Source organism: Pseudomonas sp. BJa3 (assembly GCF_026343815.1).
In the GTDB taxonomy this organism is placed as follows: Bacteria; Pseudomonadota; Gammaproteobacteria; order Pseudomonadales; family Pseudomonadaceae; genus Aquipseudomonas; species Aquipseudomonas soli.
Genome location: NZ_JAOXMC010000012.1, coordinates 1 through 113,183, shown reverse-complemented (window position 1 = coordinate 113,183; position 113,183 = coordinate 1). Strand labels below are relative to the sequence as shown.

Here is a 113,183-nt window from a genome sequence, read left to right as displayed (position 1 = left end):
GCCTCAAGGCCTGGCACGCGGCGCACCTGCCGTTGAGCCTGGACCCGCCGGTACGCCGCGAGGGCAACTTCAGCGGGGAGCCGGACATGAAGCTGCTGATCGATGCCGCCCACCTGTCCAAGCGCCTGGGCGACCCTGCTATGACCTTGATCGACGCTCGCGGCCTGCCGCGTTTCCGTGGCGAGGTCGAGCCGATCGACCCGGTGGCCGGGCATATCCCTGGCGCCCAGTGCGCGGCTTTCACCGACAACCTTGGCGAGGACGGGCGGTTCCTGCCGGCCGACAAGCTGAAACAGCGGTTTGCCGAAAAGCTGGGGGCCCGGTCGCCGGAGCATCTGGTGGCTTATTGCGGCTCTGGCGTGACCGCGTGCCACAACCTTTTTGCCCTGGCGCTGGCGGGGTATCCGCTGGGGCGGCTGTATGCCGGTTCGTGGAGTGAGTGGATCAATGATCCACAGCGTGGCATAGCCACTGGCGATTAATTCGTAACGTGGGAGCGATGGCCCGGGAGTGCTATCGCGGGGCAAGCCCGCTCCCACAACCCCCTCTTACACCTCTTGCTTGGAGGGGGGCTATCGGCCTTCCATCAGCCACTGCGGAATCCTTCGTTCCAGGTAATACCCCGGATTGCGCAGGCTGCCCTCGACAAAACCCACATGGCCACCCCGGCTGTGCAGTTCAAACTGCGTCTGCGCCGCCAGCTCACTGGCATCGGGCAGGCTATGGCCAAACACGAAGGGATCATCGTTGGCGTGGATGATCAGCGTCGGCGTGCGGTTCTCGCCCAGGTAATAGCGGCTGGAGGCGCGCCGGTAGTAGTCATGGGCATCGCTGAAGCCATTGAGGGGCGCGGTCACCTTGCCATCGAAGTCCCAGAACGTGCGCAGGTTGCGCAGCGAGCCCAGGCCTTCGAGGGTGGCCAGCCCTTCATGGTGGCCCTTGTCGCGGAAGTGCCGTTGCTTGTCCTGCACGTAGGCCAGCATCTCGCGCATGAAGTGCGCCTGGTAGACCTTCGAGAAACCCAGGCCGATACGGTCGGCGCACTGGTCCAGGCGAAACGGCACCGACACCGCTACCGCTGCCTCCAGTTGGCTGGCCGCGCCGCTTTCCCCCAGGTACTTGAGCAGCACATTGCCGCCCAGCGAGTAGCCCACGGCATACAGCGGCGCCAGCGGCCGCTGCGCCCGCAGGTGACGGATGGTTTCGGCCAGGTCTTCGCTGGCCCCTGAATGGTAGCTGCGCGCCAACAGGTTGGGTTCGCCTGAGCAGCCGCGCCAGTTCAGCGCGACACTGGCCCAGCCGCGTGTCTGCAAGGCCAGTTGCAGGCCTTTGACATACGGCGAATGGGATGAACCGGTCAGGCCGTGGAGTACCAGCACCAAGGGCACATCGGCCTGATGCGGGCCGTGCCAGTCGAGGTCGAGGAAGTCGCCGTCCGCCAGCCACAAGCGCTCGCGGGTGCGCTCAAGTGCGGGGAGTTTGCGCCATAGTGGCCCCCACAACGTCTGCAAGTGGGGGTTGGACAGGCCGGCGGCCGGGCGGAAGGTGGCGGTGAGGCTGATCATGCTGGGCGACTCGTGATGTGCCCGCTTAGAGTGCCATGAAACACCGCCGCCGCGCCTGTGCTATTGGTCGCCAGCCGCACGCTGCCACAGGGCGTAATGCACCTGGCCGGTCTTCTTCTCACGGTGCAGGCGCCAGTTGCCCGGCATCGGCAGCGAAGAGGGCACGGCTTCGCTCTCGGTGTAGATCCACGCCTGCTCGCGCAGCCACTGGCCCTGTTCCAGCAGGTTGCAGGTATTGGCCAGCAGGTCCTGGTGGAACGGTGGGTCGAGGAACACCACATCGAATTGCTGCTTGGCCGGGCCTTGCAGGTAGCGCAGGGCGTCGGTCTGCAGGATCTGCCCGCGCGGGCAGCGCAACACTTCGAGGTTGTCCTTGAGGTTGCTGGTGGCCGCGGGGTTGCTGTCCAGCGCCACGGCATCCTTCGCGCCACGGGACAGCGCTTCGAGCACCAGGGCGCCGCTGCCGGTGAAGGCATCGAGCACCAGGGCGCCCTCGATGTAGGGCGCCAGCCAGTTGAACAGGGTTTCGCGCACGCGATCAGGGGTCGGGCGCAGGCCTTCGCCTTCCGGCACGGCCAGGCGACGGCTGCGCCATTCGCCGGCGATGATGCGCAACTGGCCGGGGCCCTTGCTGGCGCCCGGGGCCGGGCGCGCGGGGGTGTTGGGTCTTGCCATTAGTGCTCCGGTACGCCGAGCGGCTGCTCGGCGGGTTTGTCAGTAGGGGCCGGCAGCGGTTGCTGCGCCACCTTCGGGCCGACGGTGACGATCACCAGCTTGTCCGCCGCGAGATGCTTGTTCATGGCGGCCTTAACCTGCTCGACGCTCAGCGCCTGGGACTGCTGCATGAAGTCCTCCAGCCAGCTCAGCGGCAGGTTGTAGAAGCCGATCGCGCCCAGCTGCCCGACAATACTGGCGTTGCTGGCATTGGACAGCGGGAAGCTGCCGGCCAGCTCGCGCTTGGCATCGTCCAGTTCCTGCTGGGTGGGGCCGTTCTTCAGGTAGTCGGCCAGGATATCCTGGACCAGCTTGAGCGTGCCCTCGCTGAGTTCGGCGCGGGTCTGCAGGTTGATCATGAACGGGCCGCGCACCTGCATCGGGCTGAATACCGAGTACACGCCGTAGGTCAGGCCGCGCTTTTCACGCACTTCGCTCATCAGGCGGGTGCCGAAGGCACCGCCGCCGAGGATCTGGTTACCCAGCGACAGCGCCGGCCAGTCCGCATCGTTGCGGTCGATACCCAGCTCGGCCAGCATCAGGTGGGTCTGCTTGGACGGGAAGTCGATATGCGTGGTCCCCGGCTTGGGCTCGACAGGTTGCTCCGGCTTGGCCAGTGCCGCGCCCTTGGGCAGGCCGGCGGAGACCTGCGCGGCGATGGCCTCGGCTTCGCCGCGGCTGAGGTCGCCGACCAGGGCGATCACCGCGTTGCCGGCCGCGTAGGCCTTGCCGTGGAAAGTGCGCAGCTGCGCCAGGGTGATGCCCGGGATGGACTCGGCGGTACCGTCGCTGGGGCTGGCATAGGGGTGCTGGCCATAGAGGTTGGCGAACAACGTCTTGCCGGCGATCTTGCCGGGGTTCTGCTTCTCGTACTCGAAGCCTGCCAGCAACTGGTTCTTGATGCGCTTGAGGGCGTCCTCGGGGAAGGTCGGCTGGCCCACCACCTCGGTGAACAGCTTCAGCGCCGGTTCGCGCTTGTCCGAGGCGCTGAGGCTGCGCAGCGAGGCCACGGCCATGTCGCGGTAGGAGCCATTGCCGAAGTCGGCACCCAGGCCTTCGAAGCCTTCGGCGATGGCGGTGACGTCCTTGCCGGCCACGCCCTCGTTGAGCATGGCGTTGGTCAGGGTGGCCAAGCCCGGGGTACCGCCGTCCTGGCTGCTGCCGGCGGCGAAGGTCACGCGCAGGTCGAACATCGGCAGCTCGCGGGCCTCGACGAACAGTACGCGGGCGCCTTCGGCGGTGGTCCAGTGCTGGATGTTCAGCTGGCGCCGGCTGGGGGCCTTGCCGTCCAGTTCGGCCAGCGATTGCAGGGTGTTGGCCGGGCGGGCCGCGGTGTCTGCCTTGCCTTGGCTGTCGGACTGGGCAGGGCGCGCCAGCAGCGCGGCGATTGCCACCACCAGCACGATGATCGCCAGGCCGAACAGGGTGTAGCGCGGTGCGCTGCGATCACTCATGAGCGGACTCCTCGGGCAGTACATGGGCAACGCTCAGGCGTTCGCGGGTGAAATAGGTGCGGGCGGCGACCTGGATGTCCTCCGGGGTCACGCGCTTGAGGTCGTCGAGCTCGCTGTCTATCAGCTTCCAGGACAGGCCGACCGTTTCCAGTTGCCCGATGGTGGTGGCCTGGCTGCTGATCGAGTCGCGGTCGTAGACCAGGCCGGCGATCACCTGGGCGCGGACGCGCTCGAGCTCTTCGGCGGTGGGTGGCGTGGTCTTGAGCTCATCGAGCAACTGCCAGATGCCTTTCTCCACTTCGGCCAGGGTCTTTTGCTTCTGCACGTTGGGCGTGGCCGAGATCATGAACAGGCTGTCGCCGCGGGTGAAGGCGTTGTAGCTGGACGAGGCACCGGCAACCAGCTCCTGGCCGCGTTCCAGGCGCGCCGGCATGCGGGCGCTGTAGCCGCCGTCGAGCAGGGCCGAGATCAGCCGCAGGGCGTTGACGCTGCGTGGGTCCTTGGCGGTGGCCAGGGCCGGGACATTGAAGCCGTAGATCAGGCTGGGCAGTTGCGTGCGCAGGTGCAGGGTGAGCAGGCGCTGGCCTGGCTCGGCCAGTTCCAGCGGCAGTTTGCTCGGGGGCACGGCGCGTTTGGGGATGGAGCCGAAGTACTTCTGCGCCAAGGCCTTGACCTCGTCCGGCTTGACGTCGCCGACCACCACCAGGGTGGCGTTGTTCGGGGCGTACCAGGACTCGTACCAATGACGCAGCTCCTCGACTTTCATGCGCTCGAGGTCGGCCATCCAGCCGATGGTCGGCGTGTGGTAGCCGCTGGCCGGGTAGGCCATGGCGCGGAACAGCTCGAAGGCCTTGGCATTGGGCTGGTCGTCGGTGCGCAGGCGACGCTCTTCCTTGATCACCTCGATCTCGCGGCTGAACTCGTCGGCCGGCAGGCGCAGGCTGGCCAGGCGGTCGGCTTCGAGCTCCAGGGCCACCGGCAGGCGGTCGCGGGCCAGCACCTGGTAGTAGGCGGTGTAGTCGTCGCTGGTGAAGGCGTTCTCCTCGGCGCCGAGATCGCGCAGGATGCGCGAGGCCTCGCCGGGGCCGATCTTGGCGCTGCCCTTGAACATCATGTGTTCCAGGGCATGGGACAGGCCGGTCTGGCCCGGCGTCTCGTAGCTGGAGCCGACCTTGTACCAGATCTGCGAAACCACCACTGGCGCCCGGTGGTCCTCGCGCACGACAACTTTCAGGCCGTTGTCGAGGATGAATTCGTGGGTGGGTTGCACATCGGCGGCGAAAGCCGCCAGCGGCAGGCACAGTGTGCCGAGCAACAGGCCAGCGGCGCGGCGGGCTAGAGCATTCATACGGTGTTCAACCTGTTCGGCGGCCCGCTTGGGTTTAGCGTCGGCGGGCCAGGAGGTGCTAGGATACTGATCCGGTTGCCTGGCGACCATGCCTGTCGCCGTTCTGGCCCGCAGGCCCTTACGACAAAACGTTGCGCATGAACCCGCTGGCTTCACAGTAGTCTGTTCTGCGTGAGTTAAGAATTCCCGATGCGCCGCTGCTGGCCCATCGCTACCCTGAGATAGCCGTCTTCCATGTTTGGTTCCAACGACGACAAAAAAGCGCCGGCCGCGGCTGGCGAGAAGAAAGGCCTGTTCAGCTGGTTCCGCAAGAAGCCGGAACAGCCTGCCGCCGAACAGCCGCAAGCCCCTGCACCGCAAGCGCCCGTCGAGCAGACCGCACCGGCTGCCGAGCCGTTGCAGGCGCCTGTGCCAGAGCCGGTGGTTGCCGCGCCGCAGCCGGAGCCTGTGCCAGAGCCGGTGGTTGTAGCGCCGCAGCCGGAGCCCGTGCCAGAGCCGGTGGTTGTAGCGCCGCAGCCGGAGCCCGTGCCAGAGCCGGTGGTTGCTGCACCGCAGCCGGAGACTGCGCCAGAGCCGGTGGTTGCAACGCTGCAACCGGTCGAGGTCGAAGTAACTGCGGCCCCGGTCAGCAACCTGGTCTTGCCTGTCGCCGAAGAGCCGGTGGCATTGGTCGAGGACCTGGAACCCAAGGCGCCGCCCGTCATCCCTGCCCGGCCGTCCGTCGAAACGGTAGACGCTGCCATTGTCGCTCCAGCACCGGTTGTCGAAGCCGCGCCGGTCGTTGTGCCGGCTCCAGTCGACCCAGAGCCTGTCGTCGTTGCGGCCGCCGAGCCATCCAAGCCTGGTTTCTTCGCCCGCCTCAAGCAGGGCCTGTCGAAGACCAGCGCCAGCATCGGCGAGGGCATGGCCAGCCTGTTCCTCGGCAAGAAGGTCATCGACGACGACCTGCTCGACGAGATCGAGACCCGGCTGCTGACCGCCGACGTCGGTGTCGAGGCCACCTCGACCATCGTCCAGAACCTGACCCAGAAAGTTGCCCGCAAGCAATTGGCCGACGCCGACGCGCTGTACAAGTCGCTGCAGGAAGAGCTGGCCGCGCTGCTGCGCCCGGTCGAGCAGCCGCTGAAGATCGAGGCGCAGAACAAGCCCTACGTGATCCTGGTGGTTGGCGTGAACGGCGCCGGCAAGACCACCACCATCGGCAAACTGGCGAAGAAGCTGCAGCTCGAAGGCAAGAAAGTCATGCTCGCGGCCGGCGACACCTTCCGCGCCGCCGCGGTGGAGCAGTTGCAGGTGTGGGGCGAGCGCAACCAGATCCCGGTGATCGCCCAGCACACCGGCGCCGACTCGGCTTCGGTGATCTTCGACGCGGTGCAGGCCGCCAAGGCCCGTAATGTCGATGTGCTGATCGCCGACACCGCCGGCCGCCTGCACACCAAGGACAACCTGATGGAAGAGCTGAAGAAGGTCCGTCGGGTCATGGGCAAGCTTGATGTCGAGGCGCCGCACGAGGTGCTGCTGGTGCTCGACGCCGGTACCGGGCAGAACGCCATCAGCCAGGCCAAGTACTTCAACCAGAGCGTCGAGCTGACCGGCCTGGCTCTGACCAAGCTGGATGGTACAGCCAAGGGCGGCGTGATCTTCGCCCTGGCCAAGCAGTTCAACATCCCGATCCGCTTCATCGGTGTGGGCGAAGGTATCGACGACCTGCGCACCTTCGAAGCCGAACCTTTCGTCAAGGCGCTGTTCGCCGAGCGTGAACCTTCATGATCCGATTCGAACAGGTAGCCAAGCGCTATCCCAACGGCCATGTCGGCCTGCACGAGCTGAGCTTCCGGGCGCGTCGTGGCGAGTTCCTGTTCGTCACCGGCCACTCCGGCGCCGGCAAGAGCACCCTGTTGCGGCTGCTGCTGGCCATGGAACGTCCGACCAGCGGCAAGCTGCTGCTGGCCGGGCAGGACCTGGGCCAGATCAGCAATGCGCAGATCCCGTTCCTGCGCCGGCAGATCGGCGTGGTGTTCCAGAACCACCAGTTGCTGTTCGACCGCACGGTGTTCAACAACATCGCGCTGCCGTTGCAGATCCTCGGGCTGTCCAAGGCCGAGATCGCCAAACGCGTCGATTCGGCGCTGGAGCGCGTGTCGCTGAGCGACAAGGGCGAGCTGTTCCCGGCCGACCTGTCCACCGGCCAGCAACAACGGGTCGGCATTGCCCGGGCCATCGTGCATCAGCCGGCCCTGCTGCTGGCGGATGAGCCCACCGGTAACCTCGACCCGCGCCTGGCCGCCGAGATCATGGGCGTTTTCGAGGACATCAACCGCCTGGGCACCACGGTACTGATCGCCAGTCACGACCTGGCGCTGATCGCGCGCATGCGCCACCGCATGCTGACGCTGCAACGCGGCCGCTTGATCGGCGATGGGGAGGCCGGGCAATGAGCACCACACGTACACCAAAGGTTTCCGAGCGCGTCGCGCCGAAAGCCGCCGATCCGCAGCCGTCGAAGAAAAAGCGTGGCGATCACGATGACGATGGCCCGGACTTCCGCAGCCTCCTGCACGCCTGGCTGGAAAGCCACCGTGCCAGCCTGGCCGACAGCTTGCGCCGCTTGGGCAAGCAGCCGATCGGCAGCTTCTTCACCTGCCTGGTAATGGCGGTGGCGCTGAGCATGCCCATGGGTCTGTCGCTGTTGCTCAAGAATGTCGAGAAACTCGGCGGCTCGTGGCAGCGTGCGGCGCAGATCTCGCTGTATCTCAAACTCGATGCCAGCAGCCGCGATGGCGAGGCCCTGCGTGACGAGATCAAGGGCATGCCCGGCGTCGCCGAGGCGCAGTACGTCAGCCGCGAGCAGGCGCTGGAAGAGTTCCAGCAACAGTCGGGCCTGGGCGAGGCGCTGCGCGAACTGCCGGACAACCCACTGCCCGGCGTGGTGGTGGTGACCCCGACCGAGGTCGACAAGCCAGCCCTGGAAGCCTTGCGTCAGCGCCTTTCCGAGCTACCTCGCGTGGAAGCGGCGCAGCTGGACCTGGTGTGGGTCGAGCGCCTGGCGGCGATTCTCAAGCTGGGTGACCGGTTCGTCTTCGGCCTGGCGGTGATGCTGATTTCCGCGCTGCTGTTGGTAATCGGTAACACAATTCGTCTACATATCGAAAACCGCCGGGTCGAGATCGAAGTGATCAAGCTCGTCGGTGGCACCGACAGCTACGTACGGCGGCCTTTCCTGTACATGGGCGCCCTGTATGGACTGGGTGCGGGCGTGCTGGCCTGGGGCATCCTGGCGTTCGGCCTGAACTGGCTGAACGACGCGGTTGTCGGGCTTTCCGGCCTGTATGGCAGTGATTTCGCCCTGGGTGGCGTACCGGCCTCGGATGGCGTTTCACTCTTGATCGGGGCGGTGCTGTTGGGGTATATCGGTGCATGGATCGCAGTCGCTCGTCACTTGAACGAGCTTGCACCGCGATAAATGTTTCATGGCCAGTATTGACAAATTTTTCATCCTGGAACTTGTACAACGGTTCCTTGTCTATGCTGGCAGTGCCCAAAAGGCATGAGTCTGTAAGCCGGAGGTACTTGAATGACCAATTCGTTGCAACCTGCCTATGCCCTGGTTCCCGGTGCAAACCTGGAAGCCTATGTGCACACGGTCAACAGCATCCCCTTGCTGACGCCGGAGCAGGAGCGTGAACTGGCCGAGCGTCTCTATTACGAGCAGGATCTCGAGGCCGCTCGGCAAATGGTGATGGCCCACCTGCGTTTCGTCGTACACATCGCGCGTAGCTATGCAGGCTACGGGCTGGCGCAGGCCGATCTGATCCAGGAAGGCAACGTTGGCCTGATGAAGGCGGTAAAGCGTTTCAACCCGGAAATGGGCGTGCGTCTGGTGTCCTTCGCCGTGCACTGGATCAAGGCCGAGATCCACGAGTTCATCCTGCGCAACTGGCGCATCGTCAAGGTGGCCACCACCAAGGCCCAGCGCAAGCTGTTCTTCAACCTGCGTAGCCAGAAGAAGCGCTTGGCCTGGTTGAACAATGACGAAGTCCATCGAGTGGCCGAGAGCCTGGGTGTGGAGCCGCGTGAAGTACGTGAGATGGAAAGCCGCCTGAGCGGTCAGGACATGGCCTTCGACCCGGCGGCGGAAGCCGACGACGACAGCGCCTTCCAGTCGCCTGCGCATTACCTGGAAGACCACCGCTACAACCCGGCCGTGCAACTGGAGGACGCTGACTGGAGCGACAACTCCACCAGCAACCTGCATGAAGCGCTGCAGGGCCTGGATGATCGCAGCCGCGACATCCTTTACCAGCGTTGGCTGGCCGAAGAAAAAGCCACGCTGCATGAGCTGGCAGAGAAGTACAGCGTGTCGGCCGAGCGTATTCGCCAGCTGGAGAAGAACGCTATGAACAAGGTCAAGGCATTGATCACGATCTGATCGGCGCCCTGGCTGGATTGAAAAGCCGCTGCTCTCGGAAGAGGCAGCGGCTTTTTTGTGTGTTGAAGCTGACTGGGGCGTGGAAGCGGGCCTTAAAGCCTGCGCGAAGCATCCAGTTGCATCAGGTAGCTCGGCCCGCCCAACTGGCTCATCTGCCGGCGGATCCACCCCGCACGGCTTGCCACATAGGCGCTGGGACGGCTGGCACTCCACTTGATCGGGCTTGGCAGCACCGCCGCGAGCTGTGCGGCCTGTTGTCGTGTCAGGCGGCTGGCATCCACGCCGAAGTGATAACGCGCCGCCGCCTGGGCACCGAACACGCCCTTGCCCCATTCGGCACTGTTCAGATACACCTCGAGTATCCGCTCCTTCGACCAGAACAACTCGATCAGGGCGGTGAACCAGGCTTCCAGCCCCTTGCGCAGCCAGCTGCGCCCGGACCACAGGAACAGGTTCTTGGCCACCTGCTGGGTCAGCGTGCTGGCGCCGCGTACCTTGCCGCCACGCTCGTTGTAGGCCAGCGCCGCCTGGATCGCGGGGATATCGAAGCCCCAGTGGCTGGCGAACTTCTGGTCTTCGCCGGCGATGACCGCCACCTTGAGCTCGTCGGATATATCCTCCCACGGCGTCCAGTCGCGTTGCAGGTCGATCGGCTCGCCGCTGGCCCATGACTGCACCTTGCGCTCGACCATCAGCGCGGTGCCGGGCGGCGGCACCCAGCGCAACACCAGGACCACGGCGATGCTGCCAGCAGCAAACCAGAGCAGGGCGCGGGAAAGGCGGCGAAGAAGGGATGACAGCATGGTGATGGCTTGGCCGGACCGTTGGAACGGGCCATTATACAGACCCCTCCCGAGGAGTCGTCCCATGCTTCGCAGCTTCCTGATGCTCGCCGCGTTCTTCGGCTTTACCGGCGTCGCCCTCGGCGCTTTCGCCGCCCATGGCTTGAAAAACCGCCTCAGCGCCGACTACCTGGCGATCTTCCATACCGGTGTCACCTATCAACTGGTGCATGCCCTGGCGATCCTTGGCGTGGCGGTGCTGTCGGCGCACTTGCCCGGGCGCCTGGTCGGCTGGGCCGGTGGCTTGTTCGCCGTAGGTATCCTGCTGTTCTCCGGTAGCCTCTACGCCCTCACGCTCAGCGGTCTGGGCAAGCTCGGCATGATCACTCCGCTGGGTGGCCTGTGCTTCCTTGCTGGCTGGCTTTGCCTGGGGCTGGCCGCCTGGCGGCTGGGCTGACCGGTCGGTCCACAATCGCGACTAATGGCGTGTGTCGCCCTTGGGTTGCAGGGCGGATCGGGGCTAGAATGCGGGCCCCCAAAGAACAATGGTGGCCGTGCGCATGCGCATTCAATTGAACGGTGAACCTTACGAACTGCCCGCGGGCGAGAGCGTCGCGGCGCTGCTGGGCCGGCTGGAGCTGGCCGGCCGCCGGGTGGCGGTGGAACTGAACCTGGACATCGTGCCGCGCAGCCAGCACGAGAGCACGCAGCTCAAGGACGGCGACCAGGTCGAGGTGGTCCACGCCATCGGTGGCGGCTAACCGCCCCTGAAACCTCGCCAGCAAAGTCCCGCAATCTTTCCTGAGGAACAACGATGAGCAACGTTCGCAGCGACAAGCCCTTCATCCTGGCCGGGCGCACTTTCCAGTCGCGCCTGCTGGTAGGCACCGGCAAGTACCGTGACATGGAAGAAACCCGCCTGGCCACCGAGGCCTCGGGTGCCGAGATCGTCACCGTCGCCGTGCGTCGTACCAACCTGGGCCAGAACGCGGGCGAGCCGAACCTGCTCGACGTGCTGTCGCCAGACAAGTACACCATCCTGCCGAACACCGCCGGTTGCTTCGATGCGACGGAAGCGGTGCGCACCTGCCGCCTGGCCCGTGAGCTGCTCGATGGCCGCAAGTCCCATGAGTCCAGGACGCTGGTGAAGCTGGAAGTGCTGGCCGACCAGAAAACCCTGTTCCCCAATGTGATCGAAACCCTCAAGGCCGCCGAAGTGCTGGTCAAGGAAGGTTTCGACGTGATGGTCTACACCAGCGATGACCCGATCATCGCCCGTCAGCTGGCCGAAGTCGGCTGTATCGCCGTCATGCCGCTGGCCGGCCTGATCGGCACCGGCCTTGGCATCTGCAACCCGTACAACCTGCAGATCATCCTGGAGGAATCCAAGGTGCCGGTGCTGGTCGATGCCGGCGTGGGTACCGCCTCCGACGCCACCATCGCCATGGAAATGGGTTGCGAAGCGGTGCTGATGAACTCGGCCATCGCCCATGCCCAGCAGCCCGTACTGATGGCCGAGGCCATGAAACACGCCATCGTTGCCGGTCGCATGGCCTACCTGGCCGGCCGCATGCCGAAAAAACTCTATGCCAGCGCCTCTTCGCCGCTGGATGGTCTGATCAAGTAAGAGCTCCTGATGACTGAATCGCAAGAAACGCCGATCTCCAAAGACGGCGAAACCCGTCCGCACCGCCGTATCAAGAGCTTCGTGATGCGCGCTGGGCGCATGACCGAAGGCCAGCAGCGCGGCCTGGACCAGGGCGGCCCCCTGTTCATCCTGCCGCTGACCGACAGCCCGGTGGACTACGACCAGGTGTTCGGCCGTTCGGCTCCGCGTACCCTGGAGATCGGTTTCGGCATGGGCCACTCGCTGCTGGAAATGGCCGCCGCTTCGCCCGAGCTGGACTTCATTGGTGTCGAAGTGCACCGCCCGGGTGTCGGCGCGCTGCTCAATGGCGTGCTGACACAGGGGCTGAAGAACCTGCGGGTGTACGACTGCGATGCCATCGAAGTGCTCAACCGCTGCGTGGCGGACAACAGCCTTGACCGCCTGATGCTGTTCTTCCCCGATCCGTGGCACAAGGCGCGTCACCACAAGCGCCGGATCGTTCAGCTGGAGTTCGCCGAACTGGTGCGCCGCAAGCTCAAGCCCAGTGGCGTGTTCCACATGGCGACCGACTGGGAGCCTTATGCCGAGTACATGCTGGAAGTGATGAACGCAGCGCCCGGCTATCGCAACCAGGCGGCTGATGGTACCTACGTGCCACGCCCGGAAGAGCGGCCGATCACCAAGTTCGAGCGTCGCGGTGAGCGCCTTGGGCATGGGGTGTGGGATCTGAAGTTCGAGAAGGTGAGCTGAGCCGGGTTCGTTCGGTGCAGTCCTTCAAACCTGCGAAATTGCAGGTGCAAAAAAACCGCCTTGAGAAGGGCGGTTTTTTTATGTGGGCCTCGGGTTACGAAGCCTAGCCCACGAACATCACTGGAGACAGTCACAACTGGATCTTAGGATGGCCTCGAATACAGGTCAACCAAGGAAATATCCGGCATTACGTGTGACAGGACAGGTAACAGTTCTGGTAAAGAGGTTCACGTAAGATCGATTTGCTCGCGCCGGTGATATTTATCGAAGGGCCACCAACCTGGCCGCTTCACTGGAGGCAGTCACATGCTCTCCGAAGGTGTCGAAGTGCCGGTTAGACGCTGGAAGAATGGCCCAGCCAACACGGAGGCCAAGGCATATGAAGCGTTTGCTGAATACGCTGAGCCGCGTCTGGAAGCTCATTCGGATCCTGATCATTTTCAGGACCGTCAGGGACTTCCTGCGTGATCACTTCTATGATGCCCGTTAAGAGGTTAGTCGGGTGAGAAGCCGCCCTGGCCCGCCAGGGCGGCTTTTAGCGGACGCTCACCCCCGCCGATCAGCGACCACGCCGATCAAAACCAGCACCACCAGCAGCACCGGCGCCAGCGCATAGTTGTTGAACTGCCCCAGCCCCTTGACGATCCACGGCGTCGCATAGATCAGCGCCGCACCGCTGCCGATCATCACCAGCAGTGCCATGAACGGCACGCGCAGGGCGCCGGCCAGGCCGCCCAGGCGCCCTTCGACCCAGCCTTTGATATCGGTGCCGAACAGCACCAGCAGGCAGCCCACCAGGGCCAGCGAAATCTCCGAGAGGTTGCTGCGGCTCCAGCGGGAAACGGTCGAGAGCAGGTCAAGTACCAGGTCCATGGGTCATCCTTAATTCAAGAAGTACTGCAGCAGGTCGTTGAGGAACAGCTGGCCGCGCGGCGTGGCGGCCAGCCGATCCGGTTCGACCCGCAAAAGGCCTTTTTGTTCGGCTTCACGGCGGGCTTCGGCCAGTTGTGCAAGGGGCAGGCCGGTACGCAGGTTGAACAGCTCGGCCTCCACGCCGTCGGTGAGGCGCAGCGCGTTCATCAGGAACTCGAAGGGTAGCTCATCGGCCGGCAACAGCTTCTCACCGGCCTTGAACGGCTTGGACGGGTTCAGGTAGTCCTTGGGCAGGCGGGTCTTCCAGGTACGCAGGATGCGCCCGTCCGGGAATGACAGCTTGCCATGGGCGCCGGCACCGATGCCGATGAAGTCGCCGAAGCGCCAGTAGTTCAGGTTGTGCCGCGCGGCACGACCGGCTTGGGCGTAGGCCGAGACTTCATACTGGCGGTAACCGTGGTCGGCCATCAGCGCCTGGCCGGCTTCCTGGATATCCCAGAGGATGTCGTCCTCGGGCAGCTCAGGTGGCTGGTTCCAGAACACGGTGTTGGGTTCTACCGTCAGCTGGTACCAGGACAGGTGCGTCGGCGCCAGTTCGATGGCCTGGCGCAGGTCACTTAGGGCGTCGTCGAGCGACTGGTCCGGCAAACCGTGCATCAGGTCCATGTTGAAGTTGTCGAAGCCCGCAGCGCGGGCCATATCGGCGGCGCGCACCGCTTCGGCGCCATTGTGGATGCGCCCGAGCCTTTCGAGCTTGGCGGGCTGGAAACTCTGCACGCCGATGGATAGCCGGTTGATGCCGGTCTGGCGGTAGGCCTTGAACTTCTCCTGCTCGAAGGTACCCGGGTTGGCCTCGAGGGTGATCTCGATGTCCGGGGCGAACGGGATGCGTTGCTCGATACCGCGCAGCAGGCGCCCAAGCGCGTCGGCGCTGAACAGGCTCGGGGTGCCGCCGCCGAAGAAGATCGTGCTGATCGGACGGCCCTGCACGGCATGCATTTCCTGGTCGAGGTCGGCGAGCAGGGCGTCGATGTACTCGGCTTCCGGCAGGATCGGGCCGGCCTGGTGCGAGTTGAAGTCGCAGTACGGGCATTTGCGCACGCACCAGGGAATATGGATATAGAGCGACAGCGGCGGGAGTTCGGGAAGGATCAGGCCCGCCGGCTGTACCAACAGCTTTTCGCTCATGCCAGGCCCAGACGCTGACGCAGCAGGGCCATGGCGCGGGCGCGGTGGCTGAGCTGGTTCTTGTCGGCAGGCGCCAGGTCGGCGCTGGAGCACTTGCGCTCCGGCACCCAGAACAGCGGGTCGTAGCCGAAACCGTGTTCGCCGCTGGCTTCGAACAGGATGCTGCCGTGCCACAGGCCTTCGCAGAGGATCGGCAGCGGGTCGTCGGCGTGCCGCACCAGGGCCAGAACGCAGACGAACTGCGCGCCGCGCTGGTCTTCAGGAACGTCCTTGAGCGCATCGAGCAGCTTGGCGTTGTTCGCCGCGTCGCCCTTGCCGTCGGCATAGCGCGCCGAGTAGATACCCGGCGCGCCGCCGAGGAAGTCCACCGCCAGGCCCGAGTCGTCGGCCAGGGCCGGCAGGCCGGAGATGCGCGCGGCATTGCGCGCCTTGAGGATGGCGTTCTCGACGAACGACAGGCCGGTTTCCTCCGGCTCAACCTGGCTGAATTCACCAATCGAGCGAAGGTTCACGGACTCGCCGAGCATGGCCTGCAGTTCCTTGAGTTTGCCGGCGTTATGGCTGGCCAATACGAGTTGCTGGATATTCATCATTCGCCTGGGAACACTTCCTGATTGAAGCTGAGTTTATTGCTGACGCCGCCGGTCTCGACGTTGAGGTCGAAGGTGACGGTCTCGGCCTGGTCGATCTTGAACTGTGCGATGTAGTACACCGCACCCTGATCGGTAATCTGCTTGAACGACAACGGACTGCTGCGCCCGGTGAGATCTTTCACTGTGCCGCTGACTACCGCCATCGCGGGTTTGCCGGCCTTGAGCACGGCGATGTTGAGCACGCCCTGGTTCTTGCTGCGGGTCAGGCCCGTGGCGGCAGCTATGTCGGGTTGCAGCATGCTTGAGGTGAAGGCGCTGTAGTGGACCGTCACATCACCGAACACTTCCTTGCGCTCGGGCCTGGCGGCATCGGCAGCCAGTACCGGCAAGGCCAGGCACAGGCTGATCAGAAACAGTGCTAGTCGACGCATGATGCCATTCCTCCGTTGAGGGTCAGACCGCGAGCTGATGCTCCTGCAGGCCCGGGCTGCTGACCCGATAGATACCGATCTCACCTAGAAGATTAGGCCAAAGCCGTCCACCCAACCCGTTACGGTGCAGGTGGTCGACGGCGAGGCGGTCGAGGACCTTGGCCTTGCGCTCATGGCACAGGTTCTCGAAGTCCTCGAAGGTGCAGAAGTGGATGTTCGGTGTGTTGTACCAGGTATACGGCATGAAGTCCGAGACCGGCATGCGACCCTTGGTCGCCAGGTACCAGCGGCAGCGCCAGTGGCCGAAGTTGGGGAAGGTGATGATGCACTGGCGGCCCACCCGCAGCATTTCGTCGAGGATCCGGTCGGGGTACTCCACGGCCTGCAGGGCCTGGGTCATGACCACCACGTCGAAGCTGTTGCTGGCGAAGTTGCCCAGGCCCTTGTCCAAGTCCTGCTCGATCACGTTGACACCCTTGGCCACGCAGGCGGCGATGTTGTCGGGGTCGATCTCCAGGCCGTAGCCGGTGACGTTCTTGCGCTCGCGCAGCGAGGCCAGCAGTTCGCCGTTGCCGCAGCCCAGGTCGAGTACCCGGCTGCCGGCGGGGATCCAGTCTTGGATGATTTCCAGGTCGGCTCTCATGGGGTCCTCAAACGGCGATGCGGTTCATGTAGTTGGCGAAACCCTGCATGTAGCGGGGGGTCGGGATGAGGAAGGCGTCGTGGCCGTAAGGCGAGTCGATGTCCAGGTAGCAGACGTTCTTGCGCGCGGCCATCAGGGCGTCGACGATCTCCCGCGAACGGGCCGGCGAGAAGCGCCAGTCGGTGGTGAACGACATGATGCAGTAGTCCGCCGTCACATGTGCCAGGGTCGCCGCCAGGTCACCGCCGTGGGCGGCGGCCGGGTCGTAATAGTCCAGTGCCTTGGTCATCAGCAGGTAGGTGTTGGCGTCGAAGCGCCCGGAGAACTCCTCGCCCTGGTAGCGCAGGTAGCTCTCGACCTGGAATTCGACGCTGTGGAAGTCGTAGTTGAGCTTGTCGCTCTTGAGCTCGCGGCCGAATTTCTCGCCCATCGAGTCGTCGGACAGGTAGGTGATGTGACCGACCATGCGCGCCAGCATCAGGCCGCGCTTGGGGATCACGCCCCGGTCCTGGAACGAACCACCGTGGAATTCCGGGTCGGTGAGGATGGCCTGGCGCGCCACTTCGTTGAAGGCGATGTTCTGCGCCGACAGCTTGGGCGCCGAGGCGATGTCCACGCAGTGGCGCACCCGGTCCGGGTAGGTGATGGTCCATTGCAGCGCCTGCATGCCGCCCAGGCTGCCGCCGACGATGGCGGCCCAGGTGTGGATCCCCAGGCGATCGGCCAGGCGCGCCTGGCTGTGCACCCAGTCTTCCACGGTCAGCACCGGGAAATCGGCGCCGTAGGGCTTGCCGGTGGCCGGATTGAGACTGCTTGGGCCGGTGCTGCCATTGCAACCGCCGAGGTTGTTCAGGCTGACCACGAAGAAACGGTTGGTGTCGATGGGCTTGCCGGGGCCGATGCAGCTGTCCCACCAGCCCGGCTTGCGGTCGGTGGCGGCATGGTAGCCAGCGGCATGATGGTGGCCGGACAACGCATGGCAGATCAGCACGGCATTGCTGGCGTTGCTGTTGAGGGTGCCATAGGTTTCGTAGATCAGCTCGTACGAGGCCAGGGCGCGGCCACAGGCCAGGGCCAGCGGTTCATCGAACCGGGCGATCTGCGGTGTTACCAGACCGACGGAATCTTCGGGAAGGACAGTGGACATCGACCCTGCTCACGCTTGACGGAGGCGTAAGTCTAAAGAGCGCTACCCCCAGCGGCAAGCAAAGGCTTGCCGCTGGATGCAGGGTGGGTCAGATCATCCGCCACAGCTCTTGCGGCATGCCGGCGTAGGCTGCCAGCTGGGGCATGAGGAACGACTGGATCACCTGGATGGCGATGAAGGCGAAGATCGGCGAAATGTCCATGCCGCCGAGGTTCGGCACCAGGCGGCGGAACGGCGCCAGCACCGGTTCGCTGATCTGGTAGGCCAGTTCTGCAGCAGGGTTATGGCTGTTCGGCGCGACCCAGGAGACGATCACCATGACGATCATCGCCACCCAGAAGATCTTCAGGAACAGCGAGGTGATGCCCAGGATCGACCACATCAGCAGGTGCAGGACGTCGCCGAAGGTGCCGTAGGTGACCATCAGCACGAAGGCCATCAGCAGCGCCTGGATGATGATCGACAGCAGCAGCGAGGAGGTATCCAGGCCAGCGATGCTGGGGACCACGCGGCGCAGCGGCTTGAGCAGTGGCTGGGTGGCGCGCACGGCGAACTGGCTCAGCGGGTTGTAGAAGTCGGCCTTGACCAGCTGCAGCACGAAGCGCAGCAGGACGATCACCAGGTACAGGCTGACCAGGGTTTGCACCACGAAGATCGCGGCGCCGGACAGTGCATTCATCAAAAGCTCCTTATTTGCCCAGTTTCTCGGCCAGCTCGGCCGAGCGTTTCGCCGCGGCCTGCAGGGCCTGTTCGACGATGGCCTCGAAGCCGTTGGCCTGGAACGATTTGATCGCCGCTTCCGTGGTGCCGGCCGGCGAGGTCACGCGGCGACGCAATTCGGCGGCGTCGACGTCGCTGGAAACCGCCATGCGGGCGGCGCCCAGGGCGGTCTGCAGGGTCAGTTGCGAGGCGGTCTCGCGCGGCAGACCGAGTTTTTCGCCGGCAGCGGTCATGGCCTCGATCAGCAGGAAGAAGTACGCCGGGCCGCTTCCGGAAACAGCGGTCACGGCGTCCAGCTGCTGTTCTTCATCAAGCCACAGGGCGGTGCCCACGGCCGACAGCAGTTGTTCGGCCTGGCGGCGTTGTTCCATGGTTACTTCCCGGGTCGCATACAAGCCGCTGACGCCTTGGCGCAGCAGCGCCGGGGTGTTCGGCATGCAGCGCACCAGGGGGATCGCGCCCAGCCAGGCCTGCAGGCTGGCGCAGGTGATGCCGGCGGCAATGGAAACCACCAGCTGGCCTGGTTTCAGGTTCGGCTTCAGCGTTTCGCAGACCGCTTTCATTACCTGCGGTTTGACTGCCAGGACGACCACGTCCACGCCATCGATGGCCTGGGCGTTGTCTTCAAAGGCTTCGATGCCGTGCTCGGCCGTGATCCGTGCGCGGGTTTCGGCACCCGGGTCGCTGGCGCGGATCAGCGCGGTGTCCAGGCCCTGGGCGCGCAGGCCGCCAATCAGGCTGGCGGCCATGTTGCCGGCGCCGATAAAGGCAATACGAGTCTTGCTCATGTCGGGTCCTTGTGGGGGAAGGGAGAGTTAAGCATGGATTCAGGCCTGACCGTAGTCGCGGGCGCCGAACAAGGCGGTACCGATGCGGACCCAGGTCGCACCTTGGGCGATGGCGGCTTCCAGGTCATGGCTCATGCCCATGGACAGGGTGTCTAGGTCGAGGCCGAGCTGGGCCTGCAGTTCACGTAGCGTGGCGAAAGCGGCCTCTTGCTCGGCGCGGTCCTCGGTAGGTTCCGGGATCGCCATCAACCCGCGCAGGCGCAGGCCGGGCAGGGCGTTCACGGCCTGCGCCAGGGCTGGCAGTTCGGCGGGCGAGCAACCGGACTTGCTGGCCTCGCCGCTGACATTCACCTGCAGGCAGATGTTCAGCGGCGGCAGCGCGGCGGGGCGCTGCTCCGAGAGGCGTTGGGCGATCTTCTGGCGGTCCACGGAATGTACCCAGTCGAAGTGCTCGGCGATGGCCTTGGTCTTGTTCGACTGAATGGGGCCGATGAAGTGCCAGATCAAGGGCAGGTCGGAAAGCGCCTGTTGTTTTGTCAGCGCTTCCTGAAGGTAGTTCTCACCCATGTGGCAAAGGCCGGCGGCATGAGCTTCGCGGATGGCGCTGGCGGGCTTGGTCTTGCTCACTGCCAGCAGCTGCACGCTGGCCGGATCACGCCCGGCGGCCCGGGCCGCTCTGTCGATGCGGTGGGCAATGACGGAAATATTGTCTGCTAGGGTGGACATGGTTCGTCGCCGAAGGCTTTGGGGTCTGCGGCATTCTACCTGCTTGATCGCCGTTGGGGAGTCTCATGGATGTGGCTGAGCTGCTGGGCCGGGCCGTGGCCGAGGGCGCCAGCGACCTGCACCTGGCCGTGGGCGAGCCGCCGTTGCTGCGCCTGGATGGCGAGCTGCGGCGCATGGCGGTGCCGGTGCTGACCTGCGCCGCTCTGGAGCAGGGAATGGCCGACCTGCTCGATGACGGGCAGCGGCGGCAATGGCTGAGCGGTGATGAACTGGATCTGGCGCTGAGCTTGCCCGGTGTGGGGCGCCTGCGCTTGAACCTGTTCCGCCAGCGCAATGGGTTGGGCGCAAGCGCGCGCCTGATCCCGGCTCGGGTCCCGAGCCTCGATGAGCTTGATCTGAACGATGTGTATCAAGTCGTTGCGCAATGCCGGGATGGCCTGGTGCTGGTGGGCGGGCCGACGGGTAGCGGCAAGTCCAGCACCCTGGCGGCGCTGCTCGATCAGATCAATCGCGAACGCGCGTTACAGGTCATCACCCTTGAAGATCCTATCGAATTTATCCACAGCGGCCAGGGTTGCCTGGTCAACCAGCGGGAGATCGGCGTGCACAGCCGTGACTTCGCCCAAGGGCTGCGCAGCGCCCTGCGCCAGGATCCGGATGTGATCATGGTGGGTGAGTTGCGTGATCTGGAGAGCATCCGCCTGGCGTTGCGCGCGGCAGAAACCGGGCATCTGGTGCTGGCAACGGTGCACACCCGCTCGGCGGTGAACAGCATCGACCGGCTGGTAGAGGTGTTCGCGGCCGAGGAGAAGCCGCTGGTGCGCATGATGCTGGCTGAATCACTGCGCCTGGTGGTGGCTCAGGTGCTGCTCAGGCGGGTGGGCGGCGGCAGGGTCGCCGCAAGAGAGGTACTAATAGCGACGCCAGCGATGCGCAACCTGATTCGCGAGGGGCGCATGGCACAGGTGCAGTCGGTGATGCAGGCGGGGGCGGCATTTGGGATGCAGACGATGGAGGGAGCAATGCGGGCGCTCAGGCAGAACGGCCTGGTTGATTAGCATTGCTGCCTGCTGGGGCAAGCCCGCGATTGAGGGCTTAGCGCTTGGCCAGGGCCAACGCCTGCTGGTTCTTGGGCAGGACGCGCTTGGCTACCACGTAGTGCTTTTGCCAATAAGGTTTTTCCAGGCTGTCGATGCTCACCCGTTTGCCGGTGCGTGGCGCGTGGATGAAGCGATCGTTGCCCAGGTAGATGGCTACGTGATTGACCCGGCGACTCTTGATGTTGAAGAAGATCAGGTCGCCCGGCTTGAGATCGCTCTTGGCGACCTTGACGCCCTGGCCCCGGGCCATTGCGTTGGAGGTGCGCGGCAGGTCGACATCGGCCACATCGTTGAACGCGTACTTGACCAGGCCGCTGCAATCGAAGCCCTTCTTCGGGCTGCTGCCGCCCCAACGATAGGGCGTACCTAGTACGTTCACGGCGCGGCTGAGCACTTCACTGCTCTGCTTGGGTGACATGGCCACGGCCTGCATGCCCACAGCTTGTTGCTGCTTGGCGGCGTTGGCCGGGCGAGCGCGCACGGAACTGCTGCGATACTGGATCGGGGTGCGTTTCACCGTGGCGTCGGCGTTGGTCGTATAGCCGGTGAATCCGCTGGGAAGTCGTTGCTCACGGTTGGTGGCGTGGGCGGCCAGGGGTAACAAAAGGCAGAGGGTCAGCCATGTCTTGATAAAAGGTGGCATAGATGAAGCTCTTATAAGTGTTGGCGCGCAACTTTATAACAGCTTTTTGATCAAATTCTGATCCGTTGGTCGCTCAAGCACGTACCATATGTCGGGTCAAAACGAAAAAGTCACATTTTTCCTTAGAAAATTTTCGGCTATCCCACGAGGGCTTCGAATGAATGGTTATCAACAGGGTGCTCCCTCGCACGACACCCATAGCAAGGTTCTCGGCTACCTGCTGTGGATCTTCGGCTTTACCGGCTCGCACCGCTTCTACTACGGCAAGCCGATCACCGGAACCATCTGGTTCTTCACCCTGGGCTTGCTGGGCATCGGCTGGCTGATCGACCTGTTCCTGATCCCGTCGATGGACCGTGAGGCAGACATGCGTTTCGAGTCGGGCGGCGTGGACTACAACCTGGCGTGGATACTCCTGACCTTCCTCGGCATCTTCGGCGTGCATCGGCTGTATCAGGGCAAGTGGATCAGCGCGCTGATCTACCTGTTCACCGGAGGGTTGTTCCTGTTGGGTGTGCTTTATGACTTCTGGACGCTCAACAGCCAGATTTCCCAGGTCAACGCCGAGCGTCGCCGGGTATGAAAAAAGGCCTTGTCGCTGAGCGGCAAGGCCTTTTTCGTTACTGACGCCGCTGTTGCAGCAGCAGGTTGCTGAAACCTGCCCCGGCCAGCTGTTTCTGCGCCACGGTCAGCTGTTCGCGGTTGCTGAACGGGCCGACCATCACGCGGTACCAGGTCTCTTCCTTCACCGTGCCCGACTCAACCTTGACCGCCTGGCCAAGCAGGATGATCTGCGCACGGACCTTGTCGGCATCGGCCTGCTTGCGGAACGAGCCGGCCTGCAGGAAGAACTGGGTCGTGGCCGCTGGCTTGATCACCGGTGGTGCCGGTGGCGGTGTCTGGCCCAGCAGGGCGGCCTGGGCCCGGGCGGTGTCGATCTTCGCCGCTTCCGCAGGGGTGACCGGCGTGCTTGGCACGGGCGGTTGCGCCGGTACCGGCGGAGTTTTCTCCGGCACGGCCTCGGGCGGTACGATCACTTCCGACTCCGGCAGCAGCGTATAGAAGTCGTACTTCGGCTTCACCGGTTGCTGTGGCGTCGGCGTGGTGGTCTTGCTCGCTTCGGCGACCTTCTCCTGCTTATGTTGCTCGGGCTTGGTGCGCTTGATATCAGCGCCACCGGGTTCGAGCTTCATCAGGAAGACGATGAACGCCCCCACGGTCAGGCCGACCGCCAGCCACACCCAGCCCGGAATCGGCTGCTTGCTGGCGGGCGGCTGGGAGCGGCTGGCGCCGCGCTTGGGTGCGGGTTTCTTCTTTGCAGCCAACTTACATGCGCTCCAGGGTTTCCAGGCCGAGCAGTTCCAGGCCCTGCTTGAGGGTGCGGCCGGTCAGGGCGGCCAGGCGCAGGCGGCTCTGCTGTTGTTCGGCGGTTTCGGCGGAAAGGATCGGGCAGTTCTCGTAGAAGCTGGAGAACAGGCCGGCGAGGTCGTACAGGTAGGTGCACAGCACGTGAGGCGTGCCTTTTTCGGCGACGTTGTTGAGGATCTCGCCGAACTGCGCCAGGCGCGCGGCCAGGTCCTGCTCGTGCGCTGCCTGCAGGACGATGCTGCCGTCGACTTCGTCGAAGCCCTTGCCGAGCTTGCGGAACACGCCGGCCACGCGGGTGTAGGCGTACAGCAGGTACGGCGCGGTGTTGCCCTCGAAGTTCAACATCAATTCGAAGTTGAAGCTGTAGTCGCTGGTGCGGTGCTTCGACAGGTCGGCGTACTTGACCGCGCCGATGCCGACCACTTCACCGATGTGGCGCAGCTCGTCCTCGGCCAGCGACGGGTTCTTCTCCTTGACCAGCGCATAGGCTCGGTCCTTGGCCTCGGTGAGCAGGTCGATCAGCTTGACGGTGCCGCCATCGCGGGTCTTGAACGGGCGGCCATCGGCGCCGTTCATGGTGCCGAAGCCCATGTGCTCCATCTTCATCGGGTGGCCGACAAAACCTGCGCGACGGGCCACTTCGAACACCTGGTTGAAGTGCAGGGCCTGGCGCTGGTCGACGAAGTACAGGGCACGGTCGGCCTGCAGCTTGTTGCTGCGGTAGCGCACGGCGGCCAGGTCGGTGGTGGCGTATAGGTAACCGCCGTCGGCCTTCTGCACGATCACCGGCAGCGGCTCGCCCTCGGCGTTCTTGAATTCCTCGAGGAACACGCACTGCGCGCCCTGGTCCTCGACCAGCAGGCCCTTGGCCTTGAGGTCGGCGACCACGTTGGCCAGGTCGGCGTTGTAGGCGCTCTCGCCCATCACGTCGGCCATGGTCAGCTTGACGTTGAGCAGCTCGTAGGTCTTCTGGCAGTGCGACAGCGAGATGTCCTTGAAGCGCGTCCACAGCGCCAGGCACTCGGGATCACCGGCCTGCAGCTTGACCACCAGCCCGCGGGCGCGGGTGGCGAACTCTTCGGACTCGTCGAAGCGCTTCTTGGCGGCGCGGTAGAAGTTCTCCAGATCCGACAGCTCGTCACTGGTGATCGGGTTTTCCTGGAGGTAGGCCATCAGCATGCCGAACTGGGTACCCCAGTCACCCACGTGGTTCTGGCGGATGACGTCGTCACCGAGGAACTCCAGTACCCGGGCAACGCTGTCGCCGATGATGGTCGAGCGCAGGTGGCCGACGTGCATCTCCTTCGCCAGGTTCGGTGCCGACATGTCTATCACCACTTTTTCCGCCGGGCCGGTCTTGCGCACGCCCAGGTGGCCATCGCTCAGGGCGGCGTCGAGGCGGCCTGCCAGCGCTTCGGTGTTCTGGAAGAAGTTGAGGAAGCCGGGGCCGGCGATCTCGGCCTTGCTGATGTCGGCGCTGGCCGGCAGGGCGGCGATGATCTTCTCGGCCAGGTCGCGCGGTTTCATGCCGGCCGGCTTGGCCAGCATCATGGCGATGTTGCTGGCGAAGTCGCCGTGGGTCTTGTCCCGGGCGTTTTCCACCTGGATCGCCGGCGTCAGCCCTTCAGGCAGCACACCGTCGGCGACGAGTTGGGTGAGGGCTTGCTGGATCAGCTGGCGAATGGTGTCTTTCATGAGGGTCTCTTTTCGACCGCAAGCGCGGTGGAGCGCTTCGATGCGCAGGTGGAAAAACTGGGCATTATCCGTTGCCGGGGGCGGGTTGCCAACCTTTTGGGGCACAGTCCATTGTCGGTGTGGGGGGGGGGGGGGGGGGGGGGGGGGGGGGGGGCCCCGGGCCGCCCCCCCCCCCCCCCCCCCCCCCCCCCCCCCCCCACGCCAACCCTCAAAAAGTCAGTAAAGGTCGACCGGATCGACATCCAGCGACCAGCGCACCTGGCGCCCCGACGGCATCTGCTCCAACACTAGCAACCAGGCACTGATCAGTCGATGCAGGGGTGCCCGGGCATTGGCCTGGAGCAATAGTTGCGCACGGAACCTGCCCGCCCGTCGCTCCATGGGTGCCGGGACCGGGCCGAGCAACTCGATGCCGTGCAGCCCCTGCTCGGCAAGTATGCGCTCGGCGGCGGCGCAGGCTTCGTCAAGGAAGCCTTCCGCCTGGCCCGGCTTGTGCGCGTCGGCGCGCAGCAGCGCCAGGTGAGCGAACGGCGGCAGCCCGGCCGCACGGCGCTCGCTCAAGGCCTGTTCGGCAAAGGCGAAGTAGCCCTGCTCTGTCAACTGCACCAGCAGTGGGTGATCGGCCAGGTGGGTTTGCACGATGACCTTGCCCGGCTCTTCGGCCCGGCCGGCCCGGCCGGCCACCTGGACGATCAGCTGGGCCATGCGTTCGCTGGCGCGGAAGTCGCCGGAGAACAGCCCGCCGTCGGCATCGAGGATCGCGACCAGGGTGACGCGGGGGAAATGGTGCCCCTTGGCCAGCATCTGGGTGCCGACCAGGATGCTCGGCTGACCACGCTGGATAGTGGCGAACAGGTTGTGCATGGCGTCCTTGCGCGAGGTGCTGTCGCGGTCCACGCGCAGGATCGGGTAATCCGGGAACAGCACCTTCAGGCGCTCCTCGGCACGCTCGGTACCGGCGCCTACCGGGCGCAGGTCGACGTGGGCGCATTGCGGGCACTGCAGCGGCAGGCGCTCGTCGTAGCCGCAATGGTGGCAGCGCAGCACGGCGGAGCGTTGGTGCACGGTCATGCGCGCATCGCAACGTGGGCATTCGGAGAGCCAGCCGCAGTCGTGGCACAGCAATGTGGGGGCGAAGCCGCGGCGGTTGAGGAACACCAGCACCTGCTGGCCGGCCTCGAGTGTCTGGCGGATGGCCTGCTGCAATGGGCCGCTGATGCCGCTGTCCAGTGGCAGGCTGCGTACGTCAAGGCGCAGGAAGCGCGGTGCTTTGGCGCCGCCGGCGCGCTGGTTCATGCGCAGCAGGCCGTAGCGGCCACTGTGGGCGTTGTGCAGGCTTTCCAGCGACGGTGTGGCCGAGCCCAGCAGAATCGGGATGTTCTCCTGGTGCGCACGCACCACGGCCAGGTCGCGGGCGTGGTAGCGCAGGCCTTCCTGCTGTTTATAAGAACCGTCGTGTTCTTCGTCGATGATGATCAGGCCCGGGTTCTTCATAGGGGTGAACAGTGCCGAACGGGTGCCGATGATGATGTCCGCATCGCCATCGCGTGCCGCCAGCCAGGCGTCCAGGCGCTCGCGATCACCCACCGCCGAATGCAGCAGGGCGATGCGCGCGTTGAAGCGTTGCTCGAAGCGTTGCAGGGTCTGCGGGCCGAGATTGATCTCGGGGATCAGGATAAGGGCCTGCTTGCCGGCTTCGAGGGTTTCGCGAATCAGCTGCAGGTAGACCTCGGTCTTGCCGCTGCCGGTGACGCCAGCCAGCAGGTAGGCGTGGAAGGCGCTGAAGCCCGAGCGCACGGCCTCGAAGGCAGCGCGCTGTTCTTCGTTGAGCGGCAGTTCCGGTTGGGCCAGCCAGTGCTCGTGGCGTGCGGCCGGCAGATGGCGGCGTACTTCGACTTCCACCAGTTCCTTGGCCAGCAGCAGGTCGAGGCTGTCCTTGTTCAGACCAAGCTTGCTCAACAGGCTGTGGGCTACGCCGTGGGGGTGCTGCGACAGGGTCTTGAGAGCGTCGCGCTGGCGCGGGGCGCGGGCGATGCGCGGGTCTTCCAGGCGCGCACCGGGCGCGACATGCCAGAAGCGTTCCTGGCGCGCCTCGGCCGGTTCGCCCTGGCGCAGCAGCGTCGGCAGGGCCCAGTTGAGAGTGTCGCCCAGGCTGTGCTGGTAGTACTGGGCCGTCCACAGACACAACTTGAACAATGCCGGCGGCAGGGGGGAGACCGGGTCGAGCAGGGCGCTGGCCGGCTTGAGCTTGTCGGCTGGCACCTCGCTGTGCTCGGCGACCTCCACCAGTACCCCGATCATCTCGCGGCGGCCGAATGGCACGCGGATGCGCATGCCTGGCGTCAGTGCCTGGCGCGCCATGCTCGCGGGTGCCCGGTAGTCGAACAGGCGACGCAGGGGCGAGGGCAGGGCAAGGCGCAGAATGACGTCGGACACGCGGAAGGTCTCTGGAGGGTGTTTCACAAATCAGGCGAGCCTAGCAGACGACGGTCGGTGCAAGCGACAACTTGCGCTACGGCTGCTCTCTGGTATTATTCGCCGCCTAATTACGTGCGGTATTCAACAATAGGTGTTGGGTGGCGGCACGCAGCTCGAGGAAGTGACCATGAAAGCAGATATTCATCCGAACTACGAAGTAGTTGCAGTCACCTGCAGCTGCGGCAACAAGTTTGAAACTCGTTCGACCATGGGCAGCGTCCTGGCGATCGACGTTTGCAACCTGTGCCACCCGTTCTACACCGGTAAGCAGAAAGTCCTGGACACCGGCGGCCGCGTACAGAAGTTCGCCGATCGCTTCGGCATGTTCGGTGCCAAGAAGTAATCATGCACGTGGCGAAGCCTTCGGGGTTCGCGCTGTTGCAAAAGAAGGCGCCCCTTGTGGGCGCCTTTTTTGTGGGCGCGATCTGGCACTTTCCTGCCCTGGCCTTCTGCCCGATGCCCGAAAGGGTGCAAGCGGTGGCGGTACGTCAGGTGGTCGATGGCGACACCTTGCGCCTGAGCGATGGGCGCAGCGTGCGACTGATCGGTATCAATGCTCCCGAGATCGGCCGCAAGGGGCGCCCCAGCGAACCTTATGCCGAGGCTGCCAAGAAGCGCCTGCAGGCGCTGGTGAAGGCCAGCGATGGCCGTGTCGGGCTGGTTCCAGGCGTCGAACCCAAGGACAAGTACGGCCGTATCCTGGCGCATATCTACGGCCGCACTGGCAACAATCTGGAAGCACAACTGCTCAGCGAGGGCCTGGGCTACCAGGTGGCCATTGCACCCAACGTGCTGCTGTCGGGCTGCCAGCAGCAGGCCGAGCAGCAGGCGCGCAAGGCCAGGGCAGGACTGTGGCGACAATCGCCGGTCACGCGTGGGCGCGATGTGCGGCAATCCGGATTCGCGGTGATCGGCGGCAGGATCAACGGGATCGAGCGTAATCGCGGCGGCATCTGGCTGGAGCTTGACGAGAGCGTCGTCCTGCAGGTTCCCGCTCGTCTGCAGCGCCACTTCCCCGCCAGCTTCTTCGCTAACCTCAAGGGACGCCAGGTCGAGGCGCGTGGCTGGGTGCTGGATCGTTCCCGCAAGGGCGGGCTCAAGCCTGGGCAGCGACGCTGGCTGTTGCCATTGACCGATCCGAGCATGTTGGCGCTTGTTTCTGGCTAAATAGTTGTAGACATTTTGCTATTGGATTGTACACACTGGCTCCCGAAAGCCCCGTGGATTATAGCGTAAAGTCGTAGGCCAAAGGCCTTGACACATAGTGACCGGGCAGTCTTGTCGCCCCCCGGCTCTTTGCGTATCCTCGGCGGTCCGTCAGAACAGTAAATAGCGGAATGCCCATCATGTCAGACCTGAAAACCGCCGCTCTCGAATACCACGCTCAGCCTCGTCCGGGGAAACTGAGCGTCGAGCTCTCCAAGCCAACCGCCACCGCCCGTGACCTCGCCCTGGCCTACAGCCCGGGTGTCGCCGAGCCTGTGCGCGAGATCGGCCGTGATCCGGAGCTGGCCTACAAGTACACCGGCAAGGGCAACCTGGTTGCGGTGATCTCCGATGGCACCGCCATCCTCGGTCTGGGTGACCTCGGCCCACTGGCCTCCAAGCCGGTCATGGAAGGCAAGGGTGTTCTGTTCAAGCGTTTCGCCGGTATCGATGTGTTCGATATCGAAGTCGAGTCGGAGAGCCCGCAAGCCTTCATCGACACCGTTCGCCGCATCTCCATCACCTTCGGCGGCATCAACCTGGAAGACATCAAGGCACCTGAGTGCTTCGAGATCGAGCGCACGCTGATCGAGCAGTGCGACATTCCCGTCTTCCACGATGACCAGCACGGCACCGCTATCGTTACCGCGGCCGGCATGATCAACGCCCTGGAAATCGCCGGCAAGAAGCTCGAAGACGCCAAGATCGTCTGCCTGGGCGCCGGCGCCGCGGCCATCTCCTGCATGAAACTGCTGGTGAGCATGGGTGCCAAGGTCGAGAACATCTTCATGATCGACCGCAGCGGCGTGATCCACGCTGGCCGCGACGACCTGAACCAGTACAAGGCCCAGTTCGCCCACGCCACCGACAAGCGCACCCTGGCTGACGCCCTGAACGGCGCAGACGTGTTCGTCGGCTTGTCCGGCCCGAACCTGCTGAGCGCCGAAGGCCTGAAGTCGATGGCCGCCAACCCGATCGTGTTCGCCTGCTCGAACCCGGACCCGGAAATCGCCCCGGAACTGGCTCACGCCACCCGCAGCGATGTGATCATGGCCACCGGTCGCTCGGACTACCCGAACCAGGTCAACAACGTACTGGGCTTCCCTTTCATCTTCCGTGGGGCCCTCGACGTTCGCGCCAAGCGCATCAACGAAGAGATGAAGATCGCTGCCGCCATCGCCCTGAAGGACCTGGCCAAGTTGCCGGTGCCGAAGGAAGTCTGCGAGGCCTATGGCGTTCAAGGACTTGAGTTCGGCCGTGAGTACATCATTCCGAAGCCGCTGGACGCGCGCCTGATCACCGTGGTTTCCGATGCCGTGGCCAAGGCCGCCATCGAGTCCGGTGTGGCCACCCTGCCGTATCCGAAGCACTACCCGCTCAAGAGCGTGGATGACGTGTTCAACGGCTGATCCAGTCGTAGCGTCATGAAAAAGCCCCGGCTCGCAAGAGTCGGGGCTTTTTGTTGGACTGGGTTATTGCGGGGCAGGCCTGCTTACGCGGAGTTCAATGTCATCCCTTTCAAGGCGATCGCGTCAGGGCTTGCTGGTGCTCGCCAACAGTCTTGCAGCGCCTGCCAGATCGAGCGCCGCCCGCGCGGCGCTCGATCTTGAGAGCGCTGCAAGGTTTTCGGCGAGCACCTGGCGGCCCTCACCGAAAACCTTCAAAGGTTGCCCTTTAGAACAGATCCATCGGCGCTGCTTCGTCTGCCGGCAGCGGGCTGCCCGGTGCTGCACCGTTACCCAGTTCGTCCGCCGACGGTGGCGAGTCCTCGGCCTTGAACAGTTCGAAGTAGGCGTTCGGCGTGCTTGGTGTGGCGGCGCGGCCGCTGATCGGGTCGACGCGCAGGCTGAGGATGCCCTCGGGTTCGGCTGGTGGATGCTCGGGCATGCCCTTGAGCGCGGCGCCCATGAAACTCATCCAGATCGGCAGGGCCACGGTGCCACCGTATTCGCGACGCCCCAGGGTTTCCGGCTGGTCGAAGCCGACCCACACGGTGGTGACATAGTCAGCGTTGTAGCCTGAGAACCAGGCGTCCTTGGATTCGTTGGTGGTGCCGGTCTTGCCCGCCAGGTCCGAACGGCCGAGGGCCAGGGCGCGGCGGCCGGTACCACGCTTGATTACGTCCTGCAGCATGCTGGTGAGGATGTACGAGGTACGGCCGTCGATGATCTGCTCGGCCACGGCGGGCACCTGGGGCACCTGGGGCACTTGGGATGCCGCGGTGACCTGGCCTGCGGCCGACGGCGCCTCGCCTGGCATCGGGGCGGCGCTGATGGGTGCCTCAGGTGCGGCGAGGCCGACCTGGTCTTGGCTGCCCTGCGGCACGCGTGGCGGGTTTGCGGTGAACAGCGTTTCGCCGTTGCGGCTCTCGACACGCTCGATCAGGTACGGGCTGATCTTGTAGCCGCCGTTGGCGAAGGTGCTCCAGCCGGTGGCAATCTCCATCGGCGTGAGCGTCGCGGTGCCCAGCGCCAGCGACAGGTTGCGCGGCAGGTCCTGCTTGTTGAAGCCGAACTTGGCGATGTAGTCGATGGTGCGATCCACGCCCATGGCCTGCAGCAGGCGGATCGATACGAGGTTGCGTGACTTGTACAACGCCTCGCGCATGCGGATCGGGCCGAGGAAGGTGTTGGTGTCGTTCTTTGGACGCCAGACCTTGTCCAAGTACTCGTCGACGAACACGATCGGCGCATCGTTGACCAGGCTGGCGGCGGTGTAGCCGTTGTCCAGCGCGGCGCTGTAGACGAAGGGCTTGAAGCTCGAGCCCGGCTGGCGCTTGGCCTGCATGGCGCGGTTGTAGTTGCTCTGCTCGAATGAGAAGCCGCCAACCAGTGCGCGGATGGCGCCATTGTAAGGGTCGAGGGTGACCAGCGCGCTCTGGGCGCCGGGAACCTGACTGAACTTGAGTTTGCCATCTTCCAGGCGTTGCAGGCGCACCAGGTCGCCGACCTGGGCCACATCGGCCGCTGATTGCGGCGAGCGTCCTTGGGAGTTGCTGTTAAGGTACGGGCGGGCCCATTTCATGGTGTCCCAGGCCACGTCTTCCTCCAGACCGGCGCGGGTCATCACCTTCAGGCCGTTCTTCTCGACCTGGGTGACAATGGCGGGCTCAAGGCCGCCGAGGGTGCGTTGCTTGTTCAGTTCCTGCAACCACGCCGTGCGTGTCTTGCCAGGGAAGCGTGCCTCCGGACCGCGGTAGCCGTGGCGTTCGTCGTATTGGCTGAGGCCGTTGAGGACCGCGCTGTTGGCCATCTGCTGCATGTCGCTCGGCACTGTGGTGGTGACCCGGAAACCTTCGGTATAGGCGTCGCTGCCGTAGCGACCGACCATCTCGGCGCGGGCCATTTCGGCGACGTACGGCGCATTCACTTCCGGGGTCGGCACATGGTAGCTGGCATTCAGCGGTTCACCCAGGGCGGCCTGGTAGCTGGCCTCGTCGATCTTGCCGAGCTTGTACATGCGCCCGAGGATCCAGTCGCGGCGCTCCTTGGCGCGTACCGGGTTGGCCAGCGGGTTGAAGCGCGATGGGGCCTTGGGCAGACCAGCGATCATGGCCATCTGCGCCAGGCTGACGTCGCGAATCGACTTGCCGTAGTACACCTGCGCCGCGGCATCGATGCCGTAGGCACGGTTGCCCAGGTAGATCTTGTTTACGTACAGCTCGAGGATTTCGTCCTTGGTCAGTTCCCGCTCGATCTGCAGGGCCAGGAGAATCTCGTTGGTCTTGCGCGAGAAGCTGCGTTCGCTGGTAAGGAAGAAGTTCTTCGCCACCTGCATGGTGATGGTGCTGCCGCCGCTCTGGATATGCCCGGACTTGACCAGCTGTGAGGCCGCACGCATGAGGCTGCTGGGGTCGACGCCATAGTGATTGAGGAAATTGTCGTCCTCGGCGGACAGAAGCGCCTGGATGAATTGTGGGGGAATTTCCTGGAACTTGATCGGCGAGCGCCGCATCTCGCCGAACTCGGCGATCAGCTTGCCGTCGCTACTGTAGACCCTCAGGGGGATTTGCAACTGGACGCTTCTGAGCGCGTCGACCGAAGGCAGGTTGGGACTAAGATACAGAAACGCACCGCTCACACCGAGTACGAGCGCGCAGATGACGGCGACGAGAGACCACCAGAAGAACTTCAGCAGGCGTATCAAGGCTTTTGGGTGTCCAGGTTGAGAGTGGATTGCGCGCAGGGCCGGCGGACAGGAAAAACGCTGGCCATTATAAGCATTTTTCGTCCCGCCGGGTGACCGCCCGGGGAGAGCGACGACCGCCTGCACCGCAAGGGTTCAGGCAGCCAATGACCAGGAAGGAACAGCCATGCTTGGACGCTTTGGCAGGGACACCGGTTCACTGCTGGGGGTGGAAATTACCTCCGACGCCATACGAATGCTGCACCTGCGCCGCCAGCGTGGCGGTTGTCGGGTGGTGGGCTGGGCGCACGAGCGCCTTGGGGCAGCGTCAGGTAGCTCATTGGAGTTTGATCAGATGGAGCGCCTGGTCGCGGGTTTGCGGCAGGCCCATGCCCGGTGTCGAACTTCGCAGTGCCGGGCCGCCCTGGCGTTGCCTGCATCGCAGGTCATCTGCAAGGTTTGCCGCCTGCCTGCCGGGTTGCCCGGCCATGCCGTCGAAGCTGCCTTGCTCGCGCAGGCCGAGCAGCTGTTTCCCTTTCCTGTGGAGGACCTTGCCCTGGATTTCCAGGTGCATGGCCCGTGCGTGGAGGATGTCGGGCAGGTCGAGGTGTTGGTGGTGGCCTGTAGGCAAAGTCAGCTCGACCCACTGGAGCGCGTGTTCGCGCAAGCCGGCTTGCAGTTGGTGGCCGTGGAGGTGGACAGTTTCGCGTTGCGGCGGGCGCTGGTGCCTGAGCCGCAGGCAGGCGACATGGCGCTGCTGCAGTTGGAGCCGGACGAGGTGATCCTGCACCGTTGGCAGGGAGGCCGCGTGCCGCATCGGCAGCGCATTGCCTTGCCTTCTATGGAACGCTGGGCCGAGGCTGTCGATGGGCTCTGGCAGCCGGATATCCAGGGCGCGTTTGAGCAGGTTGTTTTGTTCGGGGTCGCCGCCGATGAGGCTCGAGCGGCAGACTTGTCGGAGCATCTGGGCGTGAAATGCCATGTCGGTCGCCCGGGCCCTCTGGTCAGCGGTTTCGATGAAACCAGCGTGCCCGCTGCTGCCATGGCTCTTGCCTGTGGTTTGGCAATGGGAGGCCCGGTATGAAAGGGCGACTGAACCTGATGCCCTGGCGCGAACAGCGCAGGGCAAGCGCTGTGCGGCGATTCCAGATCACCTTGGTCGGCACGCTTGTGGTGGCGCTGTGCGGGGTGATGTTGCTTGATCGAATGGCGCGGTCGCGTCTGGCCAGGCAGGCGCAGGTCATCGCCACGCAGCAGGCGGCCGTTGAGCGGTTGGACGCTTCGCTGCGGCAGATCGATAAGTTGCGTGAAGCACGGGATGCGTTGTTGGCCCAGCAAGCGACGGTGTCTGCGCTGAGCGCCGGACGGGCGCAGTTGCCTGGGCTGTTTCGCGCACTGGAGCAGGCAATGCCCGAAGGCGCGCGCTTGACCGAGGTAGGTGTGGAGGACGGGCGTCTGCGCCTTGCCGGGTTGGCTGCCTCTGCTTCAGTGGTGGCCAGGCTTATGCGCAGCCTGGAGCAGGTAAAGATGGTGCGGGACCTGGAGCTTGTTCACTTGCGGCGTCATGGCCAGGGCGATGAATTCCTGCTGGCGGCACGCTTGTTGGCGGGTGAGTCATGAACCGCCCGTGGCCCCAGGATTGGCAGGGCCTGGTGGCCCGGTCTTGGTTGGTCCGGTGGGTGCTGGCAGTAGGGCTGCTGTTTCTGGTGGTTTTCGCGGGTTATATCGCCCGCTTGCGTGAGCCGCTCAATAGCCATGCCGAGGCAGTCCAGAGGCAGTTGCAGCTACAGGGTGTCTTGGCGGATGGGGCGGAAAAACTTGTCGAGCTTGAGCGAGCGCAACAGGCTCTGGAACAAGCCATGACCGGGCTGCAAGCGTTGCGCTGGCGATTGGCTGCGGGAGAGGGCATGAGTGAACTGCTCGACCAGCTGGCCTTGTCGGGTCATGAGCATGGTCTGTCATTCGAACGCATCGAAGTAAACGAAGCGCAGGAGGCAGCAGGATACCGTCTGCAGCCTTTGGAGATCAGCGTGCACGGGCGCTACCCGGCATTGCGCTTGTGGCTTGAGCAGTGGCTGCAGCAGTTGCGGTTGTTGAGCGTGCCCCAGCTCAGGCTGGCCTTGCAGGAAGAAGGCTCAGGAGAGGTTGGCGCACGATTGTTGATACATGCCTACCACCCAGGGGAAGAGCTTCCAGTGCCGGCTGCCTTGGCGGATGAGCCTGCCCAGGATGCCCTGTCGAAGGCCACGTTCGACCCATTTCAGGCCTGGTTGCCCGCCACACAGGGTAAAGAGCTGCGGCATATTCCCTTGGCGCGACTGGAAATGGTCGGAAGCCTGTCCCAGTCAGGGCGCCGGCAGGCATTGTTGCGTTCGGCGGGGCACTTGTATCGGGTTGGGCAAGGCGACCGGCTCGGATTGGATGAGGGGGTCGTGGTAGCCGTTGATGCTGGTCAGCTGGAGGTCCGCGAGCGGATCTACCTCGGCGGACGCTGGCAGGCGCGTTATCGGTATCTGGTGCTTGAGAAGCGTGAGTAAGGAGAGGTCAGGGATGAGGCCGAGGCGATGGTTGAGTGGCTTGGGGTTGATGTCGAACATCCTGGCAGTGCAGGCAGCGCAATTCCAGGGTGAGCCGATATCGCTCAACTTCCAGGATGTCGAACTGCGCTCAGTGCTTCAGGTCATGGCGGAGCACGCCAGCGTCAACCTGGTCGCCAGCGATTCGGTGCAGGGGCGAATAACCCTGCACCTGGAAGACGTGCCTTGGGCCCAGGCACTTGACCTTGTGCTGCGCAGCAAGGGGCTGGGCCGGCGCCAGGAGGGCAACGTGCTGTTGATCGCTCCCGTTGCTGAGCTGGCCGGGCAGGCCCGGGGCATGGGCGAGGAGGTGTTGCTGGAGCCTTTGCGACGAGAGCTGATCCCTGTCTTTCATGCAAAAGCCGCCGAGCTGGCGGAACTGTTGCTTGCGAGCTTGGCCGATGACGGCATCCTGACTGGGCGCGGCAGCCTCAGTGTGGATGCACGGACCAACACGCTGGTGGTTACCCAGCCTGGCGAACGACTTGCCGATTTGCGAAGGTTGGTAGCGCAGTTGGATGTGCCGGTACGCCAGGTCATGATCGAGGCGCGTATCGTAGAAGCCAGTGTCGATTACGAGAAGGGCCTGGGTGTGCGATGGGGCGGCCCGTTGTATGGGGTGGACAGTCGCCTGGGTAGTGACCTGTTCGTCGACCTTGGGGTTGAACGGGCCACTTCCGGGCTCGGCGTGGGCCTGCTGCGCAGCGACATTCTGCTGGATCTGGAGCTCAGCGCCATGGAGAAGAGCGGCAATGGCGAGATCATCTCCCAGCCCAAGGTGGTCACGGCTGACAAGGAAACCGCCCGCATACTCAAGGGGACCGAAGTACCCTATCAAGAGACCACTCGCAGTGGGGCTACCTCCATTTCTTTCCGTGAGGCCTCCCTGTCGCTGGAGGTAACGCCGCAGATCACGCCGGATGGCAAGGTAGTGATGGATGTGCGCGTGACCAAGGACGAGCCCGACTTCATCAATGCACTCAACAATGTACCGCCGATCCGCAAGAACGAGGTTACGGCGAAGGTCCGGGTGACCGATGGGCAGACCATTGTGATTGGCGGCGTGTACTCGACGTCGCAGAACAAAGTGGTCGACAAGGTGCCATTTTTCGGCGATCTGCCGTATGTTGGGCGGCTGTTTCGACGCGATGCATTACAAGAGAAAAAATCCGAGCTGCTGGTCTTCCTGACTCCGCGTATCATGAGTGACCAGGCGATTGCTGTGAGTCGTTGATTCTGTGCGAAATTTGATACTTGTAGGGCCCATGGGCGCTGGGAAAAGCACCATCGGACGCCTGTTGGCCAAAGAGCTGCGCCTGCTGTTCAAGGATTCCGACAAGGAAATCGAGCTGCGAACCGGCGCCAATATCCCGTGGATCTTCGACAAGGAAGGCGAGCCGGGCTTTCGCGACCGCGAGCAGGCGATGATTGCCGAACTCTGCGCGCTTGATGGCGTGGTCCTGGCGACCGGTGGCGGCGCGGTGATGCGCGATGCCAACCGTGCCGCGCTGCACGCCGGTGGCCGGGTGATCTACCTGCATGCCTCGGTGGAGCAGCAGGTGGGGCGCACTTCCCGTGACCGCAACCGACCGCTGCTGCGCACAGCCAACCCGGAAGCCACCTTGCGTGCCCTGCTTGAAACCCGCGACCCGCTCTATCGCGAGATTGCCGACCTGGTGGTGGAAACCGACGAACGGCCACCTCGCATGGTCGTGCTCGACATTCTCGAGCGTCTGCAGAAGTTGCCGCCCCGCTGAGCGGGGTCTATCCTCGGCGACCAACGCCGAGACGGGGTTGAACGTCACCGCGTGGGGCCACAGTGCCACCGCGCCCAAGTACATTGTGGGGAAACATGCAGACACTTAAGGTCGACCTGGGCGAGCGTAGCTACCCGATCTACATTGGCGAAGGCCTGCTTGACCAGCCCGAGCTGCTGGCGCCGCACATTGCCGGCCGGCAGGTCGCCATCGTCTCCAACGAGACCGTCGCGCCCCTGTACCTCGAACGCCTGAGCAAGACCCTGGGTGCCTACTCGGTGCTGCCGGTGGTGTTGCCCGACGGCGAGGCCCACAAGAACTGGGAAACCCTGCAACTGATCTTCGATGCCCTGCTGACCGCGCGTCATGACCGGCGCACCACCGTGGTCGCCCTCGGTGGCGGCGTGATCGGTGACATGGCCGGCTTTGCCGCAGCCTGCTACCAGCGTGGGGTCGATTTTATCCAGGTGCCGACCACGCTGTTGTCCCAGGTGGACTCCTCGGTGGGCGGCAAGACCGGCATCAACCACCCGCTGGGCAAGAACATGGTGGGCGCCTTCTACCAGCCCAACGCTGTGCTGATCGATACTACCAGTCTGACAACCTTGCCCGCGCGTGAGCTGTCCGCCGGTCTCGCCGAAGTCATCAAGTACGGCCTGATCTGCGACAAGCCATTCCTTGCCTGGCTCGAAGACAATATGCAGGCACTGCGTGCCCTGGACTCCGTTGCCCTGACCGAGGCCATCCGTCGCTCCTGCGCGGCCAAGGCTGCCGTGGTTGGCGCTGATGAGCGCGAATCGGGCGTGCGTGCCACGCTCAACCTTGGCCACACATTCGGCCATGCCATCGAAACACACATGGGTTATGGCGTCTGGCTGCACGGCGAAGCCGTGGCGGCCGGCACGGTCATGGCCCTGGAAATGTCCATGCGCCTGGGCTGGATCGACCAGCCGGCGCGTGATCGCGGAATTCGCCTGCTGCAGGACGCAGGATTGCCGGTGGTGCCACCACAGGAAATGACCCCGGCGCATTTCATGGAGCACATGGCGGTCGACAAGAAAGTGCTCGACGGGCGCCTGCGCCTGGTGCTGCTGCGCCAGCTGGGCGAGGCCGTCGTCACTGACGACTATTCGACAGAGATTCTTCAGGCCACGCTGGCGGCGGATTACCGCGCGATCGTGGCCCAGCTTTGAGGTTGTGACAACGCAATGACCAGTCTGCATGCCGATGAGGCGTTTCTCGATCATTACCAGCTGAGCCACGATCCGTTCGCCCCCCGGGTGCCCGGTTTCAAGTTCTTTCCCGCCCAGCGCAAGCCAGTGCTTGGCCAGCTGCATCATCTGGCGCGCTACAGCCAGCTGATGCTGGCGGTCACCGGCCCTGTGGGCAGCGGCAAGACCTTGCTGCGCCAGGCACTGGTGGCCAGCACCAACAAGCAGTCGGTGCAAAGCGTGGTGGTATCCGCCCGTGGTGCCAGCGACGCGGCCAGCGTGCTTGGCCAGGTGGCGCAGTCGCTGGGTGTGGCGCAGCCGGAAGTGCAGGCGATCCTGTCGCAGGTGGTGCAACTGGCGCTGACCGGCCAGGAAGTCTATCTGCTGGTGGACGATGCGGAACAACTGGACGAGTCGGCACTCCAAGCGTTGCTGGAGTTGGCGGCAGGCGTAGCTGAAGGACGCCCGCATGTGTTCCTGTTCGGCGAGCCTTCGCTGATCGCCGGGTTGGATGAGCTCAATGCCGATGGCGAGCGATTCCACGTCATCGAACTGGCCCCGTACAGCGAGGAAGAAACCCGCGAGTACCTGGAGCAGCGCCTGGAGGGTGCTGGCCGGGGCATCGAGGTGTTCACCGCCGAGCAGATCGTCGACATCCACGAAAACTCCGACGGCTGGCCTGGGAACATCAACCAGGTCGCCCGCGATACCTTGATCGAAGCCATGATCGCCAGCCGTACCACGGTCAAGCGACCATCCATGGGGTTCAAAATGCCTAAGAAACACGTGCTCGCGTTGTCCGCAGTGGTCGTGGTTGCCGTTGGCGCGGCGGTCCTGATGCCCAAGAAAGGCGACAAGGCCCCGGCCGACGCACCCCCCGCTGCCCAGGCCCAATTGCCCCTGGGCCAGGGTGGCAACGGCGGCGCGCCCGCCATCGAGTTCTCCGGCTCCTCGCAGCCGATGCCGTTGCCGCTGGTCGGTCAGTCGCAGCCGGTGATGCGCGAACCGCTGGCCCAGGCCGCTGGCATGGGTGAAGGTGAAGACGGCGGGCCGGCCGACAACACTGCACTGCAGCCAGCCACGCCATCGGCTGCCGTGCCGCCGACCGTGACCACCATCGCGCCGCCGCAAGGTGCCACCGCCAGCCCTGCGCCGACTCCGGCCCAGCCGGTGACCAGCGCTCCGGTACAGCCGGTTGCGCCTGCGACAAAACCTGTAGCAACCCAGCCGGCAAAGCCGGTTGCACCTGCCAAGCCAGCCCCGGCTCCGACCCAGGTCGCGAGCGCCAAGCCCGCAGCCAAACCTGCCGAGAAACCGGCTGCCGGCGGCGCCGGCAACAGCAGCTGGTATGCTGGCCAGAAGCCCGGTAACTACGTGGTGCAGATCTTCGGCACCAGTTCCGAGGCGTCGGCACAGTCGTTCGTCAAGGCACAGGGTGGCGACTATCGCTACTTCAGGAAAAACCTGCAGGGCAAGCCGCTGTATGTGGTGACCTACGGCAATTTCGCCAGCCGCGATGCCGCCGCTGCGGCAATCAAGAACTTGCCAGCCAAGGTCCAGGCTGGTAAACCTTGGCCACGTACCGTGGGCAGCGTCCAACAAGAGCTGGCCACGGCCCGCTGATACCTTCCGGGCGGCATCACCCCGCCGCCCAGTTGCTGAGCGACTTTCTAGCTTTCAACTAGCCTGCTGCGCCCGAGCGCGGCAGGCTTTTCTGTCCCAGACTGCCGGCCACGAGCCCTTTCTTGCAGTCCTGGCTGAAACGCTTCAGACTCCAGTCATGCCGCTATCACGGCGTACGACTTAAAAACATTCAAAATTACGACATAAATTTTCAATGGTGAGACATGAAAATTTGTGGGCGTTGCTGTCGCTGTGCAACAATGGTTTTCCATGGCCACCGCAAAAAAGCTGGCATTTGATCGGCGTGGATGGTAAGTGGTTGTTAAAAAAGAGATTTGCCTCCGGTTGAGAGGTGAACCTGGTGAGAAAGTGTCTATGAAAACAGGTCTGTACCATCCCGAAGAATTCAAGGACAACTGTGGTTTCGGCCTGATCGCCCATATGACGGGCGAGCCGAGTCACCACCTTCTGCAAACCGCCATGCAGGCGTTGACCTGCATGACCCACCGCGGCGGCATCAATGCCGACGGCAAGACCGGCGACGGTTGCGGTCTGCTCATGCAGAAGCCCGATCAATTCCTGCGCGCCGTGGCCCAGGAGCACTTCGCCGCCGAGCTGCCCAGGCAGTACGCCGTCGGCATGGTGTTCTTCAACCAGGACCCGGTCAAAGCCGAAGCCGCCCGCGCCAACATGGATCGCGAGATCGTCAATGCCGGCCTCACGCTGGTGGGCTGGCGCAAGGTGCCGATCGACACCAGCGTCCTTGGCCGTCTGGCCCTGGAGCGCCTGCCGCAGATCGAGCAGGTGTTCATCGGCGGCGAAGGCCTGAGCGATCAGGAATTCGCCATCAAGCTGTTCAGTGCCCGTCGCCGTTCGTCCGTGGCCAACGCCCACGACGCCGACCACTACATCTGCAGCTTCTCGCACAAGACCATCATCTACAAAGGCCTGATGATGCCGCGCGATCTCGCGGCGTTCTATCCGGACCTGGGTGACGAGCGCCTGCAGACCGCAATCTGCGTGTTCCACCAGCGCTTCTCCACCAACACCCTGCCGAAGTGGCCGCTGGCGCAGCCCTTCCGCTTCCTCGCCCACAACGGCGAGATCAACACCATCACCGGCAACCGCAACTGGGCCATGGCCCGTCGCACCAAGTTCGCCAACGACCTGATCCCCGACCTCGAAGAGCTCGGCCCGCTGGTCAACCGCGTCGGTTCCGACTCATCCAGCATGGACAACATGCTCGAGCTGATGGTCACTGGCGGCATCGACCTGTTCCGCGGCGTGCGCATGCTGGTACCGCCAGCCTGGCAGAACGTCGAGACCATGGACGCCGACCTGCGTGCCTTCTACGAATACAACTCCATGCATATGGAACCGTGGGATGGTCCGGCCGGTATCGTCATGACCGAAGGCCGCCACGCGGTGTGCCTGCTCGACCGCAATGGCCTGCGCCCGGCGCGCTGGGTGACCACCACCAACGGCTACATCACCATCGCCTCGGAAATCGGCGTATGGGGTTACCAGCCCGAGGAAGTCCTGGCCAAGGGCCGTGTCGGCCCAGGCCAGATCCTGGCTGTCGATACCGAGACCGGCCAGATCCTCGACACCGACGCCATCGACAACCGCCTGAAGTCGCGCCACCCTTACAAGCGCTGGTTGCGCCAGCACGCCACGCGCATCCAGGCGACCCTGAGCGACGACCAGGGCGTGGCCAGCTACGACGCTGACCAGCTCAAGCAATACATGAAGATGTTCCAGGTCACCTTCGAGGAACGTGACCAGGTGCTGCGCCCGCTCGGCGAGCAGGGCCAGGAAGCGGTCGGCTCGATGGGCGACGACACGCCGATGGCCGTGCTGTCGCAGCGCGTGCGTTCGCCGTACGATTTCTTCCGCCAGCAGTTCGCCCAGGTGACCAACCCGCCGATCGACCCGCTGCGCGAAGCGATCGTGATGTCCCTGGAAATCTGCCTGGGCGCCGAGCGCAACATCTTCCAGGAGTCCCCCGAGCATGCCTCGCGGGTGATCCTCAGCTCGCCAGTCATCTCGCCTGCCAAGTGGCGTTCGCTGATGAACCTGGAGCGCGAAGGTTTCGACCGCCAGCTGATCGACCTCAACTATGAGCAAAGCCTCGGCCTTGAAGCGGCCATCCGCAATATCGCCGACCAGGCCGAAGAAGCGGTGCGCGGCGGCAAGACCCAGCTGGTGCTCAGCGACCGCTACATTGCCCCGGGCAAGCTGCCGGTACACGCCTCGCTGGCCGTAGGCGCTGTACACCACCGTCTGACCGAACAAGGGCTGCGTTGCGACAGCAACATTCTGGTCGAGACCGCCACTGCCCGCGACCCGCACCACTTCGCCGTGCTGCTGGGCTTCGGTGCCTCGGCTGTATACCCGTACCTGGCCTACGAAGTGCTGGCCGACCTGATCCGCACCGGCGAAGTGCTGGGCGATCTGGACGAAGTGTTCAAGTACTACCGCAAGGGCATCTCCAAGGGCCTGCTGAAGATCCTGTCGAAGATGGGCATCTCCACCATCACCTCGTACCGTGGCGCGCAGCTGTTCGAAGCCATCGGCCTGTCCGAGGAAGTGGTTGGCCTGAGCTTCAAGGGTGTGTCGAGCCGCATCAAGGGTGCGCGTTTCGAAGACCTGGAGAGCGACCAGAAGTTGCTCGCCGCCGAAGCCTGGAGTGCGCGCAAGCCAATCCAGCAAGGTGGCTTGCTCAAGTTCGTCCATGGTGGCGAATACCATGCCTACAACCCGGACGTGGTCAACACCCTGCAGGCCGCCGTGCAACAGGGGGACTACGCCAAGTTCAAGGAATACACCTCGCTGGTCGACCAGCGTCCGGTGTCGATGATCCGCGACCTGCTGAAAGTGAAGGTGGCCGACCAGGCCCTGCCGTTGGATGAAATCGAGCCACTGGACGCGATCCTCAAGCGGTTCGACTCCGCTGGTATCTCCCTGGGCGCGCTGTCGCCAGAGGCGCACGAAGCCCTGGCCGAGGCAATGAACCGCCTCGGCGCGCGCTCCAACTCCGGCGAAGGCGGCGAAGACCCGGCCCGCTACGGCACCGTCAAAAGCTCGAAGATCAAGCAGGTGGCCACCGGCCGCTTTGGCGTGACCCCGGAATACCTGGTCAATGCCGAAGTGCTGCAGATCAAGGTCGCCCAGGGCGCCAAACCCGGCGAGGGCGGCCAGTTGCCGGGCGGCAAGGTCAACGGCCTGATCGCAAGGCTGCGCTATGCGGTACCGGGCGTGACCCTGATTTCGCCGCCGCCGCACCACGACATCTACTCGATCGAAGATCTGGCCCAGCTGATCTACGACCTCAAGCAGGTCAACCCGCAGGCCCTGGTCTCGGTCAAGCTGGTTGCCGAAGCCGGCGTGGGCACCATCGCCGCCGGCGTGGCCAAGGCCTATGCCGACCTGATCACCATTTCCGGCTACGACGGCGGCACCGGCGCTTCGCCGCTGACCTCGATCAAGTACGCCGGCGCTCCGTGGGAACTGGGCCTGGCTGAAACCCACCAGACCCTGCGCGGCAATGACCTGCGCGGCAAGGTGCGGGTGCAGACCGATGGCGGCCTGAAAACCGGCCTGGACGTGATCAAGGCCGCGATCCTCGGCGCCGAGAGCTTCGGTTTCGGCACCGCGCCGATGATCGCCCTGGGCTGCAAGTACCTGCGCATCTGCCACCTGAACAACTGCGCCACCGGCGTGGCCACCCAGAACGACAAGCTGCGCAAGGACCACTACATCGGCACCGTCGACATGGTGATCAACTTCTTCACCTTCGTCGCCGAAGAGACCCGCGAGTGGCTAGCCAAGCTGGGCGTGCGCAGCCTGGGCGAGCTGATCGGCCGTACCGACCTTCTGGATGTGCTGCCGGGCGACACCGAGCGCCAGGGCCACCTCGACCTGACGCCGCTGCTGGGTAGCTCGCACATCCCGGCTGACAAGCCGCAGTTCTGCCAGGTGGACAAGAACCCGCCGTTCGACCAGGGCGAACTGGCCGAGAAGATGGTCACCATGGCCCTGCCGGCGATCCGCGACATGGCTGGTGGTGAATTCGCCATGGACATCTGCAACTGCGACCGTTCCATCGGTGCACGCATCTCTGGCGAAATCGCCAGGCTGCACGGCAACCAGGGCATGGCCGCCACGCCGATCACCTTCCGCTTCAAGGGCACCGCGGGCCAGAGCTTCGGCGTGTGGAACGCCGGCGGTTTGAACCTGCACCTGGAAGGCGACGCCAACGACTACGTCGGCAAGGGCATGACCGGGGGCAAGGTGACCATCGTGCCACCGGCCGGAAGCCCGTTCGAAACCCAGCACAGCGCCATCGTCGGCAACACCTGCCTGTATGGCGCCACCGGCGGCAAGCTGTTCGCCGCAGGCACCGCGGGCGAGCGCTTCGCTGTACGTAACTCCGGCGCCCACGCTGTGGTCGAGGGCACCGGCGATCACTGCTGTGAATACATGACCGGCGGGTTTGTCTGCGTCCTGGGCAAGACCGGTTACAACTTCGGTTCTGGCATGACTGGCGGCTTCGCCTACGTGCTCGACATGGACAACAGCTTCTTCGACAAACTCAACCACGAGCTGGTGGAAATCCAGCGTATCAGTGGTGAGGCGATGGAAGCCTACCGCAGCCACCTGGCGCGGGTCCTGGGCGAGTACGTGGAAGAGACCGGCAGCGAGTGGGGGCGTGAGCTCTCGGAGAACCTGGACGACTACGTGCGGCGCTTCTGGCTGGTCAAGCCGAAGGCGGCCAACCTCAAGCACCTGTTGTCCAGCACCCGTGCCAACCCGCAGTAAGAACAGCTGCAAGTGACGGGCCCCGTGTGCGGGGTTCGTCGGGCTTAAGTGATCGTCTTGCAGCTTGCAGCGTGTAGCTGGCAACTGCGGTAAAGAGGTTTTGAAAAATGGCTGAACGTCTGAGCAACGACTTCCAGTTCATCGAAGTGGGGCGTAAAGACCCCAAGAAAAAGCTGCTGCGCCAGCGCAAGAAGGAGTTCGTCGAGATCTACGAACCTTTCAAGCCGCAGCAGTCCGTGGAGCAGGCGCACCGCTGCCTGGGATGCGGTAACCCGTATTGCGAGTGGAAGTGCCCGGTGCACAACTTCATTCCCAACTGGTTGAAGCTGGTTTCCGAGGGCAACATCCTCGCGGCAGCCGAGCTGTCGCACCAGACCAACACCCTGCCGGAAGTCTGTGGCCGCGTGTGCCCGCAGGACCGCCTGTGCGAGGGTGCGTGCACCCTGAACGACGGCTTCGGCGCGGTAACCATCGGCTCGGTGGAGAAGTACATCACCGACACCGCGTTCGCCATGGGCTGGCGCCCGGACATGTCCAAGGTCAAGCCGACTGGCAAGCGTGTCGCCATCATCGGCGCCGGCCCTGCCGGCCTGGGCTGCGCCGATGTGCTGGTACGTGCCGGCGTGACCCCGGTGGTGTTCGACCGCAACCCCGAGATCGGTGGCCTGCTGACTTTCGGCATCCCCGAGTTCAAGCTGGAAAAGACCGTGCTGAGCAATCGCCGCGAAGTCTTCACCGGCATGGGCATCGAGTTCCGCCTGAACATTGAGGTGGGCCGCGACATCACCATGGAGCAATTGCTCGCCGAGTACGACGCGGTGTTCATGGGCATGGGCACCTACACCTACATGAAGGGCGGCTTCCCCGGCGAGGACCTGCCGGGTGTGCACGACGCGCTGGACTTCCTGATCGCCAACGTCAACCGCAACCTGGGCTTTGAAAAGTCGCCGGAAGACTTCGTCGACATGCAGGGCAAGAAGGTCGTGGTGCTTGGCGGAGGCGACACCGCGATGGACTGCAACCGCACCTCGATCCGCCAGGGCGCCAAGTCGGTGACCTGTGCCTATCGCCGTGACGAGGCCAACATGCCGGGTTCGCGCAAAGAGGTGAAGAATGCCAAGGAAGAGGGCGTGAAGTTCCTCTACAACCGCCAGCCCATCGCCATCGTCGGCGAGGACAAGGTCGAGGGCGTGAAGGTGGTCGAGACCCGTCTCGGCGAGCCGGATGCCCGTGGTCGCCGCAGCCCCGAGCCAATCCCGGGCTCCGAGGAGATCCTGCCGGCCGACGCCGTGGTGATTGCCTTCGGCTTCCGCCCGAGCCCGGCGCCGTGGTTCGAGCAGTTCGGTATCCAGATGGACAGCCAGGGCCGCGTGGTGGCCCCGGAGAAAGGCAAGTTCAAGCACCAGACCAGCAACCCGAAAGTGTTTGCCGGTGGCGACATGGTGCGGGGTTCGGACTTGGTGGTGACGGCGATCTTCGAAGGGCGTACCGCAGCCGAAGGCATTCTGGATTACCTCGAAGTCTGATCCAGCCTTATCGCGGGGTAATCCCGCTCCCACGCCAGTGATAAGGCTGCGTGGGAGCGGCGGTGCGGCGATCCGACTGGCCCCGCGATGCTTTTTGTATACAAAAATGCTTGATCCATGGCACCTGATAGACAAAACGCATGGCCATGGCCGTGCCTTTTGCGTCCGCGTCTGAGAAAATGCCCGCACTTTTTTTCCGGATGCCGACATGACTGCCCTGAAGAACGATCGTTTCCTGCGTGCACTGCTCAAGCAACCTGTAGATGTCACCCCGGTATGGATGATGCGCCAGGCCGGCCGCTACCTCCCGGAGTATCGCGCCAGCCGCGCCAAGGCCGGTGACTTCATGAGCCTGTGCATGAACCCGCAGTTTGCCTGCGAGGTCACCCTGCAGCCGCTGGACCGCTACCCGCTGGACGCGGCGATCCTGTTCTCGGACATCCTCACCATCCCCGACGCCATGGGCCAGGGCCTGTACTTCGAGACCGGCGAAGGCCCGCGCTTCAAGAAAGTCATCAGCACCCTGGCGGACATCGAAGCGTTGCCGATCCCCGATCCGCAGAAGGACCTGGGCTACGTGATGGACGCGGTCAGCACCATCCGCCGCGAACTCAACGGCCGTGTGCCGCTGATCGGCTTCTCCGGCAGCCCATGGACCCTGGCCACCTACATGGTCGAAGGAGGTTCGTCCAAGGACTTCCGCAAGATCAAGGCCATGGCCTATGACAACCCGCAGGCCCTGCACCTGCTGCTGGACAAACTGGCGCAGTCGGTCACCAGCTACCTCAACGGGCAAATCCAGGCGGGCGCCCAGGCGGTGCAAATCTTCGATACCTGGGGTGGCAACCTGTCTGCGGCGGCCTACCAGGAGTTCTCCCTGGCCTACATGCGCAAGATCGTCAGCGGCCTGATCCGCGAGCATGAAGGGCGCAAGGTGCCCGTGATCCTGTTCACCAAGAACGGCGGTCTGTGGCTGGAAAGCATCGCCGATGTCGGTGCCGACGCCCTTGGCCTGGACTGGACCTGCGAAATCGGCGACGCCCGCCGCCGCGTCGGTGACAAGGTCGCGTTGCAGGGCAACATGGACCCGACCGTGCTGTACGCCAACCCCGAGGCGATTCGCAAGGAAGTGGCGCGCATCCTGGCCAGCTACGGCAAGGGCAGCGGCCATGTGTTCAACCTGGGCCATGGCATCACCCCGGAAGTCGATCCGGAGCACGCCGGCGTATTCATCAACGCCGTGCACGAGCTGTCGGCGCAGTACCACCAGTAACCGGTGTGCAACGCAAGAAGCCCGGCCAAGTGCCGGGCTTTTTGTTGTATTAAGTTTCAATTCAGCGATCGTCGGTAATCTGGTGCCATCAAAACGCAAACAGGACCCGATCACCATGAAAGCCCGTTACCTGCCTCTGATCCTCGCCCCACTGTTCAGCACCGCGGCCCTGGCCGCCGGCTACACCGGCCCCGGTGCCCAGTCCGTGACCACGGTGGCTGCCGCCAACGATGCCGCCGACGACACCCCGGTGGTGTTGCAAGGCTACGTGATCAAGAAGATCAACAACGACGACAAGTACGAGTTCAAGGACAACACCGGCACCATCACCGTCGAGATCGACGACGAAGACTTGCCAGCGACGCCGTTCAACGACAAGACCAAGGTCAAGCTGACCGGTGAGGTGGAGAAGCACCTGATGAGCCGTGAGGTGGATGTGGATATCGTCGAGATCATCAACTGATCCAAAGGCCCAATCACCGCGGCTTGTCGTGGCGACGAACCGCGGCGATTGGGCTGCAAAGCAGCCCTACTCAGGCAGTCTTCGGCGCCAACCTGCTCAAATGCAACGCCACCAGCAAGGCCACCATCAGCAAACTGCCAATGAACATTCCAACCCCCTCCCACCCGGCGTAATGCCAGAACACCCCACCTACCGTCCCCGCCACACTCGACCCTGCGTAATAGCTGAACAGGTACAGCGAAGAAGCTTGCCCCTTGGCCCTCAGCGCCCGGCGGCCGATCCAGCTGCTGGCCACCGAATGCGCGCCAAAGAAGCCAAAGGTGAACACCAGCATGCCGAGAATGATCATGGCCAGCGGGTTGGCCAATGTCATGAGCAGGCCGCCGGCCATGACCACGATACTGGCCCAGAACACCTTGCGCCGCCCGAGCTTGTCGGCCAGCGCGCCGACCTGCGCCGAGCTGTAGATCCCCGACAGGTACACCACCGACAGCAGGCCGACCAGCGCCTGGTTCATATGGTACGGCCCGGCGAGCAGGCGATAGCCGATGTAGTTGAACAGGGTGACGAAGGCGCCCATCAGCAGGAAGGCCTCAAGGAACAGCCAGGGCAGCCCGGCATCCTTGAAGTGCATGACGAAACCGTCCAGCAGGCTGCGGGGTTTCAATGACTGGGGCCGGAAGTTACGCGATTCGGGCAGCACCTTCCAGAACACCACGGCCGCCATAAGGGCCAGGCCGCCGATCACCAGCATCGCCGTGTGCCAGCTGACGAAGTCGATCAACACGCCGGTGATCAGGCGCCCGCTCATGCCGCCAATGGCATTGCCGCCGATGTACAGCCCCATGGCCAGGCCGATGTGCTGCGGGTGGATCTCTTCGCTAAGGTAGGCCATCGCGACCGCTGCCAAGCCGCTCAGCGACAAACCCACCAGTGCCCGCGTGGCCAGCACCAGCTCCCAGCTCGGCATCACCGCGCTGGCCAGGGTCGATAGCGCCGCGCACAGCAAGGCGAAGACCATCACCGGCTTGCGGCCGATACGGTCGGAAATGGGGCCGGTGACCAGCAACCCGATCGCCAGCATGGCGGTGGACACCGATAGCACCAGGCTGCTCTGCGCGGCGTTGATGGAAAACTCCTGGGAAAGCAGCGGCATCATCGGCTGCACGCAGTACAGCAGGGCGAAGGTGGCAAAGCCGCCGCTGAACAGCGCCAGCACGGTTTTCATGAAGGCGGGGGTGCCTTTCTCGATCCAGATGTCGTTGGAGGCAGGTTTGGGTTCGACGGGCAGGGGGGCGACGGCGGATCTCACGGGAGCGGTACCTCGGGGCGTTGCGATGGAAAAATCATATAGCTGGCTAATAATTAGATCCAATATATTGTTCGACCTGTTTAAGACGTTTAACGACCTGTTCGGAGCCGGCCATGGAGCTGCGACACCTGCGTTATTTCATCGCTGTAGCCGAAGAGCTGCACTTTGGCCGTGCCGCCCAGCAACTGGGCATCTCGCAACCGCCGCTGAGCCAGCAGATCCAGGCCTTGGAGCAGGAGCTGGGCGCACGGCTGTTCGAGCGCGCCAACCGCCGGGTCGAGCTCAGCGAGGCCGGGCGGTTGTTCCTCGACGAGGCCCGGCAAGTTCTGGCCCAGGTGGAAAAGGCTGCCGACGTGGCCCGGCGTGCGCAATTGGGGGAGCTGGGGGAGTTGAAGATCGGCTTCACCTCTTCGGCACCCTTCACGTCGAAGCTGCCTAAGGCACTGCACGCGTTCCGTCAGCAGTTCCCGGCAGTGCACCTGAATCTCAAGGAGATGAGCAGCCGCGACGTTGCCGAAGCGGTGCTCGACGAGTCCATCGAAGTCGGCCTGATGCGGCCAATGCCCTTGCCGCAAGGGCTGGTGGTCAACGAGTTACTGCGCGAGCCGCTGGTAGCAGTGATCAATGCCTCGCACCCGTTGGCCGAAGGCAGCGACCAGGGGTTGTACATGCAGGCCCTGGCCAACGAGCCGTTCGTGTTCTTCCCGCGCAGCTATGGCAGCGGCTTGCATGCCCAGTTGCTGAGCCTGGCGCGCCAGGCCGGTTTCAGCCCGCACTTCGCCCAGGAGGCGGGGGAGGCGATGACCATCATTGGCCTGGTGTCGGCGGGGTTGGGGGTATCGGTGCTGCCAGCGTCGTTCCAGCGCATGCGCATCGACGGAGTGGTCTACCGCACCCTGCTGGACGAGGGCGCCGACACCGCCGTGTGGCTGGTGCGGCGCAGCGGCGAAGGCTCGGCGATGGCGCGGGCCTTCGCCGCCTTGCTGGGCGGGCAGCCGGTCACGCCGCCCGCCTGAGGATCAGTCAACGTGGGCCAGTTCGCCGCGCAGCGCCACGGCGCTGACGAAGGTGCCGGCGCGGCACTGGAACTTCTCTGAGTCCTTGTACAGCGAGCGCTGGTCGACGCTGGCGATATTCACCACGGCGTTGGCGTCGGCCTCCTGGGCCGCGCGCTGCATCGTTGCCAAGGCCGATTGCAGGGCCCAGTAACAGGCCTCGCTGTCGGACTTGTTGCTGCCGTTGGTCTTGCGGCTGCTGCTCACCGTACGCAGGGTGCGCACCGAAGTCGGCAGGGCCTCACCGGCCAGGTAGAAGGTCACGCTGCCGTCGAGCAGGCCTGCCTCGGTGGCGCGCTTCACGCCTTCGCGGAAGCTCAGGTAGGTCGGCCCGTCAACGCCCTGGTTGATGATGCCCAGGTTGTTCACCGCTTCGATGTCCGGGTTGAACGACAGCTCCTTGAGCACGTTGTCGCGCAGGCGGTTGATCCAGCGGTTGTAGTTGCCGTGGATCTTGCCGTTCTTGTAGTCCAGGCCCCAGCTGCTGCGGTAGACGATCTGGAACTCGGTGGGGCTGAAGGGGATGTCGACCTCGGCGTGGTGGCGGCCGCGTACGGTGATTGCCGCCTTGACCATGCCCGGGCGCACCGACTGCACGATCCACTGGCGGTCGTTGAGCGCGGTGACGATGGCGCGTTTCATCTGGTCGTCGGTGAAATTGAGGTCCTTGGCGAAGTCTTCCTTGGCGTTGTACACCGGCTTGCTGGTGCACCCGGTGAAGATCAGGGCCAGTGCCAGCAAGGCGAGGATGCGGTGAATCCGGGACATTCCTTTACTCCGTGGTTTTGCAGGTCAGGGCCAACGGCGGAAGATCAACGAGGTGTTGACGCCGCCGAAGGCGAAGTTGTTGTTCATCACGTATTCGTGACTCATGGCGCGGAAGGCGCCTTGCAGGTAATCGAGCTCGCCGCATTGCGGGTCGACGTTATCGAGGTTGAGCGTGGGGGCGTACTGCTCGCGGTTCATCATCTCGATGCTGAACCAGGACTCCAGGGCGCCGCAGGCACCCAGGGTGTGGCCCAGGTAGCTCTTCTGCGAGCTGATCGGCATGCGCGGCCCGAACAGGCTGCTGGTGGCCCAGGTCTCGGCGATATCGCCCTGCTCGGTGGCGGTGCCATGGCCATTCACATAACCGATGGCCTCGGGCGCCAGGCCTGCGTCTTCCAGCGCCAGCTCCATGGCCCGGCGCATGGTCGCCTGCTCGGGCCGGGTAATGTGCTGGCCGTCGGCATTGCTGCCGAAGCCCACCACCTCGGCGTAAATCCGCGCGCCACGGGCCAGGGCGTGCTCCAGTTCTTCGAGCACCAGCATGCCACCGCCCTCGCCGATCACCAAGCCGTCGCGGTCGAGGTCGTAGGGGCGTGGGCTCAGGTGCGGGGTGTCGTTCTTCAGGCTGGTGGCATAGAGCGCGTCGAACACCATGGCCTCGGTGGGGCACAGCTCTTCGGCGCCACCGGCAAGCATCAGCGGCAGGCGCCCGAACTTGATCGCTTCATAGGCGTAGCCAACGCCCTGGCTGCCGCTGGTGCAGGCGCTGGAGGTGGGGATCAGGCGCCCGGTCAGGCCGAAGTAGATGCTGATATTGGCCGCCGTGGTGTGCGGCATCATGCGCACGTAGGAGTTGGCGTTGAGGCCTTCGGAGGTGGAGTTGAGCAGCATGTTGCCGAAAGTCTTGATCTCGTCGGTGCTGCCGGTGGACGAACCGCAGGCCACGCCCATGCGCCCGTCGCGGATGCTCGGGTCGTCGAGCAACCCGGCATCGGCCAGCGCCCGCTCGGCGGCGGCCACCGCCAGGCGCGACACCCGGCCCATGCTGCGCAGTTGCTTGCGGGTCCAGTGCGCAGGTACCTGGAAGTCATCGATGGGGCCGGCCAGGCGGGTGTTGAGTTCGCTGTAGCGGTCCCACTCGTCCATGCGGCGGATGCCGCTGCGCCCCGCCGCGAACTGTGCGGCGATGCTCGCCCAGTCGTTGCCCAGGGCGGTAATGCCGGCCATGCCGGTGACCACGACGCGGCGCATCAGCACAGCCCTCCGTTGACCGCCAGCACCTGGCGGGTGATATAGGCCGCCTCGGGTGACATCAGGAAATTCACCGCGCCGGCCACTTCTTCCGGGGTGCCCATGCGCCCGGCCGGGATCATCTTCAGCAGTTCATCGACCGGCACGTTTTCGTCGAGCATGGCCGTGTCGATCAGCCCCGGGGCCACGCAGTTGACCGTAATGCGGCGCTTGCCCAGCTCGATCGCCAGGGCCTTGGCGGCGCCGATCAGGCCGGCCTTGGAGGCGCTGTAGTTGACCTGGCCGCGGTTGCCGATCAGCCCCGACACCGAGGTGATGCAGACGATACGCCCCGGCGCGCGACGGCGGATCATCGGCATCGTCAGCGGATGCAGGACGTTGTAGAAACCGTCGAGGTTGGTGCGCATCACCTGGTCCCAGTCGTCGTCGGTCAGCGCCGGGAAGGCGCCGTCGCGGGTCAGCCCGGCATTGCACACCACGCCGTAGTAGGCGCCGTGGGCTTCGACATCGGCTTCCAGCACTGCCTTGCAGAGGCCGCGGTCGGCCACGTCGAACTGCAGCACCCGGGCCTGTTGGCCAAGCGCGCGTACTTCATTCGCCACGGCATCGGCCTCGGCCCGGCCACTGCGGCAGTGCAGCACCAGGTCGAAGCCGGCCTGCGCCAGGCGCAGGGCAACGGCGCGGCCGATGCCACGGCTGGAGCCGGTAACGAGAATGCTGTCAGTCATGGTGCGGTTCCTCTGGGCCGGCTTCGGCCAAGTAGCGGTCGGGCTGTGGCGGGCGGTACACATTCAGGCGGGCCGTGGCATGGATGCCGGGGCCGCGCAGGTGGCATTCGAACACGCCCATGCCGTTGTCGTCTTCCAGCGAGCGCTGCGCGTGGATCAGCAGTTCGGCGCCGGCGGGGAAGTGCTCGACAGCGCATTCGAACTTGCGCGTGCCCAGCAGAAAGCCCAGCTCCACCGGCAGGCCCTGGCGGCGGGCGCGACAGCCGGCAAAGGCGGCCACGCTCTGGGCCATCAGTTCCAGGCCCAACCAGGCCGGCAGGCTGCCGTCGGCACGGTTGAACAGGCCGCCCAGGCGCACCGTGGTGCGGGTGTGGATCTGCTCGTCGTCGCAGCTGTCGATCTGCTCGATGAGGATCATGTCACCGGCATGGGGCAGCAGCTCGGCCAAGGACCAGGGAATCATGGGGCGTCTCCGAGAATCAGGCTGACATTGTTGCCGCCAAAGGCGAACGAGTTGCTCATCAGGTAACGCGGGCGTTCCGTTGTCAGTCGCTGGCTGCCATCGACCAACGCCAGGGCCGGCAAGGCCGGGTCCTGGTGGCCATCCCAGACATGCGGCGGCAGCAGGCCCTGCGGGTTGTGCCCGCTCAGGGCCAGCCAGCAGAACGCTGCTTCCAGCGCACCGGCAGCGCCGAGGGTGTGGCCGGTCATCGGCTTGGTCGATGAACAGGCCAGGCCGGCGCCGAACAGGCTGTGCACCGCCAGGGCTTCCATCGCGTCATTGTGCACGGTGGCGGTGCCGTGCAGGTTCAGGTAGCCGATCTGCGCGGGCACAAGGCCGGCATTGTCCAAGGCTTTGCCCATGGCCTGCAAGGCACCTTTGCCGGTGGGGTCCGGCGCCGAGATATGGTGGGCGTCGCAACTGGCGCCAGCGCCCAACAGGGCGATACGCGGGCCTTGTGGGTTGGCCTCGCGGGTCATCAGCAACAACGCCGCGCCTTCGCCGATATTGATGCCGGCGCGGTTGCGCGAAAACGGGTTGCAGCGTGCGTCGCTGACTGCCTCCAGGGCACTGAAACCGTTGAGGGTCAGGCCGCACAGGCTGTCGACCCCGCCGCACAGCACGGCGTCGCACAGCCCCAGGTCGAGCAGGCGGCGCGCGCTCATCAGCGCCCGGGCGCTGGAGGTGCAGGCGGTGGAAATCACGTAGGCCGGACCGCTCAGTTGCAGCCAGTCGGCGAGGAAGTTGGCCGGAGCGCTGAGCTCTTGCTGGGCGTAACGGTAGCCCTCGGGAAAATCCTGCTCACGCAGGTAGTGGGCAATGCCGTCGCTGGCCTCGGCGATCCCTGAGGTGCTGGTGCCCAGCACCACGCCGACCCGGTGGGCGCCATGACGCGTGATCGCCTCGCGGATGGCCGGCTCGATCTGCAGCGCGGCGCTGAACAGCAGCTGGTTGTTGCGGCTGTGGTGCTCCGCCAGCGGCAGCTCGGGCAGCGGGGTGGTGACGGCGCCTACCGGCAGGCTGCGCCCGGGCACCCAGCCCGCTTGCGACAGCATGCCCGAACAGTCGCCGGCAAACAGCCGGCGGGCGACATCGGCCTGGCCGTGGCCGAGGGCACAGACCAGGCCCAGGGCATTGAGGTGGGCGCTCATGGGGTGTTCTCGTCGGGCAAGGGGCTGACGTGATAACGCAGCCCTTGGCCCATGTTCAAGGTAAAGGTATCGGTGCCCTGGTAGCGCACCTGCCAGCGCTCGCCGAGCCAGCGTCGCTCATCCTGTTGGCGGGCCTGGGGGTAAGCCTGTGGCAGTTGTTGCGCCGGGGTTAGGGCGAACAGCACGGCGGCGAACAGCTCGCGCGCCGCCGGGTTCGGCGGCAGCAGTCCGTCGGCCCGCCACTGCTGGCCATCGAGTAGCTGGCGGGCCTGGGGAATGCCCAGCAGATCGAGCAGCGACCAGCGCAGGCGGGTGTCTTCGCGCTGGATCACCAGCAGCCAGTCCTGGCGTTGCGCGGCCTGCTCCCGTTCGACGTGCAACTGGCGTGGCAGTTCCAGCGTGGGCGTTCGTTCAGGCACGGGCGGCCGCACGGCGCAGGCACCGAGCAGCAGGCAGCAGAGCATGGCCAGCAGGGCTTTCATGAGGTCTCCAGCGGTTTGCGCGCCACCACGTTGAGCAAGGTCTCTTCGCGTTGCCCGACCGGCGGCGGGTTACGCAGCCCTAAGCGTTCGAGCAGGCCGAAGTCCTTGGCGCGGCTCCACCACAGGTACGGGTACGAGACATTCTTCGCGCTGAACGCGAAGTCTTGGGCGCTGAGCATCTGCAGGTAGCCCTCGGCGCTCTTTTGCACGTGCATCGGGTGGCGGAACAGCCAACGGATCACCCAGGTGTCGATATAGGCCTCGGTGGACTCGGCGAACAGCAGGTAGCCGCCTGGCTTGAGCACGCGATGGAATTCGGCCAGGGACTTTTCCTGCTCCACCAGATGGTGGAAGGTCTGGTGGCAGAACAGGATATCGACACTGGCATCGGCGTAAGGCAGCGCGGCGCAGTCGCCGCCGTGCAGTTCCACGCTGATGCCCAGGCGCTCGGCCTCGGCGGCGCTAAGCGCCAGGCTGTGCGGGTCGGCGTCGGTGCCCAGCAGGCGCGAAGGCGCGAACACCTGATGCAGGTGGCGGAACGACTTGCCCTGGCCGCAGCCGACATCCAGCAGCACCGGCGCGGCAGGCGGGTTGCCGTCGAACAGCCGACGCAGGTCGTTGATCGCCACCCGCAGCACATGGTGCTGCCAGGTGTGGCTGCGCAGGAACCAGAAACCGAAACGGGTTTCCTCGACATAGGTGTCGCTGAAAAAGGCCTTGGACGTGCTGCTGCTCATGGCGGTGGATGCGCTCCTTCGCGGGTGGCGGCCCAAGGGGCCAGCAGGAAACTGAAAGCCAGGCCCAGGCTTACCGCCAGGCCGAAATTGCTGACCGCCGGGGTGTTCGACAGCGCCAGCAGGCCGAACGACAACCAGGTGGTCACTGCCGCCAGCAGGGTGCCCAGCAGGCTCACGGCGGCGCCGCCGATGCGCTCGTGCATGAGGATCGCGTAATCGACGCTGATCGCCGTTACCAGCAGCAGGCCGAACAGGCTGAACAGGGTCAGCGGCTGGCCCAGCCAGCCGAGGCTGGCCAGGCTGCACAGTGCCGCCAGCAGCGGCAGGGCAACGATGCGCAGGGCGCCGCGCAGGCCGAACGGCAGCACCAGCAGCACCACGATCAGCAGGCACGACAAGAGCTTGAGTTCGGCGGCGCTGAGCTGGGTGGCGGCGAACAGCTGGTTCAGCTCACCGAGGCGGTCGACCAGTTGCACGCCGGGCAGGTCATCGGTCTGCAGGCGCAGCAAGGCGGTGTCGCCCAGACCTTGCAGGCTGACGATGGCGGCCACGCCGTCGCCGTCCTGGCCCAGCCACAAGGGCCGCCAGGCTTCGCCCAGCGGGCCGCCCAGCACTTCGTCGATGCTTTGCAGTGGCAGCTGTTGCAGGTGCTTGAGTTCGCTATCCAGGGCCGCTGCAGGTACGCCAAGGGCGACCAAGGGCTGCAAGTGCTCCGGCAACCGGGCAAGGGCTTGTTGCAGATGCGCCTGTTCAGCAGGGCTGGCGACCAGTTGGCTGAGGCTCATGTAGCCCTTGAGCTTGCCCAGCTCGACCAGTTCGCCCAGTTTGCCGCTCAGCGCTTGCAGGCGTTCGAGCAACTGCTGTGGGTCGTTGCCGCGCACCAGGTAGAACTGGCTGGTGGGCTGGTAGCCGGTGATCCGAGCCACGGCCTGGGCCTCTTGCAGCAACTGCGGCGGGCTGCCGACCCACTGGCGGATGTCGTTGCGGCTGTCCAGGCGCCACAGGCCGGCGGCGCAGAACAGCAGCACCAGGATCAACAGCACCCCGCTCGGGACCCTGGCCAGCAGGCGTTCACGCAGCCTGGTCAGGGTTTGTGCGATGCGCAGCGGCCACTGCGCCGGGCGCACCTCGACGCCCGCGAGCAGTGCTGGCAGCAGGCATACCGCGCTGAGGTAGGCGCCAAGCAGTCCGGCTGCAGAAAACGCGGCAATCTGGGTCAGCGCCGGGAATGGCGTGAACGCCAGGGCCAGGTAGCCGATGGCGCTGGTCGCCAGGCTCAGGCTCAGCCCCGGCAGGGTCAGGCGCAGGGCCGGCCAGCTGTGCCAGGGCTTGAGGCTCCAGCTCTTGGACAGGTAATGCAGTGGGTAGTCCACAGCCACGCCGATCAGGCTCGACCCCAGCACCAGGGTCATCACGTGCATCTGCCCGAACAGCGCCACGCACACCACTGCGCCGAACAGCATGCCCACCAGCACCGGCACGAAGGCCAGCAGCACGCGCCAGCGGCGGAAGGCCAACAGCAACAGCAGCAGGATGCCCAGCGTGGCGCCACCGCCCACCCAGGTGATCTCGCGGCTGGCCTGCTGCTGGCCGGCGGCGGCGTACAGCAGGCCGCTGGCCGCCAGCAGCCGGGCGCCGTGCTGGTCGGCGTCGAGGCGGCTGGCGGCGAGCAGCTCGGCCACCTGCAACGGCAGGTGCATGTCGAAGGCGTTGCCCTGGGTGCGTGCCCGCAGCAGCACCCACTGCTGGCCGTCGGCCTCGGCGACCAATGCGCCGCTGGCGGTGTCGAGCTGCACGTTGACCGGCATCGGCTGGCTGTTCTGGATGCGCCCGGTCAGGCCCAGCCAGTCGTCCTGGCTGGGCACCAGGCTGAAACCAGCGAAGGGGTCGAACAGGCTTTGCACGCGCTGCTCGATGAAGGCCTGGGGCTGCGTGCTCAACTGCTCGCGGTCGTTCGCCGAGAGCAGGGCCAGGCGGCCTTGCAGCAGTTGCGCGCGCAATGCCGACAGGTCGGTTTGCAGGCTCCATTGCACCTTTTCGAACAGGCCGCTGCCTTGCCATTGCGCGGCCAGGCGATCGGCAAGGGCCAGGGCGTGCTCACGCTCGGGGTGGCCGACCAGCACCAGCATTTCGCGGTTGAGCGGCTCCTGCATGCGCTGTTCGGCCCGCAAGACCAGCGGGTCCTGGGTAGCGCCGGGCACCAGGGTCATCAGGTCGGCCGACAGCGGTGCGCCGCGGTGCCACTGCCAGCCGGCGATGGCCAGCATCACCAGCAGCAACCCGAGGAACAGGCGCGGCAGCAGGCGTTCAGTCGGCAAAATCGCTGCGCTCCGTGTCGTTCAGGGCCGTTGCGGCGGTGCTGGCAGGCATGCGCAGCACGGTACTGTCGCCCTGGGTCTCGCTGAGCTCGATGCGTTCCACGTACTGGCCACCGGCGATGTCGATGCGCGTGAACACCTGCTTGAGCAGCAGCGAGCGGGGCGTCAGGCGCAGTTGCCAATGCCCGGCGTCGCCAGACAGGGCCAGTTCGAAGTCGCGTTGCAGGCCGCTGCTGTCGCCCTGCAGCACGGCGAAGAACAGGCGGTTCTGCTCGGCGCCGGCGCTCCGACTGGGCAGGTTTTGCCAGCCGCTGGGGTCGCGCCGGGCGATGCCCTGGGCGTCGATGCGGTAGTCCTGGCGCAGCGGGGTGTCCAGCAGCCACAGCAGGCCGTGGTCACGGGCGAGGACGAAGCGGCCTTTGCTCAGCAGCGGCTGGGGCAGGGCGCGCAGGTGTTTTTCCTGGATGAACGGGCCCTTGACCACGGCGGGCTGGCTGAGCTGCTTTTGCAGGTCGTCGAGGGTGAAGGCCAGGGTCAGCGGGCAGACGAGTAGCAGGCCGAGCGCGACGAGGAGGCGACTCATGCCAGCACCTTCGCGACCGCATCGAGCATCACCTGCGGCGAGGCCAGCTGCATCTCGCCGCTATCGATATGCACGGCCACCTGCACGGTGCTGGCGCGGGTCATGCGCTCGCCGGTTTCGGCATCGCTGATCAGGTAATGGATCTTCAAGCGGTTCTCCCATTCCACCAGGCTGGCGCGCACGGTCAGGCGCTGGCCGAAGGTGGCGCCACGGATATAGCGCAGCTGCAGATCGATCACCGGCCAGTGGTAGCCGGAGGCCTGCATGCCCCGGTAATCGTGCTGCAGACGCTCGAGCAGGGCGCAGCGTGCGACCTCCAGGTACTTGACGTAATGCCCGTGCCAGACGATGTGCATGCTGTCCACGTCGAAGAACGGCACGACGACTTCGCTGTCGACGTGAAACACCCCGGGGTTACGCATGCAGCCTCCAGTGGCGCTGGCCGATACGGGTCAGGCACAGGCGCAGGTCGTGTTCCAGGGCGCGGTCCTCGATGACCGGGGCGAAGTCGGCCAGCAGCGCCTGGTGCATCTGTTCGAGCGCCGGCGGCAAAGGCCGGGCGTCGGCCTGGCGGGCGCGTAGCCAGACTCCCTGGTTGGCCGCCAGCAAGGTGGCGGCGGCGACCTGCTCGGTCAGCTCCAGCACCCGCAGGGCATCGCGTGCGGCAATGGTGCCCATGCTCACCTTGTCCTGGTTGTGGCATTCGGTGGAGCGCGAGAACACACTGGCCGGCATGGTCTGTTTTAGCGCTTCGGCGGTCCAGGCACTGGCACCGATCTGTACGGCCTTGAAGCCGTGGTTGAGCATCGCCCGTTCGGCCTCGGCGCCGGACAGGTTGCTTGGCAGGCCGTGGTTGTAGCGCACGTCCACCAGTAGCGCGAGTTGCCGGTCGAGCAGGTCGGCGACGTTGGCCACCAGGGTTTTCAGGCTGTCCATGGCGAAGGCAATATGCCCGCCGTAGAAGTGCCCACCGTGCAGCACGCGCTCGGCGTCGCCGTCGATGATCGGGTTGTCGTTGGCGCTGTTCAGCTCGGTTTCGATAAAGCCACGCAGCCAGCCCAGGCTGTCGGCCAGCACGCCGAGCACATGGGGCGCGCAGCGCAGCGAGTAGCGGTCCTGCAGACGGTGCAGCGACGGCAGCGGCGCGTCGATGGCCAGGTCCTGGCGCAGCCAGGCGGCCACCTGGGTCTGGCCCGGGTGCGGCTTGGTGGCGAACAGGCGCTCATCGAAGTGCTCGGGGTTGCCCTGCAGGGCGATCACGTTGAGTGCGGTGATACGGGTTGCCAGTTGCAGCAGGTAGTCGGCGCGGGTGAAGGCCAGGCAGGCCAGGCCGGTCATCACCGCGGTGCCGTTCATCAGCGCCAGGGCCTCCTTGGGTCGCAGCACCAGGGGTTGCCAGCCCTGCTCGCGGTGCACCTCGGCACTGCTGCGGCGTTCGCCCCGGTACAGCACCTCGCGCTCGCCGGACAGAGTCGCGGCCACGTAGGACAGCGGCGTCAGGTCGCCGCTGGCGCCCACCGAGCCCTCTTCGGGGATCAGTGGCAGGATGTCGTGTTCGAGGAACAGTTGCAGGCGTTCCAGCAACTCCATGCGCACCCCGGACACGCCATGGCTCAGCGAGCGCAAGCGTGCCGCCAGCACCGCGCGGGTGGCCGAGGCGTCGAGCAGGCGGCCCAGGCCGCAGCCGTGGAAGGTGTACAGGTGGCGCGGCAGGCTTTCGACATGCTCCAGCGGCACGGCCACCACACAGGAGTCGCCGTAACCGGTGGTGACCCCGTAGATCACCCCTTCCTGGTCGAGCAGGGTATCGAGAAAGCGTGCGCCACGGGCGATGCGCTCGCGGTACTCGGCGTCGTCCTGCAGGCGGGTAGCGGCGCGGCGCTCGGCCACGGCCAGCACGTCCTCGATGGCCAGCGGCGCTTCGCCGAAGGTGACAGGCTCATGGGGTTGCATCGTCATCGCTCTTCCAGAAAGGGTAGAAATTGAACCATTGCAGCGGTGCCTGGCGGCAGTAAAGCGCCAGGCGCTCGGCGTAGCGTGCCGTCCATTGCTGGATCACCTGGTCACGCTCGGCGCGCCGCCATTGCAGCTGTTCGACGAAGGGTTCCAGAGTGATCTGGTAGCGGCCATTGAGCTTCAGGCAGAACAGCAGGTTGACCGGGCAGCCAAGCAGCCCGGCCAGCAGCCACGGGCCTTGCGGGAAGGCGGCCGGCTGGCCGAGGAAGTCCACGGTGGCGGTGCGCGCGCCATGCAGCGGCACACGGTCGCCGGCGATCGCCAGCCACTCGCCACGTTCCAGGCGCTGGGAGAGTTGCAGCATGATCGCCGGGTCCAGCTCGCTGACCTGGATCAACCGCAGGTGAGTAGCGCCGGCCTCGCCCAGCAGGCGGTTGAACTGCTCGGCATGGCGGGTGTGCACCAGCACGTTCATGGTCACCTGCTCGCCCAGCTCGGCCAGCGCCCGGCACACTTCCAGGTTGCCCAGGTGGGCGCCCACCAGCAGTTGCCCGCGTTCGCCGCGCAGCTGTCCGCGCAGTCCGGCCGGGTCATTGATATCGATATCTTCAAGGCGCAGGCGGCCGTTCCACACGTCGAGCTTGTCCAGCAGGGCGTCGGCGAAGGCCATGAACTGGCGAAACACCTGCCACTGGCTGGGCGCTGGCGCTTGCCCGGCGCTCCACTGGTGCAGACGCTGCTGGTACTGCCAGGCGCTGCGCCGGGCGCGGCGGCCGAACAGGAAGAAGTAGGCGACGATCACATGGATCAGCGGACTGAGCAGGCGGCGCCCGAGCAGGCGTGCCAGCAGCGCGGTTAGCTGCATCAGCCGGAAGCTGCCGCGCTCGCGTTGCGCGGCCCAGTGCTGCTCGCTCATCGGCGCCACCGACGCCAGAGAATCAGAGGGCTGCGCAGGAGCATGCCGAAGAACAGCTTGGCGTGCATCTTCGAGATCAGTGCGTTGTCGTGTACCAGGCGAAAGTGCGAGAGGCCGTCCTGCGGGTAGTGCACCCGGGTCGGCAGCCAGCGCATCGGCTGGTTGCGCCAGGCCAGGCGCACCAGGATCTCGGGGTCGAAATCCATGCGCCGGCCCAGCTTGACGCTGTCGATCAGCGCCAGGGTGGGCGGCAGCGGGTAGACGCGAAAGCCGCACATCGAATCGGGAATGGCCAGCGACAGGCTGTTGATCCATACCCACACGTGGGTGAGGTAGCGGGCATACAGGCGACCCTTGGGCACACTGGCGTCGTACTGGGGATAACCGCACACCAGCGCCTGTGGATAAACCTGCGACTGGGCCAGGAAGTGGCCGACATCGGCCAGGTCGTGCTGGCCGTCGGCGTCCACCTGCAGGGCGTGGCTGAAGCCCAGCCGCGCGGCCTCGCGCAGGCCGGCCATCACCGCGCCGCCCTTGCCTTGGTTGACTGCCAGTTGCACCAGATGCACATCCGCGCGCTCGGCCAACTGACGCAGCACCTCGGCGCATGGCGCATGGCTGGCGTCATCCACCAGAACACAGGGCAGGCCAGCGTGCAGCAGGTCGTCGACCACCTTGGGCACGGCCTGTTCGTGGTTGTACACCGGGATCACCGCGCAGGGTTTATGCACAGGCCACCTCCAGCAGGATGCGGCCGCTGGCGCAGGGCTGGTCGGCGCGGGTGTAGCTGAAGTACAGCTTGCCGCGTGCCGCCTCGAAGCGCAGGTCCAACTGCAGCATGTCGCCGGGGCGTACCAGTTGCTGGAACTTGAGCACTTCCATGCCGGCGAAGCGCAGGTTGGCGGCCAGTAATGGTGCAGCGAGGGCGATGGCCCAGTCGACCTGGACCACACCAGGCAATACCGGCGTGTGCGGGAAATGGCCGGTGAAGCAGGGCAGGTCCAGCGGCACGGCCAGGCGCAGTTGCAGCTGGTGGTCTTCGCGTGCCTGTTCCACGACCTCGGGCGCCTGGCTGCGGGCTGCCAGCAGCAGGGCCGTCACCTCGGCCTGGGGCAGCTTGCCCTGGTCGTTGTACGGCAGCTGGCGCAACAGCCGCCAGCGCCGGGGCAGGGCGATGGTCTCGCAGTGTTCGGCCAGGTGCGCACGCAGGCCCTCCACCAGTGAGCGGCGACCCTGGTTACGCAGCACATGCAGGCCTTCGGCGCTCGGCACCAGCAGACTACCGAGGAAGGCGCGGCCTTCTTCGATCACCCCCAGGCGCGCCTCGGCGACCCAGGCGTGGGAGCACAGGGCCTGTTCGAGCATGGGCAGGGAGATGCGTTTCTCTTCCAGCTTGACGATGCGGTCGAGGCGGCCGAGCAGGCGGAAGCGCCCGTCGCTGGCGAACTCGGCGGCATCGGCGCTGTGCTCGACGTGGCCGGCAGGCAGGTAGGGCGAGGCGATGCGCAGGGCGCCTTCGGCGTCCTGGCTGAGCTCTATGTCGGCGAATGGCTGCCACAGCGCTTCGCCCTGGCGCCAGGCGATGCCGCCGGTTTCGGAGCTGCCGAGGATTTCCGTTGGCCACTGGCCGAGGCGCTGTTGCAAGCGTTCGGCGGCTGCGGCGGGCAGTTCGCCGCCGGAGGAGAACACCCGCCGTACCGCGCTCAGCCCCGGCCAGTCGAGGTTGTCGCCCATGCGCTTGAGCAGCGCCGGGCTGGCCACCCAGACGAACGACGGGTGTTCGCGGCTGGCGCGTTGCAGGTCTTCGGGGAACGGCTGGGCCTTGCGGGCGAAACTGCGCCCGGCGCACAGCGGCCACAGCACGCGGAACAACAGGCCGTAGATGTGCTGGGTGGCGACGCTGCCGAGGATGTGCGCATCGCCCAACGATGCGCCCCATAGCTGCTCCAGGGCGATGACTTCATTGCCCAGCTGGCGCAGGCATTTGTCGATGCGCTTGGGCTCGCCGCTGGAGCCCGAGGTGCACAGGCTGATGCGGCACTGGTCCGGGTCGAGGTCGGCACTGGCCATTGGCTCGCCCAGCAGATCGTCGAGCTGTGGGTCGCCAGGCTGGTCGCTGAGCCACAGGTCGACCTGGGCCTGCCAGCGGGTACGGGTCTGCGGTTGCAGGTCGGCGCTCAGCAGTACCTCGGCCCCGGCGCGCCAGGCGCCGAGCAGGGCGATGGCCAGCGTCGCGGCGTCGTCCACATGCACCGCCAGGCGGCGCACGCCCCGGGCTTGCAGGCCGCCGGCCAGGCGCAGGGCCTGCCGGCACAGCGCCGCGTGGTCCAGGGCCGGCGCCTCGGTCACCGGGCGCGGCAACGCCTGCGGGCGCAACAGGTGTTCGAGGTTGATCCAGTTCATGAGCGTCCTCGCACACGTTGACGTATCAGCCATTCCACGGCGAACAGCAGGCCCATCGCTGCATAGGCGATCAGGCCGTTGTACAGGGTCCACCAGGCCAGCGGCGCCCACAGTGTCAGGCCGGCGGCGATCAGGCCGTTGACCAGGAAGAACAGGCACCAGGCCTGGGTCACCCGGCGCGTGTAGCGCACCGCTGCCGGTGGCAGCTCGGGTTCGCGCAGCCGCGCCAGGCGCTCGGCCACTGGCATGCCCTGCATCAGGCTGGTGCCGAACAGGCCGAGCATGAAGCTGCTGATCAGCACAGGGTACCAGCGCAGCAGTTGCGCGCTGTCTGACAGCGCCAGCAGCGCGCAGAAACCCAGCGCCGCCAGTGCCATCCACAGGCCACCGGGGCGTTGTGGCGCGCTCAGTGCGCGGGCCAGCCACAGGCCGCCGAGCAGCAGGGCGAACTGCCACGGGGCGAAGTGGCCCAGGCCGTAGTGCACGGCAAACGGATACAGCACGCCGGCCAGCAGCAGGCCGAGGCCGACCAGGCGTTTCATGCCGCGCTGTTTACCAGGCGATGAACCGCTTCGACCACATCGTTGACGGTGCGTACCGACTTGAAGTCCTCGGCGCTGATCTTCTTCCCGGTCTTGCGCTTGATGTGGTCGAGCAGGTCGATGGCATCGATGCTGTCGATTTCCAGGTCCTGGTACAGGTGCGATTCCAGGCTGATGCGCTCGGGCTCGAGCTCGAACAGCTCGACCAGGGCGTCACGGAGGGTGTTGAAGATGTCTTCGCGGTTTTGCATGGTGCGGTCTCAGGCGGCCTGGCGAGCGGTGATGAACGCCGCGAGGGTGGCGACGTTGGTGAAATGGCTGCGGGTGTCCTTGGCATCGGCGTCGATCTTGATGCCGTAGCGCTTCTGGATTGCCAGGCCCAGTTCGAGGGCGTCCACCGAGTCCAGGCCCAGGCCTTCGCCGAACAGTGTCTGCGCGTCGTCGATGTCCTGCACGCTGATGTCTTCCAGGCCCAGGGCGTCGATGATCAGTTGCTTGATGTCACGGTTCAGGTCGTGCTGTGCATCGCTCATCGGTGGCGAGCTCCTTGTTGTAGTACTGGTGCAGGTAATCATTGAGTTTGCGCGACGCCAGGGGCGCCGGGCCAAGGCTGGCGAAGGCCTGGGGGTCGATATCGGCGCCGACGCGCAGGCTGAAGTGCACGCGCCGCCGGGGGATGCGGTACCAGGGTTCGTGCTTGGTCAGGGTGGTGGGGCTGACCTTGATGATCACCGGTGTGATTATTTTCGCACCGCGCAGGGCGATTGCGGCGGCGCCACGATGGAAGGCCGGGGCCTGGCCAGGCGGGGTGCGGGTGCCTTCGGGGAAGATCACCAGCGGCTGGCCCTGTTGCAGCGAAGCAGCGGCATTGTCGAGCATGTCCAGGCTGCCGTCATTGCCGATGTACTGCGCCTCGCGCACCGGCCCACGGGTGAAGGGATTGCCGAACAGGCTGTGCTTGACCACGCAGTTGGCGTCGCGCACCAGCCCGAGCAGGAACACCACGTCGATCAATGAAGGGTGGTTGGCAATGATCATCTGCCCGCGCCGGCCCAGGCGTTCGGCGCCGCTGATGTCGAAGGTGAGCACACCGAGGCTGCGCATGATCAGGATGAACCGCCAGAACAGCCAGCCAATGGTGCGGCGGGCGCGCTGGCGGTGCTGCTCGTCACTGCCGGGCAGGCAGGCCAGCAGCGGAAATACCAGCAGGCGCAGGCACAGCCCGCCGAGGCCGAACAGCAGGAAACCCAGGGCGGTGGCCGCCAGGCGCCACAGGTAGGCGTCGCGGGGACGGTTCATGGCTGACGTCGCCAGTTCCATGTGCGACGGCTCCAGGTGTGTGAAAAGGCGTTGTGGCCGTTGAGCGAGGCGTGCAGCCAGGCCAGGGCATGGGGCAGCTCGGGGGCTAACGCCGTTTGTGCAGGCTCAAGGGACAACTGCCATTGCCGGCCGGGGGTGAGCAGCAGGGCCACGGCGTAGGCGAACGGCACATCGCTGATGCAGGGCTCGTAGGCGGCCGGAGGTTGTTCCTCGGTGATGATCAGCAGCACCGACGGCGCACCTTCGGCCAACAGCGCGGCGGCTTCCGCGGCGCCTTGCTCGAAGCCGTCGCCGGCGGCGGCCAGGGCGGTCATCTCGCAGGTTTGCCCGCGCATGATCGACCACAGGCCGATCATCGCGTTGTGCACCGACAGGCTGAACTGGGTCGGCGACAGGGGCTGCTGGCTGGCCAGTTCGCTGAGGATCGAGAAGGTGCGCGGGGTTTCACCATGGCGTGAGACGAACACCAGCGGCAACTGGGCTTGGCCCTCGGCCAAAGGCCAGCCGACAGCAAAGGCCATGCGCGCCATATGGCTCAGGCGGCGGCGCTGCAATGCCGGCAGGAACGCCACGTCCGGCGCCTGCTCGGCACAGGGCTGGCGTTCGGCGCCGTGCGCCCAGGCCTGCCAGTCGGCAGGGCTCTGCAGGCCCGGGGCCCAGGCACGCCATTGGCTGATGTCGAAGGTGATCATGATGAGTGTGACGTTCCGCCCTGAGGGAGTTCCTGTCCGTGGGAATGACTCGGAGCACGCGCCGTGCGGGCTAGGCGCACGGGAAGGTGGCGCGCATTATCCCGGTGCACGGGACGTGTATCAATCCACATGATGGCTATCGGACAATATCCACACGCATCTGCGTCGTGTCCGCTTCCATGCCTGCACGGTTTCCGACAGTCGGTTACTTGCAGGTTGTCGGGCGGCTTACCGTCAACTTGAGCGAACAACGCTGGCCAATGGCGCGGTGTCGCCACATACTCGGGCATTCGTTGATACACGGAGGTCTGACATGCGGCGCGTGGTGTTCAATCAGAAAGGTGGCGTGGGCAAGTCGAGCATTGCCTGCAATCTTGCGGCGGTCAGTGCCAGTGAAGGCTACCGGACCTTGCTGATCGACCTGGATGCCCAGGCCAACTCGACCCAGTACCTCACCGGCCTGACCGGCGACGATATCCCCATGGGCATCGCCGACTTCTTCAAGCAGTCGCTGTCCAGCGGGCCGTTCGCCAAGAAGAACAAGGTCGATATCTACGAAACGCCCTTCGATAACCTCCATGTGGTGACTGCCACTGCGGAGCTGGCCGACCTGCAGCCCAAGCTCGAGGCCAAGCACAAGATCAACAAGCTGCGCAAACTGCTCGACGAGTTGGACGAGGATTACGAGCGGATCTATATCGACACCCCTCCAGCACTCAATTTTTACGCGGTTTCCGCATTGATCGCGGCCGATCGCGTGCTGATCCCCTTCGATTGCGACAGCTTCTCGCGCCAGGCCCTGTATGGCCTGCTGTCCGAGATCGATGAGCTCAAGGAAGACCACAACGACGACCTGATGGTCGAGGGCATCGTGGTCAACCAATTTCAGTCTCGCGCCAGCCTGCCCCAGCAGATGCTCGACGAACTGCTGGCCGAGGGCCTGCCGGTGCTACCGGTTTACCTCGGCAGTTCGGTGAAGATGCGTGAGTCCCACCACGCCAGCCTGCCGTTGATCCACCTGGAGCCACGGCACAAGCTGACTCAGCAGTTCGTCGAGCTGCATGATTTGCTGGAGCGTAGCGCCTAGATCGGACGGACTGCGCTTGTGGCTCACGCAGTTCATCACTACTATCTCCCAAAACGGGAGATTGCGCCGGGATGCGGATAATTGCAAAGCGAACGCTGGTCAGGTTCTGGGAGATGCCAGGGCATGAGGACGCCAAGGCACCACTGGAGAGTTGGCATGACTTGGTGCTCAAGGCCGTCTGGTCTTCGCCTCAGGACGTGAAAGACCAGATTGGTAATGCCAGTGTCTGTGCCAACAACCGCGTGGTCTTCAACATCGGAGGCAACAAGTACCGCCTCGTAGTGGAAATGCAGTACCGGTCCGGCATTGCCTGGGTCAAATTCGTCGGTACGCACAAGCGTTATGACGAGATCGACGTGGAGACGATCAATGAATATTAAGCCTATCCGCAGTGATGATGACCTGCACGCCGCGTTCAAGCGGTTAGAAGTCATTTTCCAGGCCGAGCCCGGCACGCCTGAGGCCGATGAAATGGAAGTGCTTGTTACATTGATCGAAGTCTATGAGAACAAGCACTATCCCATTCAAGCCGCCAACCCTATTGAGGCCATCAAGTTCTGCATGGATCAGCAGGGGCTTACAGCACGTGACCTTGAGCGATACATCGGCCCTAGTGGACGCGTTTCCGAAGTGTTGAATGGCAAGCGTGGTTTGAGTCTTTCGATGATCAAACGCCTTCACGATGGCTTGAGGATCCCCTACGAGTCACTTCTCGCGGGAGCTTAGTAAACCTCTCTCTCGTGTCCTGTCTCGGAAATACGTTCTCTTTTGGCGAGTGGCTTGGGTGTTCGGCCAAGGCGCCGCGACGAGTCATAGCGAGGCTATGGCGAGGAGTGGCAACGCGGGCCGGGCGCCCAAGACGCCGTCAAAAGTGAACAGCTTATTTCCGAGACAGGACACTAGACCCCTTGCCCGCGCAGCCACTCCAGCAACGACTGAAGTGGAAACGCGCCGGCCTGGCGGGTCACTTCGCGGCCGTTCCTGAACAGGATCAGGCTCGGGATTGAGCGGATGACCAGTTGCCCGGCCAGGTTGCGGTTGGCCTCGCTGTCGAGCTTCGCCAGGCGGCAGCGGCCCGAGAGCTGCCGCGCCGCTTGCTCGAAGGTCGGGGCGAAGCTCTTGCACGGGCCGCACCAGTCGGCCCAGACATCCAGCAGCAGCGGCAGATCACCTTTGATCTGGGCGGCATAGTTGCCTTCGGTCAGCTCGAACGAGCTGCTCAGCAGCACGTTCTGTTTGCAGCGGCCGCATTTCGGCGTGTCGCCCAGGCGCTCGGCGGGGATGCGGTTGAGGCCGTTGCAGTGTGGGCAGGGGATTAGCAGTGGATCAGGCATGTTCAGCTCCAATGGGCATTCAAGGGGCACTGTGGGAGCGGGCCCCACAAAAGGGCGTCGTTCAGGACGAACAGCTGATCTCCAGGTGCTTGCCCCATTCCGGCGGTCGCTCGGCATACGCTTGCATCCCGGGTTGTTCCTCGAACGGTTTGCTCAGCACCTGATGCAGCCGACGCACTTCACTGTAGTCACCGGCTTCTGCTGCTTCGATAGCCTTCTGCGCCAGATAATTGCGCAGTATGTACAGAGGGTTGACCGCATGCATCCGCTCACGGCGACCTTCGGCATTACCCGGCTCACGTTCGCAGCGTGCCAGGTAGTCCGCACCCCAGGCATCGAAACCGGCCAGGTCGACGAAATCGTCGCGCACCACTTGCAGGGCCCCGGCCACCGGTTGCTCGCCCAGGCGGCGGAAGAACAGCGTGTAGTCCACGCCGCCGCTCTGCATGCGTTGCAGCAGGCGTTCGACAAGGGCCATGTCGTCGTCCTCGGCGGTGGTCAAGCCCAGGCGGCGGCGCATCAGGTCCAGATAGTGGGCCTGGTACAGCGGCAGGAACAGCGCCAGCGTCTCCTTCAGTGGCTCGACCTCGATCACTGTGGTCAGGGCCTGGGCCAGGGCGCTGAGGTTCCAGTGGGCGATCGGCACCTGGTTGGCGTAGCTGTAGCGGCCGCGGTCGTCGGAGTGGTTGCAGATGAAGTTGGCGTCAAAGTCGTCGAGGAAGGCGTAGGGGCCGAAGTCGAAGGTGATGCCGAGGATCGACATGTTGTCGGTATTCATCACCCCATGACAGAAGCCGTAGGCCTGCCAGCGAGCGATCAGCTCGGCATTGCGTTCGACGATGGTGCGAAACATGGCCAGGTAAGGCTGTGCGGCGTCGCGGCATTCGGGATAGTGCTGGTGCAGCACATGGTCGATGAGCACGCGCTGCTGTTCTGGCTGTTTCGTGTAGTAGAAGTACTCGAAATGGCCGAAGCGCACATGGCTATGGGCCAGGCGCAGCAGCATCGCGGCGCTTTCGCGGGTTTCCCGCCACACCGTGGTGCTCGAGCCGATCACGCACAGTGCCCGGCTGCTGGGGATGCCCAGCGCGCTCAGGGCCTCGGAGGCAAGGAACTCGCGAATCGACGAGCGCAGCACGGCCCGGCCATCACCCATGCGTGAGTAAGGCGTCTGGCCGGCGCCCTTTAGGTGCAGGTCCCAGTGTTCGCCGGCCTCGTTGAGGATCTCGCCCAGCAGCAGGCCGCGGCCATCGCCCAGGCGCGGGTTGTAGGAGCCGAACTGGTGGCCGGAGTAGACCATCGCACGCGGGTCGGCCTCCTCCCAGAGCTTGTGGCCGCTGAACAGCTCGGCGAACACTGGCAGTTCGGCCTGGGCCGGGTCGAGGTCGAGCAGGGCCATTGCCGAATCGCTGGCAACGACCAGGCGGGGGGCGGCGATCGGGTCGGGCAGGACCTGGGTGGAGAAGGCATCGCCGAGTTGGGCGAAGCGGTTGTCGAAGGTCAGGTGGTCAAGGGTTTTCACAGGCCGGCTCCGCGATTGGAATGATCGCGGGGCAAGCCTGCTCCCACACAGCTGCGTGGGAGCGGGCTTGCCCCGCGAGGCGGTAGGACATTGTCAGGGCGCATGCCCCCTGGCGTCCACTCAGCTCGGCGGCGTGCTGTCCGGTTTGCTGTCGATCGGGATCAACTGCTGCTTGCCGTTCTTCGCGTCCATGAGGAACACCTCCACCTGGCGCACCGAGATCTTGATGTTGTGCGCCTTGAACTCACGGTTGATATAGCGGTTTAGCTCGTCCAGCGTCGGGTTGCGGTCGCCGAGGTCGCGCACGTGCATGCGCAGCTCGTGGTCCAGCGAGCTTTCGCCGAAGTTGAGGAAGTACACCAGCGGTTCCGGATCCTTGAGCACCCGTGGGTTCTCGTGGGCGCCCTTGAGCAGCAGGTCGCGCACCAGGTCAAGGTCCGAGCCGTAGTCTATGCCCAGCTTCAGCGTCACCCGGGTGACCGTGTCGGTCAGCGACCAGTTGATCAGCTGGCCGGTGATGAAGGTCTTGTTTGGGACGATGATGTCCTTGCGGTCGAAATCGGTGATGGTGGTGGCGCGGATGCGGATCCTGCTCACCGTGCCGGACAGGTTGCCGATGGTGATGGTGTCGCCGATGCGTACCGGGCGTTCGAACAGGATCATGATGCCGGAGATGAAGTTGGCGAATATCTCCTGCATGCCGAAGCCCAGGCCCAGTGACAGGGCCGCCACCAGCCATTGCAGCTTGTCCCAGCTGACCCCGAGGGTGGCCAGGGTGCTGACGATACCGACCCCGGCGATCACATAGGACAGCAGCGTGGTAATGGCGTAGGCGCTGCCCTGGGCCAGGTTCAGGCGCGACAGCACCAGCACTTCGAGCAGGCCGGGCAGGTTGCTGGCCAGGGCCACGGCGATGCCGGCGATGACCATGGCGCCGAGCAGGTCGCCGAGGCTGATCGGTACCATGCTGGCAGCTGCGCCGGTGCCGCTGCTGTATTCGTACAGGGTGATGTTGTTGAGGTAGGCGAATACTGTGATCAGGTCCGCCCACACCCAGTACAAACCGCCGATGAAGCCGCCGAGCAGGGCCAGGCGGATCAGGCGTAGCGACTGCTGGTTGACCTGCTCGATGTCCAGGGTCGGTTCCTCCACCACCACCTCGCCATCCAGGCCTTCCTTGGCGGCCTGGCGTTTGCTCAGGGCACGCTGGTAGGCCAGGCGCCGCGCCGCGACCGACAGGCCGCGCACGAACGCGGCCTCGATCACCAGCCAGAACAGCAGCAGGTAGAGGGTGTAGATCAGCCTGTCGGTGAGCTTGAGGGCGGTGTAGTAGTAGCCGAAGCACACCGCCACGAACAGGGCGATGGGCAGGGCGGTGAAGGCCACCCCGACCGCCTTGCGGAATAACGAGGTATTCTGGTGCGCCGGGCTGCTCAGCAGCAGGCGGCTGAGCAGCCAGGCCATCAGCGCATAGCAGGTCAGCACCACGCCAATGCCCAACACGTCGTCGGCCAGGGCCGACGGCTGATGCTCGGCCACCGCCACCACGCCGACCAATGCCAGCACCACGGTACCGAGCCGGCGCACCCAGCCGCGCAGAAACTCGACCTGGGGTTTGTGCCAGCGGAAATGGATCTCGGCAACCCCGCCCGGGGCAAGGATGCGGTAGGCGGTGTAGAACACCAGCCAGGCCTGGGCGATCTGCCAGAGGGCGGCGCCGAGATTGGCGTTCTGACCACGGGCATCGATCTGCAAGGCATAGCTGCCCAGGGTCAAGGCCAGGGCCACCGGTAGTGCAAGCAGGATGTTGATCAGGATTGCCTGGGGCGTATGCCACTGGCTGTCGCGCTTGAAGTGGCCAATATCCTGATGGACCTTGCCCAGGCGCCGGTATAGCGCCTTGCGCCGCCACAGCAGGGCGCCGATCACCAGGATCAGTGGCAGGAACAGTAGCGGCTGTTGCACCAGACCGTCGCCCAGCTCCTTGATGCCGGCGCCCCATGGCAGGCTGGCCACCTGGTAGGTCAGACGTTCGGGCACTTCGCGCAGCCATTGCCAGTCCAGCGGCTTGTTGCTGGGGATCCAGAACATCTGCTCTTCCAGTGTAGTGCGCAGGTTCTGGGCGGTGCTCAGCAGCTGTTTCTGGTTCAGCTGCAGGGTGATGCACTCGTTGAGCAGGGCCGAGAGCTCACGGTTCAGCCGTTCGAGCAGATCGCCTCGAGTGATCGCCACCTCCAGCAGCGCCTTGCGCAACTGTGGGGTCACGTCCTCCTCAGGCTGGTTGGCCAGCAGCTTGTCCACATAGTTGGATGGGCTGCTCATCTGCTCGCGTTGCTGGTTGACCTCGAACTGATAAAGGCGGATATCGGCGATCTGGTCCGCCAAGTCGCGGTCGACCTTCAGGTGCGGCAGAGCTTGTTTCTGCTTGTAGAGGATCTTTGACAGCAGCAGGCTGCCCTTGAGCACGTTGATCTGCTCGTCCAGAGCCTGGTCCGCCTGGGTGAGGCTGTCGAGTTGCTGCTTGGTGCGCAGGTTCTGCTGGGTGACCTCGTTGAGGCGGTCGGTGCTGCGCAGCAAGTAGTCGGACAGCTGCAGGTTGGCCGTGCTCTCTGTGGCCAGCAGGTTGCTGCCGCCGGCCTTCTGCGCTTCGATCGACTGGCGGGTGACGGTCTGTTGCGACTGGGCCAGGCGCTTCTCGTTTATCAGCGTCTGCAGGTCCTGGATTTCCTGTTCCAGGCGGGTGGCGCGTTCGATCAGCAGGTCGTGGCGGGCGTTGCCCAAGTCCTGCAGCACGCTATTGCTCGCCAGCTCCTGGCGGCGCAGCAAGGTCAGGGCGTTGAGCGACGCCAGCTCGGCATTGAGCTGGTTGCGCTGGTCGGCGTTAAGCGATTTGCCATTGTCCTTGCCGCTCTTGAGGCTGTTGTTGATCTGCTGGGCGCGCATCTGGTTGCTGCTGATTTCAGCCTGGGCGCGTTCAGGGCGGGTCTGCGAATTGATGATCAGGCTGTTGGCTTCGGAGAGCCCCTTTTGCAGGTCGCCCTGTTGGGTGCTGCGTTCGCTGAGCATCTGCTCCAGCTGCGGCACCGTCAGGTTGGCGTAGCGCTGCGCCACCGGCAGGGTGGCGCTAGCCTTGAGCTTGATCAGCTCGCGTTGGCTGTCGCGGATCTCCTGGGGGGCGTTGGCCAGCTGCTGCTTGAGGGCTTCGAGCTTCTTTTCGCTGTCGTCGCGGGCGTTGAGCAGCGCCAGGGTCTGTTCCAGCACCTGTTGCACGGCTTTCTGCTCGGTTTCCGGCAGTTTGCGCTCGGCGATCTTGCTCAGGCTGCTCTGGATGCCCGGAGTGGTCGGGATCTCCACCGCGCCGGCGGCGAACGAGAGGGTCAGGCACAGCCCCAGCAGGGCTGCGCGGCAATGGTCACGCAGGGACATAGGCAGAGTTCTTGTGTTACGCGGCAAAACGGAGTTTAGAGGAACAGCCCGGGGCCGGGGCGGGTACCTTCGGGGAATCTGACGCCCACTTTCTGGATCTTGTTCCCGTCCATGACCGCGACGGTCCAGATAGTGCCGTGCCATTCGATCTGGTCGCCTACTACTGGAGCGCCTCCGACCTTTTGTCGGATGAACTGCGCCAGCGGCATCTTCGCGTCCAGGCCATCGAGTTTCAGGCCATAAAGTGCAGCCACCGCGCCCAGCTCGGCATCGCCTTCGAGTACGAAGTCGCCGAAGAACCGCAGGTCCAGGCCGCGTTGCGGTGCTTGGCTGAACAGCTTGCCCAGCGCCGGCAGGTTATGTTCGTGGCCGATCACGCAAAGCATGTCGCCGACCTCCAGCACGGTGCTGCCCGACGGGTGCAGCAGCTGTTCGCCACGGAACAAGGCGGCGATCCGCGTGCCCTCGGGCATCTTCAGCTCGCGCAGGGCGGCGCCGATGCACCATTTTTCGGCGCCCAGACGGTAGACGAACAGCTCCCATTCGCTGGTGACATGCACTTCAAGCGCGGAGCGGGAAATCGGTGCCGGGTCCGGCGGTACCGTGACCTTCAGCAGTTTGGCCATCCACGGCAGGCTGGTGCCTTGTACCAACAGCGACACCAGCACGATGAAGAACGCCAGGTTGAAGAACAGTTGGGCCTGGGGCAGGCCGGCCATCAGCGGGAACACCGCCAGGATGATTGGCACCGCGCCGCGCAGGCCGACCCAGCTGATGAAACCTTTCTCGCGACCATGGAAGGCCTTGAACGGCAGCAAGGCGGCGACCACCGACAGCGGCCGGGCCACCAGGATCATCCACAGTGCCAGGCCCAGGGCGGGCAGGGCGATGGGCAGCAGGTCGTGGGGCGTGACCAGCAGGCCGAGCACCAGGAACATGCCGATCTGCGCCAGCCAGGCCATGCCGTCGAGCATGTGCAGGATACCGTGACGGCTGCGGATCGGCCGGTTGCCCAGCACCAGCCCGCACAGGTATACGGCGAGGAAACCGCTGCCGTGCAGGGCGTTGGTCAGGGAGAACACCACCAGGCCGCCGGCCACCACCAGGATCGGGTACAGGCCGCCGGCCAGGTTGATACGATTGACCAGTTGCAGCATCAGCCAGCCGCCGCCCAGGCCCATCAGGCCGCCAATGCCGAACTCGCGCAGCAGGTGGGTGAGCAGGCTCCAGTGCAGGCCGGTCTGGCCGCTGGCGATCATGTCGATCAGGGTCACGGTGAGGAACACCGCCATCGGGTCGTTGCTGCCCGATTCGATTTCCAGGGTGGCGGTGACCCGTTCGTTAAGCCCCTTGCCGCCCAGCAGCGAGAACACCGCCGCGGCGTCGGTGGAGCCGACGATGGCGCCGATCAGCAGGCCTTGGATCAGGCTCAGGTCGAACAGCCAGGCGGCGACCATGCCGGTCAGCCCGGTGGTGATCAACACGCCCACCGTGGCCAGCGACAGCGCCGGCCACAGCGCCACGCGGAAGCTCGCCACCCGGGTGCGCAGGCCGCCGTCGAGCAGGATGACCGCAAGCGCCAGGTTGCCCACCAGGTAGGCGGTCGGGTAATTGTTGAAGATGATGCCGCCACCGTCCACGCCCGCGACCATGCCGACGGCGAGGATGATGACCAGGATGGGGATGCCCAGGCGCGATGACAGCGAGCTGACCAGGATACTTGCGCCCACCAGCAATGCGCCGATCAGGAACAGGCTGTTGATGGTGCTTGCATCCAAAGGCAGGTACTCCGGGACAGCGGGAAAGGAACTTGCAACTGTGAACTAGCAGGTCGCGTGCCAATCGATTCTAACCTGATGAATTGGCAGGCTGTAAAGCGTTTCTGCAGATGTAGAAAAGGCACCTCGAAAGGTGCCTTTTCTTGTGTGGTCAGTGCTGGCCCTTCGCGGATGAATCCGCTCCTACAAGGTGCTACGCGTTTGTAGGAGCGGATTTATCCGCGATTGAGTCGGCGCAGGTCAGGCCTGCTTCACTTCACGCATCGGCTTGCCCTTCACCGGTGCATCACCCGCCACGTAGTACTTGGCGGTGCTGCGCGGCAGCGGCTTGCGGCCACGGATCTTGTCCGAGATCTTCTCGGCGATCATGATCGTGGTCGCGTTGAGGTTGCCGGTGATGATCAGTGGCATGATCGAGGCGTCGACCACTCGCAGGCCCTGCATGCCGTGCACGCGACCCTCGCCGTCGACCACCGCCATCTCGTCGGTGCCCATCTTGCACGAGCAGGACGGGTGGAATGCGGTTTCGGCGTGCTCGCGGATGAATTTGTCCAGCTCTTCATCGGTCTGCACGTGCGCGCCCGGGCTGATCTCGCGGCCGCGGTACGGATCCAGCGCTGGCTGGGCCATGATTTCGCGGGTCAGGCGGATGCCGTCGCGGAATTCCTGCCAGTCCTGCTCGGTGGACATGTAGTTGAACAGGATGCTTGGGTGCTGGCGTGGGTCTTTCGACTTGGCCTGGATCCTACCACGGGCAGGTGAGCGCATGGAGCCCATGTGGGCCTGGAAGCCGTGCTCTTTCACACCGTTCGAGCCGTTGTAGTTAATCGCTACCGGCAGGAAATGGTACTGGATGTTCGGCCACTTGAATTCAGGACGGGTGCGGATGAAGCCGCCGGCCTCGAACTGGTTGCTGGCGCCGATGCCGGTGCCGTTGAACAGCCACTCTGCACCGATGGCCGGTTGGTTCCACCACAGCAGCGACGGATACAGCGACACCGGTTGGGTGCAGGCGTACTGCAGGTAAAGTTCAAGGTGGTCCTGCAGGTTCTCGCCGACGCCCGGCAGGTCGTGGACCACCGGGATATCGAGGCTTTCCAGCAGCGCGCGCGGGCCGACGCCGGAACGCTGCAGCAGCTGCGGCGAGGCGATGGCGCCGGAGGATACGATGACTTCCTTGCGCGCGCGGGCTTCGACGCGCTCTTCGCTGTCACCGACCAGGTAGGTCACGCCAATGGCGCGCTTGCCATCGAACAATACACGGTCGCTGAGGGCGTGGGTGACGATGGTCAGGTTCGGACGCTTCTTGGCCTGGTCCAGGTAGCCGCGGGCAGTGCTGGAGCGACGGCCGTTCTTGGTCACCGAACGGTCCATCGGGCCGAAACCTTCCTGCTGGTAGCCGTTGAGGTCTTCGGTGCGCGGGTAGCCGGCCTGCACGCCGGCTTCGACCATGGCGTGGAACAGCGGGTTGTTGCCGGCTTTCGGCGTGGCCACGCTGACCGGGCCTTCGCCGCCGTGGTAGTCGTTCGGGCCGATGTCGCGGGTTTCGGCTTTACGGAAGTACGGCAGGCAGTCCAGGTAGGTCCAGTCCTCGAGGCCCGGCAGTTCAGCCCAGCCGTCGAAGTCCATGGCGTTGCCGCGGATGTAGCACATGCCGTTGATCAGCGAGGAGCCACCCAGGCCCTTGCCGCGGCCACATTCCATGCGGCGGCCGTCCATGTGCGGCTCCGGATCGGTCTCGTAGGCCCAGTTGTAGCGACGGCCCTGCAGGGGGAAGGCCAGGGCGGCCGGCATCTGGGTGCGGAAGTCGAAGCGGTAGTCCGGGCCGCCGGCTTCGAGCAGAAGGACGGTGACGCTGGCGTCTTCGGTCAGGCGGGTGGCCAGGGTGTTACCGGCCGAACCGGCACCGACGATGATGTAATCGAATTCTTGGGACATTGAAGTACCCTCGTTGGCAGTTGTCAGGGAGCGGAAACGCCCGCGCTCAAGGGCGCGGGCGTGGCGGGACCAGGTTTAGAAAACCGAGTTGTAGCCGCCCAGCTCGACCTGAACCGACTTGATGCGAGTGTATTGCGCCAGCGAGCTGACACCGTTTTCACGGCCGACGCCCGACTGCTTGTAACCGCCAACCGGCATTTCGGCCGGCGACTCGCCCCAGGCGTTGATCCAGCAGATACCGGCTTCGAGCTTGTGGATGATGCGGTGGGCGCGGCTGATGTCGTTGGTGCAGACACCGGCGGCCAAGCCGTATTCGGTGTCGTTGGCGCGACGGATGACTTCTTCCTCGGTCTCGTAGCTGAGGATGCTCATCACTGGGCCGAAGATCTCTTCCTTGACGATGGTCATGTCGTCGGTGCAGTCGGTGAACACGGTCGGGGCGACGAACGCGCCCTTGGCGAAGTCGCCGTTCAGTAGGCGCTCACCGCCGCAGAGGACGCGGGCGCCTTCTTCTTTACCCTTGGCGATGTAGGACAGTACGCTTTCCATGTGCTGGAAGCTGACCAGCGGGCCGAAGTTGGTGTTCTCGTCTTCCGGGTTGCCGGCACGGATACGAGCGACGCGCTCGGCGATCTTGGCTTCGAAGGCGGCTTTCATCGCGGCAGGGATGAACACTCGGGTGCCGTTGGTGCAGACCTGACCGGAGCTGTAGAAGTTGGCCATCATCGCGATGTCGGCGGCCTTGTCCAGGTCGGCGTCGTCGCAGATGATCAGCGGCGACTTGCCGCCCAGTTCCATGGTGACTTCCTTGAGCGACGAGCTCGAGGCGCTGGCCATGACTTTCTTGCCGGTGGTGGTGCCACCGGTGAAGGAGACTTTCTCGATGCGCGGGTGCTCGGTCAGCCAGGTGCCGACTTCGCGACCGCTGCCGGTCAGGACGTTGAACACGCCGTTCGGCAGGCCGGCTTCGGTGAAGATCTCGGCCAGTTTCAGGGTGGTCAGCGAGGTGACTTCCGACGGCTTGAAGATCATCGCGTTGCCGGCGGCCAGGGCCGGGGCGGATTTCCACAGGGCGATCTGGATCGGGTAGTTCCAGGCGCCGATACCGACGGTCACGCCCAGCGGCTCGCGGCGGGTGTAGACGAAGGACGATTCGCGCAGGGGGATCTGCTCACCTTCGATGGCCGGTACCAGGCCTGCGTAGTACTCCAGCACGTCGGCGCCGGTGACGATGTCGACGTAGCGGGTTTCGGAGTACGACTTGCCGGTGTCCAGGGTTTCCAGCATGGCCAGCTCGTCGTTGCGCTCGCGCAGGATGTCGACGGCGCGGCGCAGGATGCGCGAACGCTGCATGGCGGTCATGGCGGCCCAGACTTTCTGGCCACGCTCGGCGCTTTCGACGGCCTTCTCGACGTCAGCTTGAGTTGCGCGCTGCACGTGGGCGAGGACTTCGCCGGTAGCTGGGTTGATGGCTTCGAAGGTGGCATCGCTGCCGGCGTCGACGTAAGCGCCATCGATGTAGAGTTTTTGCGTTCCGAAACGGGCCATAGTGTCCTCGCAAGTGCAGTGTGTGGTTGGCTGCCGCGTCACGCTCCTGCCGGCTGGCTGGTCGCTGCGCGCGGCTGTTCAGCGGCCTGGTCGTTCGTGCCCAGGGTCTGCTGCTTAGCCAGTTGTAGATCCATGTATTCGTAAGCGATGCGTATTGCCTGCTCGGTGTCGAATGCGTCACCCGACAGGGCGCCACGCAGCCACAGGCCGTCGATCAACGCTGCCAGGCCGCGGGCAGCCTTGCGCGCATGGTAGAGCGGCAGGGCGCGGCGGAACTGGCAGCACAGGTTGGAATACAGGCGGTGGTCGTTGATCCGCTGCAACCTGTGCAAAGACGGCTGGTGCATGCTGGAGGCCCAGAAGGCCAGCCAGGTTTTCATAGCCGGGCCATTCACCTGGCTCGCATCGAAGTTGCCTTCGATGATCACCTTCAGGTGGGCGCGCGGGCTGTCGTCCGTGAGGGCCTGACGACGCGCGATCACACCCTCGTTGAGCATGTTCATGATGTAGCGCATCGTCGCTGCGATCAGGCCGTTCTTGTCCTGAAAGTAGTGACTGATGATGCCGTTCGACACACCGGCCAAACGGGCAATCAGCGCAATGCTGGCATCTCCCAGTCCGACCTGATCGACCGCCTGCAAGGTGGCTTCGATCAACTGCTGGCGGCGGATGGGTTGCATACCGACCTTGGGCATCTTGCTCTCTCCTCAGGCCTGCGGGCAGACGACAAGCGGCTACCTCGGCGAAGACCAGTCTATTTTGTTTTGATTGAACGTTCAATCAATAAAGAATAAGCTCTGCGACAATTTGTGCCATTGACAGTTTTTCGGACGGTCACAGAGGCACGAATCGACACCCCAGGAAATCGCGTAACCCCCGGAATACAAGGCGTTGACGGGCATGAGCGATGCGAAAGACAGATTTTGCCGAGCAGTCACGGGCTGCGCGGCCGGCCCTTTGGAGCGGGCCAGGTGGCTGTGGCGAATGCGCGCACCTCCTCAGGGAGAGCAAGATTTGCCACAGGCGACCGGTCTGATTTTTTTGCAACGTTTCTATTCGGGATCACGGTTTCCAGGGTGCTTTTATAACACCTGACGCAGTAGGGCTATTGCACCAATTGCGTGGGAAATAACTGTTTAGCCTCCACTGCCGCACTGCCCGGAGCATTCGTGCAATGAGTTCTGCCTCCCTGACAAAGCCCCCCGCCGAGCGGGTACGGGTCAATCGCGTGGTGTTCTACACCTCGGCGCTGATGATCCTCGTTCTGACTGCCTTGCTGATCGCTGTACCCGAAGCCGCCGGCCAGGTGCTGGGCGTCGCCCAGAAATGGCTGACCCGCACCTTTGGCTGGTACTACATGCTGGTCATCTGTGGTTACCTGCTGTTCGTCGTCTACCTGGCCTTCTCCGACTTCGGCAAGCTCAAGCTGGGCGGCAAGGACGACACCCCGGACTTCAGCTACGGCGCCTGGGCCGGCATGCTGTTCTCCTCTGGTATCGGTATCTCGCTGCTGTACTTCGGTGCCTCCGAGCCGCTGGATCACTACTTCAACCCGCCGGAAGGCACGCCTGCCAGCCTCGAGGCCGCGCGCCAAGGCTTGCAACTGACTTTCCTGCACTGGGGCCTGCACGGCTGGGCGATCTACGCCTTGGTCGGCCTTGCCGTGGGTTACTTCGCCTACCGCCATAACCAGCCATTGGCACTGCGCTCGGCGTTGTATCCGCTGGTCGGCGAGCGTTGGGTCAAGGGCGGTGCCGGCCATGCCGTGGACATCTTCGGCATGTTCGTCACCCTGCTGGGCCTCGTGACCAACCTGGGTATCGGCTCGATGCAGGTGGCCTCGGGCCTGGAATACCTGTTCGGCATGGGCCACAGCAAGACCAACCTGCTGGTGGTGATCCTGGTCATGGCCGGCGTAGCCACCGTGGCCGCGGTGTCGGGCGTGGAGAACGGCATCCGCCGCCTGTCCAACCTGAACATCCTGCTGTTCAGCGGCCTGCTGATCTTCGTGCTGCTGGCCGGCAATACCCTGCACCTGCTCAACGGCTTCGTGCAGAACATCGGTGACTACCTCAACGGCGTCGTGCTGAAGACCTTCGACCTGTATGTGTATGAAGGCGACAACGACAAGTCCGAGCGCTGGCTGGGCCTGTGGACCGTGTTCTACTGGGCCTGGTGGATCTCCTGGGGCCCGTTCGTCGGCATGTTCATTGCCCGTATCTCCAAGGGCCGGACCGTGCGTCAGCTGGTCAGCGGCGTGCTGCTGATCCCGCTGGGCTTCACCCTGGCCTGGCTGTCGATCTTCGGCAACACCGCGCTGGACCTGGTGATCAACCAAGGCGCGGTGGAACTGGGCAAGACCGCGCTCGAACAGCCATCGATGTCTATCTACCAGCTGCTGGAATTCTTCCCGGCCGCCAAGATCGTCATCGGCCTGGCAGTGTTCGTCGGCTTCGTGCTGTTCCTCACCCCCGCCGACTCCGGCGCGGTGATGATGGCCAACCTGTCGTGCAAAGGCGGCAAGGTCGACGAAGACGCCCCGCACTGGATGGTGGTGTTCTGGTCGGTGGTCATCACCCTGGTCACCATCGGCCTGCTGTTCGCCGGTAACTTCGAAGCCATGCAGACCATGGTGGTACTGGCCGGCCTGCCGTTCTCGGTGGTCCTGGTGCTGTTCATGTTCGGCCTGATGAAGGCGATGAAGCAGGACGTCGCGGTCGAGAGCGAGCGCGCCGAACTGGCCGCCCGTGGTCGTCGCGGTTTCAGCGAGCGTCTCAGCCAGCTGGACCTGCAGCCGACCCAGGCCGTAGTGCAGCGGTTCATGGACAAACAGGTCAGCCCGGCGCTGAAAGAAGCCGCCGAGCAGCTGCGTACCCTGGGCTTCGAGGTCGAGACCCGGGTAGGTCAGTCGCGCAACATGATGGGCCTGCGTGTGATGATGGAAGAGGGAAACCCCTTCGTCTACGAGGCCAGCCTGGATGGCTACCTGGCCGCGCCGAGCGAGGCGCCGGTCGAGGGCGAGCCGGAAGTGCAGCAGCGCTTCTACCGCGCCGAGGTGTACCTGCACGACGGCAGCCAGGAGTACGACCTGATGGGCTTCACCCGCGAGCAGATCGTGCGTGATGTGCTTGATCAGTTCGAAAGCCACCGCCAGTTGCTGGGACGTGTGTACAGCTGATATCGGCTGATATCAGGCAAGGGCCCGGTTCGTAAGAGCCGGGCCCTTTTTGTTTTCGTTGTCAGTGGGTGGCTGCCTCCAGGAGGTTCTCCCGAGGCACAGGGGATCATTGCTTTCTGACAGGGCTCGCATTCGTGTAGCGGCCTTGCCTGCCGTGGGCGGGCATGGCCTGGTTACCGCGTTCGGCGATCATCTGTCGCAGGCTGATCAACTCGATCCCCTGGCTCTTGAGTCGGGGAATCTCTTGCGCCAGGACGCTCAGTGTCTGCGGATATGGGTGCCCAATCAGTACCGCCGAACCCTGCTTGCGGGCCACCTCGATACCAAGACGCAGTTGCCCGGCAATGGCCTCGTTCGTTCGTACGTCGTCAAGAAAAACATCCCGCGAGAGATGCGCCAACCCCAGCGCCTGGGCCTCTGCCGCCGCCACCGTCGCCGCACTGGTGCGGCTGTCGACGAAGAACAGATGGCGGCGTTGTAGTTCACCCATCAACCAGGCCATCGGCTCGCGCTGGGCGGTCATGCGGCTGCCCATGTGGTTGTTGATGCCGGCGGCGTAGGGCACCTTGACCAGGGCGGCATCCAGGCGCCGGGCCAGTTCGTCGAGGGCGATGCCTGGGTGCCAGGCGTAGGGCCCGGTGGCAGGGTCCATGGGCATGTGCAGGATCACCGTGCGCCCAGCCTTGTGGGCCTGGCGGGCGAAGTCGGTGGCGTGCGGGGTGTCGGGCATGATCGCCATGGTCACCGGGCCGGGCAGGGCGAGCGTACGGCTGTCGCGTTCGCTGCTCTGGCCCAGGTCGTCGATGATGATGCTCATGTAGGCCTTGGCCGGGGCCGCTTGTGCAACGCCGGCCAGCAGGCAGAACAGCAGGGACAGCAGATAACGCATGGCGGGTATCAGTCACCCTTGGTGATGTTCAGGCCCTTGAGCAGGCTGAGGGCCTGGCTGAGCTGGAAGTCGTTGTCCTGTGGGCGATCCTTGCGCTTGGTACTGCCGGTCGGTCGGTCGGCGCCGCCGTTGCCGTTGCCCAGGTGACCCTGCAGGTCGGCTTCCTTGAAGTTGTCGTTGTCGGCTTCGGCGGTCAGCTTGGCCGGGCGCACTTCGATGTCCGGGACGATGCCCTGGGCCTGGATCGAGCGGCCATTGGGGGTAAAGTACAGAGCGGTGGTGAGCTTCAGCGCACGGTCGTTGGCCAACGGCAGTACGGTCTGCACCGAGCCCTTGCCGAAACTGTCGGTGCCCATCAGTACGGCGCGCTTCTGGTCCTGCAGGGCGCCGGCGACGATCTCCGAGGCCGAGGCGCTGCCGCCGTTGATCAATACCACCAGTGGCACGCCTTCGCTGGCATCGGCCGGGTCGGCGGAGTAGCGCAGTTCGGAATTGGCGATGCGGCCCTTGGTGTAGACGATCAGGCCTTTGGTGAGGAAGTGGTCGGCCACTTCGACCGCCGACTGCAGCACGCCGCCGGGGTTGTTGCGCAGGTCGAGGACCACGCCGCGCAGCTTCTTGCCGTTGTCCTTGCGCAGCTTGGCCAGGGCCTTGCCCACCTCGTCGCCGGTCTTGACCTGGAACTGGGTGATGCGGATGTAGCCGTAGTCGTTCTCCAGCAACTGGCTCTTGACGCTCTTGACCTGGATCACCGCCCGGGCCAGCGTCACGTCGAACGGCGTGCCGCCGTCGCGCACCAGGGTGAGGGTGATCTTCTCGCCGATCTTGCCGCGCATCTTGTCCACGGCCTCGGTCATGGTCTGGCCACGGGTCGGCGCGCCGTTGATCTTGACGATCAGGTCGCCGGCCTCGATGCCGGCGCGGGAGGCCGGTGTGTCGTCGATGGGCGAGACAACCTTGACGAAGCCGTCCTCCATGCCGACCTCTATGCCCAGTCCGCCGAACTCACCGCTGGTGCTTTCCTGCAGCTCCTGGAAGTCTTCGGGGCCGAGGTAGGCCGAGTGTGGGTCGAGGTTGCTGAGCATGCCCTTGATGGCGTTTTCCAGCAGGGTCTTGTCGTCGACCGGTTCCACATAAGCCGCCTTGATGCGGTCCATGACCTCGGCGAAAGTACGCAGCTCCTCCAGCGGCAAGGGTGCCTTGGCGGTCACCTCGGTGGCCGGCACCGCGGCCTGCTTGGCCCCTGGCTTGGCCGGTTCGGCGGCAATGGCCAACGGCGCGCCGATGACCAGGGCGATGGTCAGGGCCAGCTGGGTGAGACGAGGCGAGTGCAGCATGTCGAACGAACTCCTGATCCTGTTGGTGCTCCCAGCGGGAGCATCGGCGCCGCCGTTTCGTGGATGGCGCCGTTAAAGTAGCACTAACTAACCTCGGCACCATTGCGCGGGGTCGGTGGGCTGGCCCTGCTGGCGAATCGCGAAGTACAGGCCGGCGCTGTCCTGGCCACCACTGTCGCCGACCGTGGAAATGGCCTCGCCGGCCTTGACGATGTCGCCGGCGCTCTTGAGCAGGCTCTGGTTGTGGCCGTACAGGCTCAGGTAGCCATTGCCATGGTCGAGAATGACCAGAAGTCCAGCGCCGCGCAACCAGTCGGCGAACACCACCCGCCCGCCATGCACGGCGCGTACCTGGGTGCCCGCATTGGCGCTGATCATCACCCCGTCCCACTTGGCCCGCGCATCACCGCCGCGGGTGTCACCGAAGCGTGCCAGCAATCGACCATTGACCGGCCATGGAAGTTTTCCCCGTGCCGAAGAAAATGCGCCGCCATAGCTGGCCGTGTCGCTGGAAACCACCGGGCCCAAGGTAGTCCGGGCCTTCTTTGGGGCTTCCTCGGGTTCCTGGCTGCGGCGCGCGGCGGCCAAAGCCTGCGCCTTACGGCGTTTCTCTTCTTCCTGTTTGGCCAGCAGTGCCCGCTGACGTGCCTCTTCGGCCTCGCGTGCCTGGCGGGCGAGGGTTTCCTCAATGGTCTTGAGCACCTTGCTCAGGTCGGCCTGGTCCTGCTCGCGGCTCTGAAGTTTCTGGTCGCGCTCCTTCATGTCGTTGCTGAGCTTGGCCAGCACCTGTTGGCGCTTGTCGCGTTCGGCGACAAGGGCCAGACGCTGAGTGTCGAGCTCGGCACGTTGTGCCAGCAACTGCTGCTGGTGGCCGGCGATGTCCTGCTCGACGTTGGCCAACTGGCGCAAGGTCTCGTTGAAGGTGCGCAACTGGTCCATGCGCGCTTTGCTGAGATAGTCGTAATAGGTGAGGGTACGGGCGAACTTCTCGGGATTCTGCTGGTTCAGCAGCAGCTTGAGGTATTCCTCGCGACCGTTGTTCTGGTAGGCCGAACGGGCCTGGATGGCAATCAGGCGTTGCTGTTCAACGCGGGCGCTCTGGAGTTTTTTTTTCTCGTGGTCAAGGCGCTCCAGCTCGCCCTCGGTCTTTTTTAGTTCTTGCTGCAGAGCCTCCACCTGTTTCTCGAGGTTGCCGATATCGGTCTCGGTGGCCTTGAGGTCTTTCTGCACGCCGGACTTTTCCTCTTGGAGCTTGCCCAGCATCTTTTTCAGCTCGGCGATGTCCTGGCGGGTGGCGTCCAGCTGTTGTTGGGTCTGCGCGCGCTCATCGGCAGCGAAGGCCGGAGCAAGCAGGCATGACAGGGCGAGTAGGAACAGGGCGCGGAGCATGGGGTTGGGCGTACCAGGGATGGAGACTGGCCTAGTATGCCCGCGCAGCCGTGCAAAAAAAACGCCCAGCGGCGTGTGCGGCGGGGCGTTGGTCTGGAATTCAACTGTTTTGGGGGCCGCAAGGCAGCCCCGCTACATCGATCAGGCGTCGATCAGGATCGAGGTGCCGGTCATCTCCGCCGGTTTTTCCAGCCCCAGCAGCTCGAGCATGGTCGGCGCCACGTCTGCCAGTACACCGCCGTCACGGACCTTCACGTGACGCTTGCCGACATAGATGAACGGCACCGGCTCGGTGGTATGGGCGGTGTGCGCCTGGCCGGTGCATTCGTCTTCCATCTGCTCGACGTTGCCGTGGTCGGCGGTGATAAGCGCTTCGCCGCCGACCTTGTCCAGCGCCTCGACGATGCGACCGACGCAACCGTCCAGCGCCTCCACGGCCTTGACCGCGGCATCGAACACGCCGGTGTGGCCGACCATGTCGCCGTTGGCGTAGTTGACCACGATCACGTCATAACGCTGCTGCTCGATGGCCTCGACGATACGATCGGTGACTTCAGGGGCGCTCATTTCCGGCTGCAGGTCGTAGGTGGCGACCTTCGGCGACGGGATCAGGATGCGTTCTTCGCCTTCGAACGGCTCTTCGCGCCCGCCCGAGAAGAAGAAAGTGACATGGGCGTACTTCTCGGTTTCGGCGATGCGCAGCTGGGTCTTGCCGTTCTTCGCCAGGTACTCGCCGAGCACGTTGTTCAGGCTGGCCGGGGCGAAAGCCGCCGGGGCCGGGATCTTCGCCGAGTACTGGGTCAGGCCGATGTAGGCCGCCAGCTTGGGCAGGCGCGCGCGCGGGAATTCGTTGAAATCGGGCTCGACGAACACGCGTGACAGCTCGCGGGCGCGGTCGGCACGGAAGTTCATGAAGATCACGGCGTCGCCGTCTTCGACCTTGACCGCCTCGCCAATGCGCGTGGCCTTGACGAACTCGTCGCTCTCGTCGCGGGCGTAGGCGGCTTCAAGGCCGGCCACGGCGGTCGCTGCGGTGAATTCGGCGGCGCTGTCGACGATCAGATTGTAGGCGGCGCTGACGCGGTCCCAGCGGTTGTCGCGGTCCATCGCATAGTAGCGGCCGATCAGGCTGGCGATGCGGCCCTTGCCGAGCTTGGCGAAGGTGGCGTCGAGCAACTCGATGGACGATTGCGCGCTGCGCGGCGGCGTGTCGCGGCCGTCAAGGAAGGCATGCAGGTAGATCTTTTCGGCGCCACGTTGCGCGGCCAGTTCGGCCATGGCCACCAGGTGGTCCTGGTGGCTGTGCACGCCACCGTCGGAGAGCAGGCCGAGGATGTGCACGGCCTTGCCGGCACCCACGGCCTTGTCCACTGCGCCGGTGAGCACCGGGTTTTCGAAGAAGTCGCCGTCGCGGATGGCCTTGGTCACCCGGGTGAAGTCCTGGTACACCACGCGGCCGGCGCCGAGGTTCATGTGACCGACTTCCGAGTTGCCCATCTGCCCGTCGGGCAGCCCCACGTCCATGCCGGAGCCGGAGATCAGACCATGCGGCTGGGTGGCGCGCAGGCGGTCGTAGACCGGCGTGTTGGCGGCGAAGATGGCGTTGTATTCGGGGCTTTCGCTGTGACCGAAGCCATCCAGGATGATCAGGACCAGGGGTTTAGGCGTACTCGTCATCAATCAAACTCACGGTTGTTCAAAGATGATAAAGACACGCATTTTAGGGCAAATCCGCCAGCGACGGCGAATATTCCTCCCTTTGCCCGACCAGCGCGGTCAGGCATGCAACATGAAGGCGTGTTTGCCGCCAGCCCGGTGGGCTTTGGCGGTCATGGGGGGCTGTGTATACTGGCCGCCATTTTCAATCGCCTGGAACACCCCTGATGGTTGCTCACCTGATTCAATTCGCGACAGATCACTTCATCCTGGTGGCCATTTTCGTCGTCCTGCTGGTCCTGCTGCTGGTCAATGAAGTCCGCCGTGGCGGCCAGAGCCTGAGCAACGGCCAGCTGACCGCCCTGGTCAACGCCGACAAGGCCGTGGTGATCGATATCCGTACTGCCAAGGAATACTCGGCCGGGCATATCGTCGGTGCACTGAGCATGCCGCAGGACAAAGTGGCCGGCCGCATGACCGAGCTGGAAAAACACAAAGACAAGACCCTGATCGTCGTCGACGCGATGGGCCAGCAGTCCGGTACCCTGTGCCGCGAACTGCTCAAGGCTGGTTACACCGCCGCCAAGCTCAGCGGTGGCGTTTCCAGCTGGAAAGCCGATAACCTGCCCCTGGTGAAGTGATATGAAGCCCGTCATCGTCTATTCCAGCGACTACTGCCCCTACTGCATGCGCGCCAAGTACCTGCTCGAGAGCAAGGGCGTGGCGTTCGAGGAGATCAAGGTCGACGGTAAACCCCAGGTTCGCGCCGAAATGAGCCAGAAGGCCGGCCGTACCTCGGTGCCGCAGATCTGGATCGGCAGCACGCACGTCGGTGGATGCGATGACCTCTATGCCCTGGAGCGCGCGGGCAAGCTCGACGCGCTGCTGGCGGCCTGATTCGCACTGCATTCAAGAACATTAGGAAAAGGATCTGCCATGACTGACCAACAGAACAACGGCGCTGGTGCTGAAGAAACCGCACCACAATTCTCCCTGCAGCGCATCTACGTGCGCGATCTGTCGTTCGAGGCTCCGAAAAGCCCGCAGATCTTCCGCCAGCAGTGGGAGCCGAGCGTATCGCTGGACCTGAACACCCGCCAGAAAGCCCTGGAAGGCGACTTCCACGAAGTGGTGCTGACCCTGTCGGTGACCGTCAAGAACGGTGACGAAGTGGCGTTCATCGCCGAAGTGCAACAGGCCGGCATCTTCCTGATCGCCAACCTCGATGCCGCTTCGATGAGCCACACCCTCGGCGCGTTCTGCCCGAACATCCTGTTCCCGTACGCCCGCGAGACCCTGGACAGCCTGGTGACCCGTGGTTCGTTCCCGGCGCTGATGCTGTCGCCGGTCAACTTCGACGCCCTGTACGCGCAAGAGATGCAGCGCATGCAGGAAGCCGGTGAAGTGCCGACCGTGCAGTAATTTCTGCCGGTAAAGCAAAAGGCGACCTTCGTGGTCGCCTTTTTCATGCCTTGCTGGTGATCGGGCCCGAGCGGCAAGCGCATCAGCTTCCGGCAAACCCCTGCTGGCGCCACGCCTCGTACACCGTCACCGCCACGGTATTGGACAGGTTCAAGCTCCGGCACCCCGGCCGCATCGGCAGGCGCAGGCGTTGTTCGGCAGGCAGGCTGTCCAGCACCTCGGCCGGCAGGCCACGACTTTCAGGCCCGAACAGGAAGGCGTCACCGGGCTGGTACTCGACCTCATGAAACGGGTGCGAGCCTTTGGTGGTGAACGCGAACAGCCGAGGCTGATTCAGGCTTTCCAGGCATTCGGCCAGGCTTTGGTGGCGCTGTAGCGTGGCATACTCGTGGTAGTCCAACCCTGCCCGGCGCAAGCGCTTGTCGTCCAGTTCGAAGCTGATGGGCTCGATCAGGTGCAGGGCGCAGCCGCTGTTGGCGCACAGGCGGATGATGTTGCCGGTATTCGGCGGAATTTCTGGTTGAAAAAGGATGACGTGAAACATGCACGGCTCCAAGCGTGAAGATGACGAGCATTCTACCCCCGAACCCGACCCGCGTTCGAAGGCCTGGCCGCGGGTGCTGCTTTCGCTGGCGATCTTCGGCATGCTCGTGGGCCTGATGATCGGCCGGCTGACGGCGCCCGAGGAGCGGGTGCTGGAGCAGGTCGAGGTGGTCCAGGGCGGGCTGGACCTGTGGTTCAACGAAGAGCCGCAACTGCATGGCGAGAATGTCGAGGGTACCGTGGCCGTGGTGTTCCAGGCCGAGGGCAAGGCCGCGCGGGGCCAGTTGATGTTGCAGGACAAGCCGGTGGGCTGGCGTTTGCAGAAGAGCGAGAAAGGCTTGCTGTTGACGCTCGTCGCTGCGCGCCCCCTGCGCGGCGAATGGGCCGGCGCGCAGGAGGCGGGGCGTTGGCGGGTGCAGGTCAGGCTGCACGAATAAAAGAGGGGATATCCCGGCCTGCCTGTACCAGGGTCCCCGAAACTGGAGATGTCTGGGTTAATGCAGGTGTCGTGCCAGTTTTATCGGTATGGAAAAACAGGGGTTAGCCGGTATCTACAGCGGTCTTGGTGGATTATTTGCCTCGTCACGGTGCAAGGGGCACGTAATCGGTGCATGCACCGCTCGTGGGGCCAGCCCGTTCCCACGACATCAATGGCGTGGGAGCGGGCTGGCCTCACGATTCGTTGCAACGTTTGGATTCAGTGCTCTTCCGCCTCGTCCTCATCCCCTCCGGCGATATTCATCCCCAGCTCCTTGATCTTGCGCGTCAGGGTATTGCGTCCCCAGCCCAGCAACAGCGCCGCATCGCGACGTCGCCCAGCGGTGTGCTTGAGCGCGGTTTCGATCATGATCCGCTCGAAGCTGGGCACGGCGCTATCCAGCAGGTTGGTCTGGCCGCGGGCAAGGGCCTGGTCGGCCCACTGGCGCAGGGCCTGTTCCCAGTTGGTCACCGGCGCGGCGTCCTGGGGCAGGTTGAGCAGTTCCGGCGGCAGGTCACCGATCAGCACTTCGCGGCTGGAGGCCATCACGGTGATCCAGCGGCAGGTGTTCTCCAGCTGGCGCACGTTGCCCGGCCAGGGCAGGTTGCGGATGAATTCCTCGGTCTCCGGCTTGAGCAGCTTGGGCTCCACCGCCAACTCCTGGGCGGCGCGGCCGAGGAAATGGCGGGCCAGCGCCGGGATGTCCTCGCGCCGGTCGGCCAGGCGCGGGATATGGATGCGGATCACGTTGAGGCGGTGGAACAGGTCCTCACGAAACTTGCCGGCCTGCACCAGGGATTCTAGGTTTTGGTGAGTGGCGGCGATGATCCGCACGTCCACCTTCACCGGCACATGGCCGCCGACCCGGTAGAACTCGCCGTCGGCCAGCACTCGCAGCAGGCGGGTCTGGGTGTCGGCGGGCATGTCGCCGATCTCGTCGAGGAACAGTGTGCCGCCGTCGGCCTGCTCGAAACGCCCGCGACGCAGGTTGGCGGCGCCGGTGAAGGCGCCCTTTTCGTGGCCGAACAGTTCGGACTCCATCAGGTCCTTGGGGATCGCCGCCATGTTCAGGGCAATGAACGGCGATGCCGCACGCGGGCTGTGGCGATGCAGGGCATGGGCCACCAGCTCTTTGCCGGTACCCGACTCACCATTGATCAGCACGGTGATGTTGGAATGGCTGAGGCGGCCGATGGCGCGGAACACCTCCTGCATCGCCGGCGCTTCGCCGATGATCTCCGGGGTGCGGGCCAGCGCCTGGGGCACTTCCAGGGCCTGTTGCTCCTGGGCGTGCTGGTTGGCGCGTTTGACCAGCGACACCGCTTCGTCGACATCGAACGGCTTGGGCAGGTACTCGAAAGCACCGCCCTGATACGACGCCACGGCGCTGTCCAGGTCGGAATGGGCAGTCATGATGATCACGGGCAGCCCAGGGTGCTGTTCGCGGATCTGGGCGAGCAGGTCGAGACCGCTGGCGCCGGGCATACGGATATCCGAGATGATCACGTCCGGTTGCTGGCGGGCCAGGCGGCCCATGACACCATCGGCGCTGTCGAAGCTCTGGGTGGTCATGCCTTCCTGCTGCAGGGCCTTTTCCAGGACCCAGCGGATGGAACGATCATCATCGACGATCCAGACGGTTTCACTTCGGCTCATGGGGCGGTGGCTCCTTGTTCCAGGGGCAGGTAGATCGAGAACGTGGTGTGGCCGGCGTGGCTTTCACATTCGATCAGGCCCTGGTGCTGGCTGATGATGTTCTGGGTGATGGCCAGGCCCAGCCCGGTGCCGTCCGGGCGGCCGCTGACCATGGGATAGAAGAGCGTGTCCTGCAGTTCCGCGGGGATGCCGGGGCCGTTGTCGATGATCTCGATCCGCGCCACCAGGCGGTGGCGCACATGGCCGATGGTGAACTGGCGCACGGCGCGGCTGCGCAGGGTGATACGACCCAGGCGCAGTTCGTTCTGCCCGGCGATGGCCTGCATGGCGTTGCGCACGATGTTGAGTACGGCCTGGATCATCTGCTCACGGTCGATCAGTACGTCCGGCAGGCTCGGGTCGTAATCGCGCACCAGGGTGATGCCGCCCTGGCTCTCCGCCTCGACCAGACTGCACACCCGCTCAAGCACTTCGTGGATGTTGGTCATGGATAACGACGGCAGCTTGTTCGAGCCGAGCATGCGGTCGACCAGATTACGCAGGCGGTCGGCCTCTTCGATGATCACATTTGTGTAGTCGCGCAAGCCATCCTCGGGCAGCTCGCGGGCCAGCAACTGCGCCGCGCCGCGAATACCGCCGAGGGGGTTCTTGATTTCGTGGGCAAGGCCGCGCACCAGCATCTTGGTGGTCTCCTGCTTGCTCAGCTGGGCCTCCTCCTTGGTGATGCGCAGCAGGCGGTCACGCGGGTGCACTTCCAGCAGCAGCAGGGTCTGGCCCTGGTGCAGGATGGGCGTGACGGCGTAGTCGACGGTGATGCTCTGGCCGGTCAGCGAGGTCAGCTGGGCTTCGCGCTTGGTGAACGGGTGCGCCTGCTCCACCGCCTGGCGCAGCGAGTTGAGTGCCTCGGCCGATTCGGTGAACAGCTCGCTGATGAACTGGCCATGGCTGCGCTGGCCACTGACGGCCAGAAGCATTTCCGCAGCGGGGTTCATGTACTCCAGGCGCAGTTCGGCATTGAGCAGGAGCGTAGCCGTGGTCAGGTTGTCCAGAAGCAGACGGTGCTGTGCATCGCTGATGGTCATAAGGCGTCGTTGACCTCTGTAGGCACTCTTTTGGCGCCCCGGCCAGACCTGGGGCGCGCACGGATGACGTGCAGGATGCATTGAAAATGCAAGATCCAAACCAAGGCTCCGAAAAGAAGCGGAATTTCCGGATAAAGTCGCGTATGCGCGCAAATTCGGCACACAAAGTCTTGGTTAAACGATTCTTGCGACCCAAACTGGGATGCCTGCCGAGGCGCTCGGCCTAGTCATGCACCATTATGGAGCATAGGGTGCTCAGGTGTTTTTGCACAGTTGGCCGGTGGCGCGGATGAGTGCGAGGTGTCGCGTGGCTTCGTGGGTGCGTCGCTGAAGTGCGTCGGCCAGATACCCGGGGCAGTTGATCGAGGCGCTTTGGTCGAAGCGGGCAAGGGCCACCAGGAGTTGCGCCTGAAGGCGGTCCAATGTGGGGCGCACATCTTGGCCAAGATCGCGTCGAGGACGGTCCGGTGCCTGCCGTTCCCGGTGCCAGCTGTCTAGCAGGTAATATTGGAGCAGTTTACTGGCCTCGATCTGGTCAGCGAAGAATGCTTCGGCGCGTGCGGGATCCAGTTGGTAGGCAGTTGCGGCCTGGCGTGCACTGGTCAGGACCTGTTGCTCGCGTTCAACGGCCTGCACCGGTTGCCCTCGGTCCCATTTGTGCAGGGCGACCGCTTCGGCAAGGTCAAGGCGGCGCTCGATGGCGTCGAGCAAGGTTTCAAGGTTCGCAGTGGACGGCGCCGCGGCGCTGCAACCAGACAGTGCGAGGCAGCAAGTGAAGGCGAGGTGGGTGGTGCGCATGGCGATCTCCTGAATTGGTGGAGAGTCGAGTGTCGCAGTGCTGCCAAATACGGCTGTAAGCCTAGTCCGATGATGCCGATGCAAAAATGGAAACGGCCTCCCGAGGGAGGCCGTCCTGATGTCACCGACGCGAGGCGCCGATCAGATCAGCAGCTGTAGTACAGCTCGTATTCCAGCGGGTGCACGAAGGTGCGGACCTTGATCTCTTCTTCGCTCTTCAGCTCGATGAAGGCATCGATGAAGTCGTCGGAGAACACGCCGCCCTTGGTCAGGAACGCACGGCCTTTGTCCAGCTCTTCCAGGGCTTCCTTCAGGCTGCCACAGACTTGCGGGATTTCCTTGGCCTCTTCAGGCGGCAGGTCGTAAAGGTTCTTGTCGGCGGCATCGCCTGGGTGGATCTTGTTTTGGATGCCATCCAGGCCTGCCATCAGCAGGGCCGCGAAGGCGAGGTACGGGTTGGCCGACGGGTCCGGGAAGCGCGCTTCGATACGACGGGCTTTCGGGCTGCCGACGTAAGGAATACGGATCGAGGCGGAACGGTTGCGCGCCGAGTAGGCCAGCATCACCGGAGCTTCGAAACCTGGGACCAGACGCTTGTAGGAGTTGGTCGACGGGTTGGTGAAGCCGTTCAGGGCCTTGCCGTGCTTGATGATGCCGCCGATGAAGTACAGGGCGGTATCGGACAGGCCGGCATAGCCTTCGCCGGAGAAGGTGTTCTTGCCGTCTTTCCAGATCGACATGTGCACGTGCATGCCCGAGCCGTTGTCGCCGTACAGAGGCTTGGGCATGAAGGTGGCGGTACGGCCATAGGCGTCGGCAACGTTGTGCACGACGTATTTCAGAGCCTGTACTTCGTCAGCTTTCTTCACCAGGGTGTTGAACTTGACGCCGATTTCGTTCTGGCCGGCAGTCGCCACTTCATGGTGGTGAACTTCGACGGTCTGGCCCATTTCTTCCAGTGCGTTGCACATGGCGGTGCGGATTTCGTGGTCGTGGTCGAACGGCGGAACCGGGAAGTAGCCGCCTTTCACGCCCGGGCGGTGGCCTTTGTTGCCGCCTTCCACGTCAGCGCCAGTCATCCACGAGCCTTGCTCGGAGAAGATCTTGAACATCGAGCCGGAGATGTCCGAATGGAACTTCACTTCGTCGAAGATGAAGAACTCAGGCTCTGGGCCTGCGAACACGGTGTCACCGATGCCGGTGCTCTTCAGGTACTCTTCGGCGCGCTTGGCGATGCCGCGCGGGTCACGATCGTAGCCCTGCATGCTCGACGGGTCGACGATGTCGCAGGTGATGATCAGGGTCGGTTCTTCGGTGAATGGGTCCAGCACGGCGGTTTCGTCGACCGGCATCAGGATCATGTCGGAGGCTTCGATGCCTTTCCAGCCAGCGATGGAGGAGCCGTCGAACATCTTGCCGACTTCGAAGAAGTCTTCATCCAGGCCATCGCGCGCTGGCATGGTCACGTGATGCTGAATGCCTTTGGTGTCCGTGAAACGCAGATCAATCCACTTGACGTCATGATCTTTGATGAGTTGAACCGACTTCGACATGTTGTCCTCCGGATGGTCGAGGGCGCAGTTGGCCGCTGCCCTGGAAATAAGGGTGTCGCTGGGCGCGGATAGTCGGCCAAGCTTACCTGCCTCACAAGGGAGCAAATTGCATGCCAGTGCCCGAAAATGGCGAGGGTGGGATAAAAGGGGGCGTTGGCGGGCATTTGTCCAGGTGGCGCTGATGCAGAGCGCACCCATAAGATGCGCTTTTCAGAATTGCTGCACTATTATGGTGCGCGCCCGGGGCCTCCTTGCGGGGCAAGTCGCATCGGCGCTCCGCCGTGCCACGGTACATGCGCGATAAATCCAACCCTCTGTACAAAAGTTGGTCAAAAGCTGAGCAATTTCCGCTATAATTCGCGCCCCTCATTTTCGGTAGGCCCTGGGCGCGCTGTTAAACCAATGAAACTTATCGTCAAAGTCTTCCCAGAAATCACCATCAAGAGCCGGCCGGTGCGCAAGCGCTTCATCCGCCAGCTCGGCAAGAACATTCGCAACGTGCTCAAGGATATCGATCCTGAGCTCGCGGTCGATGGTGTCTGGGACAATCTCGAAGTGGTTACCCGCGTCGAGGACGAGAAGCTCCAGCGCGAGATGATCGAGCGCCTCACCTGCACACCGGGTATCACCCACTTCCTGCAGGTCGAGGAATATCCGCTGGGCGATTTCGACGACATCGTCGCCAAGTGCAAGCACCACTTCGGCCATCTGCTGGCCGGCAAGCGCTTCTCGGTACGCTGCAAGCGCGGCGGTCACCACGACTTCACCTCGATGGACGTCGACCGCTACGTCGGCAGCCAGCTGCGCCAGCAGTGCGGCGCCGCCGGCATCGACCTGAAGACGCCAGAAGTCGTGGTGCGCATGGAAATCCGTGACCAGCGCCTGTACGTGATCCACAACCAGCACAACGGCATCGGCGGCTACCCGTTGGGTGCCCTGGAGCAGACCCTGGTACTTATGTCCGGTGGTTTCGACTCCACCGTGGCGGCTTACCAGATGATGCGCCGCGGCCTGATGACCCATTTCTGCTTCTTCAACCTCGGTGGCCGTGCCCACGAGCTGGGCGTGATGGAAGTGGCCCACTACCTGTGGAAGAAGTACGGCAGCAGCCAGCGCGTGCTGTTCATCAGCGTGCCGTTCGAGGAAGTGGTCGGCGAGATTCTCAACAAGGTCGACAACAGCTACATGGGCGTCACCCTCAAGCGCATGATGCTGCGCGGCGCGGCGCACATGGCCGACCGCCTGCAGATCGACGCGCTGGTCACCGGCGAGGCGATTTCCCAGGTGTCGAGCCAGACCTTGCCGAACCTGTCGATCATCGACTCGGCCACCGACAAGCTGGTGCTGCGCCCGCTGCTGGCCAGCCACAAGCAGGACATCATCGACCAGGCCAGCGAAATCGGTACCGCCGACTTCGCCAAGCACATGCCCGAATATTGCGGTGTGATCTCGGTGAATCCGACCACTCATGCCAAGCGTCACCGCATGGAGCACGAAGAAAAGCAGTTCGACATGGCCGTGCTGGAGCGCGCCCTGGAGCGAGCCAAGTTCATCTCCATCGACCATGTTATCGACGAGCTGGGCAAGGACATCGAAATCGAGGAAGTGGCCGAGGCGCTCCCGGGCCATATCGTCATCGACATTCGTCATCCCGACGCCCAGGAAGACGAACCTCTGGTGCTCGAAGGCATCGACGTCCAGGCCATGCCGTTCTACGCCATCAACAGCAAGTTCAAGCACCTGGACCCAACGCGCCAGTACTTGCTGTATTGCGACAAGGGTGTGATGAGCCGTCTGCACGCACACCACCTGCTCAGTGAGGGACATGCCAATGTGCGTGTTTATCGTCCGACATAAGACGCCAGGGCTGTATGGCGGCAGCATCCGCCATCGCCCTCCCGACCACCGGGCCCGCTGAGCCGTAAACCGTACATATTGGCCGCCTACACTGGCGGCAACCGAATCCTCTGATCGAGATACAGTTGTGATCGAAAATCTGCGTAACATCGCCATCATCGCCCACGTTGACCATGGTAAAACCACCCTGGTCGACAAACTCCTGCGCCAGTCCGGCACCCTGGAGCGTAACGAGCTCAACGACGAGCGCGTCATGGACTCCAACGACCAGGAAAAAGAGCGCGGCATTACCATTCTGGCGAAGAACACCGCCATCAACTGGAACGGCTACCACATCAACATCGTCGACACCCCCGGCCACGCCGACTTCGGTGGCGAGGTTGAGCGTGTAATGTCGATGGTCGACTCCGTGCTGCTGCTGGTCGACGCCCAGGACGGCCCGATGCCGCAAACCCGCTTCGTGACCAAGAAGGCCTTCGAAGCTGGCCTGAAGCCAATCGTCGTGATCAACAAGGTCGACCGTCCGGGCGCGCGTCCTGACTGGGTTCTGGACCAGATCTTCGACCTGTTCGACAACCTCGGCGCCACCGACGAACAGCTGGACTTCAAAGTCGTCTACGCCTCGGCCCTGAACGGCATCGCCGGTCTGGACCACACCGCCATGGGCGAAGACATGACCGCCCTGTACCAGTCGATCGTCGACAACGTACCGGCGCCGGACGTTGACCGTGAAGGCTCGTTCCAGATGCAGATCTCGGCACTGGACTACAACAGCTTCCTCGGTGTTATCGGTGTTGGCCGTATCGCCCGTGGTCGCGTCAAGCCGAACACCCCCGTTGTCGCCATCGACACCAACGGCAAGAAGCGTAACGGTCGAATCCTCAAGCTGATGGGTCACCACGGCCTGCACCGCGTCGACGTCGAAGAAGCCCAGGCTGGCGACATCGTCTGCATCAGCGGTTTCGACGAGCTGTTCATCTCCGACACCCTGTGCGCCCCGGACGCGGTCGAAGCGATGAAGCCGCTGACCGTCGACGAGCCAACCGTCTCGATGACCTTCCAGGTCAACGACTCGCCGTTCTGCGGCAAGGAAGGCAAGTTCGTCACCAGCCGTAACATCAAGGACCGTCTGGACAAGGAGCTGCTGTACAACGTTGCCCTGCGCGTCCAGGAAACGGACTCCCCAGACAAGTTCAAGGTCTCGGGCCGTGGTGAGCTGCACCTGTCCGTTCTGATCGAAACCATGCGCCGTGAAGGCTTCGAGATGGCCGTAGGCCGTCCTGAAGTGATCATCCGCGAAGTCGACGGCGTCAAGCAGGAGCCGTTCGAGAACGTCACCATCGACATCCCTGAAGAAGCCCAGGGCAAGGTCATGGAAGAAATGGGTCTGCGTAAAGGCGACCTGACCAACATGGTGCCGGATGGCAAGGGCCGTGTTCGCCTGGAATACAACATTCCAGCCCGTGGTCTGATCGGTTTCCGTAACCAGTTCCTGACCCTGACCAACGGTGCAGGCATCCTGACCTCGATCTTCGATCGCTACGACACCATGAAGTCGGGCCAGATGTCCGGCCGCCTGAACGGCGTACTGGTTTCGGTCGAGACCGGCAAGGCACTGACCTACTCGCTGGAAACCCTGCAGGCGCGCGGCAAGCTGTTCGTCGAGCACGGCCAGGAGATCTACAACGGTCAGATCATCGGCCTGAACAGCCGCGACAACGACCTGGGCGTGAACCCGACCAAAGGCAAGAAGCTCGACAACATGCGTGCTTCGGGCAAAGACGAAGTCATCGCCCTGGTACCGCCGGTTCGCCACACCCTGGAACAGGCCCTGGAGTTCATCCAGGACGACGAGCTGTGCGAAGTCACGCCGAAGTCGATCCGTCTGCGCAAGAAGATCCTGGACGAAGGCGAGCGTACCCGCGCTGCCAAGAAAGCCAAGAACTGAGTTAGCTCAGGCTGAATGAAAACGCCCCCGGTCGAAAGGCCGGGGGCGTTTTTGTTTGCCTTCAGAAATACGGGCTGCTTTGCAGTCCCGACATTTCAGGCGTGGCGCAGTCTCAGCGCCCGACCACCTTGGGCTTGTACGCGCAATACCCCGGCCGCGGTCCGACCTTGGGATGGTTGCGGCAGGTATCCGGGCGCTTGTCGTAGATGGTGCACAGACGGCTCTTGCGGTCCAGATAGAGGCAGTCATCGTTACTCATCCGGGTCAGGGTGAAGATTCCCGACTTCTGGTTGAAGCGTTCGATGATGCCGTCCTTCTGCAGGCGCTTGGCGATGTTCTTCGGTGGCTCGTCCTTCTCGAACTCGTCCACCACGCCAATGCGGATCAGATCCTTGATCTTCACCTCCACCGGCAGGGTGCAGCAGGTCGAGTGGCAGCCACCACACATGTGGCTGGCATAGCGCTGCCAAGTCTCCAGGCGGTCGACTTCAGCGGCGGCGATCAGGGTCGGTTTCATGGTTGCGGTTTTATTCTTGCAAGGAAAATCACGGTTTTGGGGCGCGCGATGATACCGGAGTTGTTCAAATTGTGAACAACCTTTTGCCGGTTTCGCAAACGGTGGATGAAAACCGCGAACCGTCGCTGTCGCTGTGTGTCAGAGCGTCTAGGCTGAACACTCTCCCTGCGCTTTCGCCTACTTGCCCGAGGATGCCGCATGTCCCAGGAAAACAAGGCCCGTGAGGCCAAAGCTCATCATGAAGAAGTGGCCGAGTTTCGCGCCGCCGTGCTGGCCAAGCTGACCTATGCGGTCGGCAAGGACCCGGAACACGCCTTCGACCACGACTGGTTCGAGGCCATCGCCCTGGCGGCTCGCGACCATATGGTCGACCACTGGATGGATCACACTCGCCAGGCCTACCGACGTAGCCAGAAACGGGTGTATTACCTCTCCCTCGAGTTCCTCATCGGCCGCCTGCTGTACGACAGCCTGAGCAACCTCGGCTACCTGGAGATCGCCCGCGAGGCCCTCGAGGGGCTGGACGTCGACCTGGAGCGCATCCGCCTGCTCGAGCCTGACGCGGCGCTGGGCAACGGTGGCCTCGGGCGCCTGGCGGCGTGCTTCATGGAAAGCATGTCGACCCTCGGTATCGCGGCCCATGGCTATGGCATTCGCTACGAGCATGGGTTGTTCCGTCAGGCGGTGGTCGATGGCTGGCAGCAGGAGCAAACTGAGAACTGGCTGGACTTCGGCAACCCATGGGAGTTCGAGCGGGCCGAGGTGATCTACCCGATCAGTTTCGGCGGCAGTGTCGAGACCGTGAACGAAGGTAACGGCCAGCAGCGTCAGGTCTGGTGGCCGGGCGAGACGGTTCGTGCGGTGGCCTACGACACCCCAGTGGTCGGCTGGCGCGGCTCCAGCGTCAACACCTTGCGCCTGTGGCGTGCCCGGGCGCTGGAGGAGCTGCACCTGGAGCGCTTCAATGCAGGTGACCACCTGGGCGCGGTGGCCGAAGTGGCCCGCGCCGAAAGCATCTCGCGAGTGTTGTATCCGGCCGACAGCACCGAGGCGGGTCAGGAACTGCGCCTGCGCCAGGAGTACTTCTTTGTATCGGCTTCCCTGCAGGACCTGCTGCGGCGCCACCTGAACATGCACAAGGACCTGCTCAACCTGCCGGACGCCGCTGCCATTCAGCTCAATGACACTCATCCGTCGATCGCCGTGGCCGAACTGATGCGCCTACTGGTGGACCAGCACGAAATCCCCTGGGAAAAAGCCTGGGAGCTGACCGTAGGGACTCTGGCCTACACCAACCACACGCTGCTGCCCGAGGCTCTGGAAACCTGGCCGGTGGCGCTGATGGAGCGCATGCTGCCGCGGCACATGCAGATCATCTACCTGATCAACGCCTACCATATCGATGCCCTGCGGGCCAAAGGTCTGCACGACTTCGACGTGCTGCGTGCCGTGTCGTTGATCGAGGAAGACAATGGCCGGCGTGTGCGCATGGGCAACTTGGCGTTCCTTGGTTCGCACAGCGTCAATGGTGTCTCTGCGCTGCACAGTAAACTGATGAAAAGCACGGTATTCGCCGAGCTGCACAAGCTCTATCCACAACGGATCAACAACAAGACCAACGGCATCACTTTCCGCCGATGGCTGTATCAGGCCAACCCGCTGCTCACCGCGATGTTGATCGAGGCGTTGGGTCCCGAGCTGCTCGACGATCCTGAAGGCAAGTTGAAGGGGCTGGCGCCGCATGCCGACAAAGCTACCTTCCGCAAGCAGTTCGCCGCCCAGCGCCTGCACAGCAAGCGCGCCCTGGCTAGCATCATCCAGGACAGGTTGGGGGTGACGGTGAATCCGGAGGCGTTGTTCGACGTACAGGTCAAGCGCATTCACGAGTACAAGCGGCAATTGCTCAACCTGCTGCACACCGTGGCGCTGTACCAGGCCATCCGCAATGACCCCAGCACCGACTGGGTGCCCAGGGTGAAGATTTTTGCCGGCAAGGCGGCGGCCAGCTACCACCAGGCCAAACTGATCATCAAGCTGGCCAACGACATCGCCCGGGTGGTCAATAACGACCCCACGGTACGAGGCCTGCTCAAAGTGGTGTTCCTGCCCAACTACAACGTCAGCCTGGCCGAGAGCATCATCCCGGCGGCGGACCTGTCCGAGCAGATTTCCACGGCGGGTTACGAGGCCTCCGGCACCAGCAACATGAAGTTTGGCCTCAATGGCGCCTTGACAATCGGCACGCTCGACGGCGCCAACGTCGAGATGTGCGAGCAGGTGGGGGCGGAGAACATGTTCATCTTCGGCCTGACCGCGCAGCAGGTGGAGGCGCGCAAACGCAGCGGCGACTTTGGCGCCGCGTCGGCGATCGCCGCCTCCCATCGTCTGGGCGACGTGCTGCAGGCGATTCGCAGCGGGGTGTTCTCGCCTGATGATCCAGCGCGCTATGCCGGGTTGGTGGACGGGCTGATCGCCTACGACCGCTTCCTGGTGTGCGCCGACTTCGATGCCTACTGGGACGCCCAGCGGCGGGTCGAGGAGTTGTGGCACGCGCCGCAGGACTGGTGGCGCGTGGCGGTGCTGAACACGGCGCGGATGGGCTGGTTCTCGTCGGACCGGACCATTCGCGAGTATGCGACCGAGATCTGGAAGGCCTTGGATTGAAGCGTGGGGCTGCCCGGCAGCCCCAATCGACCAGCTGCATGAACTCAATGGTCAAAGCGCCGTCTGATCCGCCAGTCGAGTCTCTTTGCTCGCTAGCCCGTCACTCTCCCTGTAAACTGCGGGGGTTTTTCTCCCCCTTTCCTTTTCGGAGCCATACATGTCCCGCGTTACCCTGAGTCGCTATCTGATTGAGCAGACCCGCAGCAACAATACCCCTGCCGATCTGCGCTTCCTGATCGAAGTGGTGGCGCGTGCGTGCAAGGAGATCAGCCACCACGTGTCCAAGGGCGCCCTGGGCGGCGTGCTGGGCAGCATGGGCACCGAGAACGTGCAGGGCGAGGTGCAGAAGAAGCTCGACGTGATTTCCAACGACATCCTGCTCGAAGCCAACGAGTGGGGCGGTCACCTGGCCGGCATGGCTTCCGAAGAGATGGACAATGCCTACCAGATCCCGGGCAAGTACCCCAAAGGCGCCTACCTGCTGGTCTTCGACCCACTGGACGGCTCGTCGAACATCGACGTCAACGTCTCGGTCGGCACCATCTTCTCGGTGCTGCGTTGCCCGAACGAATACCTGAGCCAGAACGAAACCCTGAACGAGAACGCATTCCTGCAGCCAGGCACCCAGCAGGTCGCCGCCGGCTACGCCATCTACGGCCCGCAGACCATGCTGATCCTGACCCTGGGCAACGGCGTCAAGGGCTTCACCCTGGACCGCGAGCTGGGCAGCTTCGTCCTGACCCACGAAAACATCCAGGTACCGGCCACCACTGCCGAGTTCGCCATCAACATGTCCAACCAGCGTCACTGGGAAGCCCCGGTGCAACGCTACGTGGGCGAGCTGCTGGCCGGCGAGACCGGGCCGCTGAAAAAGAACTACAACATGCGCTGGATCGCCTCGATGGTGGCCGATGTGCACCGCATCCTGACCCGTGGCGGCCTGTTCATGTACCCACGCGATGCCCGCGAGCCGAGCAAGCCGGGCAAGCTGCGCCTGATGTACGAAGCCAACCCGATGTCGTTCATCATCGAACAGGCAGGCGGCGCTTCCACCAACGGTTACGAGCGTATCCTCGACATCAAGCCGGAGAGCCTGCACCAGCGCGTGTCGGTGATCCTCGGCTCGAAGGAAGAGGTCGAGCGCGTCACCGCCTACCACAAGGAGTAAGTCATGCTCGCACCTTGGCAGCCGTTGCTGGAGTGGTGGTTCGGTTGGGGCACGAGTGCCCAGGCCGTGGCTGACGAGAAGAACACGCTGTGGTTCGGCAAGCATCACGACGCCGATGCCCAGGCGCTGTTCGGCGACCTGGTCGAGCAAGCCCTGGCGGGCGGGCTCGACGAGTGGCAGCAGAGCCCCCAGGGCTGGCTCGGTCTGGTGCTGCTGCTGGATCAGCTGCCGCGCATGATCTATCGCGACACGCCGCGTGCCTTCGAGGGTGACCGGCGTGCCCAGGTAGTGGCCATGCAGGGGTTGCAGAAGGGCTGGGACTACCAGCTGCTGCCGATCCAGCGGGTGTTCGTGCTGCTTGTGCTGGAGCATGCGGAGGTGCTGGACTGGCAAAATCTGTGCGTCGAGCGTTACCAGACCTTGCTGGACGAGCAGCCCGAGGCCAACCGTCGGTTGTTCGAAGGCTTCCTCGACTATGCCGAGCAGCACCAGCGGGTGATCGCCCGCTTCGGGCGCTTCCCGCACCGCAACCTGGTGCTGAACCGCCCGAGCACCAGTGAAGAGATGGACTTCTTGCTGGAGCCTGGGTCCAGGTTCTAGTGCCAGTGGGGCCGCGAAGCGGCCCCAGCCATCTCAGATCCTGAAGCTACCCACCAGATGCTTCAACCGCTCGACCTGATGCTCCAGGTCGGTGCAGGCACGCAAGGTGCTCTGCAGGTTCTGCACCCCTTCCTGATTCAGCGTATTGATCTCGGTGATGTCGACATTGATCGACTCGACCACGGCCGTCTGCTCTTCGGTGGCGGTGGCCACCGACTGGTTCATGCCGTCAATCTCGCCGATGCGCTGGGTGACGCTGCCCAGGCGTTCGCCGGCCTGGTTGGCGATGCCGACGCTGCGGTCGCTGTGCTGCTGGCTCTGGTTCATGGTGCTCACGGCCACCTGGGCGCCGGCCTGCAGCTCCTCGATCAGGCGCTGCACCTGCTGTGCCGAGTCCTGGGTGCGGTGTGCCAGGTTGCGCACCTCGTCGGCCACTACCGCGAAACCGCGCCCGGCTTCGCCGGCACGGGCCGCCTCGATGGCCGCGTTGAGCGCCAGCAGGTTGGTCTGCTGCGAAATGCCGCTGATTACATCGAGGATCTGACCAATGTTCGCCGTGTGATTATTCAGCGTCTCGATGTTGCCGCTGGCATCGCTGATGCGCGCCGATAGCTGGTTCATCACATCGATGGTCTCGCCGACCACTTGCTGGCCTTCCTCGGCCAGGCCGCGGGCGGCGCTGGAGTGCTGCGAGGCGAGGGCGGCGTTCTGGGCGATTTCCTGGGCGGCGGCGCCGAGCTGGTTGATCGCCGCGGCGACACTGCTGGTGCGGCTGGACTGCTGGTCGGCGTTGTGGATCGAGGCGTTCGAGGCGCTGACCACCTGGCCGGCCACGGCATTCACCTGGCCGGTGGCCGAAGCCACTTCGCGGATCGATTCGTGGATCCGCTCGACGAAGCGGTTGAACGACTGCGCCAGGCTGCCGAACTCGTCCTGGGCGTGGATGGCCAGGCGCCGGGTCAGGTCGCCTTCGCCCTCGGCGATGTCGCGCATGGCGCGGCCCATGACGTGCAGCGGTTCCATCAGCACGCGGATCAGCAAGCCGAGCAGGGCGATGATCACCACCACCGCGATCAGTGTCGCCACCACGGCCGAAGTGCGCAGTTCGCCGAGCATGGCGAAGGCTGCGTCCTGGTCCAGTACCAGCGCCACGTACCAGTCCGCCGACGGCACGCCATCGACGTGGGTGAAGCTGATGAACTGTTTGCGACCCTCGACTTCCACTTCCTTCAGGCCGCTGCCGATGCGCAAGTTGCTGCCAGGGTAGACATCCGCCAGGGGCTTGAGCGCCAGTTCGCCCTTGGGGTGGATGAGCACCTTGCCCTCGCCGTTGACGATGAAGGCGTGCCCGTGGCCGCCGAAGTCCAGGGTGTTGACCAGGTTGCTGATGGTCTGCAGATCGGTGTCGACACCGCTGACGCCGATCATGTGCCCGCCCTGTTGCACCGGAGTGGCCAGGGTAATTACCAGCTTGCCGGCCGATACCGAGATGTACGGTTCGGTGACGATGGTCTGGCCCGCGGCGCTGGCCGCCTTGTACCAGCCGCGCACGCGCGGGTCGTAGTCGGCGGCGCGGTTGCCCACCGGCACCGACTGCATGCTGCCATCCTGGCCGCCGAAGTAGGTGAGGATGAAGTTGCTGCCGTACACCGGCAGCGCCAGGATGCGCTCGAGGCTGCTCTTGGCGGGGCCGTCGACGGCAATCTGCTGGGCCACCGAGTTCACCAGCTGGATACGGCTGTCGAGCCAGGTGCGGATGTTGCCGGCGGTGAGGTTCCCCAGCGATTGCAGCGTCGACTCGGTGTCGCTACGCAGCGACTGACGCTGTCGGTAGTCGTTGAACACGACGAAGCAAGTGAAGGCGACGGCCACCACCAGGGCGGCGGCCAGCAGGATCTTGTGGCTGAACTTGAGGTTCTTGGTCATTTTTCTTGGAATCTGCGCACGGGCACGAAGGGGAGGGTGCGGCAAAAGGCCACACCACCGCTCTATGTCGACGCGCAGAGATAAAACATTAATCGTTTGCGCGCCAGGCGACCAACGGTGCACAACGAAACCTCGTCGGCCAGGGAACCGAGGAGCCTTTTTCCCTTCTAAGCTCCCTGCAGGCCCTCGCGCCTGTGTATCCATCTCCAGGAGTGTCCCTTCATGTCGTTGCGTTCCCTCGCCCTGTTGTCCTTGTGCGTCGTCCTGACCGCCTGCAGCAAGATCAACCAGGAAAACTATTCCAAGCTCAAGGCCGGCATGAACAAGGCCGAGGTCGAGCAGTTGCTCGGCACGCCCAAGGAGTGTTCCGGCGCGCTGGGCATGAGCAGCTGCACCTGGGGTGACGAGAAGAGCTTCATCAGCGTGCAGTACGCGGCGGACAAGGTCCTGATGTATTCCGGGCAGGGCCTCAAATGAGGCACCTGCACCTGCTGCTGGGCGTGTGCCTGGTGATGCTGCTGGGTGGCTGCGCCACCTCGGCCACCGACCCGCTGGCGCCGAAGACCGCAGGTGCGGTCGACCTCAAGCGTTACCAGGGCAAATGGTTCGAGCTGGCGCGCCTGCCAATGAAGTACCAGGACGGTTGCGCCCAGTCCGAGGCCCATTACAACCTCAAGCCCGATGGCACGGTCGGCGTGCTGAACCGTTGCCGTACCCTGGGTGATGAATGGCTGCGGGCCGAGGGCCATGCCACGCCGCAGCAGGCGGGGCACACCGACAAGCTGTGGGTGGAGTTCGACAATTGGTTCACCCGCCTGGTGCCCGGGGTGGCCAAGGGGGACTACTGGATCCTGTTCGTCGACGAGCGCTATCGCACGGCGATCGTCGGCAGCCCGGACCGCAAGTACCTGTGGATACTTTCGCGTACGCCCTCGTTGCCGGCGTGGGAGCGTGAGAACCTGCTGGCCAAGGCGCGGCAGCAGGGCTTTGATACCAGCCGCCTGATCTGGCGCACGCCCGACAAGAGCATCGTCGCCCGGCATTGAGGACGCCATCGCGCGTCAAACCCGCTCCCCACACGTACTCGTGGGAGCGGGCCCCGCGATGTTTCGACTGTCAGTCCAGCAACTGTCGCAGCACTTGTACAAACGCTGCCGCGCTTTGCTCCTCCTGTTCATGCCGCCCTTGGCGCACCACCCACTGCCCGTTGACCATCACATCGCGCACCTGGCGATCAGAACCCGCGAACAACCAGCGGTTGAGAATGGCATCGCCGTCGGCCACGGCCAGATACGGATCCTGCCCGTCGAGAACCAACCAGTCCGCCCGCTTGCCCACGGCCAGCTCGCCGATCGGCTGCCCCAGCGCCTGGGCACCGCCCAGCAGCGCGGCGTCGTACAAGGTTCGCCCAACCATCGGTTGATCGGCGCGATACAGGCGATTGCGCCGCTGGTCACGCAGGCGCTGGCCGTACTCAAGCCAGCGCAGTTCCTCGACCACGCTCAAGGACACATGGCTGTCCGAGCCGATACCCATCCGCCCGCCCTGGGCCAGGTAGTCCACCGCCGGGAAGATGCCGTCACCCAGGTTCGCCTCGGTGGTCAGGCACAGGCCTGCCACCGCGCCACTGCGGGCCATGGCGGCGACTTCGTCGCCTTCGGCGTGGGTGGCATGGACCAGGCACCAGCGCTGATCGACATCGACATGCTCGTACAGCCATTGCAGCGGACGGCGGCCGCTCCAGGCCAGGCAGTCATCGACTTCCTTCTGTTGCTCGGCAATGTGGATATGGATCGGGCAGGTTTTGTCGCTGGCACCGAGCACATCGGCGATCTGCTCCGGTGTCACGGCGCGCAGCGAGTGGAAGCACAGTCCCAGTGCCTGCGCCGGCTGTAGTGCCAGCAATGGCGCTAGCTGCTGTTGCAGGCGAAGGTATTGTTCGGTTGAGTTGATGAAGCGCCGTTGCCCGTCATTGGGCGCCTGGCCGCCGAAGCCGGCATGGCTGTACAAGACCGGCAGCAGCGTCAGGCCGATGCCGCTGGCGCCGGCGGCGGCGCTGATGCGGCGGGACAGCTCGGCGGGGTCGGCGTAGGCCTGGCCGTTCTGGTCATGGTGCACATAGTGGAACTCGGCCACCGAGGTGTAGCCGGCCTTGAGCATCTCGATATACAGCTGGCGCGCGATCACTTGCAGTTGTTCCGGCGTGATCCGGCCGACCAGGCGGTACATCAGCTCGCGCCAGGTCCAGAAGCTGTCGTTGGGATTGCCGGCCACTTCCGCCAGCCCCGCCATGGCCCGCTGGAATGCGTGCGAGTGCAGGTTGGGCATGCCCGGCAGCAGCGGCCCGGCCAGGCGCTCGGCGCCCTCGGCGTCGGCATCGGCCATGATCGCGGCCAGTCGACCGTCGGCGGCGACCTCCAGGCGGACATTGCGGGCCCAGCCCGAAGGGAGCAGGGCGCGTTCGGCGAAGTAGGCGGGCATCGGTGAAGTCCTGTTATTATTAACTTGTATATACATATACAGCCGTTTGCCTGCCGGGTAAACTCCGGCAAGCTACCGTTCACTCCAACCGCACAAGGATTCAACGCCGTGCCGACACTTCCTGTCTCCGCGCTGGTTGCCCAGATGGGCGAAGGGCCGGCGCCGCTCTACGCCCGGGTGAAACACATGATCATCCAGCAGATCGAGAGCGGCAGCTGGCCGCCTCATCACCGGGTGCCATCGGAAAGCGAACTGGTCAGCGAGCTGGGCTTCAGCCGCATGACCATCAACCGCGCCCTGCGCGAACTCACCGCCGAAGGCCTGCTGGTGCGCATGCAGGGCGTCGGCACCTTCGTCGCCGAACCCAAGAGCCGCTCGGCGCTGTTCGAGGTCAACAACATCGCCGACGAGATCGCCGGACGTGGCCACCAGCATAGCTGCCAGGTGATAAAGCTTGCCGAGGAAGCCGCCGGTTCCGAACGCGCCCTGGCCCTGGACATGCGCGAAGGCCAGCGGGTCTTCCACTCGCTGATCGTGCATTACGAAAATGGCGTGCCGGTGCAGATCGAGGATCGCTACGTCAACGCCGTCATCGCTCCGGACTACCTCAAGCAGGATTTCACCCGGCAGACGCCCTACGCCTACCTGTCGCAGGTGGCGCCGCTCACTGAAGGCGAGCACGTGGTCGAGGCGATCCTTGCCGAACCTGAAGAATGCAAGCTGCTGCAGATCGAGCGGGGCGAGCCGTGCCTGTTGATCCGTCGTCGCACCTGGTCGGGACGCCAGCCAGTCACCGCTGCGCGCCTGATCCACCCCGGTTCCCGTCACCGTCTGGAAGGACGATTCAGCAAATGACCCAGTTGCAGATGTTGCGTGCCCAGGATTATCCGCGCATGCCCTGGAAAAACGGTGGCGGTTTCACCGAAGAAATCACCCGCGACGCAGGCGACAGCCTGGACGGTTTCGGCTGGCGCCTGTCGATCGCCGATATCGAGGAGTCCGGTGGTTTTTCCAGCTTCACCGGGTACCAGCGGATCATCACCGTGTTGCAGGGCGATGGCATGCGCCTGCTGGTCGATGGCCAAGCCAGCCGGCCGTTGCTGCCGTTCGACGCCTTCGCCTTCAATGGTGAAAGCCAGGTGAGCTGCAAGTTATTGGGTGGGGCGATACGCGACTTCAACCTGATCTATGCGCCGCAGCGGTATCGGGCGCGGTTGCAGTGGTTCGATGGTTCGAATCGGTTGTTCAGCTCGGCTTCGACGCTATTGCTGTTTGCCGCCAGCACTCATGTCGAGGTGGGGCTGGCTGGGGAGGAGACGCAGCAGCTTGGGCGGTATGACTGCCTGCGTGTCGATGGCAATGAAGGGTTGCTGGAAGTGGATGTACAGGGGCGGTTCTGCCTGATCGAGCTGATTTCACACTGACCTGTCATCGTTGAAAGGGGCTGCTGTGCAGCCCATCGCTGGTAAGCCAGCTCCCACATGGGCCAAGTGAACCCTGTGGCAGCTGGCTTGCCAGCGATGGGACGCACAGCGGCCCCTTTTTCGTTTCTCCGAGGAATGGGCACTCTTTTTAGTTGCCTATGCTTGTACATACAAGTAAAGATGTGTTTGTATAGTCGCCACGACACACACATGCCGTCGGACGACCGCAGAGGACATCCCCGTGACTGACAACAACAAGTACCGTGACGTAGAAATCCGTGCCCCGCGTGGCAACAAGCTGACCGCCAAGAGCTGGCTCACCGAAGCTCCGCTGCGCATGCTGATGAACAACCTCGACCCACAGGTCGCCGAAAACCCGAAAGAGCTGGTGGTATACGGTGGCATCGGTCGCGCCGCGCGCAACTGGGAGTGCTACGACAAGATCGTCGAAACCCTGACCCGCCTGGAAGACGACGAAACCCTGCTGGTGCAGTCGGGCAAGCCGGTCGGCGTGTTCAAGACCCACAGCAACGCCCCGCGCGTGCTGATCGCCAACTCCAACCTGGTACCGCACTGGGCCAACTGGGAACACTTCAACGAACTGGACGCGAAAGGCCTGGCCATGTACGGCCAGATGACCGCTGGCAGCTGGATCTACATCGGTAGCCAGGGCATCGTCCAGGGCACCTATGAAACCTTCGTCGAGGCCGGCCGCCAGCACTACAACGGCAGCCTCAAAGGCAAGTGGGTATTGACCGCGGGCCTGGGCGGCATGGGCGGCGCCCAGCCACTGGCGGCAACACTTGCCGGCGCCTGCTCGCTGAACATCGAGTGCCAGCAAAGCCGCATCGACTTCCGCCTAGAGACCCGCTACGTCGACGAGCAGGCCACTGACCTGGACGACGCCCTGGCGCGTATCGCCAAGTACACCGCCGAAGGCAAGGCCATCTCCATCGCCCTGCACGGCAACGCCGCCGAGATTCTGCCTGAGCTGGTCAAGCGTGGCGTGCGCCCGGACATGGTCACCGACCAGACCAGCGCCCACGACCCGCTCAACGGCTACCTGCCGGCCGGCTGGACCTGGGAGCAGTACCGCGACCGCGCGGTGACCGACCCGGCAGGCGTGGTCAAGGCCGCGAAACAGTCGATGGCCGTACATGTACAAGCCATGCTCGACTTCCAGAAGCAGGGCATCCCGACCTTCGACTACGGCAACAACATCCGCCAGATGGCCAAGGAAGAGGGCGTGGCCAACGCCTTCGACTTCCCGGGCTTCGTCCCGGCGTACATCCGCCCGCTGTTCTGCCGCGGCGTCGGCCCGTTCCGCTGGGCCGCGCTCTCGGGCGATGCCGAAGACATCTACAAGACCGACGCCAAGGTCAAGGAACTGATCCCCGACGACGCCCACCTGCACCGCTGGCTGGACATGGCCCGCGAGCGCATCAGCTTCCAGGGCCTGCCGGCGCGCATCTGCTGGGTTGGCCTGGGCCTGCGCGCCAAGCTGGGCCTGGCGTTCAACGAGATGGTGCGCAGCGGTGAGCTGTCGGCGCCCGTCGTCATCGGCCGTGACCACCTGGACTCGGGCTCGGTATCCAGCCCCAACCGCGAAACCGAAGCCATGCGCGACGGCTCCGACGCGGTCTCCGATTGGCCGCTGCTCAACGCCCTGCTCAACACCGCAGGCGGCGCCACCTGGGTTTCGCTGCACCACGGCGGTGGCGTGGGCATGGGCTTCTCCCAGCATTCGGGCATGGTCATCGTCTGCGACGGTACCGATGAGGCCGCCGAGCGTATCGCCCGCGTACTGACCAACGACCCGGGCACCGGCGTGATGCGCCACGCCGACGCCGGCTACCAGATCGCCATCGACTGCGCCAAGGAGCAGGGCCTGGACCTGCCGATGATCACCGGCTGATCGCCGCGCTTTGGATCGCACCCTCCACGGGTGATACTGAACAACAAGAAGGGGGCCATGGCCCCCATGCGATTGGAGTAGCGAAGTGACCGAATTGACCCTCAAGCCCGGCACCCTGACCCTGGCCCAGCTGCGCGCCATCCACGCCGCGCCCGTGCGCCTGCAGCTCGATGCCAGCGCCGCGCCCGCCATCGACGCCAGCGTCGCCTGCGTCGAGCAGATCATCGCCGAAGACCGTACCGCCTACGGCATCAACACCGGTTTCGGCCTGCTGGCCTCGACCCGCATCGCCAGCCACGACCTGGAAAACCTGCAGCGCTCGCTGGTGCTGTCCCACGCCGCCGGTATCGGCGCGCCGCTGGACGACGACCTGGTGCGGCTGATCATGGTGCTCAAGATCAACAGCCTCAGCCGTGGCTTCTCTGGCATCCGCCGCAAAGTCATCGATGCGCTGATCGGCCTGGTCAACGCCGAAGTCTATCCGCACATCCCGCTGAAAGGTTCGGTCGGCGCCTCCGGCGACCTGGCGCCGCTGGCGCACATGTCGCTGGTGCTGCTGGGCGAAGGCAAGGCCCGTTACAAGGGCCAATGGTTGCCGGCCACCGAAGCCCTGGCCGTCGCCGGCCTGGAGCCACTGACCCTGGCCGCGAAAGAGGGCCTGGCCCTGCTCAACGGCACCCAGGCCTCCACCGCCTATGCCCTGCGTGGCCTGTTCCAGGCCGAAGACCTGTACGCCGCGGCCATCGCCTGTGGCGGTCTGAGCGTCGAGGCGGCGCTGGGTTCGCGCTCGCCGTTCGATGCGCGCATCCATGAAGTGCGCGGCCAGCGTGGCCAGATCGATACCGCCGCCTGCTTCCGCGACCTGCTGGGCGATTCCAGCGAAGTCTCGCTGTCGCACAAGAACTGCGACAAGGTGCAGGATCCGTACTCCCTGCGCTGCCAGCCGCAAGTCATGGGCGCCTGCCTGACCCAGATCCGCCAGGCCGCCGAGGTGCTGGGCATCGAAGCCAACGCCGTGTCGGACAACCCGCTGGTGTTCGCCGCCGAGGGCGACGTGATCTCCGGTGGCAACTTCCACGCAGAACCCGTGGCCATGGCTGCCGACAACCTGGCCCTGGCCATCGCCGAGATCGGCTCGCTGAGCGAGCGCCGCATCTCGCTGATGATGGACAAGCACATGTCCCAGCTGCCGCCGTTCCTGGTGGAAAACGGTGGTGTGAACTCCGGCTTCATGATCGCCCAGGTCACCGCTGCCGCCCTGGCCAGCGAGAACAAGGCACTGTCGCACCCGCACAGCGTCGACAGCCTGCCGACTTCGGCCAACCAGGAAGACCATGTGTCGATGGCCCCGGCCGCCGGCAAGCGCCTGTGGGAAATGGCCGAGAACACCCGTGGCGTGCTGGCCATCGAATGGCTGGGCGCCTGCCAGGGCCTGGACCTGCGCAAGGGCCTGAAGACCTCGGTCAAGCTGGAACTGGCGCGCCAGGCGCTGCGTCGCGAAGTGCCGCACTATGACCGCGACCGTTTCTTCTCGCCGGATATCGAGGCGGCTGCCGCGTTGCTGGCCAAAGGCACGCTGACCGGGCTGCTGCCGGTGGGCGTCGTGCCAAGCCTGTAACGCCCTCGGGGCCGCTTTGCGGCCCATCGCCGGGGAGCCGGCGCCCCCCACACCCTGTGTGGGGGGGCGCGGGGCGGGGCGTGGGGTGGGCACCAGAACCCCAACCCCAA

At 64.4% G+C, this 113,183-nt stretch carries 104 protein-coding genes and 1 pseudogene (1 of these 105 running past the window's edge); 46 read left to right on the top strand and 59 right to left on the bottom strand.

The features are described 5' to 3' along the window. Positions 1 to 482: the 3' portion of a sulfurtransferase gene (locus OH705_RS16715; protein WP_267302569.1), read on the top strand. Its footprint begins 373 nt before the window's first position; 482 of the gene's 855 nt are visible here — the last part of the coding sequence; the start codon falls outside the window, past its left edge; the stop codon is at positions 480 to 482. 90 nt (positions 483 to 572) lie between these two features. Here OH705_RS16715 and OH705_RS16710 read toward each other — a convergent pair whose 3' ends face one another. From OH705_RS16710 to OH705_RS16695, 4 genes are read right to left on the bottom strand one after another with little or no spacing between them, the layout of a single operon-like run. Beyond that, positions 573 to 1,565, bottom strand: coding sequence for a hydrolase (locus OH705_RS16710; protein ID WP_038706978.1), 993 nt, complete (start codon positions 1,563 to 1,565; stop codon positions 573 to 575). 60 nt (positions 1,566 to 1,625) lie between these two features. Continuing rightward, the gene (gene rsmD / locus OH705_RS16705) at positions 1,626 to 2,240 is read right to left on the bottom strand and encodes a 16S rRNA (guanine(966)-N(2))-methyltransferase RsmD (protein ID WP_038706977.1); all 615 of its coding nucleotides are present in this window, start codon (positions 2,238 to 2,240) and stop codon (positions 1,626 to 1,628) included. Continuing rightward, a complete protein-coding gene (locus OH705_RS16700) occupies positions 2,240 to 3,733 on the bottom strand; it encodes a M16 family metallopeptidase (protein WP_038706976.1) in 1,494 nt (497 codons plus the stop codon). Before OH705_RS16700 ends, rsmD begins: the two co-directional genes overlap by 1 nt. Beyond that, positions 3,726 to 5,081 carry a M16 family metallopeptidase gene (locus tag OH705_RS16695; protein WP_038706975.1) on the bottom strand — a complete coding sequence of 452 codons (1,356 nt, stop codon included), beginning with the start codon at positions 5,079 to 5,081 and terminating at the stop codon, positions 3,726 to 3,728. Before OH705_RS16695 ends, OH705_RS16700 begins: the two co-directional genes overlap by 8 nt. 234 nt (positions 5,082 to 5,315) lie before the next feature. On the opposite strand from OH705_RS16695, the gene ftsY reads away from it, so the two are divergent. The 4 genes from ftsY (at position 5,316) to rpoH (ending at position 9,510) form a co-directional block, all read left to right on the top strand. After that, complete coding sequence (gene ftsY / locus OH705_RS16690) at positions 5,316 to 6,851, top strand: signal recognition particle-docking protein FtsY (RefSeq protein ID WP_038706974.1); 1,536 nt, start codon at positions 5,316 to 5,318, stop codon at positions 6,849 to 6,851. Further along, complete coding sequence (ftsE, locus tag OH705_RS16685; protein ID WP_011531723.1) at positions 6,848 to 7,519, top strand: cell division ATP-binding protein FtsE; 672 nt, start codon at positions 6,848 to 6,850, stop codon at positions 7,517 to 7,519. The genes ftsY and ftsE overlap by 4 nt, the downstream gene beginning before the upstream one ends. Next, on the top strand, positions 7,516 to 8,544 hold the full coding sequence (ftsX, locus tag OH705_RS16680; protein WP_038706973.1) for a permease-like cell division protein FtsX: 1,029 nt from the start codon (positions 7,516 to 7,518) through the stop codon (positions 8,542 to 8,544). The genes ftsE and ftsX overlap by 4 nt, the downstream gene beginning before the upstream one ends. A 111-nt stretch (positions 8,545 to 8,655) precedes the next feature. After that, positions 8,656 to 9,510, top strand: coding sequence for an RNA polymerase sigma factor RpoH (gene rpoH / locus OH705_RS16675; protein ID WP_023630664.1), 855 nt, complete (start codon positions 8,656 to 8,658; stop codon positions 9,508 to 9,510). A gap of 92 nt (positions 9,511 to 9,602) precedes the next feature. On the opposite strand, the gene mtgA is transcribed toward rpoH, so the two are convergent. After that, positions 9,603 to 10,313 carry a monofunctional biosynthetic peptidoglycan transglycosylase gene (gene mtgA, locus OH705_RS16670; protein WP_023630665.1) on the bottom strand — a complete coding sequence of 237 codons (711 nt, stop codon included), beginning with the start codon at positions 10,311 to 10,313 and terminating at the stop codon, positions 9,603 to 9,605. A 64-nt stretch (positions 10,314 to 10,377) separates the two neighbouring features. Between mtgA and OH705_RS16665 the strand changes: the two genes are divergently transcribed. The 5 genes from OH705_RS16665 to OH705_RS16645 all read left to right on the top strand — a co-directional run bounded on the left by OH705_RS16665 (position 10,378) and on the right by OH705_RS16645 (position 13,119). Continuing rightward, the gene (locus tag OH705_RS16665; protein WP_094011016.1) at positions 10,378 to 10,749 is read left to right on the top strand and encodes a DUF423 domain-containing protein; all 372 of its coding nucleotides are present in this window, start codon (positions 10,378 to 10,380) and stop codon (positions 10,747 to 10,749) included. A gap of 103 nt (positions 10,750 to 10,852) precedes the next feature. Next, positions 10,853 to 11,053, top strand: a complete 201-nt coding sequence (gene thiS, locus OH705_RS16660) for a sulfur carrier protein ThiS (protein ID WP_038707614.1) — start codon at positions 10,853 to 10,855, stop codon at positions 11,051 to 11,053. Positions 11,054 to 11,106: 53 nt separating this feature from the next. After that, positions 11,107 to 11,919: a thiazole synthase gene (locus OH705_RS16655; RefSeq protein ID WP_023629908.1), complete on the top strand. Its 813-nt coding sequence runs from the start codon at positions 11,107 to 11,109 to the stop codon at positions 11,917 to 11,919. A 9-nt stretch (positions 11,920 to 11,928) separates the two neighbouring features. Next, positions 11,929 to 12,651, top strand: coding sequence for a tRNA (guanosine(46)-N7)-methyltransferase TrmB (trmB, locus tag OH705_RS16650; protein WP_267302568.1), 723 nt, complete (start codon positions 11,929 to 11,931; stop codon positions 12,649 to 12,651). 306 nt (positions 12,652 to 12,957) lie between these two features. After that, positions 12,958 to 13,119, top strand: a complete 162-nt coding sequence (locus OH705_RS16645) for a hypothetical protein (protein ID WP_267302567.1) — start codon at positions 12,958 to 12,960, stop codon at positions 13,117 to 13,119. A 78-nt stretch (positions 13,120 to 13,197) separates the two neighbouring features. Here the strand turns inward: OH705_RS16645 and OH705_RS16640 are convergent, their stop codons facing one another. From OH705_RS16640 to OH705_RS16600, 9 genes are all read right to left on the bottom strand, one after another. Further along, positions 13,198 to 13,524: a DUF3392 family protein gene (locus OH705_RS16640; RefSeq protein ID WP_011531731.1), complete on the bottom strand. Its 327-nt coding sequence runs from the start codon at positions 13,522 to 13,524 to the stop codon at positions 13,198 to 13,200. 9 nt (positions 13,525 to 13,533) lie between these two features. Then, positions 13,534 to 14,712 (bottom strand): radical SAM family heme chaperone HemW, encoded by a 1,179-nt coding sequence (gene hemW / locus OH705_RS16635; RefSeq protein WP_094011019.1) that lies wholly within the window; start codon positions 14,710 to 14,712, stop codon positions 13,534 to 13,536. Then, complete coding sequence (gene rdgB / locus OH705_RS16630; protein WP_104444773.1) at positions 14,709 to 15,305, bottom strand: RdgB/HAM1 family non-canonical purine NTP pyrophosphatase; 597 nt, start codon at positions 15,303 to 15,305, stop codon at positions 14,709 to 14,711. The genes hemW and rdgB overlap by 4 nt, the downstream gene beginning before the upstream one ends. Continuing rightward, positions 15,302 to 15,736, bottom strand: a complete 435-nt coding sequence (locus OH705_RS16625) for a DUF4426 domain-containing protein (protein ID WP_023630878.1) — start codon at positions 15,734 to 15,736, stop codon at positions 15,302 to 15,304. The genes rdgB and OH705_RS16625 overlap by 4 nt, the downstream gene beginning before the upstream one ends. A gap of 22 nt (positions 15,737 to 15,758) precedes the next feature. Then, positions 15,759 to 16,379, bottom strand: coding sequence for a methionine biosynthesis protein MetW (gene metW, locus OH705_RS16620; RefSeq protein WP_023630879.1), 621 nt, complete (start codon positions 16,377 to 16,379; stop codon positions 15,759 to 15,761). Between the two features lie 7 nt (positions 16,380 to 16,386). Beyond that, positions 16,387 to 17,526, bottom strand: a complete 1,140-nt coding sequence (metX, locus tag OH705_RS16615) for a homoserine O-succinyltransferase MetX (RefSeq protein WP_104444775.1) — start codon at positions 17,524 to 17,526, stop codon at positions 16,387 to 16,389. 88 nt (positions 17,527 to 17,614) lie between these two features. Beyond that, a complete protein-coding gene (locus OH705_RS16610) occupies positions 17,615 to 18,205 on the bottom strand; it encodes a YggT family protein (RefSeq protein ID WP_023630880.1) in 591 nt (196 codons plus the stop codon). Between the two features lie 10 nt (positions 18,206 to 18,215). Continuing rightward, positions 18,216 to 19,034, bottom strand: a complete 819-nt coding sequence (proC, locus tag OH705_RS16605; protein ID WP_094011023.1) for a pyrroline-5-carboxylate reductase — start codon at positions 19,032 to 19,034, stop codon at positions 18,216 to 18,218. A 39-nt stretch (positions 19,035 to 19,073) separates the two neighbouring features. Further along, a complete protein-coding gene (locus OH705_RS16600) occupies positions 19,074 to 19,760 on the bottom strand; it encodes a YggS family pyridoxal phosphate-dependent enzyme (protein WP_267302566.1) in 687 nt (228 codons plus the stop codon). Between the two features lie 65 nt (positions 19,761 to 19,825). On the opposite strand from OH705_RS16600, the gene OH705_RS16595 reads away from it, so the two are divergent. Continuing rightward, a complete protein-coding gene (locus tag OH705_RS16595; protein WP_267302565.1) occupies positions 19,826 to 20,818 on the top strand; it encodes a type IV pilus twitching motility protein PilT in 993 nt (330 codons plus the stop codon). Between the two features lie 37 nt (positions 20,819 to 20,855). Here the strand turns inward: OH705_RS16595 and OH705_RS16590 are convergent, their stop codons facing one another. Further along, positions 20,856 to 21,503: a C40 family peptidase gene (locus tag OH705_RS16590; protein ID WP_267302564.1), complete on the bottom strand. Its 648-nt coding sequence runs from the start codon at positions 21,501 to 21,503 to the stop codon at positions 20,856 to 20,858. A gap of 157 nt (positions 21,504 to 21,660) precedes the next feature. On the opposite strand from OH705_RS16590, the gene OH705_RS16585 reads away from it, so the two are divergent. Continuing rightward, positions 21,661 to 22,086, top strand: coding sequence for an NINE protein (locus OH705_RS16585; protein ID WP_023630210.1), 426 nt, complete (start codon positions 21,661 to 21,663; stop codon positions 22,084 to 22,086). Positions 22,087 to 22,123: 37 nt separating this feature from the next. On the opposite strand, the gene OH705_RS16580 is transcribed toward OH705_RS16585, so the two are convergent. From OH705_RS16580 to OH705_RS16570, 3 genes are all read right to left on the bottom strand, one after another. Continuing rightward, positions 22,124 to 22,828: an SPOR domain-containing protein gene (locus OH705_RS16580; RefSeq protein ID WP_023630209.1), complete on the bottom strand. Its 705-nt coding sequence runs from the start codon at positions 22,826 to 22,828 to the stop codon at positions 22,124 to 22,126. A gap of 1 nt (position 22,829) precedes the next feature. Further along, positions 22,830 to 24,566, bottom strand: a complete 1,737-nt coding sequence (gene argS, locus OH705_RS16575) for an arginine--tRNA ligase (RefSeq protein ID WP_094011027.1) — start codon at positions 24,564 to 24,566, stop codon at positions 22,830 to 22,832. Between the two features lie 216 nt (positions 24,567 to 24,782). Continuing rightward, complete coding sequence (locus OH705_RS16570) at positions 24,783 to 27,002, bottom strand: primosomal protein N' (protein ID WP_094011028.1); 2,220 nt, start codon at positions 27,000 to 27,002, stop codon at positions 24,783 to 24,785. Positions 27,003 to 27,171: 169 nt separating this feature from the next. Here OH705_RS16570 and rpmE point away from each other — a divergent pair, with 169 nt between their 5' ends. The 3 genes from rpmE to OH705_RS16555 all read left to right on the top strand — a co-directional run bounded on the left by rpmE (position 27,172) and on the right by OH705_RS16555 (position 29,659). Continuing rightward, entirely contained in the window at positions 27,172 to 27,387 is a 216-nt protein-coding gene (gene rpmE / locus OH705_RS16565) for a 50S ribosomal protein L31 (protein WP_031315083.1), read from the top strand. 2 nt (positions 27,388 to 27,389) lie between these two features. Beyond that, entirely contained in the window at positions 27,390 to 28,211 is an 822-nt protein-coding gene (locus OH705_RS16560; RefSeq protein ID WP_267302562.1) for a thermonuclease family protein, read from the top strand. Positions 28,212 to 28,390: 179 nt separating this feature from the next. Further along, positions 28,391 to 29,659 (top strand): malic enzyme-like NAD(P)-binding protein, encoded by a 1,269-nt coding sequence (locus OH705_RS16555; protein WP_023630575.1) that lies wholly within the window; start codon positions 28,391 to 28,393, stop codon positions 29,657 to 29,659. Between the two features lie 265 nt (positions 29,660 to 29,924). Here the strand turns inward: OH705_RS16555 and OH705_RS16550 are convergent, their stop codons facing one another. Then, on the bottom strand, positions 29,925 to 32,393 hold the full coding sequence (locus OH705_RS16550; protein WP_416383582.1) for a penicillin-binding protein 1A: 2,469 nt from the start codon (positions 32,391 to 32,393) through the stop codon (positions 29,925 to 29,927). A 169-nt stretch (positions 32,394 to 32,562) separates the two neighbouring features. Between OH705_RS16550 and pilM the strand changes: the two genes are divergently transcribed. The 11 genes from pilM (at position 32,563) to OH705_RS16495 (ending at position 47,625) form a co-directional block, all read left to right on the top strand. Further along, entirely contained in the window at positions 32,563 to 33,459 is an 897-nt protein-coding gene (pilM, locus tag OH705_RS16545; RefSeq protein ID WP_267302560.1) for a type IV pilus biogenesis protein PilM, read from the top strand. 17 nt (positions 33,460 to 33,476) lie between these two features. Continuing rightward, a complete protein-coding gene (locus OH705_RS16540) occupies positions 33,477 to 33,995 on the top strand; it encodes a PilN domain-containing protein (RefSeq protein ID WP_160291120.1) in 519 nt (172 codons plus the stop codon). Next, positions 33,992 to 34,912 carry a pilus assembly protein PilP gene (locus OH705_RS16535; RefSeq protein WP_267302559.1) on the top strand — a complete coding sequence of 307 codons (921 nt, stop codon included), beginning with the start codon at positions 33,992 to 33,994 and terminating at the stop codon, positions 34,910 to 34,912. The genes OH705_RS16540 and OH705_RS16535 overlap by 4 nt, the downstream gene beginning before the upstream one ends. Positions 34,913 to 34,961: 49 nt before the next feature. Continuing rightward, a complete protein-coding gene (locus OH705_RS16530; RefSeq protein WP_267302558.1) occupies positions 34,962 to 36,185 on the top strand; it encodes a type IV pilus secretin PilQ in 1,224 nt (407 codons plus the stop codon). Between the two features lie 4 nt (positions 36,186 to 36,189). Next, on the top strand, positions 36,190 to 36,708 hold the full coding sequence (gene aroK, locus OH705_RS16525) for a shikimate kinase AroK (RefSeq protein WP_038706967.1): 519 nt from the start codon (positions 36,190 to 36,192) through the stop codon (positions 36,706 to 36,708). A 95-nt stretch (positions 36,709 to 36,803) separates the two neighbouring features. Beyond that, entirely contained in the window at positions 36,804 to 37,901 is a 1,098-nt protein-coding gene (aroB, locus tag OH705_RS16520) for a 3-dehydroquinate synthase (RefSeq protein ID WP_267302557.1), read from the top strand. A 15-nt stretch (positions 37,902 to 37,916) separates the two neighbouring features. Then, the gene (locus OH705_RS16515) at positions 37,917 to 39,542 is read left to right on the top strand and encodes an AAA family ATPase (RefSeq protein ID WP_104444781.1); all 1,626 of its coding nucleotides are present in this window, start codon (positions 37,917 to 37,919) and stop codon (positions 39,540 to 39,542) included. Positions 39,543 to 39,917: 375 nt separating this feature from the next. Next, entirely contained in the window at positions 39,918 to 44,363 is a 4,446-nt protein-coding gene (gene gltB, locus OH705_RS16510; RefSeq protein ID WP_267302556.1) for a glutamate synthase large subunit, read from the top strand. Positions 44,364 to 44,470: 107 nt separating this feature from the next. After that, positions 44,471 to 45,889: an FAD-dependent oxidoreductase gene (locus OH705_RS16505; RefSeq protein WP_094011032.1), complete on the top strand. Its 1,419-nt coding sequence runs from the start codon at positions 44,471 to 44,473 to the stop codon at positions 45,887 to 45,889. A 208-nt stretch (positions 45,890 to 46,097) separates the two neighbouring features. Beyond that, positions 46,098 to 47,162, top strand: coding sequence for a uroporphyrinogen decarboxylase (hemE, locus tag OH705_RS16500; RefSeq protein WP_023631238.1), 1,065 nt, complete (start codon positions 46,098 to 46,100; stop codon positions 47,160 to 47,162). A gap of 115 nt (positions 47,163 to 47,277) precedes the next feature. Next, positions 47,278 to 47,625 (top strand): YgiW/YdeI family stress tolerance OB fold protein, encoded by a 348-nt coding sequence (locus OH705_RS16495; protein WP_038706964.1) that lies wholly within the window; start codon positions 47,278 to 47,280, stop codon positions 47,623 to 47,625. 70 nt (positions 47,626 to 47,695) lie between these two features. Here OH705_RS16495 and OH705_RS16490 read toward each other — a convergent pair whose 3' ends face one another. Further along, positions 47,696 to 48,937 (bottom strand): MFS transporter, encoded by a 1,242-nt coding sequence (locus OH705_RS16490; protein WP_416383581.1) that lies wholly within the window; start codon positions 48,935 to 48,937, stop codon positions 47,696 to 47,698. Positions 48,938 to 49,050: 113 nt separating this feature from the next. On the opposite strand from OH705_RS16490, the gene OH705_RS16485 reads away from it, so the two are divergent. Then, positions 49,051 to 49,953: a LysR family transcriptional regulator gene (locus OH705_RS16485; protein WP_267302555.1), complete on the top strand. Its 903-nt coding sequence runs from the start codon at positions 49,051 to 49,053 to the stop codon at positions 49,951 to 49,953. 3 nt (positions 49,954 to 49,956) lie between these two features. Here OH705_RS16485 and OH705_RS16480 read toward each other — a convergent pair whose 3' ends face one another. The 19 genes from OH705_RS16480 to OH705_RS16390 are packed head-to-tail and all read right to left on the bottom strand — an operon-like array spanning position 49,957 to position 66,341. Next, positions 49,957 to 50,760 (bottom strand): hypothetical protein, encoded by an 804-nt coding sequence (locus OH705_RS16480; RefSeq protein ID WP_023632742.1) that lies wholly within the window; start codon positions 50,758 to 50,760, stop codon positions 49,957 to 49,959. 24 nt (positions 50,761 to 50,784) lie between these two features. Then, positions 50,785 to 52,011 carry a beta-ketoacyl-ACP synthase gene (locus tag OH705_RS16475; protein ID WP_038706962.1) on the bottom strand — a complete coding sequence of 409 codons (1,227 nt, stop codon included), beginning with the start codon at positions 52,009 to 52,011 and terminating at the stop codon, positions 50,785 to 50,787. Beyond that, positions 52,011 to 52,739: a 3-oxoacyl-ACP reductase FabG gene (fabG, locus tag OH705_RS16470; RefSeq protein ID WP_038706961.1), complete on the bottom strand. Its 729-nt coding sequence runs from the start codon at positions 52,737 to 52,739 to the stop codon at positions 52,011 to 52,013. The genes OH705_RS16475 and fabG overlap by 1 nt, the downstream gene beginning before the upstream one ends. Beyond that, the gene (locus OH705_RS16465) at positions 52,732 to 53,202 is read right to left on the bottom strand and encodes a hotdog family protein (protein WP_267302554.1); all 471 of its coding nucleotides are present in this window, start codon (positions 53,200 to 53,202) and stop codon (positions 52,732 to 52,734) included. Before OH705_RS16465 ends, fabG begins: the two co-directional genes overlap by 8 nt. Then, positions 53,199 to 54,392 carry a beta-ketoacyl-[acyl-carrier-protein] synthase family protein gene (locus OH705_RS16460; protein ID WP_267302553.1) on the bottom strand — a complete coding sequence of 398 codons (1,194 nt, stop codon included), beginning with the start codon at positions 54,390 to 54,392 and terminating at the stop codon, positions 53,199 to 53,201. The genes OH705_RS16465 and OH705_RS16460 overlap by 4 nt, the downstream gene beginning before the upstream one ends. Next, entirely contained in the window at positions 54,389 to 54,874 is a 486-nt protein-coding gene (locus OH705_RS16455) for a DUF3261 domain-containing protein (RefSeq protein ID WP_023632953.1), read from the bottom strand. Before OH705_RS16455 ends, OH705_RS16460 begins: the two co-directional genes overlap by 4 nt. Continuing rightward, entirely contained in the window at positions 54,871 to 55,611 is a 741-nt protein-coding gene (locus OH705_RS16450; RefSeq protein WP_267302552.1) for a class I SAM-dependent methyltransferase, read from the bottom strand. The genes OH705_RS16455 and OH705_RS16450 overlap by 4 nt, the downstream gene beginning before the upstream one ends. Next, positions 55,608 to 57,929 carry an MMPL family transporter gene (locus tag OH705_RS16445; protein ID WP_267302551.1) on the bottom strand — a complete coding sequence of 774 codons (2,322 nt, stop codon included), beginning with the start codon at positions 57,927 to 57,929 and terminating at the stop codon, positions 55,608 to 55,610. Before OH705_RS16445 ends, OH705_RS16450 begins: the two co-directional genes overlap by 4 nt. Continuing rightward, positions 57,919 to 58,512 (bottom strand): outer membrane lipoprotein carrier protein LolA, encoded by a 594-nt coding sequence (locus OH705_RS16440; RefSeq protein ID WP_038706956.1) that lies wholly within the window; start codon positions 58,510 to 58,512, stop codon positions 57,919 to 57,921. Before OH705_RS16440 ends, OH705_RS16445 begins: the two co-directional genes overlap by 11 nt. Beyond that, positions 58,509 to 58,934, bottom strand: coding sequence for an acyl-CoA thioesterase (locus OH705_RS16435; RefSeq protein ID WP_023632105.1), 426 nt, complete (start codon positions 58,932 to 58,934; stop codon positions 58,509 to 58,511). Before OH705_RS16435 ends, OH705_RS16440 begins: the two co-directional genes overlap by 4 nt. After that, positions 58,927 to 60,471 (bottom strand): HAL/PAL/TAL family ammonia-lyase, encoded by a 1,545-nt coding sequence (locus tag OH705_RS16430; RefSeq protein ID WP_267302550.1) that lies wholly within the window; start codon positions 60,469 to 60,471, stop codon positions 58,927 to 58,929. The genes OH705_RS16435 and OH705_RS16430 overlap by 8 nt, the downstream gene beginning before the upstream one ends. Next, on the bottom strand, positions 60,452 to 61,384 hold the full coding sequence (locus OH705_RS16425) for a glycosyl transferase (RefSeq protein ID WP_267302549.1): 933 nt from the start codon (positions 61,382 to 61,384) through the stop codon (positions 60,452 to 60,454). The genes OH705_RS16430 and OH705_RS16425 overlap by 20 nt, the downstream gene beginning before the upstream one ends. Continuing rightward, on the bottom strand, positions 61,381 to 62,115 hold the full coding sequence (locus tag OH705_RS16420; protein WP_038706953.1) for a glycosyltransferase family 2 protein: 735 nt from the start codon (positions 62,113 to 62,115) through the stop codon (positions 61,381 to 61,383). Before OH705_RS16420 ends, OH705_RS16425 begins: the two co-directional genes overlap by 4 nt. Then, positions 62,108 to 63,787: an AMP-binding protein gene (locus tag OH705_RS16415; RefSeq protein ID WP_267302548.1), complete on the bottom strand. Its 1,680-nt coding sequence runs from the start codon at positions 63,785 to 63,787 to the stop codon at positions 62,108 to 62,110. Before OH705_RS16415 ends, OH705_RS16420 begins: the two co-directional genes overlap by 8 nt. Then, entirely contained in the window at positions 63,784 to 64,329 is a 546-nt protein-coding gene (locus tag OH705_RS16410) for a membrane protein (RefSeq protein WP_038706951.1), read from the bottom strand. Before OH705_RS16410 ends, OH705_RS16415 begins: the two co-directional genes overlap by 4 nt. Beyond that, on the bottom strand, positions 64,326 to 64,580 hold the full coding sequence (locus OH705_RS16405) for an acyl carrier protein (protein WP_023632702.1): 255 nt from the start codon (positions 64,578 to 64,580) through the stop codon (positions 64,326 to 64,328). The genes OH705_RS16410 and OH705_RS16405 overlap by 4 nt, the downstream gene beginning before the upstream one ends. A 9-nt stretch (positions 64,581 to 64,589) precedes the next feature. Further along, a complete protein-coding gene (locus OH705_RS16400; protein ID WP_023632703.1) occupies positions 64,590 to 64,862 on the bottom strand; it encodes a phosphopantetheine-binding protein in 273 nt (90 codons plus the stop codon). Further along, positions 64,831 to 65,649 (bottom strand): lysophospholipid acyltransferase family protein, encoded by an 819-nt coding sequence (locus OH705_RS16395; protein WP_267302547.1) that lies wholly within the window; start codon positions 65,647 to 65,649, stop codon positions 64,831 to 64,833. The genes OH705_RS16400 and OH705_RS16395 overlap by 32 nt, the downstream gene beginning before the upstream one ends. After that, the gene (locus OH705_RS16390; RefSeq protein ID WP_267302546.1) at positions 65,625 to 66,341 is read right to left on the bottom strand and encodes a beta-ketoacyl synthase chain length factor; all 717 of its coding nucleotides are present in this window, start codon (positions 66,339 to 66,341) and stop codon (positions 65,625 to 65,627) included. The genes OH705_RS16395 and OH705_RS16390 overlap by 25 nt, the downstream gene beginning before the upstream one ends. 313 nt (positions 66,342 to 66,654) lie before the next feature. On the opposite strand from OH705_RS16390, the gene OH705_RS16385 reads away from it, so the two are divergent. From OH705_RS16385 to OH705_RS16375, 3 genes are all read left to right on the top strand, one after another. After that, positions 66,655 to 67,428, top strand: coding sequence for a ParA family protein (locus OH705_RS16385; protein WP_267302545.1), 774 nt, complete (start codon positions 66,655 to 66,657; stop codon positions 67,426 to 67,428). Positions 67,429 to 67,499: 71 nt separating this feature from the next. Continuing rightward, positions 67,500 to 67,808, top strand: coding sequence for a type II toxin-antitoxin system HigB family toxin (locus OH705_RS16380; protein WP_023630117.1), 309 nt, complete (start codon positions 67,500 to 67,502; stop codon positions 67,806 to 67,808). After that, the gene (locus OH705_RS16375; RefSeq protein ID WP_031314915.1) at positions 67,798 to 68,154 is read left to right on the top strand and encodes a helix-turn-helix domain-containing protein; all 357 of its coding nucleotides are present in this window, start codon (positions 67,798 to 67,800) and stop codon (positions 68,152 to 68,154) included. The genes OH705_RS16380 and OH705_RS16375 overlap by 11 nt, the downstream gene beginning before the upstream one ends. Before the next feature lie 173 nt (positions 68,155 to 68,327). Here the strand turns inward: OH705_RS16375 and trxC are convergent, their stop codons facing one another. The 7 genes from trxC to betI form a co-directional block, all read right to left on the bottom strand. Continuing rightward, a complete protein-coding gene (gene trxC / locus OH705_RS16370) occupies positions 68,328 to 68,762 on the bottom strand; it encodes a thioredoxin TrxC (RefSeq protein ID WP_267302544.1) in 435 nt (144 codons plus the stop codon). A 61-nt stretch (positions 68,763 to 68,823) separates the two neighbouring features. Then, positions 68,824 to 70,284, bottom strand: coding sequence for a protein adenylyltransferase SelO (gene selO, locus OH705_RS16365; protein WP_267302543.1), 1,461 nt, complete (start codon positions 70,282 to 70,284; stop codon positions 68,824 to 68,826). A 120-nt stretch (positions 70,285 to 70,404) separates the two neighbouring features. After that, entirely contained in the window at positions 70,405 to 73,710 is a 3,306-nt protein-coding gene (gene mscK, locus OH705_RS16360) for a mechanosensitive channel MscK (RefSeq protein ID WP_267302542.1), read from the bottom strand. Between the two features lie 35 nt (positions 73,711 to 73,745). Further along, positions 73,746 to 75,488, bottom strand: a complete 1,743-nt coding sequence (locus OH705_RS16355; protein ID WP_038706947.1) for a potassium/proton antiporter — start codon at positions 75,486 to 75,488, stop codon at positions 73,746 to 73,748. 240 nt (positions 75,489 to 75,728) lie between these two features. Beyond that, positions 75,729 to 77,426: a choline dehydrogenase gene (gene betA / locus OH705_RS16350; RefSeq protein WP_023630708.1), complete on the bottom strand. Its 1,698-nt coding sequence runs from the start codon at positions 77,424 to 77,426 to the stop codon at positions 75,729 to 75,731. Between the two features lie 75 nt (positions 77,427 to 77,501). Continuing rightward, the gene (betB, locus tag OH705_RS16345) at positions 77,502 to 78,974 is read right to left on the bottom strand and encodes a betaine-aldehyde dehydrogenase (protein ID WP_038706946.1); all 1,473 of its coding nucleotides are present in this window, start codon (positions 78,972 to 78,974) and stop codon (positions 77,502 to 77,504) included. Between the two features lie 38 nt (positions 78,975 to 79,012). Then, positions 79,013 to 79,669, bottom strand: a complete 657-nt coding sequence (gene betI, locus OH705_RS16340) for a transcriptional regulator BetI (protein WP_023630707.1) — start codon at positions 79,667 to 79,669, stop codon at positions 79,013 to 79,015. Positions 79,670 to 80,148: 479 nt separating this feature from the next. Between betI and OH705_RS16335 the strand changes: the two genes are divergently transcribed. Further along, entirely contained in the window at positions 80,149 to 82,152 is a 2,004-nt protein-coding gene (locus OH705_RS16335; protein ID WP_416383580.1) for a BCCT family transporter, read from the top strand. 106 nt (positions 82,153 to 82,258) lie between these two features. On the opposite strand, the gene OH705_RS16330 is transcribed toward OH705_RS16335, so the two are convergent. The 4 genes from OH705_RS16330 to gpmI form a co-directional block, all read right to left on the bottom strand. After that, the gene (locus OH705_RS16330; protein ID WP_160291126.1) at positions 82,259 to 83,041 is read right to left on the bottom strand and encodes a divergent polysaccharide deacetylase family protein; all 783 of its coding nucleotides are present in this window, start codon (positions 83,039 to 83,041) and stop codon (positions 82,259 to 82,261) included. 8 nt (positions 83,042 to 83,049) lie between these two features. After that, entirely contained in the window at positions 83,050 to 84,378 is a 1,329-nt protein-coding gene (locus OH705_RS16325) for a S41 family peptidase (protein WP_023628824.1), read from the bottom strand. 87 nt (positions 84,379 to 84,465) lie between these two features. Beyond that, entirely contained in the window at positions 84,466 to 85,767 is a 1,302-nt protein-coding gene (locus tag OH705_RS16320; RefSeq protein WP_267302541.1) for a murein hydrolase activator EnvC family protein, read from the bottom strand. A gap of 141 nt (positions 85,768 to 85,908) precedes the next feature. Beyond that, positions 85,909 to 87,444: a 2,3-bisphosphoglycerate-independent phosphoglycerate mutase gene (gene gpmI, locus OH705_RS16315; protein ID WP_038706944.1), complete on the bottom strand. Its 1,536-nt coding sequence runs from the start codon at positions 87,442 to 87,444 to the stop codon at positions 85,909 to 85,911. 206 nt (positions 87,445 to 87,650) lie between these two features. On the opposite strand from gpmI, the gene OH705_RS16310 reads away from it, so the two are divergent. Genes OH705_RS16310 through secB form a run of 3 tightly spaced genes read left to right on the top strand, consistent with a single transcriptional unit; the run spans position 87,651 to position 88,845 of the window. Then, positions 87,651 to 88,064: a rhodanese-like domain-containing protein gene (locus OH705_RS16310; RefSeq protein ID WP_023628822.1), complete on the top strand. Its 414-nt coding sequence runs from the start codon at positions 87,651 to 87,653 to the stop codon at positions 88,062 to 88,064. Position 88,065: 1 nt separating this feature from the next. Continuing rightward, a complete protein-coding gene (gene grxC / locus OH705_RS16305) occupies positions 88,066 to 88,320 on the top strand; it encodes a glutaredoxin 3 (RefSeq protein WP_003249204.1) in 255 nt (84 codons plus the stop codon). Between the two features lie 39 nt (positions 88,321 to 88,359). Continuing rightward, the gene (gene secB / locus OH705_RS16300; RefSeq protein WP_023628821.1) at positions 88,360 to 88,845 is read left to right on the top strand and encodes a protein-export chaperone SecB; all 486 of its coding nucleotides are present in this window, start codon (positions 88,360 to 88,362) and stop codon (positions 88,843 to 88,845) included. Positions 88,846 to 88,927: 82 nt separating this feature from the next. Here secB and trmL read toward each other — a convergent pair whose 3' ends face one another. After that, a complete protein-coding gene (gene trmL / locus OH705_RS16295; protein WP_031314454.1) occupies positions 88,928 to 89,389 on the bottom strand; it encodes a tRNA (uridine(34)/cytosine(34)/5-carboxymethylaminomethyluridine(34)-2'-O)-methyltransferase TrmL in 462 nt (153 codons plus the stop codon). Here trmL and OH705_RS16290 point away from each other — a divergent pair. Next, positions 89,388 to 89,825 (top strand): hypothetical protein, encoded by a 438-nt coding sequence (locus tag OH705_RS16290; RefSeq protein WP_023628819.1) that lies wholly within the window; start codon positions 89,388 to 89,390, stop codon positions 89,823 to 89,825. The genes trmL and OH705_RS16290 overlap by 2 nt on opposite strands. 260 nt (positions 89,826 to 90,085) lie before the next feature. Here the strand turns inward: OH705_RS16290 and ntrC are convergent, their stop codons facing one another. From ntrC to glnA, 4 genes are all read right to left on the bottom strand, one after another. After that, positions 90,086 to 91,522 carry a nitrogen regulation protein NR(I) gene (gene ntrC, locus OH705_RS16285; protein ID WP_023628818.1) on the bottom strand — a complete coding sequence of 479 codons (1,437 nt, stop codon included), beginning with the start codon at positions 91,520 to 91,522 and terminating at the stop codon, positions 90,086 to 90,088. Then, positions 91,519 to 92,604: a nitrogen regulation protein NR(II) gene (gene glnL / locus OH705_RS16280; protein ID WP_046853886.1), complete on the bottom strand. Its 1,086-nt coding sequence runs from the start codon at positions 92,602 to 92,604 to the stop codon at positions 91,519 to 91,521. The genes ntrC and glnL overlap by 4 nt, the downstream gene beginning before the upstream one ends. Before the next feature lie 255 nt (positions 92,605 to 92,859). Further along, on the bottom strand, positions 92,860 to 93,402 hold the full coding sequence (locus OH705_RS16275; protein WP_160291129.1) for a chorismate mutase: 543 nt from the start codon (positions 93,400 to 93,402) through the stop codon (positions 92,860 to 92,862). A gap of 146 nt (positions 93,403 to 93,548) precedes the next feature. Then, positions 93,549 to 94,955 carry a type I glutamate--ammonia ligase gene (gene glnA, locus OH705_RS16270; RefSeq protein ID WP_023628815.1) on the bottom strand — a complete coding sequence of 469 codons (1,407 nt, stop codon included), beginning with the start codon at positions 94,953 to 94,955 and terminating at the stop codon, positions 93,549 to 93,551. 402 nt (positions 94,956 to 95,357) lie between these two features. Here glnA and thiI point away from each other — a divergent pair, with 402 nt between their 5' ends. Together thiI and typA are read left to right on the top strand one after the other, a co-directional pair. Beyond that, positions 95,358 to 96,812 (top strand): tRNA uracil 4-sulfurtransferase ThiI, encoded by a 1,455-nt coding sequence (thiI, locus tag OH705_RS16265; protein WP_094011044.1) that lies wholly within the window; start codon positions 95,358 to 95,360, stop codon positions 96,810 to 96,812. A gap of 127 nt (positions 96,813 to 96,939) precedes the next feature. Continuing rightward, positions 96,940 to 98,760: a translational GTPase TypA gene (gene typA, locus OH705_RS16260; protein ID WP_023628813.1), complete on the top strand. Its 1,821-nt coding sequence runs from the start codon at positions 96,940 to 96,942 to the stop codon at positions 98,758 to 98,760. Between the two features lie 112 nt (positions 98,761 to 98,872). Here typA and OH705_RS16255 read toward each other — a convergent pair whose 3' ends face one another. Then, a complete protein-coding gene (locus OH705_RS16255) occupies positions 98,873 to 99,277 on the bottom strand; it encodes a YkgJ family cysteine cluster protein (RefSeq protein ID WP_023628812.1) in 405 nt (134 codons plus the stop codon). A gap of 198 nt (positions 99,278 to 99,475) precedes the next feature. Between OH705_RS16255 and OH705_RS16250 the strand changes: the two genes are divergently transcribed. From OH705_RS16250 to OH705_RS16240, 3 genes are all read left to right on the top strand, one after another. Continuing rightward, a complete protein-coding gene (locus OH705_RS16250) occupies positions 99,476 to 101,941 on the top strand; it encodes a glycogen/starch/alpha-glucan phosphorylase (RefSeq protein ID WP_094011045.1) in 2,466 nt (821 codons plus the stop codon). A 157-nt stretch (positions 101,942 to 102,098) separates the two neighbouring features. Then, a complete protein-coding gene (locus tag OH705_RS16245) occupies positions 102,099 to 103,109 on the top strand; it encodes a class 1 fructose-bisphosphatase (protein ID WP_038706942.1) in 1,011 nt (336 codons plus the stop codon). 3 nt (positions 103,110 to 103,112) lie between these two features. Then, entirely contained in the window at positions 103,113 to 103,709 is a 597-nt protein-coding gene (locus OH705_RS16240; protein WP_046853890.1) for a DUF924 family protein, read from the top strand. 33 nt (positions 103,710 to 103,742) lie between these two features. Here OH705_RS16240 and OH705_RS29335 read toward each other — a convergent pair whose 3' ends face one another. Further along, positions 103,743 to 104,531, bottom strand: coding sequence for a methyl-accepting chemotaxis protein (locus tag OH705_RS29335; protein WP_372241261.1), 789 nt, complete (start codon positions 104,529 to 104,531; stop codon positions 103,743 to 103,745). A gap of 66 nt (positions 104,532 to 104,597) precedes the next feature. Then, positions 104,598 to 105,635: pseudogene (locus OH705_RS29330) on the bottom strand (cache domain-containing protein); the annotation flags it as partial. Between the two features lie 222 nt (positions 105,636 to 105,857). Here OH705_RS29330 and bamE point away from each other — a divergent pair. Both bamE and OH705_RS16225 read left to right on the top strand, forming a co-directional pair. After that, positions 105,858 to 106,112, top strand: coding sequence for an outer membrane protein assembly factor BamE domain-containing protein (bamE, locus tag OH705_RS16230; protein ID WP_011536093.1), 255 nt, complete (start codon positions 105,858 to 105,860; stop codon positions 106,110 to 106,112). Next, complete coding sequence (locus tag OH705_RS16225) at positions 106,109 to 106,681, top strand: lipocalin family protein (protein ID WP_023631132.1); 573 nt, start codon at positions 106,109 to 106,111, stop codon at positions 106,679 to 106,681. Before bamE ends, OH705_RS16225 begins: the two co-directional genes overlap by 4 nt. Positions 106,682 to 106,751: 70 nt before the next feature. Here the strand turns inward: OH705_RS16225 and OH705_RS16220 are convergent, their stop codons facing one another. Next, entirely contained in the window at positions 106,752 to 108,116 is a 1,365-nt protein-coding gene (locus OH705_RS16220; RefSeq protein ID WP_094011047.1) for a formimidoylglutamate deiminase, read from the bottom strand. Positions 108,117 to 108,260: 144 nt separating this feature from the next. Here OH705_RS16220 and hutC point away from each other — a divergent pair, with 144 nt between their 5' ends. From hutC to hutH, 4 genes are all read left to right on the top strand, one after another. Beyond that, entirely contained in the window at positions 108,261 to 108,971 is a 711-nt protein-coding gene (hutC, locus tag OH705_RS16215) for a histidine utilization repressor (RefSeq protein WP_177182902.1), read from the top strand. Beyond that, the gene (locus tag OH705_RS16210) at positions 108,968 to 109,540 is read left to right on the top strand and encodes a HutD family protein (RefSeq protein ID WP_267302539.1); all 573 of its coding nucleotides are present in this window, start codon (positions 108,968 to 108,970) and stop codon (positions 109,538 to 109,540) included. Before hutC ends, OH705_RS16210 begins: the two co-directional genes overlap by 4 nt. Before the next feature lie 241 nt (positions 109,541 to 109,781). Continuing rightward, complete coding sequence (gene hutU / locus OH705_RS16205; RefSeq protein WP_038706939.1) at positions 109,782 to 111,455, top strand: urocanate hydratase; 1,674 nt, start codon at positions 109,782 to 109,784, stop codon at positions 111,453 to 111,455. Positions 111,456 to 111,540: 85 nt separating this feature from the next. Further along, on the top strand, positions 111,541 to 113,073 hold the full coding sequence (gene hutH / locus OH705_RS16200; protein ID WP_267302538.1) for a histidine ammonia-lyase: 1,533 nt from the start codon (positions 111,541 to 111,543) through the stop codon (positions 113,071 to 113,073). Positions 113,074 to 113,183: the final 110 nt, after the last annotated feature.

Coding starts and splice junctions, on each gene's coding strand:
- OH705_RS16710 (WP_038706978.1), bottom strand. CDS start 1,565: ATGATCAGCCTCACCGCCACCTTCCGCCCGGCCGCCGGCCTGTCCAAC.
- rsmD (WP_038706977.1), bottom strand. CDS start 2,240: ATGGCAAGACCCAACACCCCCGCGCGCCCGGCCCCGGGCGCCAGCAAG.
- OH705_RS16700 (WP_038706976.1), bottom strand. CDS start 3,733: ATGAGTGATCGCAGCGCACCGCGCTACACCCTGTTCGGCCTGGCGATC.
- OH705_RS16695 (WP_038706975.1), bottom strand. CDS start 5,081: ATGAATGCTCTAGCCCGCCGCGCCGCTGGCCTGTTGCTCGGCACACTG.
- ftsY (WP_038706974.1), top strand. CDS start 5,316: ATGTTTGGTTCCAACGACGACAAAAAAGCGCCGGCCGCGGCTGGCGAG.
- ftsE (WP_011531723.1), top strand. CDS start 6,848: ATGATCCGATTCGAACAGGTAGCCAAGCGCTATCCCAACGGCCATGTC.
- ftsX (WP_038706973.1), top strand. CDS start 7,516: ATGAGCACCACACGTACACCAAAGGTTTCCGAGCGCGTCGCGCCGAAA.
- rpoH (WP_023630664.1), top strand. CDS start 8,656: ATGACCAATTCGTTGCAACCTGCCTATGCCCTGGTTCCCGGTGCAAAC.
- mtgA (WP_023630665.1), bottom strand. CDS start 10,313: ATGCTGTCATCCCTTCTTCGCCGCCTTTCCCGCGCCCTGCTCTGGTTT.
- OH705_RS16665 (WP_094011016.1), top strand. CDS start 10,378: ATGCTTCGCAGCTTCCTGATGCTCGCCGCGTTCTTCGGCTTTACCGGC.
- thiS (WP_038707614.1), top strand. CDS start 10,853: ATGCGCATTCAATTGAACGGTGAACCTTACGAACTGCCCGCGGGCGAG.
- OH705_RS16655 (WP_023629908.1), top strand. CDS start 11,107: ATGAGCAACGTTCGCAGCGACAAGCCCTTCATCCTGGCCGGGCGCACT.
- trmB (WP_267302568.1), top strand. CDS start 11,929: ATGACTGAATCGCAAGAAACGCCGATCTCCAAAGACGGCGAAACCCGT.
- OH705_RS16645 (WP_267302567.1), top strand. CDS start 12,958: ATGCTCTCCGAAGGTGTCGAAGTGCCGGTTAGACGCTGGAAGAATGGC.
- OH705_RS16640 (WP_011531731.1), bottom strand. CDS start 13,524: ATGGACCTGGTACTTGACCTGCTCTCGACCGTTTCCCGCTGGAGCCGC.
- hemW (WP_094011019.1), bottom strand. CDS start 14,712: ATGAGCGAAAAGCTGTTGGTACAGCCGGCGGGCCTGATCCTTCCCGAA.
- rdgB (WP_104444773.1), bottom strand. CDS start 15,305: ATGATGAATATCCAGCAACTCGTATTGGCCAGCCATAACGCCGGCAAA.
- OH705_RS16625 (WP_023630878.1), bottom strand. CDS start 15,736: ATGCGTCGACTAGCACTGTTTCTGATCAGCCTGTGCCTGGCCTTGCCG.
- metW (WP_023630879.1), bottom strand. CDS start 16,379: ATGAGAGCCGACCTGGAAATCATCCAAGACTGGATCCCCGCCGGCAGC.
- metX (WP_104444775.1), bottom strand. CDS start 17,526: ATGTCCACTGTCCTTCCCGAAGATTCCGTCGGTCTGGTAACACCGCAG.
- OH705_RS16610 (WP_023630880.1), bottom strand. CDS start 18,205: ATGAATGCACTGTCCGGCGCCGCGATCTTCGTGGTGCAAACCCTGGTC.
- proC (WP_094011023.1), bottom strand. CDS start 19,034: ATGAGCAAGACTCGTATTGCCTTTATCGGCGCCGGCAACATGGCCGCC.
- OH705_RS16600 (WP_267302566.1), bottom strand. CDS start 19,760: ATGTCCACCCTAGCAGACAATATTTCCGTCATTGCCCACCGCATCGAC.
- OH705_RS16595 (WP_267302565.1), top strand. CDS start 19,826: ATGGATGTGGCTGAGCTGCTGGGCCGGGCCGTGGCCGAGGGCGCCAGC.
- OH705_RS16590 (WP_267302564.1), bottom strand. CDS start 21,503: ATGCCACCTTTTATCAAGACATGGCTGACCCTCTGCCTTTTGTTACCC.
- OH705_RS16585 (WP_023630210.1), top strand. CDS start 21,661: ATGAATGGTTATCAACAGGGTGCTCCCTCGCACGACACCCATAGCAAG.
- argS (WP_094011027.1), bottom strand. CDS start 24,566: ATGAAAGACACCATTCGCCAGCTGATCCAGCAAGCCCTCACCCAACTC.
- rpmE (WP_031315083.1), top strand. CDS start 27,172: ATGAAAGCAGATATTCATCCGAACTACGAAGTAGTTGCAGTCACCTGC.
- OH705_RS16560 (WP_267302562.1), top strand. CDS start 27,390: ATGCACGTGGCGAAGCCTTCGGGGTTCGCGCTGTTGCAAAAGAAGGCG.
- OH705_RS16555 (WP_023630575.1), top strand. CDS start 28,391: ATGTCAGACCTGAAAACCGCCGCTCTCGAATACCACGCTCAGCCTCGT.
- pilM (WP_267302560.1), top strand. CDS start 32,563: ATGCTTGGACGCTTTGGCAGGGACACCGGTTCACTGCTGGGGGTGGAA.
- OH705_RS16540 (WP_160291120.1), top strand. CDS start 33,477: ATGCCCTGGCGCGAACAGCGCAGGGCAAGCGCTGTGCGGCGATTCCAG.
- OH705_RS16535 (WP_267302559.1), top strand. CDS start 33,992: ATGAACCGCCCGTGGCCCCAGGATTGGCAGGGCCTGGTGGCCCGGTCT.
- OH705_RS16530 (WP_267302558.1), top strand. CDS start 34,962: ATGTCGAACATCCTGGCAGTGCAGGCAGCGCAATTCCAGGGTGAGCCG.
- aroB (WP_267302557.1), top strand. CDS start 36,804: ATGCAGACACTTAAGGTCGACCTGGGCGAGCGTAGCTACCCGATCTAC.
- OH705_RS16515 (WP_104444781.1), top strand. CDS start 37,917: ATGACCAGTCTGCATGCCGATGAGGCGTTTCTCGATCATTACCAGCTG.
- gltB (WP_267302556.1), top strand. CDS start 39,918: ATGAAAACAGGTCTGTACCATCCCGAAGAATTCAAGGACAACTGTGGT.
- OH705_RS16505 (WP_094011032.1), top strand. CDS start 44,471: ATGGCTGAACGTCTGAGCAACGACTTCCAGTTCATCGAAGTGGGGCGT.
- hemE (WP_023631238.1), top strand. CDS start 46,098: ATGACTGCCCTGAAGAACGATCGTTTCCTGCGTGCACTGCTCAAGCAA.
- OH705_RS16495 (WP_038706964.1), top strand. CDS start 47,278: ATGAAAGCCCGTTACCTGCCTCTGATCCTCGCCCCACTGTTCAGCACC.
- OH705_RS16485 (WP_267302555.1), top strand. CDS start 49,051: ATGGAGCTGCGACACCTGCGTTATTTCATCGCTGTAGCCGAAGAGCTG.
- OH705_RS16480 (WP_023632742.1), bottom strand. CDS start 50,760: ATGTCCCGGATTCACCGCATCCTCGCCTTGCTGGCACTGGCCCTGATC.
- OH705_RS16475 (WP_038706962.1), bottom strand. CDS start 52,011: ATGCGCCGCGTCGTGGTCACCGGCATGGCCGGCATTACCGCCCTGGGC.
- fabG (WP_038706961.1), bottom strand. CDS start 52,739: ATGACTGACAGCATTCTCGTTACCGGCTCCAGCCGTGGCATCGGCCGC.
- OH705_RS16465 (WP_267302554.1), bottom strand. CDS start 53,202: ATGATTCCCTGGTCCTTGGCCGAGCTGCTGCCCCATGCCGGTGACATG.
- OH705_RS16460 (WP_267302553.1), bottom strand. CDS start 54,392: ATGAGCGCCCACCTCAATGCCCTGGGCCTGGTCTGTGCCCTCGGCCAC.
- OH705_RS16455 (WP_023632953.1), bottom strand. CDS start 54,874: ATGAAAGCCCTGCTGGCCATGCTCTGCTGCCTGCTGCTCGGTGCCTGC.
- OH705_RS16450 (WP_267302552.1), bottom strand. CDS start 55,611: ATGAGCAGCAGCACGTCCAAGGCCTTTTTCAGCGACACCTATGTCGAG.
- OH705_RS16440 (WP_038706956.1), bottom strand. CDS start 58,512: ATGAGTCGCCTCCTCGTCGCGCTCGGCCTGCTACTCGTCTGCCCGCTG.
- OH705_RS16435 (WP_023632105.1), bottom strand. CDS start 58,934: ATGCGTAACCCCGGGGTGTTTCACGTCGACAGCGAAGTCGTCGTGCCG.
- OH705_RS16430 (WP_267302550.1), bottom strand. CDS start 60,471: ATGACGATGCAACCCCATGAGCCTGTCACCTTCGGCGAAGCGCCGCTG.
- OH705_RS16425 (WP_267302549.1), bottom strand. CDS start 61,384: ATGAGCGAGCAGCACTGGGCCGCGCAACGCGAGCGCGGCAGCTTCCGG.
- OH705_RS16415 (WP_267302548.1), bottom strand. CDS start 63,787: ATGAACTGGATCAACCTCGAACACCTGTTGCGCCCGCAGGCGTTGCCG.
- OH705_RS16410 (WP_038706951.1), bottom strand. CDS start 64,329: ATGAAACGCCTGGTCGGCCTCGGCCTGCTGCTGGCCGGCGTGCTGTAT.
- OH705_RS16405 (WP_023632702.1), bottom strand. CDS start 64,580: ATGCAAAACCGCGAAGACATCTTCAACACCCTCCGTGACGCCCTGGTC.
- OH705_RS16400 (WP_023632703.1), bottom strand. CDS start 64,862: ATGAGCGATGCACAGCACGACCTGAACCGTGACATCAAGCAACTGATC.
- OH705_RS16395 (WP_267302547.1), bottom strand. CDS start 65,649: ATGGAACTGGCGACGTCAGCCATGAACCGTCCCCGCGACGCCTACCTG.
- OH705_RS16390 (WP_267302546.1), bottom strand. CDS start 66,341: ATGATCACCTTCGACATCAGCCAATGGCGTGCCTGGGCCCCGGGCCTG.
- OH705_RS16385 (WP_267302545.1), top strand. CDS start 66,655: ATGCGGCGCGTGGTGTTCAATCAGAAAGGTGGCGTGGGCAAGTCGAGC.
- OH705_RS16380 (WP_023630117.1), top strand. CDS start 67,500: ATGCGGATAATTGCAAAGCGAACGCTGGTCAGGTTCTGGGAGATGCCA.
- OH705_RS16375 (WP_031314915.1), top strand. CDS start 67,798: ATGAATATTAAGCCTATCCGCAGTGATGATGACCTGCACGCCGCGTTC.
- trxC (WP_267302544.1), bottom strand. CDS start 68,762: ATGCCTGATCCACTGCTAATCCCCTGCCCACACTGCAACGGCCTCAAC.
- mscK (WP_267302542.1), bottom strand. CDS start 73,710: ATGTCCCTGCGTGACCATTGCCGCGCAGCCCTGCTGGGGCTGTGCCTG.
- betA (WP_023630708.1), bottom strand. CDS start 77,426: ATGTCCCAAGAATTCGATTACATCATCGTCGGTGCCGGTTCGGCCGGT.
- betB (WP_038706946.1), bottom strand. CDS start 78,974: ATGGCCCGTTTCGGAACGCAAAAACTCTACATCGATGGCGCTTACGTC.
- betI (WP_023630707.1), bottom strand. CDS start 79,669: ATGCCCAAGGTCGGTATGCAACCCATCCGCCGCCAGCAGTTGATCGAA.
- OH705_RS16335 (WP_416383580.1), top strand. CDS start 80,149: ATGAGTTCTGCCTCCCTGACAAAGCCCCCCGCCGAGCGGGTACGGGTC.
- OH705_RS16330 (WP_160291126.1), bottom strand. CDS start 83,041: ATGCGTTATCTGCTGTCCCTGCTGTTCTGCCTGCTGGCCGGCGTTGCA.
- OH705_RS16325 (WP_023628824.1), bottom strand. CDS start 84,378: ATGCTGCACTCGCCTCGTCTCACCCAGCTGGCCCTGACCATCGCCCTG.
- OH705_RS16320 (WP_267302541.1), bottom strand. CDS start 85,767: ATGCTCCGCGCCCTGTTCCTACTCGCCCTGTCATGCCTGCTTGCTCCG.
- gpmI (WP_038706944.1), bottom strand. CDS start 87,444: ATGACGAGTACGCCTAAACCCCTGGTCCTGATCATCCTGGATGGCTTC.
- OH705_RS16310 (WP_023628822.1), top strand. CDS start 87,651: ATGGTTGCTCACCTGATTCAATTCGCGACAGATCACTTCATCCTGGTG.
- grxC (WP_003249204.1), top strand. CDS start 88,066: ATGAAGCCCGTCATCGTCTATTCCAGCGACTACTGCCCCTACTGCATG.
- secB (WP_023628821.1), top strand. CDS start 88,360: ATGACTGACCAACAGAACAACGGCGCTGGTGCTGAAGAAACCGCACCA.
- OH705_RS16290 (WP_023628819.1), top strand. CDS start 89,388: ATGCACGGCTCCAAGCGTGAAGATGACGAGCATTCTACCCCCGAACCC.
- trmL (WP_031314454.1), bottom strand. CDS start 89,389: ATGTTTCACGTCATCCTTTTTCAACCAGAAATTCCGCCGAATACCGGC.
- ntrC (WP_023628818.1), bottom strand. CDS start 91,522: ATGAGCCGAAGTGAAACCGTCTGGATCGTCGATGATGATCGTTCCATC.
- glnL (WP_046853886.1), bottom strand. CDS start 92,604: ATGACCATCAGCGATGCACAGCACCGTCTGCTTCTGGACAACCTGACC.
- OH705_RS16275 (WP_160291129.1), bottom strand. CDS start 93,402: ATGCGCACCACCCACCTCGCCTTCACTTGCTGCCTCGCACTGTCTGGT.
- glnA (WP_023628815.1), bottom strand. CDS start 94,955: ATGTCGAAGTCGGTTCAACTCATCAAAGATCATGACGTCAAGTGGATT.
- thiI (WP_094011044.1), top strand. CDS start 95,358: ATGAAACTTATCGTCAAAGTCTTCCCAGAAATCACCATCAAGAGCCGG.
- OH705_RS16255 (WP_023628812.1), bottom strand. CDS start 99,277: ATGAAACCGACCCTGATCGCCGCCGCTGAAGTCGACCGCCTGGAGACT.
- OH705_RS16250 (WP_094011045.1), top strand. CDS start 99,476: ATGTCCCAGGAAAACAAGGCCCGTGAGGCCAAAGCTCATCATGAAGAA.
- OH705_RS16245 (WP_038706942.1), top strand. CDS start 102,099: ATGTCCCGCGTTACCCTGAGTCGCTATCTGATTGAGCAGACCCGCAGC.
- OH705_RS16240 (WP_046853890.1), top strand. CDS start 103,113: ATGCTCGCACCTTGGCAGCCGTTGCTGGAGTGGTGGTTCGGTTGGGGC.
- bamE (WP_011536093.1), top strand. CDS start 105,858: ATGTCGTTGCGTTCCCTCGCCCTGTTGTCCTTGTGCGTCGTCCTGACC.
- OH705_RS16225 (WP_023631132.1), top strand. CDS start 106,109: ATGAGGCACCTGCACCTGCTGCTGGGCGTGTGCCTGGTGATGCTGCTG.
- OH705_RS16220 (WP_094011047.1), bottom strand. CDS start 108,116: ATGCCCGCCTACTTCGCCGAACGCGCCCTGCTCCCTTCGGGCTGGGCC.
- hutC (WP_177182902.1), top strand. CDS start 108,261: ATGGGCGAAGGGCCGGCGCCGCTCTACGCCCGGGTGAAACACATGATC.
- OH705_RS16210 (WP_267302539.1), top strand. CDS start 108,968: ATGACCCAGTTGCAGATGTTGCGTGCCCAGGATTATCCGCGCATGCCC.